Genomic DNA, 114,124 nt, shown 5'->3' with positions numbered 1-114,124 from the left:
CAGGAAGTCCATGAACGACGCGTTGAGCAGCTGGCCCGACTCGTCGTACGCCATCCGCTCGTAGAGCGCTCCCCCGATGCCCTGGGCGACGCCGCCGTGGATCTGGCCCTCGACGATCATCGGGTTGATCAGGTGACCGCAGTCGTGGACGACGGCGTACTTGAGGATGGTGATCTCCGCCGTGTCCGGGTCGGTCTCGACGATGACGGCGTGCATGCCGGAGGCGAACGTCGCGCGCTCGGGCGAGTAGAAGTCCTTGCCCTCCAGGCCCGGCTCGTCGTCCTCGGCGACCGGCGGCTTGCCGGGGTCGCCGATCGAGAACTGCGTGGCCGCCTTGGACTTCTCGTCGAAGGCGTAGCGCAGCGGGTTGGACAGCACCGAGACCGTGCCCAGGTCGATCGAGGTGCCGGGCGAACCCTTCACCGAGACGACGCCGTCGACGATCTCCAGGTCCTTCTCGTCGGCCTCGAGCGCCTCGGCGGCGATCTTGAGCACCTTCTCCTTCGCGCGCTTGGCCGCGAGGTGGATCGCCGAGCCGCTCATCACCGCGGCGCGCGAGGCGAACGTGCCGACGGCGTACGCCATCCGGCGGGTGTCGCCGGTGACGACCTCGACGTCCTCGAACTTCACGCCGAGCTCGTCGGCGACCAGCTGCGCGAAGACCGTCGCGTGGCCCTGGCCCTGGGTCGTCAGGCCGGTCGCGACCTTGACCTTGCCGGAGGTCTCGATGTGCACGTGGGCGCCTTCGTACGGCCCCACGCCGGTGCCCTCGACGTAGCAGGCCAGGCCGATGCCGACCTGGCGGCCCTGCTCCGCCATCTCCTGCTGGAACGCCGGGAACTCGTCCCAGCCGACCAGGTCCTTGATCTTCTCCAGCATCGCCGGGTAGTCGCCGGAGTCGTACTCCAGCTCGCGGCCGTCCTGGAAGATCATGCCCTGGTCGAAGGGGAACTCGTCGGGCTGGATGAAGTTGACCGCCCGCACCTCGGCGCGGTCCTTCCCGAGGTACTGCGCGATCGCGTCCATGGTCCGCTCCATCGCGTAGCAGCCCTGCGGGCGGCCGGCGCCGCGGTACGGCGTGACGATGACCGTGTTGGTGTAGAGCGACTCGAAGACGACCCGGTAGTTCTGCGGCTTGTAGGGGCCGAGCAGCTGGGTCGAGGTGATGATCGGGACGATCAGGCCGTACGGCGTGTACGCGCCGTGGTCGTGCCAGAACTCGACGTCGAGCCCGAGCAGCCGCCCGTCGTCGTCGAAGCCGACCTCGATGTGCTGCACCTGGCCGCGCTCGTGGGCCGAGGAGATGAAGTGCTCGCGGCGGTCCTCGGTGAACTTCACCGTGCGGCCGAGGGCCCGCGCGGCCATCGGCACCAGGAGCTCCTCGGGCCACGGGTGGTTGATCTTCACTCCGAAGCCACCGCCCACGTCGGGGGTGATCACGTCGACCTGGCCGAGGTCGAGGCCCATCTTGACCGCGACGGCGGCGCGGACGCCGGTCGAGCTCTGCGTGGAGGTCCACAGCTGGAGCCGGTTGATGTCGGCGTCCCAGCGCGCGACGGTGCCGCGACCCTCCATCGGCATGCAGGCGCTGCGCTCGACGGTGAGGTCGAGCTCGAGCCGGTGCGGCGCCTTGGCGATGGCGGCCGGCGCGTCGCCGACGTTCTGCTCCATCCGGGCACCGACGTTGCCGGGCACGTCCTCGTGCACGAGCGACGTGGCCGCGCGGGCGGCGTCGATGCCGACCACGGGGGTCAGGAACTCGTAGTCGACCCGGATCCGCGAGACGGCGTCCTCGGCGAGGTAGCGGTCGTCGGCCACGACGAACGCGATCGCCTCGCCGACGTAGTTGACCTCGTCCTTGGCCAGGGCGTACTGGGTGCGGCCGTGCGTGAGCGCGGGGTGCGGGATCAGCAGCGGCAGCGGCTCGGCCATCTGCGGGCTGCACGACGCGAGGTCGTCGTAGGTGTAGACCGCGTGCACACCCTCGACGTCGAGGACGTCGGAGACGTCGATGTCGAGGATCCTGGCGTGCGCGTGCGGCGAGCGCAGCACGGCCGCGTGCAGCACGGTGTGCTGGCCCGGGTCGACGGCCACGTCGTCGACGTACCGGCCGTGGCCGCGCAGGAAGCGCTGGTCCTCGACCCGCTGGACCTTCTGGCCCATCAGCTTGGTCGTCATGATGCGGTCTCCTCGCCGGACGCGGCGATCTCCGCGGCACGCTCGACGGCCTTGACGATGTTCTGGTAGCCGGTGCAGCGGCACAGGTTGCCGGCGATCATGTCGCGGGCCTCCTCGTGCGTGGGGCACGGGTTGTCGCGCAGCCCGGCGGTGATCGTGGTCAGGAAGCCCGGCGTGCAGAAGCCGCACTGCAGCCCGTGGCACTCGGCGAACGCCTGCTGCACCGGGCCGAGCGAGCCGTCCGGGTTCGTGAGGCCCTCGACGGTGGTGATCTCGTGGCCGGCGGCGGACACCGCGAACATCAGGCACGACCGCATCGGCGCGCCGTCGACGAGGATCGTGCAGGCACCGCACACGCCGTGCTCGCAGCCGACGTGGGTGCCGGTGAGCCCCAGGTCGTGGCGCAACGCGTCGGAGAGCAACCGGCGCGCGGGCACCCGGACGTCGTGGGTGGTGCCGTTGACCGTCAGCCGTACGTCGTGCAGTTCCTCGCTCACCGTGCTCCCTCCGCGAAGTCTCGTGCCGATCGAACCACCCGCCCGGTGAGGACCCGCACCAGCTGGGCGCGGTAGGCGGCGGTGGCGTGGATGTCGTCCATGGGCTCCAGCTGCGCGAGCGCGGCCTCCCCCAGGTCGGCGTCGGCGACGCCGGTCAGGTCGACGACGCTCGGCACGTCGCTGACCGAGAGATAGCCGACCCTGACGGACTCGCCCTCGACGAGCGCGGCCGCGCCCACCAGTGCGTAGTCGCCGTGCCGGCGCGCGATCTCCTCGAACGCGACCCCCGCGCCGGGGGCCAGGCCCGGGAAGTACGCCGAGACCGCGACCTCGTCGTGGCCCACCGACGACTCGAGCGGCCCGACGAAGAGCTCGGCGGCCGGGATGGTGCGCCGCCCCGCAGGCCCCTCGACCTCGAGGGAGCCGCCGAGCAGCGTGAGCACGACCGGCATCTCGGCGGCGGCGTCGGCGTGGACGAGCGAGCCGACCGTGGTGCCGCGGTTGCGGATCGTGGCGTGCGCGACGTGCGACAGCGCCATGGGCACGAGCGGCTGCACGCGTCGTACGTCGTCGGAGGCCAGGACGGCGGCGTGCCGGGCGAGCGCACCCACCCGCACGCCGCCGTCCTCGATCTCGATGGTGTCCAGGCCCGGGATCTCGTTGATGTCGACGAGCAGCGCCGGGGCGGCGAGTCGCATCGACAGCAGCGGGACCAGGCTCTGGCCGCCGGCCAGCACCTTGGCGTTCGGCTCGCCGGCCAGGGCCTCGACGGCCTCGGCGAGGGTTCCCGGACGGCGGTACTCGAACGGTGCTGGTTTCACAGGGCCTTCGTCACCTCTCCAGAGCTTCGACCGGTGTGGTCACCGCGGCGGTTGACCACGTGGTAGTAGACGATCACCAGGATCGTGCCCAGCGCGATGCCGCTGAGCTCGAAGTCGTCGGTGATCTTCAGGGACACGCCGCCGATGCCGGCGATGATGCCTCCCGCGAGACCCACCATGTTCACCGGGTCGCCGAAGTCGACGTTGTTCTCGACCCAGATCTTGGCGCCGACCAGGCCGATCATGCCGTAGAGCACGACCGTGATGCCGCCGAGGACGCCGCCGGGGGTGGCGTTGACGATCGCGCCGAACTTCGGGCAGAGACCCAGCAGGATCGCGACCAGCGCGGCGACGTAGTAGGCCGCGGTGGAGTAGACCTTCGTCGCGCCCATGACGCCGATGTTCTCGGCGTACGTCGTGGTCGGCGAGCCACCGAAGAGGCTGGCCAGCGCGGTGGCGCCACCGTCGGCGGCGATGGCCCGGCCCATGTAGGGGTCGAGGTCGTCGCCGGTCATCTCGGCCACGGCCTTGACGTGGCCGGTGTTCTCCGCGATCAGCGCGATGACACCGGGCAGCACCAGCAGGATGAAGGTCAGGGAGAAGCTCGGGCCGTGGACGACGTCCACGCCGTCGGGCAGCTGGCCGCTCGGCAGGCCGATCCAGTCGGCGGCCTTGACCCCGGCCCACGAGACGCGGTCGTGCGCGACCGCGTCGGGCCCGGTGGGCAGCACCGAGGTGATCTGGCCGAAGATGCCATCGAAGATCCAGGAGATCAGGTACCCGAAGATCAGCGCGAGGAAGACCGCGATGCGCGACCAGAAGCCCGGCAGCAGCACCGCGGCGATCACCATGAACGACGCGGTCAGCAGCGCCACCCACTGGTCCTGAGGCCAGTAGACCGACGCCACCACCGGAGCCAGGTTGAAGCCGATCAGCATGACCACGGCACCGGTCACCGCGGGCGGCAGGACCTTGTGGATCATCCCGGCGCCGGCGAAGTGGACGAGCACGCCCACCGCCAGCAGCACGAGGCCCGAGATCAGGATCGCGCCGGTCACGTCGGCGGAGTCGCCGCCCTGCGCCCGGATCGCGGCCACACCGGCGACGAACGAGGCGCTGGTGCCGAGGTAGCTGGGGACCTTGTTCTTCGTGACCAGCAGGAACAGGATCGTGCAGATACCCGAGAACATGATCGCGAGGTTCGCGTCGAGGCCCATGACGATCGGGAAGACGAACGTCGCCCCGAACATCGCCACCACGTGCTGGGCACCGATACCCACCGTCTTGCCCCAGGCGAGGCGTTGGTTCGGCGCGACGGCCTCACCTGGTTGGGGATCGACCACGTCCCACTTGAACATCGACATGTGTGCACCCTTTCGGTGTCAGGACAGGTCCCGAGCCCTGCTCAACTTAGTGAGAGCCATGACACACCACGAGGGCGAGAAATGCCGAAGGAACGCCGAGGGAGATGGCACCACTTGTCGGGATGGGCTCAGCCCGCGATCTCCAGGACCCGGAGCGCCACCGCCACGTCGAGGCGCAGGTGCGGGTCGGTCGAGAGCGGGCCGAGCAGCCGCTCCAGCTTCGAGACCCGGTAGCGCATCGTGTTGTAGTGGAAGAACTGCACGCGGGCGGCCTCGGCGACGTTGAAGTTCGTGTCGAGCAGCACCTGGAGGGTCTCCCGCAGGTCGGCCGCCTCGGTGGTCTGCTCGGCCAGCGGGCCGAGCACGTCGGCGACGAACGCCCGCAGCTCCGCGCCACCCTGCGCGGTGTCGGGGATCAGCGCGATCAGCCGGTGCACGCCCAGCTGGTCGAAGAACGTCATGGAGCCGCCGCCCTGGACCCGCCGGCCCACCTCGACGGCCCGACGCGCCTGCGCGTACGCCGCGGGCAGCTCGTCGAGCGCGGAGGCGACCCGGCTGACGCCGACCGAGAACGGGCGCCGACCGCCACCCTTGTCCCCGCGCACCGCCGTGACCGCCCGGCGCACCACGCCGTGGCCGGGCACGGGCGACTCGTCGTCCTCGGTCAGCGGCAGCAGGGCGACGACCTCGGTGGAGAGGTCGACGTTGGGGATGCCGTCGCCGATCGAGGCGCAGACCTGCCGCCAGGCCGCGGCGAAGCGCTCCTGCCACTGCCGGCGCTGGGCGCTGGTGCCCGGCTCGTCGCCGCTCACCGCGTCGAGCTCGGCGACCACGACGATGACCGGGCGGCGCAGGTCCCAGCCGAAGGTGTCGGCGTGCTCGTCAACGTAGGCGAGGTCCTGGGAGCGGCCGCTGCGGCGCAGCAGCACGTCGCGCAGGAAGTCGCCCTGGTACTTGTTCTCCACCGCCGCGACCGCGGCCTCGCGGGTGATCAGCAGCGCGGCCACGGCGGCGGCCCGCTCCAGCGCGTGCACGTCGTCGGCGGTGATCGGCTCGTCGGGGCGCAGGCAGACCAGGCGGGCCAGGTCGACGCCGCCGGCGGCGACCCGCGAGACCTGGGCGGCGCCCGGCCCGATGGCGGTGCCGGTGGAGCCGATCCGCTCGACGCGGATCCGGCCGGTGGGGTCGAGGAGCTGGTGCCGGGCGAGCGCCTCCTCGTGCTCGGGCGAGAGCGCGGCGGCGCGGACCCGGCCGTCGGTCGAGGTGAACGCGACGCCCACGCCGAGCACCCGGCTCACCTCGGCGGCGATGCCGTCGAGGTTGCCGCCCTCGAGCACGATCTGGGTCAACCCGGTGTGCAGCGCGTCCACGCGCGCCAACGCGGCACTGGCGAGCTCCTCACGGTCCCCGCTTATCAAGACTTGCACTCCCTCACCGCTGGCATCGGCACAACCTGACATCCCCAAACGGTAATCCCCCCGCTAGCGTCAGTGTGGTGAGCCCCGCCCGCGTCGTCCCCTGCAGCGCGCCGCCGCGGGTCCGCGACGCGCTCCGTGCCGCGCCCGACGGCGCGGTGCCCGTGGTCCACCGCGGCCGCGACGCCGTGTACGTCGAGCTCGCCGGCCTCTGCGTCGGCGTGGTCTCGCGCCGGGCGACCGCGGTGCCGTGCGCGCTGCGCATCGACGCGGCCTCGGTGCCCGAGGCCCGTGCGGCACACGTCGCCGACGGCGTGCTGCACCTCGACTCCGACGCCGACGACGTCGCGCTGACGATCGGGCGGCTGGTCGAGGTGCACGTGCCGTCGATCCGCACCCCGGCGACGACGCCCGCACCGGCGCCCGGCGACGTGCCGGCCATGATCGGCCGGGGCGACGGCCTCACGCCGTACGACGACGACGTGCTGTGCGGCTGGCTGGCCGTGCACCGCGCCGCGGGCATCGCGACGCCGGCGGTCGACGCCGAGATCCGGGCCTGCCTCGATCGCACCACGCTGCTCTCGGCGACCCTGCTCGACTGTGCGATGCACGGTGAGGTGATCCCCGAGTTCGCCCTGTGGCTGCACGCGCTCTCGACCCCTGCCGAGGTCGATCGTGCGGCGACCCTGGCCGCCGTCGGCCACTCCTCCGGTCGCGGGCTGCTGCACGGCGCCCGTCTCGCCCTCGCCCATCTCTCCCCTCTGGAAGGCGCTGCATGAACACTCCTCCGAGTCTCACCCACGTCGAGCTGCGGGCCGGCGCCTACGCCGACTCCGTCACGCTGCTCCAGGTCAGCCGCACCGTGCAGGGCCTCGACGGCGTGCTCGCCGCGCAGGTCGCGATGGCGACCGCCCTCAACATCGAGGTGCTGACCGAGATGGGCTTCGAGGTCCCCGCGGAGGCGACGACCAACGACATGGTCGTCGCCATCCGACTCGCGGAGCCGGACGCCCTGGCGTCGGCGCTGGCCGGCGTCGACCAGGCGCTGCGCGACGCGACCAGGCGGGTCGACGGCCCGACGGAGGTCGCCCCGCCGCGCACCACGTCGAGCGCGCTGCGGCGTACCCCTGACGCGGTGGCGCTGGTCTCGGTCCCGGGCGCGAACGCGCTGGTCGAGGCGATGGACGCCGTCGACGCGGGCCGCGACGTGATGGTCTTCAGCGACAACGTGCCGGTCGAGCAGGAGGTGGCGCTCAAGCGCGCCGCCGCGGAGCGCGGCGTGCTGGTGATGGGCCCCGACTGCGGCACCGCCGTCGTCGGCGGCCTCGGCCTCGGCTTCGCGAACGTCGTCGCGCCCGGGCCGGTCGGCATCGTCGCCGCCTCGGGCACCGGGTGCCAGCAGCTCCTGGCGCTGCTCGACCACGCGGGCGTGGGCGTCTCCTCGGCGCTCGGCGTCGGCGGCCGCGACCTCTCCTCGGAGGTCCGTGGCGCCTCGACGCGCGAGGCGATGCGGCGGCTCGACGAGGACCCCGCCGTCGACCTGATCGTGGTGATCTCCAAGCCCCCGGCGGCCGACGTGGCCACCGAGATCGAGGCGTACGCCGCGAGCCTGGCCACCCCGGTCGAGTTCGCGCTCCTCGGCGCCGGCCGGCCCGACCTCACCGCGGCCGCCGAGTCGGTGCTGCGCCGGCTCGGCCGCGACGTGCCGGCCTGGCCGGTCGAGGGCACCGCCGCGGCACCGTCGGGCGGCACCGCGCTGCGCGGCCTGTTCGTCGGCGGCACGCTGCAGAGCGAGGCCAAGCTGATCGCCGCCGACGCGCTCGGGGCCGATGCCGGGCACACGTTCATCGACTTCGGCGACGACGCCTACACCGCGGGCCGCGCGCACCCGATGATCGACCCGAGCCTGCGGCTGGAGCACCTGGCCCGGGCGGCGGCCGACCCCGAGACCGCGGTCGTGCTGCTCGACGTCGTGCTCGGCCACGGCGCCGAGGCCGACCCCACCGCGCTGCTGGCGCCCGCGATCGCCGCGGTCGACAAGCCGGTCGTCGTGGCGGTCGTCGGCACCGAGGGCGACCCGCAGGGCCGCGCGCGGCAGGTCCGCACGCTCGCCGAGGCCGGCGCCGAGGTCTACCTGTCCAACGCCGGCGCGACGCGCCGCGCCATCGAGCTGCTGGGAGGCACCAAGTGACCACCACCCCCACCGCCGTCGCCAACGTCGGTGCCGACCTGCTCGCCGACGCCGTCGCCGACCAGGCCACCCCGGTGACCCGGGTCGACTGGCGGCCGCCGATGACCGGCACCGAGGCCGACCTGGCCACCGTGGCGGCCGACCCGCTGCGGCGTACCGCCAACGAGCGCGCCCTCGCCGCCATGCTCGGCGTCACCGCCACGCTGGTCGACGTCGCTCCGGCGTCCGAGCTGCTCGGCCTCGAGGCCGGCCAGTTCCTGCACGCCGGACCGCCGATCACCTGGGACCGGATGTCCGGCCCGCTCAAGGGCGCGCTGATGGGCGGCGCCGCACTGGAGGGCCTCGTCGCCGACCCGGAGGACGCGGTCGCGATCTTCGAGTCGGGCGCGAACGTCTCCTTCGAGCCCTGCCACCACCGCTCCGCGGTCGGCCCGATGGCCGGCGTCGTCACGCCGAGCATGTGGATGTTCGTGCTCGAGGACGCCACCACCGGCCGGCGTACCTACTGCTCCCTCAACGAGGGGCTCGGCAAGGTGCTGCGCTACGGCGCCTACTCCTCCGAGGTGCTGACCCGGCTGCGCTGGATGCGCGACGTGCTCGGCCCGCTGCTGCAGAAGGCGGTGCGCGGATCCGAACCGGTCGACGTCACCGGCATCCTCACCCAGATGCTGCAGATGGGCGACGAGGCCCACAACCGCAACCGTGCCGGCACCCTGATGCTGCTGCGCGACCTCTCCCCCGCGATGGTGACGAGTGGGATGGACTCCGCCGACGTCGCCGAGACGCTGCGCTTCATCGGCGGCAACGACCACTTCTTCCTCAACCTCGCGATGCCCGCCTGCAAGCTCGCCCTCGACGCCGCCCGCGGCATCGAGGGGTCGACGATGGTCGTGGCGATGGCCCGCAACGGCACCGACTTCGGCATCCAGGTCGCCGGCACCGGCGACGAGTGGTTCACCGGGCCGGCCCAGCTCGCCGACGGCCTCTTCCTCGGCAACTACGGCCCCGACGACGCCAACCCCGACATCGGCGACTCGGCGATCACCGAGAGCGCCGGCATCGGCGGCTTCGCGATGGCGACCGCTCCCGCGATCGTCCGGCTGGTCGGCGGCTCGGTCCCGGACGCCCTCGCGACCACCCGGCGGATGCACGAGATCACGCTCGGGGAGAACCCGCGCTGGTCGGTGCCCGTGCTGGAGTTCCAGGGCACCCCGACCGGCATCGACGTCAGCATGGTGTGCCGCACCGGCATCCTGCCGCAGATCAACACCGGCATGGCCGGTCGCGTGGCGGGGGTCGGACAGGTCGGCGCCGGCCTGGTCACCCCGCCGGCGGAGATCTTCCCGAAGGCACTCGCCCGGCTGGCCGAGCTGACCCGCGCGCGGGCCTGACCCCGCGTCGAGACACCCGGAACGGCTCTCAGCAAGGCTGATCGGCAGCCATTCCGGGTGTCTCGACGTCTCCAGACCTACAGCTGCACGCCGTTCACGACGAAGCTGAAGAAGAGTCCGGCGTTCGACCCCACGGACGGCACCAGGCAGACCGTGTCGGCGGTGGCGACCACCGGCGTCGTGAAGCTCACCGGCACGACCTCCTGGGCGGGCAGGTAGGAGTACTCGACGATCCGGCCCAGGTACGGGCCGCTGACCGTCGAGCAGTCGCTGTTGCCCGCCTGGATCCGGAGGCTGAGGTTCAGCCGGGTCGAGCCGGTGTTGTCCTGACTCAGTACCGCGTCGGTCACCGCGACCCGGCCGTGCCCGAGCACGTAGCGCCGGGACGTCGTGCCGTTGAGCGTGTCGGCGACCTGGAACGGCGTGCCGGCGGCCTGGGTGGTGACGGTGCCGTCGACCCCGATCCTGCCGGACACTCCCACATTGCCCGTCACTCCGACGTTGCCGGTGACGCCCACGCTGCCGTCGACGGTCATCGGGCCCTTGCCGTCGGTGACCTTGAGACCACCGCCCTTGGACACCGCCGCCTGCTGGCCACCCTTGCCGGTGATCGTGACGAACTGCTTCTTGGCCGCCCACGCGCCCCACGGGAGCAGCACCAGGGTCAGGCAGCCGACCACGAAGACCGTGGTGAGCTGCCGGCCGTTCAGAAGACGCTTCCTGGGTTCCATCCCAACCTCCGATCGAGCGATCCCAGCAGCGTCCTCCGCGCGGGCGGGGCCGGGAATAGCCCGATCAGGTCAGGTTGGGATCGGCTCCGGCGGCCTCCAGAACGCCGCGCGCAGGTCGACGTTGCCGGAGGGCCGCAGCGGAGTGCCCTCCTCCAGGTAGGCCTGGCGAGCCTCGCCCTGATGGCTCGGCGGCAGCGAGCCGTCGGCGCGCACCACCCGCCACCAGGGCACCGGGGCGCCGTGGTTGGCCATCACCGTGCCGACCAACCGCGGGCCACCCCCGCCGACGACCGGGCCGACCACCTCGGCGATGGCGCCGTAGGTCGTGACCCGGCCGCGAGGGATCGACTCGACGCAGCGCAGCACCAGCTCGACGTACCACTCGTGATCGAGGCTCACGACTCCTCCTCCTGCTGGCGCGAGGTCAGCGCGACCCCGGCCGCGACGGTGCCGACCAGGCCGGTCGCGACGCCGACGACCCAGATGCCGGGCTCCTCGGCCTCGCCGCGCAGCAGCAGGGCGAGCCCCCAGACCAGCGGCACCGCGACCAGCAGCAGTGTGCCGCGCACCGCCCACAGCCGCAGCAGCGCGGGGTCGACCGGCATCTCGCCGGGGCCGTACGACGCGAGCACCGCCGCCACGTGGGAGGCCAGCAGCGCGGTCGCGGCGACCAGCACGGCGGGGTGCAGGCCGTCGTCGAGGGCCGCGGTCCACCAGACCAGCACGGTGAGGATCGCGACGACGCCGACCGGCGACTCCGGGAACGCCGCGAAGCCGCCGGCGAGCCCGACGACGAGCGCGATCACCCACCACGGCGGCCAGTGCCCCGCCGGTCCGCTCGCGAGCAGGGCCACCACGGGGCCCAGGAGCACTACGACGCGCAGCACCAGCTGGCCGCGGGAGAGCTCGCCGAGCTCGGTCATCGTCTCGCCCACCATCGTGGTCATCGCGCCGCCACCCGTGGCAGCTCGGCGCGCCGGGCCAGCCGGCGCAGCACGTCGTCGATGGTTCCGGGGCCGCGCCACGGCACCACCGGGCAGCCCAGGGCCGCCAGGCGCCGCAGCACCATCGATCGCTCGAGCACCCGCATCCGCCAGGCCAGCATGGCGGTCCGCGGGTCGGTGCCCTCCGCGACACCGGGACGTACCTCGCCGGGCAGGGTGTCCACGACGAGCACCGGCACTCCGCGCCGGGTGAGCATCGCGGCCACCGTGCCGATCGACTCGGCCAGCATCGGCGACAGCAGGATGACCACGGTGCCGCCGGTGACCCCGAGCTGCAGCACGCCGGGGTCGGCCTCTCCGACCATCTCCCCGGGCCTGATCCCGGCCAGCGTGTGGTGCAGCCGCCGCAGGTGCCGGGTGCCGGTGCCGTAGCCGACCAGCTCGCGACCGCGACCGACCACGCGCAGCGCCACCCGGTCGCCCGAGCGCACGTGGTGCTCGGCGATCGCGGAGGCGGCGCGCACCGAGAGGTCCAGGCTGCTCGACGGGCCGTCGACGCCCCCGGACGCGCCGTGGTCGGCCAACGCGTCGACCACCAGCAGCACGCCGGTGTCCTCCTCGGCACGGGTGCTGATGACGTGGAGGTCTCCGGTGCGCAGCGAGACCCGCCAGTTGACACGGCGCAGCCGATCGCCCGGCAGGAAGGGCCGGATCCCGGCGAGCTCGGTGCCCGCACCGGGCCGTCGGGAGCGGTGGGCGCCGACCAGGCCGAGCGGGTGCGGCGCCTCGGCGCGGGAGTCGTACGCCGAGGTCGCGGGCAGCACCCGCAGCTGCTGGCCGCCGAGCAGCAGCGGCCCGAACCGGTAGCCCGCCCACGGCGACATCAGCGCCACCTTCTCCTCGCCGAGGACCCGCCGGCCCCAGCGCCGGGGGCTCACCTCGACGAGCGGCGCCGGGCCGGCCGGGCCGTCGAGCAGGGCGCCGGCCTGACCCTGGTGCGGCCGCATCGCGACGTACGGCGCGTGCCCGCTCGCCCGGGTGAGGTACTCCGCGTCGTCGGCGTCGGCCAGGGTCAGCCGCGACGTGGTGCCCTGTCCCTCGTGCAGCGAGGCGTGGTCGAGCCGGGCGGCCAGCACCGGCGACCGGGCCGGCCGGTGCAGCAGGCCGAGCGTCGCGATCGCGACGAACGGCACCGCGATCACCAGCAGCGCCGGGTCGCCGACGAGCAGCGCGCCGCAGACCGCGACCGCGGCGACCACGACCGCGCGACCGAGCGCACCGGTCGGCCGCCACTGGGCGTCGGGGTGGCTCACTGGCACACCGCCCGGTGCGGCCGGAGCCGGGCGGCGGTGGGCAATCCACCTGATCCCCGCTGAAAGACGTGGAACACCCACCGCTCCCCGGCCGCACCCCCGCCCGACGGTCGACCCATCCTGATCATCTCGGCTCGAGGGTGGCCGGGGTCGGCACCTGGGTGAGCACGGCGTCGACGACGCCCCGGCCGCTGGCGTCGGTCATCCAGAGCTCGGGCCGCACCGTGATGCGATGCGCCAGCACCGAGCGGGCGACGGCCTTCACGTCCTCGGGGATCACATAGTCACGGCCGCGGAGCACCGCGAACGCCCGGGCGGCCAGCACCAGCCCGAGCGAGCCGCGCGGCGAGGCGCCGGTCAGCACGTCGGGGTGGGTGCGGGTCGCGGTCGCGAGGTCGACGCAGTAGCGCGCGACGCTCTCGTCGACGGTCACCGACTCGACCGCGGCCTGCATCGCGAGCAGCCCGTCCGCGTCGGTGACCTGCTCGAGCTCGACCTCCTCCTGGCGCCGATCCAGCCGCCGGGCCAGCACGTCGTACTCCTCGGCCGGGGCCGGGTAGCCGAAGCTGACCCGCAGCAGGAACCGGTCGAGCTGCGCCTCGGGGAGCGGATAGGTGCCTTCGTACTCGATCGGGTTCGCGGTCGCCAGCACGTGGAAGGGCGCCGGCAGCGGGAAGGTCTCCCCCTCGACGGTGACCTGCCGCTCCTGCATGGCCTCGAGCAGTGCGGCCTGGGTCTTGGGCGGGGTCCGGTTGATCTCGTCGGCCAGCAGCAGGCCGGTGAAGAGCGGGCCGGGCCGGAAGTCGAAGCGGGCCTCGCGCTGGTCGTAGACGAACGAGCCCGTCAGGTCGGCCGGCAGCAGGTCGGGGGTGAACTGGGCCCGCCGGAACTCCAGGCCCAGCGCCCGGGCGAAGGAGCGCGCAGCCAGCGTCTTGCCCAGGCCCGGGTAGTCCTCGAGCAGCACGTGCCCCTTCGCGAGCACGGCGGCCAGCACCAGCATCAGCGCCTCGCGCTTGCCGACGATCGCCTTCTCGACCTCGGCGAGCACGTGGCCGGCCTGCTCGGCGGCGTCCGTGATGCTCCTGCTCCCGGTGTTGGACTGGCTCATCGTCACAGCTCCTCGATGGCGGTCAGGCAACGGTCGATCTCGGCTCGGCTGAGCCGCCGCGGCGGTCCGGAGAGTACGCCGACCAGCTCCGGGCCGAGCAGCTGCGCGGCCTCGGGGTCGTCGCGGTGCAGTCCGTGTCGCTGGCGCAGCACCTGGTCGGCGAGCTGCGCCAGCCGGTCGCGCAGGGCGTGCTCGGCGGTGCGGGACGAGAGGTGGGCCTCGATGAGCGCGACGTACCGCACCAGCCGGGGGTCGCCGCTCTCGCGCACCGACGGGCGCTCCACCTCGACCCGCCAGGACGGCTCGGCACCGCCGAGCGCGTCGACGAGCAGCCCCAGCAGGGCCGTGCAGATCGCGACCAGGAGCGCGAGCCGGATCGGGTCGGGGTCGGCCTCGATCACCGTCAGCAGCACCTCGAAGCCGGCGAAGGCGGCGACCGCGCCCGCGACCCGCGGCCACCAGCGACCGCCGCTCATGCCCGCGCCCCGCTCGACCGGGCGGGGGCCCGGATGGTGCGGTGGATCTCGTCGAGCGCCGCGAGGGCCGCGGCCCGGTCGGCCTCGGTGAGCTCGTGGGTGGAGAACCGCGCCTCCCGGTAGAGCCCCGCCAGCCGGGTGACCGCCGCGGTGTCGGCGGCGACCAGGTCGAGGATGCGCAGGGTGTACTCGGACGACGTCTCCCACTCGTGGCGCTCCATGCCGGCGGCGGCCCCGGTGACCTCGAACCGGTGCCAGCACGCGACGACGGCGTTGCGCGGCGTACTGCCACCGAGCAGGTCACGCTGGGCGTCGGCGTCGGCCAGCAGGTCCCGGGCGACGGCGACGGCCGGCTCGATGACGTCGAACTCCGCGGCCCCGAGGGCGCGCTGCCGGGCGAGTCGGGTACGTCGCTCGCGCCTGGCCCGCCGTGCCCAGCGGACCAGCCGGGCGACCAGGACGCCGGCGAGGATGACCGCCGCGACGTTGAGGATCAGCGCCACCACGTGCAGGAGCCCCTGGTTGTTGGGGACCCGCTCGGTGTCGTCGGAGCGATCGGGTGCGATGCTGGCGGAGGCGCCCTGCTGCGGCGTGGCGGAGCTGGTGGACTCGGGCTGCCATCCGTCACCGCGGAGCACCTCACGGGGCCCGATCGAGGCGGCCCACGTGATCAGCACCACCGCGACCACGACACCCGCCGCCACCAGCGCCACGGCCAGGGGGCCGGCGCGCCGAGCGGTCATGCTCGGCAACCTACCCGGCCGCCCCGGCCGTCGACGTGGGTTCGGAGGTCACATCGCGGTCACGATCAGAGGATCGGGTCGAACGCCTCCGTGCCGTTGACCAGCCGGAGACCGGCGATGCCGGAGTGCTGCTGGGCGTAGGCGAGCTCCTTGCCGAGGTCGCCGATGTTGTTGGACGCCGGGAGCGGGGCCAGGCCGAGCGTGGAGAGGACGCCGACCGCCTTGCCGTCGGCGCTGAGGAACGCCGAGCCGGAGTCACCGGGCACGCCCGGGGTGAGCGTGTAGAGCGGGTGCGACCAACCACCGTCGGCGGCGGCGTCGCCTAGGCTGATGCCGGTGTGCGGGGAGAGCAGCGAGATGCCGGCGCGGAGGCTGGAGTTGCCGTAGGTCCAGACCCGGTCGCCCGCAGCGGTGCCGTCGGTGTCGATGCCGGTCGGACCGCCCCAGAACGGGATCGACGGGTTCACCTTCGCCACGTCGGCCGGGCTGACCCGGACCAGCGCCAGGTCGTTGTAGGCACAGGTGTTGGCGTCGGTCTCGCCGACCTTGCCCATCGTGTCCCAGGAGGAGTACGCCAAGGTCCCCGAGCCGACCTTGGTGCCCTCGCTCAGCAGGCTGCCGCCCTCGTTGAACGTGACCGGCGTGCCGAGCGGCAGCGAGTCGACGTCGCAGCCGTTGGTGTCGGTCGCCTCACCGGTGCCGGCGCAGTGCGCGGCGTACCCGACGTAGACGTTGTCCGCGGCGTCGGTGAACACGAAGTTGGCGGTGCACTGGGCACCCTGCGTGTACATCTGGACGCCGGGGTGGATCCGGGCGCTGTCGGCCGGCGCCCAGGTGGGCGCCGCGCCGGCCGGCGCCGGCATGACCACCATCAGCACGGCGGTCATCAGGGTGACGGTCACGGCCGCGACAGCGGCGGCCAGCTGCGAACGCGAGAGACTCATGCCCGCCTCAACGAGGGCCCGCCGGGCGGGTTACGCCAGCAAGAGCCGAGTCGGCGCAGGGTGACCCGTCACGGGGGTCACTCTGCGCCGACTCGGCGCGCTGGGTCAGTACGACGGCTGGGACGGGTCGATCTGGTTGACCCAGGCGACCACGCCGCCACCGACGTGCACGGCGTCGGCGTAGCCCGCGCCCTTGACGATCGCGAGCGTCTCGGCCGAGCGGACGCCGGTCTTGCAGTGCATCACGATCTGCTTGTCGCTGGGCAGCTGCTCGAGGGCGGAGCCGTTGAGGAAGTCGCCCTTGGGGATCAGCACCGAGCCGGGGATCTGGTTGATCTCGTACTCGTTGGGCTCGCGCACGTCGACGAGCACGAAGTCGCGGGTGCCCTCCTCGCGCTCCTTGAGCATGTGCTCGAGCTGCACGACCGAGATCGTCGAGCCGGCGGCGGCCTCGGCCGCCTCGTCGGAGACCGCGCCGCAGAAGGTCTCGTAGTCGATCAGGCCGGTGACGGTCGGGTGGTCGCCGCACAGCGCGCAGTTGGGGTCCTTGCGGACCTTGAGCTTGCGGTACTCCATCTCGAGGGCGTCGTAGATCATCAGGCGGCCGACCAGCGGCTCGCCGATGCCGGTCAGCAGCTTGATCCCCTCGTTGACCTGGATCGAGCCGATCGCGGCGCAGAGCACGCCGAGCACGCCACCCTCGGCGCAGCTCGGGACCATGCCCGGCGGCGGCGGCTCGGGGTAGAGGCACCGGTAGCACGGCGCGTCGTCGCCGAGGCTCGGCGCGAACACCGAGGCCTGGCCGTCGAAGCGGTAGATCGAGCCCCAGACGTAGGGGATCCCGAGGAAGTACGCCGCGTCGTTGACCATGTAGCGGGTCGCGAAGTTGTCGGTGCCGTCGAGGATCAGGTCGTAGCCGCGGAAGACGTCCATGACGTTGTCGTTGTCCAGGCGCTGCTCGTGCAGGATCACCTCGACGTAGGGGTTGATCTCGGCGATCGACTCCTTGGCCGAGAGCCCCTTGGACTTCCCGATGTCGGACACGCCGTGGATCACCTGGCGCTGCAGGTTCGACTCGTCGACCTCGTCGAACTCCGCGATGCCGATGGTGCCGACGCCGGCCGCGGACAGGTAGAGCAGCGCCGGGCTGCCCAGGCCGCCGGCGCCGATGACCAGCACCTTGGCGTTCTTGAGCCGCTTCTGCCCGGTCATGCCGACGTCCGGGATGATCAGGTGCCGGCTGTAGCGACGCACCTCGTCGATGGTCAGCTCGTCCGCGGGCTCCACGAGCGCGGGATAGGACACGGCGTACTCCTCGTTCTGCCAGGGCTGGTTGTCTCGTCCGTACGAACAACCTCCGGTGCTGCCATGTTCCCCGGCGCCCCGCCGCGGCCTCGTGACGTCCCGTCATCCGGACGGGGGTGACCGACCGGTACTGTTTCGGGCGTGACGGCAGAGCAGTACGACGTACCGGCGCGGCCCCGGGGTGGCCGGATGCCCCGCCGCGAGCGCCGCGCCCAGCTGATGGCGTCGGCCCTCGAGGTCTTCGTCGCGCAGGGCTACCACGCGGCCGCGATGGACGACATCGCCGAGCGCGCCGGGGTCTCGAAGCCGGTGCTCTACCAGCACTTCCCGGGCAAGCTCGACCTCTACGTCGCCCTGCTCGACCAGTCCTGCGACGCCATCATCGACAACTGTCGCCGCGCGCTGGAGTCCACCGACGACAACAAGCTACGGGTCCACGCGGCCATCGACGTCTTCTTCGAGTACGTCGGGAGCGACACCGGCGCCTTCCGTCTGGTCTTCGAGTCCGACCTGACCAACGAGCCCGCGGTCCGCGAGCACGTCGACCGGGTGACCACCGAGTGCGCCGCCCTGATCGCCCACGTCATCCACGACGACACCGGGCTGTCCGGCGCGGCGTCCCGGCTGCTCGCCGTCTCCCTGGTGGGAATGGCACAGGTGAGCGCCCGGTTCTGGCTGTCGGACCAGGGCGGCATCGACCGCGACGACGCCACCGCACTGGTCGCCGGACTGGCGTGGCGCGGCATCCGCGGCTACCCGCTGACCGACGACCAGTGACACCCCTCCCCCACCCCGACGCAGCAACCCGAAGGAGGACCTCGTGGAGGTCAAGATCGGCATCCAGAACGCCGCCCGCGAGCTGACCATCGATGTCGAGGAGTCCGCCGCCGACGTCCAGAAGCTGGTCGCCGACGCCGTCGCGAACGACGGGGTGCTCACGCTCCGCGACAGCAAGGGCCGGCAGCTGCTGGTGCCGGTGACGAAGCTGGCCTACGTCGAGCTCGGCCACGGAACCGTCGGCCAGGTCGGGTTCCGTAGTTGATCCTTCGATGGTGATCGGCCCATGGTCTCCGCCCTGCTCTGGGCAGTGCTGGGTGGCACGCTGATCGGCCTGCTCGGCAAGCTCGTCGCCCCCGGGGACACCGACGATGTCCCGCTGTGGCTCACGATCCTGTGCGGCATCGGCGGCTGCCTGGCGGGCGACTTCCTCTACGGGCTTTTCTGGGACCGGCAGACCCTCGGCGTCGACTGGTGGCGACACGGCTGGCAGGTCGCGGCGGCGGGTGTGCTGGTCCTGCTCGTCGCGCGTGCCACCGGCCGGCGACGCGCGTGAGCGCGGTTCGACACCTCGTCCAGAGAGTTCGCCGCCAGGGCGGCGTATACTGCCGATACATGTGCGCGCCGCCACGGGTATTGCGTCCCTGACTCCGTCCGCATGCCGAGGAGGCAACGGTGGATGGTTCCAGGGCCGCTACGGCCATTGCGACTGGCTCGAGCAGTGTGATGCATCCGGGCACGACGCTCTACACGGAGTTGAGCCGCCAGGTCCGTGAGACTGGCCTGCTGGGCCGGCGGCTCTGGTACTACTGGTCTTGGATCCTCGCCGCGACCGTCGCCTTCGGGTTGCTCTGGGTGGCGTTCGGGATGCTCGGCAACTCGTGGCTGCAATTGATCGTCGCCGCCAGTCTGGGAGTGTTGGCGACCCAGTTCGGGTTCCTGGGCCACGACGCCGCGCATCGCCAGATCTTCACCTCCGCGCGATGCAACACCTGGACCGCCCGGCTGCTGGCGACCTTGTTCGTGGGCATGAGCCACTCCTGGTGGCGCAGCAAGCACAATCGGCACCACGGCGCGCCGAACCAGGAGGGACGCGACCCCGACATCGGCCCTGGTGTCATCGCCTTCACGCGTGCGGCCGCGGCACGGCGCACACGCGGCGTCCCGGGCTGGTTCACCCGGCACCAGGGATGGCTGTTCTTTCCCCTTCTTACGCTCGAGGGCATCAACCTCCACCTGGCGAGCGTGCGCCCGCTACTCACGGCGGGGGCGTCCCGTCAACAGCGAACCGAGGCCACCCTAGTGCTGCTGCGCCTCGCCGCGTACGTCGCGGTGGTCGTCAGCCTGTTGCCCCCGGGCAAGGCCGCCGCCTTCCTGGGGTTGCAGGCCGCGGTGCTCGGGGTCTGCCTGGGCGGCTCGTTCGCACCGAACCACAAGGGCATGCCGATCGTCCCGCCGGAGGCGCGGATCGACTTCCTGCGTCGCCAGGTCCTCATGTCCCGCAATGTCCGCGGCGGACCTCTGGTCGACATCGCGATGGGCGGGCTGAACTACCAGATCGAGCACCACCTCTTCCCGAGCATGCCGCGGCCCAACCTGCGATTCGTGCAGCCGCTGGTGCGCGACTACTGCGCGCGACACGAGGTGACCTACACCGAGGTCGCGCTGCTGGAGTCCTACCGGATCGTCATCGACTACCTCAACCACGTCGGCCTGCGGGCGCGGACTCCGTTCGACTGCCCACTGGCCGGGCAACTCCGTGGTTGACCGCGTCCGCTGACGCCGGCCTTCGGGTCAGCTGTCGAGGCCGAGCTCGGCCATCCGCTCGGCGTGCCGCTCGGTGATCCGGGCGAACATCCGGCCGATCGCCGCCAGGTCCAGTCCGGGCCGATCCACGCCACCGGCCAGCAGCGCGGTGAGCGAGTCGCGGTCGGCCGCGACCCGCTGCGCCTGGGTCAGCGCCTCCCCCATCAGCCGCCGGCCCCACAGCGCGAGGCGTCCGCCGAGCCGCGGGTCCGCGGCGATCGCGGCGCGCACGCGGTCGACGGCGAAAGCCGAGTGGCCCGACTCCTCCAGCGATGCCACGACCAGGTCGCGGGTGTCGGCATCGAGATAGGCGGCGATCTCCCGGTAGAAGTCGTTCGCGAGGCCGTCGCCGACGTAGGCCTTGATCAGGCCCTCGTACCAGTCCCCGGGCGCGGTGTGCTCGTGGAAGCGGTCGATCGCCGCGCGGAACGGCGCCATCGCCTCGAACGGGTCGGCCCCGAGCTCGGTGAGCCGCTCGTTGAGCTTCGCCACGTGCCCGAACTCGGCCGTCGCCATCGACACGATCGCCACCTTGTCCTCCAGGGTGGGCGCCAGCTTGGCGTCCTCGGCGAGCCGCTCGAAGGCCGAGATCTCGCCGTACGCGATGACGCCGAGCAGGTCCACGACAGCCTCCCGGTACTGCGGGTCCTCGAAGGCGACGGGCGTCGATGCGGTCACGTGCACACCCTACCGATATGGTGGTCGGGATAGAGGTCGCTACCACCGTCACGACGACCCTGGCCTGCGACCCGCGTATGTGCGCGGCAGACCGCGGCCCGGAGGTCCCGGGGAGAGTCCGCCGCATCCGTCCTCATTCGGACCAGATCCGGCTGACTCACGAAAGCGACAAGACCCTGACCACGTTCCGAGAGCTCGGGGTGCTCCCCGAGATTTGTGACGCGCTCGAGCGCGCCGACATCACCACACCGTTCGCCATCCAGGAGATGACCCTCTCGGTCGCCCTGATGGGCACCGACCTGATCGGCCAGGCCCGCACCGGCACCGGCAAGACCCTCGCCTTCGGCATCCCGGTGCTGCAGCGCAGCGTCGCCCCCAAGGACCCCGACTACGCCGAGCTGCCGCAGGGCAAGCCGCAGGCGCTGATCGTGGCGCCGACGCGCGAGCTCGCGCTCCAGGTCTCCGGCGACCTCGCCCTGGCCGGCGCCGACCGCGGCCTGCGCGTCCTCACCGTCTACGGCGGCGTCGGCTACGAGCCGCAGATCGAGGCCCTCGAGGCCGGCGTCGACATCGTGGTCGGCACGCCCGGCCGCCTGATCGACCTCGCCAACCGCCGGGTGCTCGACATCTCCCACGTCCACGCGCTCGTGCTCGACGAGGCCGACGAGATGCTTGACCTCGGCTTCCTGCCCGACGTCGAGAAGATCCTGCGGATGACCCCGGAGACCCGGCAGACGATGCTGTTCTCCGCGACCATGCCATCCGCCATCGTCGCGCTCGCGCGGATGCACATGCGGCACCCGATGAACATCCGCGCCGAGTCGTCGTACGAGAACGCCACCGTGCCGGCCACGGCGCAGTTCATCTACCAGGCTCACGACCTCGACAAGCCGGAGATCATCGGCCGGATCCTGCAGGCCGAGGACGTCGAGAAGATCATCGTCTTCACCCGCACCAAGCGGCAGGCGCAGCGGGTCGCCGACGACCTCATCGAGCGCGGCTTCAAGGCCAGCCCGCTGCACGGCGACATGGCACAGGTCGCGCGTGAGAAGGCGCTGACGAAGTTCCGCGAGGACAAGATCCAGGTGCTGGTCGCCACCGACGTCGCCGCCCGCGGCATCGACGTGCGCGGGGTCTCCCACGTCATCAACTACACCTGCCCCGAGGACGACAAGACCTACGTGCACCGCATCGGCCGCACCGGTCGCGCCGGCGCGTCGGGCATCGCGATCACGTTCGTCGACTGGGCCGACCTGCACCGCTGGAAGCTGATCAACAAGGCGCTGGACCTGCCCTTCGACGAGCCGGTCGAGACCTACTCCACCTCCGAGCACCTCTTCCACGACCAGGGCATCCCGCCGGGCACCAAGGGCCGCATCGCCGACCCGAAGCCGGTCGAGCGCAAGCCGCGCGAAGAGCGGTCGGGCTCGGGAGAGCGCTCCGCCGATCGCCGGGGCGACCGGCCGGCGCGCAACCGCAACCGGCAGCGCACCCGCACCCGCGCCGGCGAGAGCGTCGGCGCGGAGACCTCCGGCGGTCCGGAGGCCCCCGCGGCGGCCGCCGAGGGCGGCGAGAAGCCCGCCGGCAGCAGCCGCAACCGGCGCCGCCGGCGGCGTCCGTCGGGCTCGGGCGAGAAGGCTCCCGCGGCGGAGTGACCGTCGGGTGCAGGGATGTGCCCGAGAAGTACGCCGTCAGGCGGTGACCACCACGGTCGTGCCGAGCGGGGCGAAGTTCCAGAGCGCGATCGCGTCGGACTCCTTCTGGCGGATGCAGCCGTGGGACAGCGGGGTGCCGAGCTGGGCGGCGGTCTGGACCGGCTTGCCGTCGTCGACGGGGATGTCGTGGAAGCCGATCGCGGCGCGGTCGCCCTTGGCGAAGCGGACGAAGTAGCGCATCGTGCCGGAGTCGTCGATGCCCCACGCCTGCTGCGAGCGTGAGTACACCTGGTAGGTGCCGGGGTCGAGGTTGTCGTAGACGCTGCCGGAGACCAGGTAGGTGCGCTCCACCTTCGTGCCCCGGGCGACCAGCCACACGCGCTGGCGGCCCTGGCTGAAGACCACCCGCTTGCCGGTGCCCGAGCCGTCCGGGAGCGTGGTGTCGCGCGCCGGGTCCTGCTCGGCCTCGTCGACGTCGGCGGTGTCCGCGTCGGCTGAGGAGCGTCCGGCCCGTCGCGCCGTCGGGTCGGTCGAGGCCGTCGCGTCGGGCGTCGGTGCGACGTCGGCGCCGGCGTCGGCCGCCACGTCGATCGCGGCCGCCGGGTCGCTGCCCAGCGGTTCACCCCCGGCGCCGCCGGTGCCCGGGAACACCCCGAACGAGCCGAGCACGGCGACGGCCGTCACCGCGAGCGAGGAGCCGAGCGCGGCCAGCCGGCCGTAGCGCGGGCGCACGGGTGTGCCGCGGTGCCGGCTCACGACGCCCGGCCCTTCCGGCGGCGCGACCGCGGTCGCTGCGCCCGGGCGACCAGCGCCTCGGTCGCGTCGCGGTAGGCCTGGGCGCCCTTGCTGCTCCGGCTGGTCGCCAGGATCGAGCGCCCCGCGGCCGGCGCCTCGGCGAACTTGATGGTCTTCGGGATCGGCGGCTCGACCACCTCGAGGCCATAGGTCTCCGAGATCGTCTCGAGCACGGTGCGCGCGTGGTTGGTGCGCCCGTCGTACAGGGTGGGCAGCACGCCCCACACCTCGAGCGAGCGGTTCGTGAACCGGCGTACGTCGTGGACGGTGTCGAGCAGCTGACCGACCCCGCGGTGCGAGAGCGTCTCGCACTGCAGCGGGATCAGCACGCCGTCGGCGGCGGTCAGCGCGGCGACCGTCATCACGCCGAGCGAGGGCGGGCAGTCCAGCAGGATCCAGTCGTACGCCGTGCCGTCCTCCGCGAGCGTCTCGATCATGGTCCTCAGGACGTGCTCGCGGCCGGTGCGGGTCAGCAGCTCGGCCTCGGCCCGGGCCAGCTCGATGGTGGCCGGCATCAGGTCGACGCCCTCGTCGGTGGCGAGGATGACCTCGGCGGGGTCGAGACCCTGGGTCAGCACCTGGTGCACGGAGACCTCGAGGTCCTCGGGGTCGATGCCCAGCGAGAAGGTCAGGCAGGACTGCGCGTCGAGGTCGACCAGCAGCACGGAGTGGCCCAGCTCGGCCAGGGCCGCACGGCATCGCCGTACTCGCGGTAGTGCAGCAGCCGGGTGCCCTCGGCGACCTTGAGGTAGTCGGTCGGCACCCCCTTCGGCGCGTAGACGTAGCCGCCCTTGCCGATCTTCCGGCCGCCGTAGTCGATCTCCCCGTCGAGCACGTAGTACTCAGTGTTCGCGTGATGGATCCCCGGACCACGACCCCAGTCGGTGTGGAAGTCCACCCGCAACGACGAGGAGCCGTCCTCCTCGTCCACGGACAGCCGGCGCTCACTCGCCCGGCCCTCCCCGGCCGGCAGCTCCGCGGCATGCCAGACGTAGTCCTGCTCGGCGATCAATTCAACGTGGGGCCGCATGCGGTTCTCCTTGTTCGTTCTCCAGTTGGGTGGCGAGCGCGCGGAGGTCGGCCTTGACCACCTTCCCTCCCGCGTTGCGGGGCAGGACCTCGAGCAGGTGCAGGCTCCGCGGAATCTTGTAGCCGGCGAGCAGGGGACGCAGGTGCTCGTCGAGCGCCGGGAGGTCGACGGTCGCGCCCGCGCGTGGCACGACGAACGCGACGACCCCCTCCCCCCACACCTCGTGCGGGATGCCGACGACCGCGGCGTCCGCCACGGCCGGGTGGGCCAGGACCGCCTCCTCGACCTCACGGGGATAGACGTTCATGCCCCCGGTGATGATCAGGTCCTTCTTGCGGTCCACGATCGTGATGAAGCCCTCGGCGTCGACGGTGGCCACGTCACCGCAGGTCACGAAGCCGTCGTCGGTCGTGCACGCCGCCGTGGCGGCGGGGTCCTCGTGATAGCCGTTCATCAGGTACGGCGAGCGGCTGAACAGCTCGCCCGGCTCGCCCGCCGACACCGGCTCGCCGGCATCGTCGACGACCCGCACCTCCGTGAGGAACCACGGATGGCCGACCGAGCCGGCCCGGCTCGCGGCGTCGGGCGGACGCAGGTTCGTGATGATGCCGGACTCGGTCGAGCCGTAGAGCTCGTGCACGCCCACGTCCGGCCACGTCTCCATCACCCAGGCCTTGAGGGCGCGCGGCAGCGCGGCCGCGTTGAAGAACAGGGTGTCGAGGTCACCGGAGTCGGTGTCGGCGATCAGCTGCGGGTCGAGCGCGCGCAGCATCTGGGCGTGGGTGGGCACCAGGAACGCGGACTGGATCCGGTCCCGGGCGAGGACTCGCAGGAACTCGGCCGGGTCCCAGCCGCGCAGCATCGTGACGGTCCCGCCGGTGTAGACCGGGGCGTAGCCGAAGGCGAACCCGGCACCGTGGTACATCGGCGCCACCGCCATCGACCGGCGACCGAACCCGAGCCGCCACTCGAGCGCGCTCATCAGAAACGTCAGCGACCGGGACCGGTGCGAGATCAGGACGCCCTTGGGCCGTCCGGTGGTGCCGGAGGTGTAGGCGATGCAGAACGGGTCGGTCTCGGCGACCTGCGCGGCGGGCCGGATGGCGTCCGAGGCGGCGAGCGCCGCCTCGTAGTCCCCCGAGGCGAGCGGCGCGTCGGCCGGCCCGAGGGTGAGCACCTCGGCCATCTCGTCGGCCATCTCATCGACCAGGCCGGCGGTGATGCCGGCCAGGTCGGAGTCGACGACGAGCGCCCTGGCTCCCGAGTGCCGCACGACGTACTCCGCCTCGACCGCGGTCATCCGCGGATTGAGCGGCACCATCACCAGGCCCGCCTTCGCGATGCCGGCAGCGATCTCGGGGTACTCCAGCCGGTTGCCCAGCAGCAGCGCGACCCGGTCACCGGGCTCGAGCGCCACGAGAAGCCGCTGAGCGAGCCGGTCGGAGCGCTCGTCGAGCTGCGCGTAGGTCAGCGAGCGCTCACCGTCGATGACCGCGGTCACCTGTGGCTGGGAGCGGGCGAAGTTGACCACGCCGTCGAAGATCGTCAGCGGGGTTCCCGCCGCGGCCGCCGCACCGGGCGCCAGGTCCGCCATGGCTGTCCTCTCCCACCCGTGGATCCGGGTCGTCGCCGCGGGCTGTCGTCCCGCGCTCATGCCGCACCCTACTGTCTTTATGACAGACTGTCACTAGTTTTTATGACGAATCGTCAGACGTTGGTGACAACACTTCACATTGATGTGTCGGAGAGGTTCCCAAACTGACGCAGCGTCACTATGGTTCTGACAGTACGTCGTAAACCTTGGAGGAATGAGCCGTGCCCGAGACCGTCGACGAGTCGTGCGCCTACCGCGCGGTGGCGCTCCAGACCACCACCCACGCGGTGAACAGGCTCGGCGTCGCCGAAGCCCGGGAGGCGATCTTCGAGAACATCCGGTCGGTCGCCGCCCAGGTCGAGGCGGCCGTGCGCTGGCACGGGCCCGACACGCGTCTGGTCGTGCTCCCGGAGTACGCGTTCACGGCCTTCCCGATGGGCGACACCATCGAGGGCTGGGCGACCAAGGCGGCCTTCGCCGTCGACGGGCCGGAGTACGACGCGCTCGCGCGGATCGCCGTCGACAACGGGGTGTTCCTGGTCAGCAACAACTACGAGACCGACGCGCACTTCCCCGGCCTGTACTTCCAGGGCAACGTCATCCACTCCCCCGCCGGTGAGGTCGTGCTGCGCTACCGCCGGCTGCACTCCATGTACTCCCCGAGCCCGTACGACGTGTGGGACGCCTACCTGGATGTCTACGGCATCGACGGCGTGCTGCCCGTCGCCCGCACCGAGATCGGCAACCTCGCCGCGATCGCGAGCGAGGAGATCCTCTACCCGGAGCTGCTCCGCTCACTGGCCCTGCGCGGCGCGGAGGTGTTCGTCCACCCGACCAGCGAGGCGACCAGCCCGGACCTCACCCCCAAGGAGATCGCCCGGCGGTCGCGCGCGGTGGAGAACATCGCCTACGTGGTCTCGGCCAACAGCGGCGGGATCCGGAACATCCCGCTCGGCGGCGACTCGACCAACGGCCACTCCGAGATCGTCGACCACCGGGGGCTCAGCCTCGCGCGGGCCGAATCGGGCGAGAGCCTCGTCGCCGCCGCGGAGATCGACATCGCCGCGCTGCGCCGCGAGCGCAGGCGGCCGGCGATGAGCAACCTGCCGGCGCGGCTCAAGTCCCGGCTCTGGGCCGAGGAGTACGCCCGTCACGACGTGGACCGGCCCAACGGCCTGGCCGCCGTGACGGCGGAGCGCTCCTACTTCACCAGCCGGCACGCCGAGAACATCGCGCGGCTGCACGGTTCGGTCGTCGGCCGGTGACCGGCGTCCGGGACCCGCGCACCGGGCGGGTCGAGCGCGAGCTGCGGCCGGCGTCCGACCGGGAGCTCGACGAGCTCGCGGCCCGGCTGCGCCGCGGCCAGTCCACGTGGGCGGCGCTGGACGCCACGGGGCGCGCCGCCTATCTCCTGCAGTTCGCCGAGGCTCTGCACGCGGTACGCGACGACCTGGTCGACGCGCTCACCCGGGACACCGGTCGCGCGGTCGAGTCGCGGATCGAGGCCGACCAGGTGGTCGGCATGGCCCGTCGCTGGGCGGAGGCCGCGCCGCCCCTGCTCGCGCGGCGTACCCGCGCGGCCACGACCATGCCGGGTCTGTCCCTGGAGACCGCCGCGGTGCCCTACGCACTGGTCGGCGTGGTCAGCCCCTGGAACTTCCCGCTGCTGCTCGGCCTGATCGACGCCATCCCGGCACTGGCGGCCGGCTGCGCGGTGATCGTCAAGCCCAGCGAGGTCACGCCGCGGTTCGCCGAACCGCTCGCCGCGGCGATCGACTCGGTCCCGCTGCTGCGTGACGTGCTCGCGGTCGTCGAGGGTGCCGGCGACGTCGGCGCCGCGGTCGTCGACCGCGTGGACGCCGTCTGCTTCACCGGCAGCGTGCCGACCGGCCGGGCGGTCGCGCGCGCGGCGGTCGAGCGCTTCATCCCCGCCTTCCTCGAGCTCGGCGGGAAGGACCCGGCGATCGTGCTGCCCGGCGCGGACCTGGAGCGGGCGAGCTCGGCGCTGCTGTGGGGTGGCACCGCCAACTCTGGCCAGTCCTGTCTCTCGATCGAGCGGGTCTACGTGCACGAGAGCCAGCACGACGAGCTGGTCGGGCTGCTGTGCGCCAAGGCCGAGCGGTTGGAGCTCGCGCTCCCCACGCCCGGCTCGGGGGCGATCGGGCCCCTGATCGACGCGGAGCAGGCGACCGTGATCCAGGCGCACCTCGACGATGCGATCGGCCGCGGCGCGCTCGTGCGCACCGGCGGCACCATCGAGCGTCACGACGGCGGCCACTGGATCCGGCCGACCGTGCTCACCGGCGTCGACCACTCGATGGCGGTGATGACCGAGGAGACCTTCGGACCGGTGCTGCCGGTGCTGGCGTACGCCGACGTCGACCAGGCCGTCGCACTGGCCAACGACTCGACGTACGGCCTCACCGCGGCGGTCTTCGGCCCGGACGCCGACGCGGCCGCGGCGGTCGCCCGGCGGCTGCGCGTCGGCGCGGTGAGCATCAACGACGCCGGGCTGACCGCCTTCGTCCACGAGGGCGAGAAGAACTCGTTCGGGTTCAGCGGTCTCGGCGCCTCCCGCATGGGCGAGTCGGCACTGCTCCGTTTCGTGCGCCGCCAGACGCTCATCGTCAACTCCTCGTCCGCGCCGGACCCGTGGTGGGGCGCGTGACCGACCGACTCCCGAGATCAGTCCACACAGAAAGTCGAGGTATCCATGAGCATCCGTGACGGAATGCCGCTGCTCGCCAAACACGAGGGCTACTGGGAGGGGGAGTACGTCTATCTCAACCCCCAGGGAGAGGTGATCGACCGCCACCGATCGCACCTGGCCTGCCTGTTCCCGGACCCGGAGAGTGGGTTCGACTACGACCAGACCAACACCTACACCTGGCCGGACGGGCGCACCGAGCAGCACCACTTCCCCGGCACCTACGACGGCTACGGTCGGATGAACTTCGACACCGAGCGGATCCGCGGCGTGTGCTGGGGAGTCGACGAGAACACCATCTACCTCACCTGGATCTACAAGGAGCAGGGCGTCGACCTGCGCCTCTTCGAGCTGATCGTGCTCGACCAGGATGGGAAGAACCGCTGCCGCACCTGGCAGTGGGTGCGCAACGGCGTCATCGAGATGCGCACCATCATCAACGAAACCCGTACCGAGAGGGCCACCCCGTGAACCAGAGCACCAACCCCTTCAGCCAGGACATCATCGACGCGGTGCGCGACCACATGAACCTGGACCACCAGGACGACTCGCTGCTGATCGTCCGGTCGCTCGGCGAGCGCCCGCAGGCGACGGCGGCCACGATGTCCGGCATGGACGGCTCGGCGATCGAGTTCGACGCCACCATCGACGGGTCGCAGACGACCGTCCGAGTCCCGTGGAGCGAGCCGTTGACCGAGCGCGGCCAGGTACGGGTCGAGGTCACCCGGATGTACCATGAGGCCTGCGCCGCGCTGGGCATCACGCCGCGAGAAGCAGCCGAGCACTGACCGTCCGGTGCCGGCTGTGCTCGACCTAGGTGCGGCGAGGAGGGCGCTCCCGACCGCGGGAGCGTCCTGACCCGGAAGGATCTCAAGTGCCGCGAATCATCGGTGGATCGCTCGGAGAGCACCGCGAGCAGATGCGGTCGAGGATCTTCTCCGCCTTCACCGACCTGCTCGAGACCTCGGGCTACGACGCCCTGACCCTCGCCGACCTCGCCTCCCGGGTCGGCGTCGGCCGGACGGCGATGTACAACTACTACTCCGACAAGGAGTCGCTGCTCCTCGACTACACGGCCGACGTGACCGAGCGCTACCTCGGCTCACTGCAGCGGGAGCTCGCGCAGGTCCCGAACCCCGTCGACCAGCTGCGTACCTACATCCGGATGCAGATCGAGGAGTTCGCGACCCAGCACGTCCCGGTGAACATGGCCGCCGCGCTGAGCGAGGAGGGCCGCCGCGACATGCGGGCGCATGTGATGCCGCTCTTCGGCACACTGCGTGGCATCCTCGAGGCCGGCATCGCCGAGCGGTACCTGCTGCCCGGAGACATCGGGTTGATGCTGCAGCTGGTCTCCGGCACCGTCTCCGGTCGGTGGACCGCCGAGCTGCGCGGCGACGACCTGGACCTCGCCGTCGAGGAGGCCACCGGGTTCGTGCTGCGCGGGCTCGGCGCCCGGATCGGCAAGGACGGCCGTCCGCGCCGGCTGCCCGGCCCGGCCCGGCAGGACGCGTTCGAGCCCGCCTGAGCATGGACTCGGAGCGGGCGGCGGGCACGACCTCGGCCGACCGGGTCGCCGACGTGGTCGTGCTGTTCGCGACGACCGGACGGCCGATGCGGGTCACCGAGGTGGCGCGGGCGCTCGGCCTGAGCAAGGCGGTCGTCCACCGGATCCTGCAGTCCCTCACGTCGCGGTCCCTGCTCCGGCAGGTGCCGGGCCGGGCCGTGTACGTCCTCGGCCCGGTGCTCACCAGCCTGGCCGCCGGCAGCTGGAGCCCCGGCGAGCTGCGCGCCGTCTCGGCGCCGACCCTGCGCGAGCTCCGCGACCAGACCGGTGAGACGACGACGCTGTCGGTACTGGTCGGGCGCGAGCGGGTCTACGTCGACCAGCACGAGAGCCCGCACGAGGTCAAGATGGTCGTGGACCTCGGGCAGCGCCTGCCGCTGCACTCCGGCGCCTCGAGCAAGGCGATCCTGGCGTTCCTCCCCGACCAGTACGCCGAGGACGCGCTGCGCCAGCTCCGCGAGGTACGACCCGACCTCGATGCCGACGGCTACCGCGCGGAGCTGGCCGAGATCCGCGGACGCGGCTACGCCGTCTCTCGCAACGAGCGCGACACCGGCGCGGCCTCCGTCGCCGCACCGGTGTTCGGCCCGGACCACGACGTGCTCGGGTCGATCAGCTCGTCGGGGCCGATGTTCCGCTACGAGGACGACGACCAGGGGGCCCACGCCCGGCTGGTGGTCACCGCCGCGCAGGCGATCACCGCCGCACTCGGCGCCAGATCGCCACGGTCGGGGTCGTAGCTCCACCTGACCTCGGGCCGACTCGTGGGTGCGAGTGCTCGGGCGCCGTGGGTCGGCGTGGTAGTCGCTACGGACCACCCGCGCACCCGCCACCCAACGCCGGAAACCAGCACCGACGTCCGGCTCAACTCCCCGAGCGACGCAGGAAGCGGCCGCGCGGCTCGCCGACGATCGCGCCGTCGGTGAGCACGGCCTCGCCGCGCAGGTAGGTGTCGGTCACCCGGGCGGTCAGGGTGAAGCCCTCGAACGGCGTGTACTCCTGGGTGGACAGCGAGTCCTCGGCACGCACGACGTACTCGACGTCGTCGTCGACCAGGCAGAAGTCGGCGTCGTACCCGACGGCGATGTCGCCCTTGCCCGGCATGCCGAAGCGCTCGGCCGGGTTGCGCGCGACCAGCTCGGCGATCCGGTTGTAGGAGAGGCCGCGCTTGCGGCCCTCGGAGATCATGCCCGGCAGGAGGTACTCGGTGCCGCCGAAGCCCGACTTGGCCAGGAAGACGTCCTCGCGCGGCTCGCCGAACTTGGTCTCCTCCTTGCAGCAGGCGTGGTCGGAGGTCACCCAGGAGAAGTTCCCGGCCAGCAGGTGCTCCCACAGCGCCTCCACGTCCTCGCGCGAGCGCAGCGGCGGGTTCACCTTGCCGCCGGGGCTCGCGGTGTGGAAGTCGGCGAGCAGGTGCCCGACGGTGACCTCGCGGCGGAAGTCGATGTGCGGGAACGTCGCCTGCATCAGCATCGCCGCCTCGATCGCCTTGCGCGAGGTCAGGTGCAGGAGGTTGATGTTGGGCAGCTCGGTCTCGTGGGCGAGGTAGGAGGCGATCGTGATCGCCAAGCCCTCGGAGTGCGGCGGGCGCGCAGCGCTGTAGGCCTCGAGCCCGGTCAGCTTCCCCTCCTGCTCGACCATCCGCGTGTAGGCGCGCATGATCTCGGCGGTCTCGCAGTGCAGCGACAGCGAGATCCGGTCGCGGTCGGCCGCGAACGCCGGGTCGGCGTACGCACGCTGGATGCCCCGCATCACGAACTCGAAGTGCGCGATGTCGTAGGACTGGTCCTCGGGGATCATCAGGAACTCGCGCTGCTCGGAGGACCTGCCGTGCAGGCCGAACCCGCCGTAGAACATGAAGATCTTGAACGACGGCACGCCGAACTCCGAGATCAGCGCGGGGATCTCGTCGATGTGCTCCTGCAGGATCGGCGCCAGGTGGAAGGCGTAGTCGATGTGCGCCCGTCCCTCGGCCGCGGCCAGCACCTCGGGGAAGACCTCGCGGTAGGGACCGGTGCGGTTCAGGTAGTAGGCACCGGTCCGGATGTAGGTGATGCCGGAGGTGACGCCCCCCTGGGCCGCCGCCCGGCTCTCGGTCTCGGCATCCTGGCTCAGCTCGTTGTAGATGCCCCAGTGCTGGTGTACGTCGACGGCGCCCGGGAAGAGGTACTTGCCCCCCGCGTCGAGCACCCGGGCCGCGCGGGCGGTGTCGATCGACTCCTCGACGACGGCGAACCTCCCATCGGCCACCGCCACGTCGAGACGCTCGGGCGCCTCGCTCCCGGGCCGCACCACCAGCGCGTTCTGGATGACCAGGCTGTAGTCGGTCATGATCCCTCCACCTCTTCCGCGGCCGTCGTCGGCCCGTCTGCTCTGCTGTTGTCCCATATGCCCGCGTCGACCCCGGTCAGCGGTGCGAGCACCGCCGTCAGGTCCGACCGCTGGTCGAGCGCCGCACAGTCGGCCGCCACCGCCTCGACCCGGGCGGCGGGCAGCACCCGGGAGGCGTTGTCGCGGAACTTGGTGCCCAGCTCGGCCAGGCTCAGCGGGCGTGCCGGCCCGCCGCGCGTGGTGAGCACCTTCTCGACGATCTCGCGGCCGTCGTGGAGCCGCGCGGTGAGCACGGCCGGGAACTGCCGCGGGAAGATGGCCGTGCACTCGTCGTCCGCCACGACCTCGACCTTGTCCATCAGCGCGCGCCGGTCCGGGTCGTGCGCGAGCCGGTCGGTGTAGTCGTCGAGCGCCGAGCCGAGTCCGCCACCGCCGTACAGTCCCACAGCCACGGCGTACGGGCCGCTGAACTGGGCCATGTAGCCGGTCTCGGGGCGGCGCTTGACCTCGATCGGCTCGCCGATCGTGCGCAGGTTGGGTGCCGGCACCCCGAGCACCAGCCGCTCCACCTGATCCGGCGTGACACCGGCCAGACGCAGCGCGGCGGCGGCGTCGACGGCGGCATGGGTGAAGTGGTTGGCGGGATAGGGCTTGAAGAAGATCCCGGGCACCGACCACGACTCCCCCAGGCCCTCGGTCACCGCCGCGAGGTCCGCCTGACCGTGCAACCAGGCCTCGAAGAACCCGAACCGGCCCTCCAGGACGGTCGGCGGCCCGGTCAGGCCGTGCCGGACCAGCTCGGCGGCGGACACCCCCGCATGCGCCGCCCAGCCGCAGTGGATGCGCTTGACCGTGCCGCCGGTGCGGTTGGCCTCGATGATCCCGGCCGCCATCGACGCCGCGACACCGAGTGCGTGCAGCACGGCGTCACGCACGCCCTCGCTCCCCGACCCGCTGGCGCGGGCGCCGATCACGGCGACGGCCGCGGCGGCACCCATGGCCCCGCAGATCGAGGTGGCGTGCTGGCCGTGCTCGAAGAAGATCGAGTTGCCGGCCTCCTCGTCGTACCCCGCCATGCCGAGCCGGACGCAGACCTCCAGGCCGACCGCGATCGCGTGGATCAGCGTGCGGCCGTCGCCGTCCTGGCTCTCGGCGGCGGCCAGGGCGGCGGGCACGACCGCGGCGCTCGGGTGCAGCACCGAGGGCAGGTGGGTGTCGTCGTAGTCGAGCGAGTGCGCCAGCACGCCGTTGACGAACGCGGCCAGCGCCGGAGGCAGCTGCTGCGGTACGCCGATCGCGGAGGCGCGCGCCGCCCCACCCTGCTCGGCCGCCCAGCGGCGCGCCGCCCGGCTGGTGTCCAGCGGCGCGGCCGCGGCCGCGATGCCGAGGGTGTCGAGCACCCGCATCTTCACGCTGTCCACGACCTCGGCGGGCAGCGTCTCGAAGGAGCTCTCCGCCGCGAAGTCCGCCAGCCGCTCGGCCAGCGGGCGCCCGTCGCTCATGCCGACACCAGGGCCAGCGGGCGCACCGGCGAGCCGGTGGCGCCGTAGATCTTCAGCGGCACCAGCACGAACGTGAACACGTGGTGGCCGCGGGCCGCGAGCGTCTCGAGGTCGAGCGTCTCGACGATGTAGATGCCGTGCTCGACGAGCAGCACCCGGTGGGCGGGCAGCAGGGCGTGCCCGCCGCCGGGGGCGAGCCGCTCGAAGGCGATCGTGTCCGCGCCCGTCGCGTGCACACGACGCTCCGCGAGCCATTGCGCACCGGCCTCGCTCACACCGGGTACGCCGCTGTCGCGCCCGACGTACGGCTCGCCCTCGACGAACCGGCTGCCCCAGCCGCTGCGGATCAGCACCACATCGCCGGGCCCGACCGAGATGCCGTGTCGCGCAGCGGTCGCCTCGAGGTCGGCCGGGGTGATCTCGTAGCCGCCCGCACAGTGGTCGACGCCGAGGTGACCGGCCACGTCGAGCAGCACGCCCCGGCGGACCATCGGCTCGATGGTGTGCGCACCGAGCGCGTCGTACTTCCCACCGCGTCCGGCCTCCTGCGCGTCGAGCCCGCCGTACAGCTTGCCGTTGTGGGAGACGTGCGCGAGCGCGTCGATGTGGGTCCCGACGTGGGTGCCCATGCTGATCATGTCGTTGGCGGCACTGCCGCCGTCGGCCCGCTCCATGTCGCCGTGCCGACGCGGCAGCGCATGCCAGAAGTGCGGGTGGTTCGGCGACTGCGGCATCCCGACCCGCAGCTCACGCCCGAGGTCGATCACCTCCAGGCCCGCCTCGACCGCCGCCAGCAGTGTGTCGCTCACTGGATGACCTTCGCTTCCTTGAGTCGGGCGAGCTCGTCGGCGGTGTAACCGGCCTCGGTGAGCACCTCGTCGGTGTCCGCGCCCAGGGCGCGCCCGGTGAACCTGATCTCTCCCGGGCTGTCGCTCAGCCGCCACATCACGCCGTGCTGCAGCAGCGGGCCCAGGTCGTCGTCCGCCACCTCGACGAGCATCCCGGTCTCGCGCACGTGCGGGTCCTCGGTCAGGTCGCGCGCGTCGTAGACCGGGCCGATCGCGGCACCGGCCTCGGTGAACGCCTCCAGCACCTCCGCTCGCGTGCGCTCGGCGATCCAGCCGGCGACATGGGCGTCGAGGAGGTCCACGTGCTGGGCACGGCCGTGCCCGGTCGCGAACCACGGCTCGTCGATGACCTCGGGGTGACCGACCAGGCGCAGCACCCGCTCGGCGATCCGCTGGGCGCTGGTCGACACCGCGACCCACTTCCCGTCGGCGGTCAGGTAGGTGTTGCGCGGCGCGTTGTTGGTCGAGCGGTTGCCGTGCCGCGGCTCGACGATGCCCAGCTGCTGGTAGACCGTCGGCGCGGGGCCGACCGCGTCCATGATCGGCTGCAAGATGTTCATGTCGACCACCTGCCCACGGCCCGAGCCGTCGCGGTGGCGCAGCGCCATCAGCACGGCCGAGGAGGCCGCGATGCCGCAGATGCTGTCGGCGAGGCCGAACGCCGGGAGGGTCGGCGGGCCGTCGGGCTCGCCCGTGGCGGCGGCGAACCCGCTCATCGCCTCGGCGAGCGTGCCGAACCCCGGCCGCTCGGCGTACGGCCCGGTCTGCCCGTAACCGGTCAGCCGCAGCAGCACCAGGCGCGGGTTGAGGGCCGCGAGCACGTCGGGGCCGATGCCCCAACGCTCCAGCGTGCCCGGGCGGAAGTTCTCGACGACCACGTCGGCGCTCTCGGCCAGCCGGCGGAACACCTCGGCACCGTCGGGCGACTTGAGGTCGAGCGCGATGGTCCGCTTGTTGCGGCTGATCTCCTTCCACCACAGCGGGACCCCGTCCTTGCTGTGGCCGTGCCCGCGCATGCTGTCGCCGTGCTCGGGATGCTCGATCTTGATCACGTCGGCCCCGAAGTCGCCGAGGATGCGGCAGCACAGTGGGCCGGCCAGGATCGTGCTGGCGTCCAGGACCCGCAGGCCGGCCAGCGCCGATGGTTTCGCCACCTCAACTCCGTTCCGTTTTATGGAACACAATGTGTCAGCAAGTTAGCACTATTGCGCTCAACGGGATCGAGTGGGGACATTTTGTTCCGCTGGTAGAAACATTTATCAGGTCAGGCCATTCACGGTCGCGTTCGGCGGGTCCGGTCCGGCCGCCCGTGCCAGAATCGCCGGATGTCGCACCGCCCTCCCCGCCGGAGGTGGCCCCGTCGCGCCGGGATCGTCATCGCGCTGGTCGGGCTGGGACTCATCGGCTACGGCGCCTGGCAGTACTGGGGGACGACCTGGGTGTCCCGGGCCGAGCAGGACCGCATCGTCGAGGAGCTGGAGCGGAGCTGGGCCGCCCTCCCCAGCGAACCGCCGCGGTCGACCGTCGTCGAGCCCGGGACCCCCGGCGGCGACAAGGACGTCGACGGCCGTGCGCACGAGGACGGGGACGAGGTCGCGGTGCAGGCCAGCGGCACCACGGCGGAGGCGATCCTGCGGATCCCCGCCTTCGGCTCGTCGTACGCCATGCCGATCCTCGAGGGCACGACGTCGGAGGCCCTGGCGGTCGGCGTCGGGCACTTCTCCGACAGCGCCCGACCCGGCGAGGTGGGCAACTACGCCCTCGCCGGGCACCGGGTGACGCACGGGGAGCCGTTCCGCGACCTGCCGGACCTGCAGGCCGGCGACCAGGTCGTGATCGACACCGCCAGGTGGCGCTACACCTACGTCCTGGACACCGCCGGCGACGGGCTCGAGGTCGCCTTCACCGAGACCTGGGTCCTCGATGCGGTACCCCGCAACCCCCGAGGTGGGCCGCAGCCGTCCCAGGCGCCCGGACAGCGACTGATCACGCTCACCACCTGCGCCGAGCTCTTCCACACCGACGAGCGGCTGGTCGCCTTCGGCCACCTGGTCGACCGATCACCGCGGGGCTGAGCCTGACGTGGAACACCCTTGACAGGTTCCTGACATATTGTCACCATCGTCGTGATCCCGGCGCCACCCAGCCCGGGTGGACCTGGAGAAGGGGCGACAGCGATGACCTCCGTGGCCCGAGGACCTCGACCCGGACAGCGGCAGCGGCTGCCCCACCTCGGCACCCGGATGCGGCTGTGGGGCTGGTGGACCGCCTGGCGCGTCGACCGGCTCGTCACGGTCGACGAGTGCGAGCACGACGGAAGGACCCCGATGTGCTGGGCCTGCGTGCTGCTGTGCTGCCAGATCCGCTGACGCGTCCGCCCTCGGAGGGGCTCAGGAGGCCCTGCCGACCTCGGCCTCACGAGCACCGCCCGCCTCCGCGGCTCGCCACCGGGGCGCCGCCTGCTTGCGGATGGCCAGGAAGAGATGGATCAGGCCGAGCGTGATCAGGATGTGGCCCAGGCCGGCGATGCCCGAGACGGCGGCCAGCGGGTCCTCGCCCTGGACGTCGCGGATCCCGTGCACCGTCATCGCCGCGACCGTGACGACGAGGCCGCTGTTGTAGAACACGAAGAACAGCGTGAACAGCCGGTGGCCCGAGATCCCGAGGGCCGCGTCGAGCGCCAGGACGATCAGGAAGAGCAGCATGCCCAGCGCGAGCAGGTGGGTGTGCACGACGGCGAGCTGGGTGTCACCGGTGTAGTCGTGGGCCTTGGTGTACTCGCGATAGAACAGGCCTCCGGCGAGGCCCGCGATCAGGTAGGCGAGTGCGGCGACGTAGATCTTCTTCATCCGGTCCTGGTCCTTTCGATGGGTGCGTGATCGTCACGGTCGTTCGGGCCGGACGGGTCGCGGGTCGGGGCGAGCCGCCCGTCCACCATCCAGTAGGTCGTGTCCATCCGGGCCATGACGCCGGGGTCGTGGGTCACGAGCATCGTCGCCGTGCGGTACTGGCGCGTGAGCTCGACGACCAGCTCCACGAGCTGGGCGCCGCGCTGCCGGTCGAGCGCACTCGTGGGCTCGTCCACTACCAGCAGGGCGGGCTCGTTCATCAGGGCACGGGCGACGTTGACCCGCTGCCGCTGACCCCCCGAGAGCTCGGCCGGAAGACTGTCCAGGTGCCCGTCGAGCCCGACCGCCTCGAGCAGCTCGACCGCACGGATCCGCGTGTCGATGCGACTCCGGCGCCGACGGCGACCCACGGTGAGCTCGCCCATCACGAGGAGCTGCTCGAGGGTGGTGAGCGACGGCAGCAGATTGGCCTGCTGGAAGACGATGCCGATGCGCTCCCGGCGCAGGCGGGCTCGTCCGCGCAGGTCCAGCGTCGTCGCCTCGACGTCGCCGATCCGGACGCTGCCACGATCCGGAAGCACCAGGGTCGAGGCGACGGCGAGCAGGCTGGACTTGCCCGAGCCCGACGGTCCGCTGATGCCCACGGTCTCACCGCCGGCGATCGACAGGTCGACGTCGTCGACGGCCACCAGCCGCCCCTCGCCGCCGTCGGGATAGGTCAGCGTGATGTGGGACAGATCGATCATCGGTTGCTCCCCAAGGCGACGAGCGGGTCGATCCGGGTGACCGACCTGGTCGCGACCGCGGCCCCGAGCAGGCCGAGCGCGATCGTGATGGCCGCCGGAGCCAGGGTGGTCAGCGGACTGAAGACGTAGGGCAGCCCTGCCGAGGCGAGGAGTGCTCCCGACGAGGCCAGGGCGAGCCCGACCACGACACCACCGACGAGCAGGACGAGTGCCTGCCCCAGCGCGTCCGTCATCAGCCTGCGCGTCGTGGCGCCGAGCGCCCGGAGGACCGCCACGTCGCCCCTGCGCTGCATGCTCCAGATGTTGAAGAAGGCGCCGATCACGAGCGCCGAGATCGCGAACAGCAGCCCGACCATCAGCAGCAGCGACCCCACCTCGGAGGTGAAGGACGCCAGCGCGGACAGGGAGCCCCGGACGGTCGTCGACTCCGTCCCGGCTGCGGCGTCCGCGGCCTCGACGTCGATCCCGCTGCCGCTGACCGCGAGGACGGTCGCGAACGGCGCGACCGCCTCGCTCGTTCCGCCCAGGTCGCGCCAGGTCTCGAGACTGGTCCACACGACGGGCATGTGTGAGTACCACTGCGTCGCATCCGATACGACGACGCGATGGGGTCGCCCGCCCATGAGCACCCGGTCACCGGCATCGGCACGCAGCTCCTCGGCGAGCCCGCGCGGCACCACCACGGCACCCGCGAGGTCCTCCCGGTCCTGACCGGCCGGCAGGTACTGCCGATACAGGTCGGAGCCGAAGACCGTGACCGACTGCTGCGCGTCCCCCAGCACGAGTCGGGTCTGGCCGATGCCGACCGCGTCCACCCTCTCGACACCGGGCGCCTGCGCCCAGGCGTCGGCCTGCCGCGCCGTGACGGTGGAGTCCTCGAACGAGCGGTTCCCGCCGGCTGGGACACCGAAGACGATCCGGTCCGCCGGCAGGTCCGTGATCGCGGAGATGTTCTGCTGCACGAGGCCCCCGATGAGCCCGCTGAGGAACGTGACCAGCCCGGTGATGAGGGCGACCACCACCCCGACGAGGACGAACCTGGTCGTGGCACCTCGCATCTCGCGCCAAGCAACGAACACCTGCTGTCCAGCTCCTTCCGGCTCTGCCCACTGCGCCTGCGACCGGGTCGGTCGCGGCCTGTCATCAGTGTCATCGCCTCCGGGGCCCGGATCATCGTCGCTACGACCGGTCGTCGCTGCCCTGAGGTTGGACGGCGCTCTCCTACTTTCGATGGAACCGCAGGTCGGCACCCGTTCGTAGACTGGTGATCGCGGCCGGGCGGTTCGCGAGCCAGAGGTGGAGAGGTACCCGATACCGTGGTCGACCACAGGACTGCTGCGACGCGCTCGCTCGAAGCGATCTCGTCGGGCCTGCGGACCGCGCTGCACGCGCTGGTCGTCGTGCTGACGGTGGTCGTGCTGGCCGCGGCTCCCGAGCAGTCGGGGCGAGAGCTCGTCGCGCTCTGCCTGGTCGCCCTCTTCCTCGGCACGTACGCACTCGGGGCGCTGCGCGGTCTGCCGGAGGGCACCGGCCGCGCCCGTCGCGACCAGCTCTGGGTGGTCGCGCTCACGGTCGAGTGGATGGCGCTGGCCGGCTCGACCGGCGCCGCCGTCTACCTCGTGTTCGCCCTGTTCTTCCTCTACCTCCAGGCCTTCTCGGGCTGGCGGTCCGTGCTGGCGGTCGCGCTCTCGACGGCGTTCGCCGTCGTGGCCTTCGGAGCCCAGGCGGGCTTCACCGCCGCGGGCGTCCTCGGCCCGATCCTCGGGGCCGCCGTGGCTCTGGTGTTCGGCTACGGCTACCGGTCCCTGGCGCGCGAGATCGGCGCGCGCGGGGCCCTCATCGAGGAGCTGAACTCGACCCGGGCCCAACTGGCGGCCGCGGAGCGCGCGGCCGGGGTCGCCGACGAGCGGGAGCGCCTCGCCCGCGAGATCCACGACACCGTCTCGCAGTCGCTGTCGAGCATTGTCATGCTCCTGCACGTCGCCGAGCGCGCCGACCCCGACGACGCCCGCCGCCGCGTGCGGCAGGCGCGCGACGCAGCGACCGGGGCGCTGGCGGAGACCCGGCAGTTCATCAGCGAACTGGCGCCGCCCGGGCTGCGACGGTCGAGCCTCCTCGAGGCCCTGACGCGGCTGGTGGACGAAGCACGGGACACCAGCGGCATCCAGGCCCACGTGAGCCTGACCGGCGAGGAGGGGTCGCTCGACTCGGTGCCGGCTCCGGTGCAGACCGCGATGCTCCGGGTGGCGCAGAGCTCCCTGGCGAACGTCGTGCAGCACGCCGGGGCACGACGGGTCGACGTGACGCTGACCCGGCTGGAGGACGAGGTCATCATCGACGTCGTCGACGACGGCCGCGGGTTCGACGCGGCCGGCTCGTCACGGTCGATCGGCGGTGAGTCCTTCGGGCTGCGGGCGATGCGGCAGCGGGTCGAGGGGCTGGGCGGCGAGCTGGTCGTGCAGTCGCGACCGGGGACCGGCACCAGCGTGACGGCGAAGTTCAAGGTGGATCGATGACCGTTCGGGTGCTGCTCGCTGACGACCATCCGGTGATGCGGACCGGCCTCACCGCGCTGTTCGAGGCCGACGACGACATCGAGGTCGTGGCGGCGGTCGGGACCGCCGAGGAGGCCGTCGCGCTGGCCCGGGAGATCCGGCCGGACGTGATCCTGATGGACCTGCAGTTCCAGGGTGAGTTCAAGGGCGCCGGCGCGACGGCGGAGATCCGGCGGCTGCCGGAGCCGCCGGCCGTGCTGGTGCTGACGAACTACGACACCGACAGCGACATCGTGACGGCCATCGAGAGCGGCGCCGCCGGCTACCTGCTCAAAGATGCCCCGCCGGAGGAGATCAGCGCCGCCGTGCGTGCCGCGGCGTCGGGACAGACCGCGCTGGCTCCGGCCGTCGCGAACCGGCTGCTCTCCCGGATGCGCGACACCACGACGGCGCTCAGCCAGCGCGAGCTGGAGGTCCTGGACCTGGTCTCCCAGGGGCTGTCCAACCTCGACATCGCCCGTCGGCTGCACCTGAGCGAGACGACGGTCAAGTCACACCTGGCGCACATCTATCCCAAGCTCGGCGTCACCTCGCGCACCGCCGCCGTCGCCGCAGCCCGGCAGGCCGGGTACATCCGGCGCGGGTGAGCCTGGATCCACTGGTGGCCGCCGTCAATCGGACTCGGCGAGCGCCGGGCCGAGGTCGAGCTTGGCGAGCAGGTCGGCACGCGGCGGCACGAAGATGTCGATGTTGACGCACGGGCCCTCGGTCGGCTCGACGTAGTGCTCCGCCCCGCGCGGGACCAGCAGGAAGGACCCGGGCGTCATGTCGTTGGCGACGCCGTCCACGTAGTAGAAGCAGCGTCCCTCGGCGATGTAGACGAGCTGGTCGAAGTCCTCGTGGCTGTGCGGGTTGAGGTCCATCCCGACGTCGAGCTCGTGGTGCGCGATCATCACGTCGTCGGTGGCGAAGATGCGACGGCGTACACCGGGCCGGATCTCCTGCTGCGGGATCCGGTCCCAGTTGACGACCTTGCCGAAGAGGGCTTCGTTGAGCGCGGACATCAGGTACCTCCAGGGTTGTCGTTGGCATGCGCGGTCGGGCCGGCCAGCGAGCGCAGCCCGGTGGCCAGCAGCTGCAGGTCCGAGCCGACGACGACGTAGTCGGCGGGTGCGAGCGCCGCGGCGGCCGCGGGCGTGGCCGCCCAGCCACCGAACGCGACGCCGGCCGATTCCGCCCCCTCGCGGATCGAGTCGACGGCGCGGTCCAGGGTGTCCGCCGCGGGCAGCCCCAGGCTCACCGACAGGTCGGTGGTGCCGACGAACGCGACGTCGAGCCCGCGCAGCACCTCGTCGAGCGGCTCGGCCACGAGCGTCTCGATCTGTCCGACGAGGAGAGGCGGCGCCGCGGCTTCCTGGTCGAGGAAGTCCGCCAGCGCGCTCGCCCCGAACCCGGCGACCCGGTTGGCGAGGCTGATCGAGCGCTCGCCCTCGGGTGCGAACCGGCAGGCGGCCCGCAGCTGCCTCGACTCCGCGACGGTGCGCAGCGTCGAGAGCTGGATGCCGGCCGCGCCGCTCTCCAGCAGCCGCGCGATCAGGCCCGGCTGCACGGCGGGCAGGCGGACCAGGGCCGCCAGCCCGCACAGGTCCGCGGTGCGGACGAGCGCGACCGCGTCGCGCTCGTCGAGCACCGAGTGCTCCAGGTCGACCACGACGAAGTCGAGGCCGGCCGCGGCGGCCAGCTCGACGACGTCGCACGACCCGAGCTTGACGAACGTGCCGGTCACCGGCTCGCCATCGGCGAGCCGGGACCGCAGCGCCCGTCGGGTGTCGTGGACCGAGGTCACGCGGTCGCTTCTCCCCGCCAGGGCGTGGTCTCGACCAGCGCGCCCTCGTGCACGACGGTGGTCGGCTCGAGGCGCGGCGCGGTGATCACGTTGCCCGAGGCGTCGGGCAGCTCGACCTCGCTGGTCTCGGTGAGGACGGTGACGTCCGCGCGGCCGCCGACCTCGAGGCGTCCGTAGCCCTCACCGGCCAGGCCGAGCAGCTCGGCCGGCGCGACGGTGGCGCGACGGATGCACTCGTCCAGGGGGGCGCCCAGCGCGACCAGCTTGGCGATGCTGGTCACCAGGTCGAAGACCGGACCGCGCCAGTTGCGGGCGCTGGTGTCGGAGCTGAGGATGTCGGGCAGGAAGCCGCAGGCGATCGCCTGGCGGGCGACGTTGAAGCTGAGGTTGCTGCGACCGTGCGCGGAGTCGAACAGCACGCCGCGCTCCCGCGCCTCCAGGACCTGGGCGAGCACCTTGTCGTCGTCGAGGATGCCGTGCGGCTTGCCGGTGTAGCAGTGCGCGACGATGTCGCCGGGCCGCAGCTGCTCGAGGACCACCGGCAGCGGCTCCTCGGTCTCGCCGATGTGCACCATCAGCGGCAGGCGGGCCTGCTCGGCCAGCTCGATCGACTTCTTCAGCAGCGACATCCAGTTCGGGCCGACGACGTCCTCGGAGAGCCGGATCTTGAAGCCGCGCACGACGTCGGGGTTCGCGGCGGCGACCTCGAGCGCGTCGTCGACGACGAGGGTGTCGGGGTTGAGCAGTTCGCCGAAGCGGAAGTCGATCAGGCCCAGGACCGACACGTTGAGGAAGTTCACCACGCGCATCGCGTTGCCCTCGACCACGACGCGCTGGAAGGCCGCGAAGGTGGAGGCACCGGCGGTGCCCGCGTCGGCGACCGCGACCACGCCGCGGCGCAGGTGCGCCTCGTCGGCGGGGGCGCCGACCTTGGAGACCTGCTCGAAGATGTGGCTGTGTCCCTCCACCAGGCCGGGTACGACGGTCGAGCCCGTGCAGTCGACGACCTTCGCGCCGGGGGCGCTCAGGCCCGTGTCGATCGCGGCGATCCGGTCGCCCCGGATCGCGACGTCACGGCGTGCGTTGAGGCCCGAGGCCGGGTCCAGCACCGTGCCACCGGAAAGGATCAGGTCGTAGGTCGGCTGGTTGGGGTCGGTCATATCGGCTCCTAGGGCCAGGTGGATGATGGAGATTCGGTCTGTGCGGGCGCGACGGTGCCGCGACGAGGGTCAAGCGGTCTGGCGCGCGACCGAGGTGGTCAGGGGCAACACCGGCCCGACCTCGACGCGGATCTGGTCGCCCGGAGCCAGGAAGCAGCCCCGGTCCTGGCCGGTCCCGGCCGGCGTGCCCGTCAGGACGACGTCACCGGGCTGCAGCGGCGCGTAGCGGGAGATCCTCGAGATCAGCTCGGGGATCGGGAAGATCAGGCCCGCGCTGGTGTCGTCCTGGTGCAGCTCGTCGTTGACCCAGCTGCGCACCGGGATGCTGTCCCGGTCGGCCAGCTCGTCGAGCGTGCACACCGACGCGCCGAGGGGCTTGAACCCCGGGAAGCTCTTCGCCAGCACCGGGATCGAGGTGCTGCGCATGACGTCGCGCGCCGTCATGTCGTTGGCCGCGGTGATGCCGGCGATGCTCGACCAGACCTGGTCGGGCTCGGCGCAGTAGAGCGGCCGGCCGATCACGACGGCGATCTCGGCCTCGTAGTCCATCTGCTGGGTGGAGTCCTCGGGCAGCGCCACCGAGCTCCCCGGCGCGAGCACGGCCGAGGAGGCCGCGAGGAACAGGATCGGATCGGTGGGCAGGTCCCGGCCGGCCCGCGCCGCCTTGGACTTGTAGTTGAGCCCGATCCCCCACACCGCCCGCGGCGTACCGAGCGGCGCGCCGAGCTCGGCCGACGCGAGCGGAACCCGCTCGACCACCGGGGTCGAGCGGAGGGCGTCCAAGGATCCGGTCTCCTGGAGCACGGCTCCAAGGTCCGGGAAAGGCGTGTCCAGCAAGGCGATCTCGTCGTTCTCGACGCGACCGATGCCGGCAGGCGTGGTCACTGCGTGCATGTCAACCATCTTTCAATGCGAGACGGTATCGTGTCAAGTGATACAGCCATGGGGTCCGGAGAGGTCGCCGAAGCACCCTGCGGAGGCCCGTCATAGACCGCCGATCAGGGGTGCGGCGCCGTCCCCGGGCATGACGAAGCGCCCGGCGAGCCAGGCTCGCCGGGCGATCGGCAGGGGTGATCAGCAGGGGGCGACGAGAAACGGCGGAGCCCGTGCGGACCGGCTCCGCCGTGTCGCCCTCAGGACGCGGCCGACCGGGCGGATCGCGCCCGGCGCGGCGTCAGAGATCCAGGACGATCCGGTCCGACTGGGACCGGCTGACGCAGATCATCATCGTGCTGCACGACTCGCGCTCGGCGTCGCTCAGCACCTCGTCGCGGTGCTCTGGCTTCCCGGCCAGCACCCGCGTCTCGCACGAGCCGCAGAAGCCCTTCTCGCAGTCGTAGTTGAGGCCGGGCAGGACCTCCCGCACCACCTCGATCAGGCGCTTGTCGACCGGGACGTCGAGCACCTGATGGGAGCGCGCCAGCTCGACCTTGAACGGCTTGTTGTTCTCGGTCGAGGCGAGCCGCGCCTCCATCTCGTCGCTGGCCGCGAAGCGCTCGACGTGCAGGTCGGCGCGGCGTCCGAGCTCGTCGCACAGCGCCTGCACGGCCGAGATCATCGCGCTCGGACCACAGCAGTAGATCGCCGTTCCGGGCGCGGTCGCGTCGATCGCGGCGCGCAGGTCGGGTATCCCCTGCTCGTCCTGGGGGACCAGGTCGACCTCGATCCCCGGCAGCGCGGTGAGCTCGTCGGCGAACGCCATCGTGGCGCGCGAGCGGCCGCCGTAGACGACCCGGGCCGGGCGGCCCCGCGCAGCGAGGGAGCGGGCCATCGCCAGGATCGGCGTGACCCCGATGCCGCCGGCGATGAGGAGGTGGCCGTCGGCGTCGACGAGCGGGAAGTGGTTGCGCGGGCCACGCACGGTCAGCTCCCGGCCGGCGACCGCGATGTCGTGGAGCTCCTCGGAGCCACCCCGACCCGCGCGCTCGCGCAGCACCGCGACCCGGTACGACGACGGGTCGTCGAGCTGACCGCAGAGCGAGTACTGCCGGAGCCGGCCCGACGGCAGCCGCATCTCCAGGTGGGCACCGGGCTGCCAGCGGGGCAGCGTGCCGCCGCCGGCCGCGCGGACCGTGATCGCGAGGACGTCCTCGGCGACCACGTCGACCGCGTCGAGGACGACGTCGTACGTCTCGTTGTCGTGGCTGGCGCCCTGGAACTGGTCGATCCGGTCGCCCACCCGCGGGCCGGGCGTGAAGGTCGCCGGGATGACGTCCCAGCCCATGTGGTTGCCGCGCGAGGCGTAGCCGACCACGCCCTCGCGGTCGACCTTGTAGTCGGGGAGCCGGGTCAGGACCTGGTGGATCATCTCCTGGAACATCGCCCGCGCCAGGTGGGCACCCGGGCAGCGGTGGGTGCCGATGCCGAAGGTCAGATGGCGGCTCGCGTCGCGGTCGAGGCGGACCTCGTGCGGCTCGGTGAACACCTCGGGGTCGTGGTTCGCCGCGAACCACGGGACCAGCACGCGCTCGCCGGCCTGCACCGGGCAGCCGCCGATCTCGGTGTCGGCAGTCGTCGTGCGGGACATGGCGGTCACCGAGCCGTAGCGGCGCAGGAACTCGTCAGTGCCGTCGACGAGGAGGTCGGGCGCGTCGATGAGCTGCTGACGCATCTCGGGGTGCTCGTCGAGGTGGACGAGCACCGAACCGGTCAGCGAGGTCGTGGTGTCGACGCCGCCGGTGATGGCGATGCCGATCACGGAGAAGACCTCGGCGTCGGTGAACTCCGAGCCGTCTGCCTTGCGCTCCGCCAGCAGCCGGCTGATCACGTCGTCGCCGGGGTTGGCGCGGCGCTCGGCGATGATCTCGGCGAGCCGCTTCTCCATGTAGGCCATGCCCTCGTAGGCGCGCTGCGCGCGCTCGCTGCCCGGCTCAGAGGTGAAGACGTCGTGGATCGGGCGACCGATCCGCATCCAGTCCTCCTCCGGGAAGCCGATCCAGTCGAGGGTGACCGCGCTGGGCAGCGGGTTGGTCAGCACCTCGACCAGGTCGGCGCTGCCGGACTCGATGAACTCGTCGACGATCCGCGAGGCGTGCCGCGCGATCATCGGGCGCAGCTCGTCGACCGCGGCCGGGGAGAGGATCAGGTCGAGCAGTCGGCGGTACTCCACGTTGTCCGGCGGGTCCAGCTCGAGCGGGTACTGCATGTTGCCGCCGAACGGACCGCTCGGGATGACGATCGCGGTTCCCTCGAGGTTGCCGGCCGCGCGCGTGGACGAGAACAGGGCGTCGTTGCGGGCGACCTGGAAGACGTCGGCGTACCGCGTGAGGTAGACGTAGCCGTTCTCGTGGGCGTCGGTCCGGCCGACCGGGCACTTGTCCCGGAACGCCGCGTAGTAGCCGACGATGTCGTCGCGGCATTCCGCTGAATGGTGGTCGAACTTCTCGTAGGTTGGCATGCCCTGTCCCTCATCAGCCGTACCGGTGTGCTTGAACTCACGGAGACAGTAACAACGTCTCACAAAGTGAGTCAACGTCTCGCATTGCGCAATCAGCGCTGCTGTCCTAGCGTCGGATGCGACAGCACGCGGCCACGGTGTTCCGCGCTCGGGCCACTGGTCCCCGCGGTCCTCCGAACCCCGACCGAGCCGCCCCGGACACACGAAGGATCTGCCCCATGCGAACCAGAGGCGCGATCGTGCGCAACGCCCCCGGACCCTACGAGGTCGTCGAGCTCGAGGTGGCCGATCCGGCCGCGGGCGAGGTCCAGGTCCGCCTGGTCGCAGCCGGGCTGTGCCACTCCGACGACCACATCGCCGTCGGCGACTCCCCCGTCGCGATCTACCCCTTCGCGCTGGGCCACGAGGGCGCCGGCGTGGTGACCAAGGTCGGGCCCGGCGTCGACGACCTGGCCGAGGGCGACCACGTCGTGTTCTCGTTCCTGCCGGCCTGCGGACGCTGCCGCTGGTGCGCCACGGGCATGCAGAACCTCTGCGACGACGGCGGCAAGGTCTGGATGGCGCCCGAGGTGCCCCGGCTCCACCTCACCGACGGCACGCCGGTCGGCCAGATGTGCGGCGTCTCGGCGTTCGTCGAGACCACCACCGTCTCGGCGCGCTCCGTCGTCCGGGTCGCGCCGGACCTCCCGCTGGACAAGGCCTGCCTCGTGGGCTGCGGCGTCGCCACCGGCTGGGGCGCCGCGGTCAACTCGGCCGCGGTCCGGCCCGGCGACGTCACCATCGTCATGGGCATCGGCGGCATCGGCATCAACGCCGTCCAGGGCGCCGCCCACGCGGGCGCCACCACCGTGATCGCCGTCGACCCCGTCGAGTTCAAGCGTGAGGAGTCCAAGCGGTTCGGCGCCACCCACGCGTTCGCGACCATGGACGAAGCCGCCGACGTGGCCCGCCAGCTGACCAACGGCCAGGGCGCCGACGCGGCCATCGTCACCGTCGGCGTCGTCACCGGAGAGCACGTCGGCGCGGCCTTCGGCGCGATCCGCAAGGGCGGCACCGCGGTCGTCACCGGCCTCGGCAACAACGCGGAGGTCGGCGCCCCGATCAGCCTCACCGAGCTCACGCTCTACCAGAAGCGGCTCCAGGGCTCGCTCTTCGGCCAGTGCAACCCGACCGCCGACATCCCGGCCCTGCTGGACATGTACCGCGCGGGCGCCCTCAAGCTCGACGAGATCGTCACCCGGACCTACTCCCTCGACGAGATCGGCCAGGGCTACGAAGACATGCACGCCGGCCGCAACCTGCGCGGGGTCGTGCTCTTCGACTGAGCCGTACGACGAGGAACGGGGGTCGCACCAGCCGGTGCGACCCCCTTTTCTTCCGGCCCTCCCGTCGGGCAGTGACGGGCTTGTCGGCCCCGATCGGGATAGTCCGTCACGTTCTGGTTGTCGTTCCGCGCGTTCGGCAACCGTTTCGTGACGGACTATCCGCGGGGCGGCACGCGGCGGTGGGTGTCCCACCGGGACGACCCAACTCCCGCCGGGACGACGGAGCTTCGTCGTACCACGGAACCTGTCAACGCGCGTTTTCACCGGCTGACCGCCGAAACCCGCACGACTCGCCGGGTCGACTCGGCGTGTCGTGCGGGTTGCGGCTGACGGGCAAGGGGCTGGGGTGCCCCTCCTGACCCATCCATGGGTCAGGAGAAACCGCCTTCCAGTCTGGCTCAGGCGTGCCTCCCGATCGGTGCGCAGCTGGCGGCCGATCGGGAGACACGCCCTACCGAACGGGCGCGAAGGGCATGCCGAGCGCCAGTGGCCGTTTCGATCTGGCCCCGAGCACCGCCAGCGAGCACAGGGCGAGCAGGTACGGCGTGGCCGCGAGGAGCTGCGGCGAGACCGAGTACCCGATCGCGGGAAGCGCCAGCTGCAGGCCCTGGGCGACGCCGAAGACGGCGCACGCGCCGATCACGCCGCGCAGCATCCAGCCACCGAAGATGACGGCCGCGATCACGATGTAGCCGCGACCGGCGGTCATGCCGGACGTGAACGACCCGGACTGGAAGACCGACAGGTACGCCCCGCCGACCCCGGAGCACAGCCCGCAGAAGAGCAGGGCCTGGCGGCGCCGGGCGTTGACGTTGATGCCGGTCAGGTCACTGGCGCCCGGGTCGTCCCCGACCGCCCGCAGCTCGAGCCCGAGCCGGGTGCGGCGCACGTACCAGATCAGCAGCACCAGCGGTGCGATCAGGTAGACCACCCACGGCTGCACGAAGAACGCCTTGCCGATGATCGGGAGGTCCGAGAGCAGCGGCACCTGCCACGCCGACCCGCGCGGGATGTCCAGCACGGTCGTGGAGAGCAGGTAGTTGGTCACGCCCAGCACCAGCATGTTGAGCGCGAGGCCGACGACGTAGGTGTTCAGCTGCAGCCGATGGCTCAGGTTGCCGTGCACGAAGGCGACCGCCAGGCCGGCGAGCATGCCGCAGAGGAGCCCGACCACCGGCGAGCCGGTGGCCGAGGCGCCGTACGCGGCCGCGAACGCCGAGCCCAGCATCATCCCCTCGACGGAGAGGTTGAAGGTGCCGGCTCGCTGGGCGACGTACTCGCCGAGCCCGGCGAACAGCAGCGGCACGGTCAGGGGGACCGACGCCGCCAGGATCGTCTCCAGGTCCATCGCGACACTCATCTCAGGCCACCTCCACGGCACGACGGATCCGGCGCCGGCGCAGCGCGGCCAGCAGGACGGGCGGACAGAGCAGCGCGACCACGATCGCTGCGGTGATGACGTTGACGATGTCGACCGGGACGCCCTCGCCACCGAGCAGACCGCCGCCGGCGACCATGGCGCCGAAGACCAGCGCGAGCAGCACGCTCACGCCGGCGTTCGTCCGGGCCGCGAGTGCGATGAGCAGGCCGCTCCAGCCGATGGCGCTGGAGGCTCCCGGGTTCAGCTGGAAGCTCTGCCCCAGCAGGATCACCGCGCCGGCCGCGCCGGCGAACGCGCCCGACGCCGCCACGGCCAGGGAGCCGAGCCGGGGGGCGCTGATCCCGATCGTGCCTGCGACCACGGGGTTCTGCCCGAGGATGCGCAGCCGGTAGCCGGGGTGGGTGGACTTGAGGAACCACGCGACCAGGACCGCGGCGACCAGCGCCAGGATGAACGCGGAGGGGACCTCCACGCCGAGCACGTTCACGCTCGGCAGCATCGCGTCGGCCGGGACCCGGGGCGACTGCGACGCCGTACCGGCGCCGAGGACGCCCTCACCGTCGTCGTGGAGCGGACCGTCGCCGCTGATCAGCGCGACGAGCAGCTGCTCGGCGAGGAAGACCAGCAGCAGCGAGCTGACCACGATGTCGACGCCGCGGCCGAACTTGAGCACCGCGGCCACCATGGCCCAGAGGCCACCGGCGACCGCCGCGGCCAGGAAGGCCAGCGGGATGATCAGGGAGCCCGGACCGTCGACGTGGAAGACCACGAAGCCGGCGCCGATCGCGCCGAGCGTGACCTGGCCCTCCTGGCCGATGTTGAACTGGCCGGCGCGCATGCAGATGACCGCGCCGACCGCCACCAGCAGCAGGGGCGCAGCGGCGGTGAGGCTGTAGGCGATCGAGACGCTGCTCCCGAGGCTGCCCTCGTACAGGCTGCTGAGGATGACCGCCGGGGAGTGCCCGGTCGCCCAGCCCAGCAGCAGCCCGACGCTGAGGCCGAGCGCGAGGAAGCCGAGGAAGGCGAGCACCTGCTCGGTGGCCGGACGCGCCTTCGAGCGGAGCGTGTCGACCAGGTTCGCGACGACCGCGTCGACACCGCGGCCGCCGGGCGCCGGCGGCGCCGGGTGCTCGCGCACCGCGGTGTCCTCGGAGACTCGTGTGTTCACTCGCTCACGCCTCCCATCAGTAGACCCAGCCGCTCGGGGTCGGCCTCGGCGCGGGTGAGCTCGCCCTGGATCCGGCCGCGGTAGATGACGGCGATCCGGTCGGACAGCTGCAGGATCTCGTTGAGGTCCGAGGAGATCAGCAGCACGGCGACACCCGCAGCGGCCGCCTGCCGCATCCGCTCGTGCAGGTCGGCGACCGCGCCCACGTCGAGCCCTCGGGTCGGCTGGGCCAGCACGAGGACGGCCGGACCGGCCGACAGCTCACGGGCCAGCACGACCTTCTGCTGGTTGCCGCCCGACAGCGACCGCATCGGCTGGTCGATCGAGGTGACGGCGATGTCGAACTCCTCGACCAGCCGCTCGGCGAGCTCGCGCAGCCGACGCCGGGACACCACGCCACCGCGCGACAGCGAGCCCAGTCCGGCCAGGGCGAGGTTGTCGGCCACGGACATGTCGAGGATGCAGCCGGACTCGCGCCGGTCCTCCGGCACCACGCCGATGCCGACGGCCCGGGTCGACCCCGGGCGGCCGACCGACACGCGGTCACCGTGGACTCGCAGCTCGCCGGTGTCCAGCGAGAGCGAGCCGGCGAGGAGGGCCGACAGCCACTGCTGACCGTTGCCCTCCACGCCGGCGACGCCCACGATCTCCCCCGCCCCGATCTCGAGGTCGAGGGAGTCGAGGGCCCGAGCGCCGTCGTGGGACGCCGTCGCGCCGACGATCCGCAGCACCGGTGGGTGCGGCGTCAGATCTTCCGGCCGGTCGTCGGGCTCGTCGAGCTCGACGCCGATCGCGGCGGCCACGTCGGCCGTGGCCGGCAGGTCACGACCGATCATGTGCCGGGCGAGGTCGGCCACGTCGGCCTCCTTGGGGTTCACCCTGGAGACGACGCGGCCACCTCTCATGACCGTGGCGCGGTGCGCCACGGCGGTGATCTCGCGCAGGTTGTGGCTGATCAGGATCACCGAGGTCTCGTCCTGCTCGGACAACCGGGCGAGCATCCGGAACAGCGAGCGCGACTCCTGCCGGGTCAGCACGGCCGTGGGCTCGTCGAGGACGAGCAGCCGCGGCCGGTCGATCAGGCAGGTGACCAGCTCGACCCGCTGTTGCTCCCCGACGCTCAGCTGGCCGACCATGGCCCGAGGAGCGACATCGAGGCCGAACCGCTCGCTGACCTCTTCGATCTGCGCGATGGTCCGGTCCCGGTCGACCCGGCCCTCCGAGCTGAGCACGACGTTCTCCCAGACCGACAGGGTCGGGATCAGGCTGTAGTGCTGATGCACCATCCGTACGCCGTGCGCCCTGGCCTCGTTGGGGTCGCGGATCGTGGCCGGGGTACCGGCGATCGCCACCTCGCCCCGGTCCGCATGGACCAGCCCGAGCAGGATGTTCATCAGCGTCGACTTGCCGGCGCCGTTCTGGCCGAGCAGACCGTGGATCTCCCCCGGCGCGACCTCGAGATCGACGTCGAGACAGGCCGGTACCCCGTTGAAGTGCTTGGTGATGCCCTCCATGCGGAGGGCCGACACCACCGCCTCCGCCTCCGGCCGAGAACCCGCGGTCATCTGACTCATTCCGTGCCCGCGAGCGCGAACAGGTCGATCTTGCCGTCGTTGAGGTCGACCTGCGCCTGGGTGATGGCATCGGTCATCGCGTCGGCGCTGTCACCGGCGTCGTCGCAGGCGTGCACGGCCGGCACCGGGTCGACGCCGAGGCTCCAGTTCCGGGTGACGCCCAGTTCGAGCTCGCCCTTGGCGAACGAGTCGAGCATGGGTGCCAGGTAGTAGCCCGGCGCGAAGATGACCTCGCCGATGAAGCTGGCCTCGTCGGAGTCACAGAACGCCGAGGGCGACCCGAGGACCGGGATGCCGGCCTCCTCCGCCTTCTTGGCCACGGCCACCGTCGGCGCGCCGAAGTAGGGGTAGACCGCGCCCACGCCCTGCGACACCTGGGCGTTGAAGCCCTCGACCGCCTTGCCGACGTCGATCTGGTCGCCGGTGTAGGTCTCGACGACCTTGGCGTTCGGCAGCTGCGCCTTCACGCCCTCGGCGAAGACCTTGCCGATCGTGGTGTTGAACGGCGCCGCGATGCCCGAGAGGAAGCCGGTCTTGGTGATGTCGTTGGCCTTCATGTACGCGCCCATGGCCACGCCCGCGACGTAGGCGTAGCTGAGGCCGACGTCGTAGGACTGGGTGAAGGTGGCGTCCTGCTCGGGCGAGCCGTAGCCGCCCTGCAGGTAGAAGAAGGTGTCCTTGCAGATCGGGTTGCTGGCCGCCGTCACGGCCTGCGCCAGCTGCGCGTCGCCGATGACGATCATGTCGACTCGCTGCCGGCACAGGTTCTCGGCGGCGGTGACCGCCTGGGTCAGCGGCACCATGCCCTGCACCGTGTAGTCCCAGTCGTTCTGACCCGCGGCGTACGCCACGGCGTCGGCGGTGCTCTGGTAGTAGGTGCCGTCGTTGGTGTCACCGGAGGTGATGACGCCGATCGAGACCTTGCCGTCGCCGTTCTGGTCCGGCTGGCCCTTGGGCACGGCGCCCTCGCCCACCCAGTCGGGAGGCGTGGCCGAGCCGGGCTCGCCGACGGCCTCGCCGCGCGCGACCGCGAACCGGTCCGGCACCTCCGAGGCCTGCGCCTTCGGCTCGCCGTCCGAACTATCGCCACAGCCAGCAACAGCGAGCACCGCAACGACCGCGCAGGCCGCGTAGAACTTCTGGATTCGCATGATCATCCGCCCTCGATCTATCCGAGTCGTACGTGATTGCGGGTCTTCCGACCTAGCTCCGAGTACCTGTCGGCCGAGCCCCGGGGACCGGGACAGCATGCACCAGACCGTCTCGCAATGCAACACATCATCTTGACTAATGTGAACGGACGGCTGGACCATTCGAGGGTGACCACGGCTGAGAAATTCTCCTCGACGCCCGCTCCGAGCGGCGACCACCCCGGTACCTACATCGGCGGCTCCTGGCTCGAACGCAGCGCCTCCTTCGCCTCCGTCGACCCCGCCACCGGCGAGGCCTTCGGCCAGATCTCGGCGAGCGAGGTCGGCGACGTCGACCGGGCGGTCGCCGCTGCGCGCGCGGCCGCGCGCGGCTGGGCCCGTACGTCGCCGTCCGAGCGCGGCGCGATCCTGGGCCGGTGGGCGGGGCTGGTCTTCCAGCACCAGCACCGGCTCGCGGCGCTCGAGGCGCGCAACGTCGGCAAGCCGCTCTCCGGCGGGCTGCTGAACGTCCAGATCGCCGGCTCGATCCTGCAGTTCACCGCGGGCGGGGCCGACAAGCTGACCGGCGCGACGCTGCCGACCCGCTCCCCCGACTACTTCGGCTTCACCCGGCGCGAGCCGCACGGCGTGTGCGCGATCGTGCTGCCGTGGAACGTGCCCGCGGTGCTCTGCGCGGCCAACCTCGCCCCCGCACTGGCGGCCGGGAACGCCGTCGTGCTGAAGCCGTCGGAGGTCGCCCCGCTGGTCATCCACGCCCTCGTCGAGCTGGCCGAGGAGGCCGGCGTACCGGCGGGCGTGCTCAACGTCCTCACCGGTGTCGGTGCCGAGCTCGGCGCCGCGCTCGTCGGCCACCCGGGCATCGACCACATCAGCTTCGTCGGCTCGGTGGCCACCGGGCGCCTGGTGATGCAGGCCGCCGCCCAGAACCTCACCCCGATCAAGGTCGAGCTCGGCGGCAAGTCCCCGAACCTCGTCTTCGCCGACGCCGACCTGGACGTCGCGGTCCCCGCGATCGTCCGCTCGATCACCGAGAACGCCGGCCAGAACTGCAACGCCGGCTCCCGCCTGCTGGTCCAGGCCGGGATCGCCGACGAGGTCCGGCAGCGCGTCGTCGCCGCGATGTCCGAGATCCGGATCGGGTCCTGGGACGAGGATCTCGACATGGGCCCCCTGGTCAACTCCGTCCAGCACGAGCGGGTGAGCGGCCTGGTCGAGGGCGCGCTGGGCGACGGCGTCGAGCTGCTGCTCGGCGGCTCCCGCCCCGACGGTCGCGACAGCGGCAACTTCCTGGCACCCACGGTGCTCGGCGTCACCGACCGCAACGCCCCGATCGTCGGCCAGGAGATCTTCGGGCCGGTGCTGACCGTCGAGACCTTCACCGACGACGCCGACGCCATTGCGCTCGCCAACGGCACCGACTTCGGCCTGCTCGCCTGCGTGTGGACCCAGGACGTCTCGCGCGCCCTGCGGATGTCCTCGGAGATCGGCGCCGGCCAGATCTCGGTCAACCAGTTCGCGGACGCCGGCGTGATCGGCATGCCGTTCAACATGTACAAGCAGAGCGGGTTCTCCGCCGGCAACGGCTACCGGGCGCTCTACGAGTTCACCCGCGAGAAGGCGGTCGCCGTCAAGCTGCTCGGCTGACCGCTCCCGCACCACACGCTGGCCCGTCGGAGACTCTCCGGCGGGCCAGCGTTCGCTTGGACGACGAAACTCGCCCGCGGCGCCGTGCCCGTCGTCCCGCCGTCATCACCGGCCGCAGGTTCACCAAGGGATGACGGTCAGACCACGCATCCCTCGACGAACTGAGCCAGGGAGGCGCGACGTCGACTTCATCCCTTGATGAACCGTCAGTCGATCCAGGCACCGGGGTGGTGGTTTCGAGACAGGCGCTAGCCTCGATCTTTCATGACGTCGGTGGATCGGGTGTCGTGCTGAGCTGATGGGCTTTGGTGGCCGCTGGCGCGGTGAATCGCCGGCCCTCTTGCCGGTTCTCCGAGGTCCTGGTCGTTCGGGCTGGGCGGGTGTTCAGGTGAGGGCGGCGAGTCGGCGGTGTCCGCCGAGGACGAGGTCAGCCCAGGGCCATCGCCGCGACAGGCGCAGGATCCGACGTCGGCCGGTGGTGATCACCCGGCCGGCGACCGCGAGGAGTCGCAGTCGGATCCGTTTGGGTTCCCAGACCCGCGCTGGTTGTCCGTGCCAGGCCAGGACCTGGGTCCAGGTCATGAGTTCGGCGGCGAGCTGGGTCAGCTCGAGCCAGAGCTGGTTCTTGTCGAACCCCTGCAGCGGGAGGTTGGTCGCCCCGGTGTCCTTCAGGGCGCGGATGCGGTCCTCGGCGCGGGCCCGGAGCCGGTGGGTGACCTCGAGATCAGCCAGCCGGCCGCTCTTGGTGTTGGTGGCGAACACCGTGATCCGCCAGCCCTCGTGATCGGTGATCCGCAACTGGGCTCCTGGGTGGGGCCGCTCGCGGCGGGCGATCACCCGCATCCCGGGCGGCCAGCCCGTGAACGTGGTCGGCAGCCACCGAGTCAGCTCGGCGACCTGAGCGCCCTCACGCGGCCGTCCGTCGGCATCGAGTGCCCTGCGCCACGCCTGCTTCGGCAGCACCGCGAGGGCGTCGAGAACGGGCTGACGACCGTAGACGCCCACCGAGTACTCCAGACCCAAGTTGTGGACGTGCCACACGAACGCGTGGACCCCCGAGCCGGTGTCACCACGCACCAGCACCCGCGACCGCAGGTGCTCGGGGAGTTGGGCGAGGGCCTCATCGAGGACCCTGATCTGGTCAGCGGCGTCGTTGGCGGCCGCCTTCCCCGGCCGCAGCATCGCCGCCAACGGCTCACCGGAGCCACCCTGACCGTGGTCGACGAAGGCGAGCATCGGGTGGAACCCGAACCCGCGCTTGAAGTTCGGCGTCGCACCCTCCTTTTCCGAGTGCGCCCCGATCAGGGTGGCATCAAGATCGACCACCACCTGCTCCTCATCGGCGAAGGGCGTGCGCTGCGCCCACACTCGATCGCGAGCAACCGCACGAGCGGCCCGGATCGCCGCGATCGCTTCCTCAGGTCGCTCAGCCAAGGCCTCGATGAGGCGGCTGACCGTCGGGTCGGAGGCCACCGACCCGAACAGCTCCGGCTGGGCCCGGACCACGCCGATGTCGGCCAGGCAGTCGCCACCCAACGCGATCGCAACCGCCAGATCCAGCACCGTCTTGCCCGGGTCGTGCGTCGACCTGCTCGAGCGCCACGGCGCCAACCCATCCGCCAATGCCGTTGCCAGCCCGCTCACACGGGCCGTCGACAACAAAATCGCCGCGCCCGCCGACGAGATCAGCGACTCGCCCCCGCACTCGACACGAAGACCAGAACCAGCCGGGATAACCTTCACCTACGGAGTGCCTTTCCGCTTGGCTTCCTTGGACCTTCGACAAGCCCAAGAATCCCTCGCAGGACAGGCACTTCCGTGCGTTACACGCCGTACTCAGTCACGACTACGTGAAAGATCGAGGCTAGCGCGCCTTCCTCAACCACCGGGCACGCGCCTTCCTCAACCACCGTGCCCCTGACGACGGTGGTTGAGGAGGTTGCGCTAGCAACCGTCTCGAAACCACCCCTCACGCCGAACCGACCACAGGTCGGCGTCCTCCCGATAGGCGCCGAACGGGTGCGCGGGAGGAGCCGTCAAGGGCGCGAAGCGGCGAAGCGGACCTTGTGTCGGCGGCCATGAAATTCTGCCCGGAGACGGCCACGAAACTGCCCGCTGGCGGACATGAAACCTGCCCGGTGGCGGTCATGGGATCTGCCCGACACGACGTCGTCTGCCTCACCGGCTCCGACGGTTGAGGCCCCTCCTCAGGTGCGATCGGCGGTGCTGAAGCGCCCGTCGCCCTGAGGAGGGACAACTTGAAGTCTGCCGAGGAGATCATGGAAATCCTGGATGCCTACGACCTGACAGGGTCGTTGCGTGATGCCGGCGAGCTGGCCGGATGCTCGCACCACACGGTCAAGCACTACGTGGACCGCCGTGCTGCCGGGGGTGAGCTGGACAAGGCCGTGACTCGGCCGCAGTTGATCGATGAGTACCTGCCCAAGGTCGAGGAGTGGGTCGAGCGGTCCAAGGGCAAGGTCCGTGCCGACAGAGCGCACGAGAAGCTGCTCGCGATGGGCTACAAGGGTTCGGAGCGCACCACCCGTCGTGCGGTCGCATCGGTGAAGAAGTCATACCGGTCAGGACATGTGCGGGTCCACCGGCCCTGGGTCACCGAGCCGGGGATGTGGCTGCAGTACGACTACGGCGACGGACCTGTCGTCGACGGCGTCAAGACGGTTCTGTTCGTGGCGTGGCTGGCGTGGTCGCGGTTCCGGGTCGTGATCGCGCTGCGCGATAAGACCATGCCGTCCGTGTTCGCCGCGCTGGACCAGACCTTCCGCCGGTTGGGTGGGGTGCCGACCTACGTGCTGACCGACAACGAGAAGACCGTCACGACCGAGCACATCGCCGGGATCCCGGTCCGCAACGGACAGCTCGTCACCTTCGCCGAGCACTACTCGGTCGTGGTCCACACCTGTGTGCCGGCGGATCCGGCGTCCAAGGGCGGCACCGAGTCGTCGGTGAAGATCAGCAAGGCCGACCTGGTGCCCAAGGACACCAACCTGCGTGAGGAGTACGCGTCGTTTAGCGAGCTCGAGGAGGCGTGTGAGGCGTTCTGTCAGAAGGTCAACACCCGGGCTCACCGGACCACGAAGCGGCCACCGGTCGAGATGTTGGCCGAAGAGCGGACACGGCTACACCCGGTCCCGACACAGCCGCACACAGTCGCGTTCGGCACCACCCGGGTAGTGCCGGGCAACACGCCGATGGTGATGTTCGAGTCCGGCCAGTACTCGGTGCCACACACCCTGCTCGGCGCCACGGTGTGGGTTCGTGCCCAAGGACTCGGCGACGGCGAGGAGGTCGTCATCGTTCACGTCGGCGAGGACGGACCCGCCGAGGTCGCCCGCCACGCGCGCGCGACGCCGGGCACGCCGAGGATCAACGACGAGCACTTCCCACCGCAGCCGGAAGGTCCGTTGAACCGGCAGCCGCGAGCGAAGAACCCAGCGGAAGCCGAGTTCCTCGACCTGGGCGAGGGCGCCCGCCTGTGGCTGGTCGAGGCCGCTGCGGCGGGCACGCCGCGGATGAGGGTCAAGATGGCCGAAGCCCTCAGCCTGGCCAAGCTGTTCGACCCCGTCGAGGTCGACTGGGCACTCGGCCACGCCGCCGTCCACGGCCGGTTCGCCGAGGCCGATCTGTCCTCGATCCTCGACCACCACGCCCGGCAACCCGCTGTTGGCGAGCACCGTGCCGGCGAAGAACGGTCGCTGACCCAGGGCACCGCCGGATGGGCACGTCTCGGCCAGCACGACAGCCAGCACGACAGCCGCGAGGGGAACGAGGTGACCCGATGACGACCAAGACCACCACACCATCGATGGCGTCCGCGCCGCCGTTGCCGGCCGAGTTGGAGGACCTCTTGCGGCGGCTTCGGCTGCCCCACATCCGTCGCCACGCACCGGAGGTCGTCGCGACCGCGAAGGCCCAACGCTGGGAGCCCGCCGAGGTGCTCAAGGCTCTGTTCGCCGAGGAGGTCGCCGGAAGGGAACGCTCCGCACTGGCCACCCGCAGGGCGGCTGCGGGGTTCCCGACCGGGAAGACGTTCGATGCGTGGCAGCCCGAGGCATCCTCGATCCCGGCACCGACCCAGCAGGCACTCCGCACCCTGGAATGGGTCCACCGTCGGGAAAACCTCGTCGTGTGCGGGCCGTCGGGGACCGGGAAGACGTTCCTACTGGAGGCACTCGGTCACCAAGCCGTCGAGGCCGGGTTGAAGGTCGCCTGGTTCACCCTGGAAGACCTCGGGGTCCTGCTGCGCCGCCATCGTGCCGACGACACGGTGTCCAAGGCCATCGCCCGTGTGCTGCGCGCCGATCTCGTTGTCGTCGACGACATCGGCCTGTTGCCGGTCGCCCAGGATGCCGCCGAGGGGCTCTACCGGCTCGTCGACGCCGCCTACGAGAAGCGGTCGGTCGCGATCAGCTCGAACCTGCACCCGTCCGGGTTCGACGAGCTGATGCCCAAGACGCTGGCGACCGCCACCGTCGACCGGCTACTGCACCACGCCCACGTGTGCCAGACCAGCGGAGACTCCGTGCGACTTACCCAGGCACTCGCCGGCCGAGGGGTGAGTCCCTTGAGCTGAGTGCTCTGGTCGGTGGTGGCCGCAAGCCCACTGGGCAGATCCCATGGCCACCACCGGGCAGTTCTCGTGACCGTCAGCGGGCAGGTCTCACGACCGCCCCTGGGCAGTTCCTACTGTCCCTTGACAACCTTGACGGTGCAGGACGCGCACCCACACTGGCGCCGCCGGGAGGACGCCGACAATCGCACGCGCGGGGCAGGCGGTTTCGAGACAGGCGCTAGCGCGCCTTCCTCAACCACCGTGCGCCGGACCACGGTGGTTGAGGAGGTTGCGCTAGCAACCGTCTCGAAACCCACTCACCCAACGCGCGTCCCGACCACAGGTCGGCGTCCTCCCGATAGGCGCCGAACGGGTGCGCGGGAGGAGCCGCCAAGGGCGCGAAGCGGCGAAGCGGACCCTTGACGGTGCAGGACGCGCACCCACACTGGCGCCCCCGGGAGGACGCCGACACTCACGTCCCGGACAGGTGGTTTCGAGACAGGCGCTAGCGCGCCTTCCTCAACCACCGTCGCCAGACCGCTCCCGGTCGGATCAGTGGCAGGTGCCGACCGTGCCGCCGACGGCGGCCTCGACCTGCTCCAGGATCGGGCGGACCTCCTCGAAGCGGGCGAGGCGGTCGGGGAGGGTGCTCCAGATCCGGGCGGCGATCTCGCGCGCCTCGGCGCGGATGGCGTCCTCGTCGATCGACGTGAAGCGGCGGTCGACGAAGACTCCCTCGCCCGCCACGTAGACGCTGCGGACGGCGGAGCCGAGCTCGGCGTAGGCCAGCTGCTGACGCAGCTGCTCGGCCGGGGCCGGCCAGACGTAGCCGGTGTCGATCACCGTCAAGTCGGCGGCGGCGCCGACGGCGAGCCGTCCGACGTCGGCACCGAGGGCGGCGGCGCCGCCGTTCCAGCACATGCCGAGCCCGTCGACCGCCGTGGGCCACGTCGAGGGCGGACCCTGCACGCGGTGCAGGATCGTCGAGAGCTTCAGCGTCTCGAACATGTTCTGCGTGTCGTTGCTCGAGGCGCCGTCCGCGCCGATGGCGACCTTCGCGCCGGCCTTGAGCAGCGCCGGCACGGGCGCGACGCCGGCGCCGAGCTTCAGGTTGCTCGCCGGGTTGTGTACGGCGACCGCGTCGGTCTGCGCGAAGAGCTCGATCTCCTCCGGGCTGAGCCAGATCGCGTGCGCGAACGACGCCCACTCCTGCAGCGCGTCGAGCTTGGCGAGGAACTCCACCGTCGAGACGCCGTAGCGCTGCTGGGCCATCGGCACCTGCGAGGCGGCGGACAGCAGGTGCGTCTGCATGCGTACGCCGCGGCCGCGGGCGGTCTCGACGCTGGCCTCGAAGAGCTCGGTCGAGCAGCGCGGGAGGGACGACGGCCCCAGCAGCGGCTGCAGCAGCGGCGACCTGCCCTGCCAGCGGTCGACGAACCGGTTCGCCGCAGCGAGCACGACGTCCGGTGCCGCGACCGGCGGCTTGCGCAGGCCGGCGCCACCCGGCACGAGGTCGACCGGGATCGACGAGAAGAAGTCGAGGTCGGAGTACTGGATCGCGACGTTCGCGCGGAAGCCGAGGTCGGCGTACGCCTGCATGATCGCGTCCATGCCGTCGTCGACCCACTCGTTGTCGGAGCGGGCGCAGTCGAGCACCGAGGTGGCGCCGCTGCGCACCATCTCCAGGGCACCGACCATCGCCGAGACGTAGAGGTCGCGCGGCGAGAGCCGGGCGCCGGCGCCGCCGTAGCTGGCGACGACCATCCAGGCGTCCAGCGGCAGCGCGTCGCACAGCCCCTTCTCGATGGTCTGGTTGGAGTGCGTGTGCGAGTTGACCAGGCCCGGGATCACGATGTCGCCCCCGAGGTCCACCTCGGTGACCGGGCCACCGTCGGGCCGGTACCGCTCGGCGGCACCGGGACCGAGGTCGACGATGACCCCGTCGGTCACGACGATGTCGCCGATCTCGCCACCGTTGTCCAGGTCCAGCAGTCGGCCGTTGCGCAGCAGCAGCGTGCTCATCTCATACCCGTCCTTGTCGCTTCCCATCTGGCCAGCTCTTGCTGGAAGATCACCCGGGCCTCGGCACCGGAGTGCTCGCCCGGCCCGCCGTACGGCGAGGCCTCCTGGTCGACCTCGGCGACCAGGAGCGCCGGCCCGGAGGGCGTCGCCAGCAGCTCGCCGACCGCGGCGCGGATCTCCTCCCGGCTCGCGGCCCGGTCGAGCCGGCGGACCGCGGGCCAGCCGGCGCCGGCGGCGATCGCCGCGAGGTCGGCGCGGCCGGCGGCGGCCAGCGGCTGCCCGCCTCCGGTCTCGTAGCGGCCGTTGTCGAACACGATCACCCGCAGGTTGGCCGGCGTCGCGTCGGCGACCGCCAGCAGCGAGCCGAGGTTCATCACCAGGTCGCCGTCCCCCTCGAGCAGCAGGAACTCCAGGTCGGGCCGGGCCAGGGCCGCGCCCAGAGCCAGCCCCGGGGCCGCGCCCATCGGGTCCGAGCCGTAGAAGGTGGGGTTCGGCCCGCCGTGGTCGCGCCACGCGCGCCCGGCCGTCCCCAGGCTGGTGAGGACGACGTGCTCGGGCGCCAGCTCGGCGATCGTCTGCGCCAGGACCGCGCGCCTCATGATCCGGCTCCCAGCAGTGCGTCGCGGGAGCAGAGCAGCACGGTGGGCCGTCGCTGCAGCCACGCCTGCTCGCTGGCCCGCTCGAACAGCCAGTCGTCGGCCGGGCCGTCGACCCGGTGCACGCTGAGGCCGATGGCGTCGGCGACGCCGGCGGTCACCTGTCCCTTGTACATCTGGTAGAAGAACCCGTCCTCGGCGCCGCCCCGGGCGGCGGCCACGATCAGCAGCGGCAACTGGTGGTGGAGCGCGAAGGCCGCCAGCACGTTGGCCGACAGCAGCACCCCGGCGTTCTGGCACAGCACGGCGGCGCGCTTGCCCATCAGGGCCGCGCCGCCGGCCACGGCCATCGCGTCGTCCTCGCGGCTCACCCGCACGTGAGTGATCCGCGGCTCGGCGATGACCCGGTCGATCAGCGGGGTCAGCCAGCTGTCGGGCAGGTACGCCGCGAGCTCGACCCCACCCGCGCTCAGCCGGCTGACGATCTGCTCGGCGCGCTCACTCATGGCCGACCCCCAACGCCCGCTCGGTGACCTCGCGGGCCAGGCCGACGGCGGCGTCGAGCTTCCACCGGTTCCCGGGCAACGGATGCGCTTCCCACTCCAGCTCCTTGTCGAGTAGCGAGGTGACGATGTCGGCGGTCGGCGTCGTGCCCGCGAGCTCCGCGCACAGGCGCCGCGGCCGCCACGGCGTGGCCGCCAGCCCGCCGAAGGTGTAGCGGACCGACGCCCAGCGGCCGTCGGGGTCCGGCGAGACGCAGAGCGCCACCGAGACCAGGGCGAAGTCGCCGTCCCACTGCTGCAGCTTGGCGAACGCCCCGACCCGCTCGGCGACCCCGGCGGGCAGCAGCACCGCCTCGACGAGCTCGTCGCGGCGCAGGTCGAGCTCGGCGGGGCCGACGTACAGCTCCGCGATCGAGATCTCGCGCGAGCCGCTCGGTCCCGTGAGCCGCACCCGGGCGTCGAGGGCGTCGAAGACGGTGGCCAGGTCGGACGGCGTCACCGCCTGGCAGCGGTGGCCGCCGATCGCGGCGTGGTGCAGCCGGTGGTCGCCCTGGACGGCGTAGCAGGGGCAGCTGACCCCACCGCGCTTGTAGCAGTCGAAGCCGTTGCGGAAGAACCAGCAGCGCTTCTCCTGGCCGAGGTTCCCACCGACGGTGGCCACCTCGCGGATCTGCGCGGATGCGATCGTGCGCACCGCCTCCGCGAGCATCGGCACCCTGCCCTCGGCCCACGCGGCCAGCTCCGCGAGCGTCACCGCTGCGCCGATCCACCAGCTGCCGTCCGGCTGCTCGTCGACGTTCCGCATCGTGGCGATGCCACCGGTGCCGACCAGCACGGTCGGGAAGGTCAGTGCCTGGTCGCGCTGGACCAGCAGGTCGGTGCCGCCGCCGATGACGGCGGTGTCCGGCGCGGCCAGCTCGGCGACCGCCTCCGCGACGGTCCCGGGCCGGGTCACCTGCTCCACCGGGCGCGGCGTACGCCGCCGGGCGAACCGGGTGCCGAGGCGGTCCAGCAGGAGGTGGAGGCCGTAGGGGTACAGCCGGCGGAACAGCTCGATCTGCCAGCGCGAGGGCCGGCGGGCCAGGTGGTGCCGGCGCGGCCGCACGCCGTCGCGCTCGCGGAGCGCCGCGAGCACCACGTCGGGGGTCAGCGGCAGCTCCCGGAACCGGATGCCGGTCGCGTCGTAGACCGCGTTGAGCAGTGCCGGCGCGGCCGGGATCAGCGCGATCTCGCCGACGCTCTTCGCATCGAACGGACCGGCCGGCTCGGGCCCCTCGATCAGCGTGACGTCCATCGACGGCACCGTGGTCGCCCGCGGCAGCGGGTAGTGGAGGTAGCCGTCGTTGACGAGCCGGCCGTCCTCGTAGATGAGCTTCTCCCCCAACGCCGCGCCGAGGCCCTGGATCGCGCCGCCGACGATCTGGCCCTCGACCAGCGCCGGGTTGATCGCCCGCCCGATGTCGTGCACGGCGGCGTAGTCGACCACCCGGATCACGCCGGTGCCGGGGTCGACCTCGACCTCGATCGCGTGCGCGGCGTAGGCGTAGGTTGCGGAGATGTTCGGCCGCGGGATGCCGGTCCAGTAGGGCTGCATCTTCGGCTCGACGTACTCCGTGTCGATGCGCAGCGACCCGTCGACCGACTCATCGGCGAGGTCGACGAGGTCCTCGATCGCGACGCTGTCGGCCGCCGAGGCGACCCGGCCGTCACGGACCTCCACCTCGGCGGTGCCCAGCTTCTCGGCACCGAGCTCGCACAGCCGCGCGGCCACCGCCTCCGCCGTCTGGCGTACGGCGTGGCCGCCCATGTGGGTGCCGCGCGACGACCACGCACCCATGTCGGGCGGGGTCTCGTCCCAGTCGGCCATGATCACGCTGACCCGGTCCATGGGCACGCCGAGCACCTCGGCCGCGATCTGCCCGAGGATCGTGCGCTGGCCGGTGCCGGCGTCGGCGCCGCCGAAGCGGACCACCACCTCGCCGGTCGTGCGGACCTCGATCCCCGCGGCGCTGGTGTTGCCGCCGGGGTAGGCGTAGGAGCCGCTGGCGTGCATGCCGGACGACACACCCACCCCACGCAGCGGCCCCGCGCCGGGGCGCACCCGACCGCCGTTGCGCTTGGCGTCCCAGTCGATCCGCTCGCGCACCTGGGCGAGGCACTCGCGCAGCCGGTTGGAGCCGATCTGCGAGCCGGAGAGCTGCGTCGTGTCGGGCAGGCCGGAGTTGTGGATCCGGAACTCGATCGGGTCCTGACCGCACTTCTCGGCGAGCTCGTCCATCGCGGTCTCGAGCGCGATCGCCGTCTGCGGCTGGCCGTAGCCGCGGAACTGACCGCCGGGCACCAGGTTGGTGTCGACCAGGCGGGCGTCCCAGCGGACCGCGTCGGGGCGGTACATCGAGCCCAGCTGCTTGATGCCGGCCCGCATCACCGAGGGGCCGTAGTGGTTGTAGGCGCCGTTGTCGACGTCGATGACCGCGTCGAGGAAGCAGAGCCGGCCATCGGCGTCGGCGTGCGCCTCGAGCGTCGTCTCGAAGGCGTGCCGCGGCTTGGTGAACGCGAACTCCTCGGCACGGGTGAGCTCGATCAGCACCGGACGGCCGCACTTCATCGACAGCGCGGCGGCCAGCGCCTCGTGCTCGGAGATCTTGGACTTCGAGCCGAAGCCGCCGCCGACCGCGACGTCGCGGCAGACCACCTGGTCGAGCTCCAGGCCGAACAACGCGGCGAGCTCGTGGACGACGAAGTGCGGCGCCTGGCTGGAGGTCCACATCTCCAGGCGCTCGTCGTGCCACCACGCGATGGTGGTGTTCGGCTCCATGCAGGCGTGGGTGACCCGGGGGTAGCGGAAGGTGCCGCGCGTCGAGACGTGCGCGTTGGCCTGCGCGAGGTCGACGTCGCCCCAGTGCTCGGCGGTGGCGACGGCGACGTTGCCGCCGTCGGCGCGCCGGTGCAGCTGCGGGGCGCCGGGGGCGAGCGCGTCGGCGACGGTCAGCACCGGCTTGCGGCGGCGGTAGCGGACCTTGATCCGCCGGACCGCCTCGTCGGCGGCCTCCGCGGTCTCGGCCGCCACGGCGGCGATCTCGTGGCCGACGTACAGCACCCGGTCGACGGCGAGCGGCGGCCGGTCGGAGTACGGCGCGCCGCTGTGCTCGTAGAGCCGACCGGCCGGGAAGTCCGCGGCGGTGATCACGGCGTGCACCCCGGGCACCCGCAGTGCCGCGGAGACGTCGAGCCCGCGCAGGTCCGCGTGCGGCAGCGGCGAGCGGAGCACCCGCGCGACCAGCGTCCCCTCGGGCGGCTGGTCGGCGGCGTACCTCGCCGTGCCGGTGGTCTTCTCCTGCCAGTCCAGCGGCCGGACGGACCGGCCGATGGCGCTCATGGCCGGGCCTCCGCGGCACGCGCGGCGGTGAGCCAGCAACCATCCAGTGCGCCGAAACGGTTGCCCACACACCGCCGACCGGACGCAGCGCCCGGCCGCGGTGAGCCAGCAACCGACCCGTCCCCCGAAACGGTTGCCCACACACCGCCGACCGACGCAGCGCCAGGCCGCGGTGAGCCAGCAACCAACCCGTCCCCCGAAACGGTTGCCCACACACCGCCGACCGACGCAGCGCCAGGCCGCGGTGAGCCAGCAACCAACCCGAGCCCCGAAACGGTTGCCCACACACCGCCGACCGACGCAGCGCCAGGCCGCGGTGAGCCAGCAACCAACCCGAGCCCCGAAACGGTTGCTGACGCACCGCCGACCGGGGCGGTACGGCCCCTGACCGGGCGGCGTGACATCGGGCTTCTCATCGGAGCTCCCGGCGGCTCGATGCGACCGCGCACACGGCGTCGACGATCTGCCGGTAGCCCGTGCACCGGCAGACGTTGCCGGACATCTCGCGGACGATCTCGTCGCGGCTGCGGTCGACCCGCTCGCGCAGCACCGCCTCGGCGCGCACGACCTGGCCCGGCGTGCAGAAGCCGCACTGGAAGGCCGCGTGGTCGGCGAACGCCGCGCACAGGTCCGCGCCTGCCTCACCGAGACCGGCCGCGGTGGTGACCTCGTCGGTCACCAGCGCGGCCAGCATCGTGCAGGACATCACCGCCCGGTCGCCGACCAGGACGGTGCAGGCGCCGCACTCGCCCCGCCGGCAGGCGCCCTTGGGTGCGGTGTTCCCGGTCGCCCGGAGTGCGTCGAGCAGCGTCGCTCCGGGCGGGCCGGCGGGGACGACGGCGCCGTCGACCCGGAGCGTGCCACCCGACTCAGCCATCGAGCGCTGCGGTCAACCCAGTCAGATCGGTGACTACTCCGTGGAAGCGCTCGATGCTCGCCAGGGTCGCGGCATGCGCTGCGTCGTCGGAGTCGGCTACGCACTCGGCAGGTACGACGACATCGAAGTCGCGTGCGTAGGCGTCGCGGATGGTGGAGTCCACGCAGAAGCTCGTCGTCGTGCCGGTCACGACCAGCACCTGCACGTCGCGCATCCGCAGCTCGACCTCGAGCGTGGTCTGGAAGAAGGCGCTGGACCGGTGCTTGACCACGACCTCGTCGCGGTCCTCCCGGACCGCCTTCATCTCGTCGAGCAGCTCGGCGTCCCAGGTGCCCCGCCGGCAGAGCTCGAGCTTGACGCCGCGACGCTCCAGGTGGGAGGGGATCCGGCGCCGGCTGCGCAGCACGTCGTCGTCGTAGTGCACCTGCTGGGTGAACCACACCGGGATGTCGAGGCGGTGCGCGAGGTCGATGGTGCTGACGACGTTCGGGATGATCCCCTGCGGGTTCTTCACCGCGTCCGCGCCGAAGGCCTGGCCTCGCGACCCCTCGGGGTGGCAGAAGCCGTTCTGCATGTCGACCACGAGCAGGCCCACGTCTCGGGGGTCGAGCTTCACGCTAAGCGGCATGCCAGTTCCTCTCCTTGTCCTTCTCCGGTTCGGGCTTCTCGACGACCTGGCCGCTGCCCGGCTCGGCGAGCACCTTGCCGTCGCGGTAGATGACGTCTCCACGTCGCATGGTCAGCGTCGGCCACCCCCGTAGGCCGACGCCCTCGAAGGCGCTGACGAACTCGCTCTGGGTGACGTCCGGGCCGACGACCTTCTCGGTCTCCATGTCGACCACCACGAGGTCGGCGTCGGCGCCGACCTGGATCGCACCCTTGCGCGGGTAGAGGCCGAAGAGGCGGGCCGGGTTGTAGGCCATCGTCTCGGCGACCTTCTCGATCGCGATCCGGCCCTGGTGCACGCCCTCGGTGAGGACGACGGGCAGCATCGTGGCGAGGCCGGCGAAGCCGGGCGCCTCCTCCCAGATGCCCTTGCCGGACTTGGGGATCGGCACGTGGTCGGAGCCGATGGTCGAGATCCAGCCCTCGCGCAGGCCGCGCCAGAGCTCGGCCTGGTGCTCCTCGTTGCGCAGCGCCGGCGCCACCTTGCCGATCCCGGAGCCCGCGGCCGAGAGGCGCGGGTCGTCGGCGGTGAGCGCCAGGTAGTGGGGGCAGGTCTCGAGCACGACGACGCGGCCCTTGCGCCGCGACTCGGCGGCGGCGTCGACGGCCATGCCGACGGTCGTGTGCGGCACGTAGAGCGGGCACTCCTGCAGGTCGGCCAGCCAGATGGCGCGGAGCAGGTCCTGCTCCTCGACGAAGTCGGGCCGCGACGCGGTGTACGCCGCGAGGTCGTCGCCGCCGCTCTCCTTCACCTTCGCGGTGAGGTGGCAGACCAGCGAGTCGTCCTCGCAGTGGACCATGCACCAGCCGTAGGGGCCGAGCTCGCGGATCTTCTCCATCGCGGCGTAGAGCACGGCATCGTTGACCGAGACCAGGCCGATCGGGTTCCCCGGCTCGTAGCCGCCCATGTAGAACTTGAAGCTCGTGACGCCGAACTCCTCGGCGTACCGCGGGATCTCCTCCACCTGCTCCATCGTGGAGATGATGAAGTGGAACTGGGTGTCCACGAGCATCCGGGTCTTCGCGGTCTCGAGCTCCGCCGGGAAGGTGTCGAGGAACGTCGACGGGGACCGGCGGTACTGCAGCACGGTGGTCACGCCGCCGACAGCCGCGCACGCCGTCTCGGAGGCGAAGATCTCCGAGAGCGGGCGTCCGCCGCCCAGGTGCACGTGCGGGTCGACGATGCCGGGCAGCACGTACCTGCCCTCGCAGTCGATCCGCTCGTCGGCCTCCGGGAGCACGCTCTCGTCGGCGATGGCGACGATGCGGCCGTCCTTGACGGCGACCGCGGCGTCGAACACACCGCTCGGGCTGACGATCCGCCCGTTGGCGACGATGGTGTCCACGCGCATCTGACCTCCAGTTCTCGCTCCGCGGAGCGAAACCTCGCCTCGAAGACGCAGTGGCAGAAGAGTCTCGGGTGGCTGTCGGCCGCACACCCGGCGCGCCACGCGTCAGGGCTTCAATCGATCCTCCGGCCGGAGGACGATGCCGTCGTCCCCGAGCCTAGTGATGGCCGCCACGCCATGTCAAGCATGCGTGATGACATCTTGTAATGCGATACATGTGACCCCGACGCGGCGGCTCCGATCACGGGGCGTGCGCACCGCCCAGGAGCGCCTCGTAGAGCCGTTGATAGCGCTCGAGGACGGCGAGCTCGACGACGTCCCGGCGCGGATCGGAGCTCGATCGTACGCTCTGCGGTCCGACCCGGACGGTGTCGATGCCGTGCTCGCGCAGGACCACGCCGTCGGTGGTGCCGGTCCAGCCGACGATGTCCACCGGCGGGGTGTCGAAGACGTGCTCCCAGGCGTGCTCGGCCGCCGTCACGATCGGTGCCCGCTCGTCGGTGGCCTGGGCATCGTGCAGCCACTCCACCTCGACGTGCGCCGAGCAGCCCTCGAGCGGGCCGCCCGCCAGCACCGCGTGCAGGGTGGCGGTCAGCTCGGTGGCCAGACGCGAGCCGCGTTCGCCGGGCACCGTGATGACGTACAGGTCGAGCAACAGCTCGGCCGGCAGCAGGTCCGGCTTCTCGGTCCACCCGGCCCGGATCGCACCGATCCCGGCCTGGGCGCCGACCCGGCCGAACGGCGCCCGGCTGGCCAGGTACCGCTCCCGCCAGGTCTCGACGGCATCCAGCACCAGGCCGGCATGGCGCACGATCCCGCCGGCCGGCAGCGCCGTCTCCGGCAGCATCGAGACCCCCGGACGGCCGGTGACCCGGACCCGCAGGAACGCGGCGCCGGGCTCCGCGGTGATCAGCCCCGGCGGTCCGCCCTTGGCGACGATCGCGGACTCGATCGGTGGTGCCGTGTCCAGGAAGGCCCGAACCCCCTCGCCGTGCCCACCGCGCCGATGGGTGCCGCTGCCGGCGATCAGCAGGGTGCCCCGCCCGGCACGGGCGAAGGCCGCCACCGCGGCCGCCACCGGCGCCCGGGCCACGCCCAGGCAGAAGCCCTCCGCGACCCCGTCGGCGATCCGCAGCGGGGCCGGCGGGTCGGTGCGACCGGTCACCTCGGGCGCACTCCGGCCGTCCCCGTCCAGGGAGGTGTCCAGGTGCGAGTAGAGCAAGGGCCCCGGACCGCAGGTGGCCACCAGGTTGGCGCCCTCGGCGCCGTAGGGCTGAACCGTCCACTCGATCGCCGGCCAGCGCCGGGCGCACCAGGTGGCCAGCGCCGCGGCCGCGAGGGACTCGCGGCCGCGGGGTGCCGGCGTCTGGTCGAGCACGCCCAGGAGCTCGACCAGGTCCTCGGTCAGAAACGACCCCAGTCGTCGGACGCCGGTCGCCACACGTCGATGTTGCGCGGGTCGGCGGGCATCTTCCGGGCGCGGTGCGTCTCGTGCTCCTCGGGCGTGAACACCCGGTGGCTGTCGCAGAGCTCGAAGCGCGGACCGAACTTGGTGTCGTGCAGGTAGAACGCGATCGACGTCGACGCCGAGTGGTTGACGATGTCGGAGGCGATCGGCGCACCCTTGTAGAGAGCGCGGGCACGCATCCGCATGACGTGGTCGAGGCTCTTCATCGCGAAGCAGAGGTGCGCGACGTAGTGCTCGTCGTTCTTCTGGATCGCGAGGCTGTGGTGGTAGCGGTCCTCGCAGCGCAGGAACGTCGCGGACCCGACGATGTGGTCGGAGGCCAGGAAGCCCAGCACGTCCATGTAGAACTCGAGCATCTCCTCGTACTTGGTGGTCGCGAGGAAGGGGTGCACCAGGTCCAGCGGACGGATCTCGATGTGTGGCGGCTCGGCGTACTCCTGGAACTCGGTGAAGAGCTCCACGATGAGGCCCTCGGGGTCCTTGACGGCGAAGCCGTTGTCGCACAGCGCCTGCTGGCGCTCCTGCAGGGGCAGCACCTCGAGCCCGGCGGCGACCACGCGCTGCCGGATCTCCTCCAGGACCTGCTCGCTCTCGACGCTGAACCCGATCGCCGTGGTCCAGCCGTCCTCGCGCTCGGGCGCGCTGATCAGCTCGATGGCGTGGTGCTCGATGTCGGCACGCAGGTAGGCGTACTCGTCGGTCTGCTGCTCCAGCTGGAGGCCCACGTGGTACTGCAGGAAGTCGATCGTGGCCTGCATGTCGGGCACCTCGATGCGGGCGTACTCCATGCCGAACGGCCCGCGCGGACGCTGGTTCACACGTCCCTCCCTTCCGTCGCCGGCACCGGGCCGGTCGTATTCGTAGGCGACGATGGCCTGGTCGGCGATCACCGGGCGCCACTTGTCCCGCACGAAGGCCTCGTGCGAGTCACTGTTGAGGTAGGCGAGCAGGTCCTGCTCGTCGTCGAAGTCGACCGCCATCCCGTGCGAGAACCTCTGGTCGCGGCTGGACAGGTTCGTGCCCATGGACCAGTTCTGCATCTGCGGATACGTGTCGGGGAACGTCGCGAGCTCGGCCAGGATCTCCTCGCGCTTGAACTCGGTGACCTCCTCGCCGAAGCGGAAGAGCAACGTGTGTCGGATCATCGAGCCTCCTTAGTGGATGAGCTAGAGGATGAAGGAGAGCCGGGCGCCGAGCTGCAGCGCCTCGTGCACCAGCAGGGTGCGGCGCAGCCGGAACTTCAAGCCGTCCGAACCGGACACCAGGACGTGCTCGTAGCGACCCATGTAGGAGTCGAAGTGGCCGTCACGGGCTCGGGAGACGATGAAGTTCGCCTTCACCACCAGCGTGTCGTCCTCACCCGGGGCGAGGCGCACGTTGGAGATCATCCGGTGGGTGCGCGAGTGCGGGTTCTCGGCGTGAGCCTTGCGGGACTTCAGCCGCTTGACCCGGGCCTGGATCAGGTCGTAGTCGTCGTCGACGAACGAGCCGCCCGTGTGCAGCGACCAGCCGCGGTAGTCGGTGGTCGGGATCTCGTAGCGGGCACCCTCCTCGAAGAGCGCGAGCCAGCCGTCGTAGTTCCAGGAGTCCAGGATCTCGGCCTCGGCGTAGAGGAAGTCCTCGACCTCGCTGCGGGTCACGGTGCGGATGTCGGTCTGCGTCATGGCATTTCCCTACCTTCCAGGAACGACGCGGGGCGGTCGCCGGTCACCTCGAGGCCGGCGCCGAGCACCTGCTCCCAGTGCCGCCAGAAACCGCGCATCGCGCCTTCGTCGATCGATCGGCCCTGCGTGCCCTTGACCTCGTCGGCCAGGCCGCGGGACATGTCGCTGAAGTCGAGCTCGCCGGCGCCGCGGGTGGCCTCGATGCCACGCTGCACGGCCTCGTACGCCTCGATGTCGTCGGGCGTGGCCAGGCCACCGGGGCCGACGAAGCTGACGACGGTCTTCATCCGCAGGGCGCGGGACTCGGGGTCCTCCTCGCGCGGCACCAGCTGCCAGGCCCGCACGTCGGTGTGGCCCGGTGCGACCGGCTCGATCTGGCGGATCGAGAGTCCCTCGATGTCGAAGAGCAGCAGGTTCGGGAAGACGAACAGGATGTGGCTCTCGTCGGCGACGTAGTGCGCGCGCTTCTCGCCGAGCCGCTCCACCATCTCGGCGCGGTGCTCCTCGGTGCGCTGCTTCTCGGCCTCGCCGAAGCGCGGCTCCCAGATCATGCTGATCCGGCCGCCGTGGCCGGTCAGGACCAGCAGGGAGTGCCCGTTGCCCAGGTTGTAGGCGTACTGGTTGTCGTCGGTCACCGCGAAGCCGTTCTCGCGCAGGTACCCGACGAACGTGTTGTGGGTCGGCGAGAAGTGGTAGCCGTCCATCGCGTTCTCGACGGCCAGCTTCCAGTTGCCGCGCACGCTGTAGAGCTGGACGCCCGGCAGCGTGGTGACGCCGCTGGCGTGCTGCTCCTCGATCATGGTCATGTACTCGGCGGCCTCGCCGAGGTGCTCCAGCAGCGGCGGCACGTCGGGGTTGAACGAGATGAAGACGTAGCCCTCGTGGATCTCCAGGCGGGGCACCGAGCGCAGCATCATGTTCTTGCGCAGCGCGTCGAGGTCCGCGTACGCCTCGTCGTCCGGAATCGCCGCCACGGTGCCGTCGTTGTTGAAGGTCCACGCGTGGTAGAAGCACTGGAACCGGCGCTGCGAGCCCTCGGTCTCCCGGCAGAGCACCGTGCCACGGTGCGGGCAGGAGTTCAGCCAGGCGTGCACCTCGCCCTCGCTGTCGCGGCAGAAGATCAGCGGTCGACCCGCGATCGTGCGCACCTTGAAGTCGTTGGCGTCGGGGATCTCGGTCTCGTGCCCGAGGTAGAGCCAGGTCCGCAACCAGATGTCGACCCGCTCGCGCGTGAAGACCTCCGGAGACCGGTAGGCCTCCCGGTTGACCCGGAACGTCAGCCGATCCCAGTCCTCCACGAGCATGGGACCTGCCACTCGCTCGGACGCCTCGTCTGGCATGCCAATCGCTCCTTCTCCCTCGTCACCCTGAGTTGCTAATTGCGAGATGCCATCTCGCGATGCGACATAGCATCGCCGCCGCGCGATGGACTGTCAAGGGCCGCCCGGAAAGCGCCGACGGGTTGACGTGGCGGCCGAATGGGCTCATCCTCCTATCTTGTAATAAGAGACGCTGTCTCGTCTTACGTAAACGAATCGGAGTCCCCGTGCCCTACGTGATCACTGCTTCCTGTATCGACGTGATGGACCGGTCGTGCGTGGAGGAGTGTCCCGTCGACTGCATCTACGAGGGCAACCGGATGCTCTACATCCAGCCCGACGAGTGCGTCGAGTGCGGCCGCTGCGAACCGGTCTGCCCCCAGGTGTCGATCTACCACCACGAGGACCTGCCCGAGGAGGCGCGGGACTTCGAGCGGATCAACGCCGAGTTCTTCGCCGACCTGGGCTCCCCCGGCGGGGCCCGCAAGGTCGGCGACATCGGCGCGGACCACCCGGACGTCGCATGAGCACCGCCGACGAGACGACCCCCGGGACGGTCTACGACGTCGACATCCTGATCGTCGGCGCCGGCCCGACCGGCCTCTACGGCACCTACTACGCCGGCTTCCGCGACCTGCGGGTCGCGCTGATCGACGCCCTCCCCCAGACGGGCGGACAGGTGGCGGCCCTCTACCCGGAGAAGGCGATCCACGATGTGGCCGGCCTCCCCGCCGTGCGCGGCCAGGAGCTGGTCGACTCCCTGCACGAGCAGGCGCTGTCGGCCGACCCGCTGCTGCTGCTCGGGCGCACCGCCGTCGGCCTGGAGGAGCACGAGGACGGCGTCGAGGTCACCACCGACACCGGCGAGCTGGTGCGCGCCAAGGCGGTGCTCATCACCGGCGGCATCGGCAGCTTCACGCCGCGCGAGCTCCCCGTCGGGTCGGAGTACCTCGGCCGCGGGCTGCGCTACTTCGTGCCCCGGCTCGCCGAGCTCGCCGACCAGGACGTGCTCGTCGTGGGCGGCGGCGACTCCGCGCTCGACTGGGCGCTCGGCCTGGAGCCGATCGCGCGCAGCGTCACGCTGGTCCACCGTCGACCGCAGTTCCGCGCCCACGAGCGAAGCGTGACACAGCTGCACGAGTCGGGCATCGAGGTCCTCACGCCGTTCGAGGTCGCCAAGGTGTCCGGCGACCCCGGCATCGACGAGGTCGTGGTCGAGACGCGCGACGGCGACCGGCGCACGCTCGCCGTCCAGGCGGTGGTGGCGGCCCTGGGCTTCATCGCCGACCTCGGACCGATCGAGGGCTGGGGCCTGGAGCTGCACCGCCGGCACATCCTCGTCGACCGGACGATGCGGACCAACCGCACGCGCGTCTTCGCCGCCGGCGACCTGGCCCACTACGACGGCAAGGTCAAGCTGATCTCGATCGGCTTCGGCGAGGCGGCTCTGGCCGTGAACCACATCGCCGCGCTCGTCCGGCCCGGGACCGCACTCAATCCCGGACACTCCTCCGACCAGTGACGGTCCGTCGGAACAGATCCATGTCGAGCGTCGCCCACGCGCGGATCGTCATGGGATACTCCGCCTGGCCCGCAACCTAAGAATCGAAGGCGCATGAGTCCCCAGAAGAACGAAACAACGCCGTCTGCAGAGACGACGAGGGCCACGCCCACGATCCAGACGGTGCAGCGCGCCGCCGTGGTGCTGGGCTCCTTCACGGTGACCAAGCCGTTCCTGAGCCTCAACGAGATCACCAGCTCGCTGGGCACCAGCAAGGCCACCGCACATCGCTATACCAAGGCGCTGCGCGCCGCGGACCTGCTGCGCTACGACGAGCGGACCTCGCTGTTCTCCCTGGGGCCGCAGGTGCTCACCCTGGCGGCCGCTGCCCGGGCCGGACTGCCGATCGTCGCCGCCGCGGAGCCGTACATGGAGGCCCTGCTCAAGCGGGTCGACGAGACCGTGGTGCTCAGCGTCTGGGACGGCGAGTCCGCGATCGTCGTCCGGTCGCTCGACAACACCGCCCGGAGCATCCGGATCAGCGTCAGCGTCGGCGCCCGGCTCGACCCGCTGCACTCGGCCCAGGGTCGGGTCTTCTCCTCGTTCCTCTCGCCCGAGCAGGTGCCCGGCCTGGCCCGCGCCCTGCGGCGCGAGCCGGAGCTGATCGCCGAGCTCGAGACGATCCGTGAGCGCGGGGGTCTGTCCCTCAACTCCCCCGACGTCAACGGCCTGCGCACGATCGCGGCGCCGATCTTCGAGGGCTCCGCGATCACCGCGACCATGGCGATCGTCGGCACCGCCACGTCGGTGCCCGACGAGCTCACCCACCCGATGGCGCAGGCGCTCGTCGAGACGACCCGTGAGCTGTCCAGCGGCCTGGGCGACAGCTCGGCGTTCCAGCAGGAGACCAGCGCGCGGTAGCAGCACAAGGGCCGGCCCCGAGCCGGCTCGCCCGCAGGAGGCGGTCCGGATCATCCGGACCGCCTCCTGTCGCGTGCGCCCCGAGTCGCCGGGGCGCCCGGGTCGCGCCCGGTGCCCGGCACCGGCTTGGCGAACCCCGTCGGGCCGTCTATCGTCCTCCTGACAAACCTACTGAATATTCGGTAGGTTGGTCGCTCCCGAACTCCCCGGAGGAAACAGATGGATGCTGGACGCACTCACCCGCTTACTCGCCGACTCGGGCGCTGGCGGCTCGGGGTCACCACAGCAGCAGCGTTGGGCCTGGTCGCCGCGACGGGATGCTCCGTCGACGCGGAGGAGAAGGCCACGAAGGGACACGTGGTCATCCGGATGTCGGATGACTACAACACCCTCGACCCGGCCCTCAACACGGGCCTGTTCATGGCGAACAACATGCAGATGTTCCTCTACGACCGCCTGGTCGAGGTGAACGAGGCGGGCGAGATCGTCCCGCACCTGGCTAGCGAGTGGGAGGCCACCCCGACCCGCGCGACGCTCACCATCCGCGACGACGTCACCTGCTCCGACGGGACCGAGCTGCTGCCCGAGCACGTGGCGGCCTCCCTGCAGCGGCTCGCCGACCCGAAGACGGAGGCCTTCTACCGGGCCCGGGTCTTCGGCGAGGGCGGCGCCAAGGCGATCACCGGCGACAACGCCGCCGGGACGGTCACGATCGAGCTGAAGCAGGGCTACAGCGACCTGATGCTCGGACTGGCCCAGTTCGCGGCGTCGATCGTGTGCCCCGCCGGGCTCGACGACCCGGGCATCCTCAAGACCGGGGCCGCCGGCACCGGGCCGTTCGTGCTCGACGACGCCAAGCAGAAGCGCGGCATCAGCTACGGCATGACCCGGCGCGACGACTACGCCTGGGGCCCGCAGGGCTACGAGAAGGTCGCCGACGGCGCACCCACCTCGGTCACCTTCCGGCACGTCGAGAGCGCCTCGACCGCGGCCAACATGATGACGACCGACGCCGTGGACGTCGCCTACTTCAACGGCGCCGAGATCAACCAGCTCTCCAAGTCGAAGGGCCTGTTCAAGTTCGAGGCCTGGGACAACGGCGGCACCGGCCTGCAGTTCAACCAGGCCGACGGGCTGCCCGGATCGGACCTGAAGTTCCGCGAGGCGATCATGATGGCCATCGAGCCCGACGCCTACAACCAGGCGGCGACCTTCGGCACCGGCCGAGTCTCCCCCACGCCGTACACCTTCAACCTGCCGTGCTTCGACGAGGCCAACGGCACCGGCATGCCCCAGCACGACCCGGAGAGCGCCAAGGCGCTGCTGGCCGAGATCGGCTGGCAGGAGGGGTCCTCGGGCCGGCTCGAGCTCGACGGCAAGCCGACCAAGATCCGCGTCGCCGGCTTCGCCGACCAGAACTCCGGGCCGGACTACCTGCTGGCCGCGCTCGAGGAGCTGGGCTTCGAGGTGGACTTCGCCAAGCCCGACCTCAACGGCTGGGTGGACATCGTCTTCAGCCAGGGCGCCTGGGACATCGTTCCCTACCCCTACTCCTCCAGCTTCCCGAGCCCGGGCCTGTTCACCAGCAACGTCGAGCAGATGAACTTCGAGAACGACGCCTACTGGGAGGCCGTGGAGGCCGCCGGCGCGGCGGCACCCGAGGACGCCTGCACCCACTGGTCGGAGGCCGAGCGGGCACTGGTGGAGCACCGCGACACGATGAACCTCAGCGTGCCGGTGAACACCTGGTTCGGCAACGACGTCGAGTTCATCGCGCCCAACAACCTGATCTGGCCGATGTCGCTCACCAGCTGATCCCGCCCGGCTGGCCCATCGGCCCAGCTGACTCGTCGGCCCAGGTGGTGTGGTGCGGGGCTCGGCCGCACCACACCACCACCGGAAAGGAACCTCCGTGAGCCACGCCCGTGACGTGTTCGCGTCGCCGGTCACTCGCTATCTGCTCCGCCGGGGCCTCTCCCTGGTGGTGATCCTGGCGATGCTGGTGGCGGTCGCCTTCCTGCTGGTCCACCTCACCCCGGGCGACCCGGCGCGGCGGATCGGCGGGATCGAGGCCGACGCCGAGCAGGTGGAGGCGATCCGCGCGCGCCTGGGGCTGACCGCCCCGCTCCACGAGCAGTTCCTCGACTACGTGCGCGGCCTGCTCACGCTCGACTGGGGAACGTCCTTCGTGAAGGGTGAACCCGCCTCGGACCTGCTGCTGAGCCGGTTCCGGGCGACCGCCCAGCTGGCCGGCACCGCGATCGCGCTCACGCTCGTGGTGAGCATCCTCGGCGGGCTGCTGATGGCGGCGCTGACCCGGGGCGGGCGGCGACCGCGCCTGGAGATCTCCTTCAGCGCCCTGACCGGTGGCGCGGCCGCGCTGCCGAGCTTCCTGGCCGGCACCTTCCTGGCCTACCTGCTGGCCGTGCGGCTCCAGTGGCTCCCCGTCGCCGGGGCCGAGCAGGGAGCGCTCTCGATGGTGCTTCCGGTGCTGGCGATCAGCCTGGCGCCCACCGCGATCCTGATCCGGGTGGTGCGGCTCGAGGCGCTCAACGCCTTCGACCAGGAGTTCGTCGAGGTGGCCGAGAGCCGTGGGGTGAGCACGCCGGTGATCTGCCTGCGGCACGTGCTCCCGCACACCCTGACCAGCGCGCTGACCATCGGCGGCCTCACCTTCGGCATGCTGCTGGGCAGCACCGTGGTGGTGGAGAACGTCTTCGACTGGCCGGGCCTGGGCCCGACGCTGGTGGAGTCGGTCTCCAAGCACGACTACCCCGTCATCCAGGGCGCGATCCTGCTGCTCGGCGCCAGCGTCATCGTGGTCAACGCGCTCGTCGATGCCGGCCTGGTGCTGATCGACCGGCGCTCGGTGGTGGGTGCGCTGTGACCGCCCTGCGCGACGCCAGCCGGGCCCGCCGGCGTACGGCGTGGACCCGCTTCCTCCGCTCGCCCGGCGGCCTGTTCTCGCTGGCCATCCTCGCCGCGCTCGTGCTCACCGCGGTCCTGGCTCCCGCGCTGCTCTCGGAGCAGGCCGACACCCGGGACTTCATGAGCGCCACGCAGGGCCCCAGCCGGGAGCACCTGCTGGGCACCGACGCGCTGGGCCGCGACGTGCTGGCCCGCACCCTCGTGGCCACCCGCCTCTCCCTGGTGATGGCCGTGGTCGCCACCGCCATCGGGTCCGGGCTGGGCATCACGCTCGGTGCCGCCCTGGCCCTGGCCCCGGGCCGGGTGCGCAGCGTCGGTGCCCGGACGCTCGACGGCATGCTGGCCTTCCCGTCGGTGCTGATGGGCATCTTCGTCGCGGCCCTGCTCGGCCCGGGCACCACCTCCGCGGTGCTGGGCATCGGCATCGCGCTCACCCCGCAGTTCGCCCGGATCACGATGAACAAGACGCTCAGCCTGGTGGCCGAGGACTACGTCCGGCTCGCCGAGGTGATGGGCGTGCCGCGCCGGCTGGTGATCGTGCGCCACGTGCTGCCCAACATCGCCGAGTCGATCGGGGTGATCACGCTGGTCACCATCGGCGAGGCCACGATCGCGGTCTCCTCGCTGAGCTTCCTGGGCCTCGGCGTGCGAGCGCCCGACTACGACTGGGGACAGCTGCTCACCGACGGGATCACCAGCTTCCAGCTCACCCCCTGGGCGGCGCTCGCGCCGGCCGCGATGATCACCCTGGTCGGCGTCTCCACCAGCCTGCTGGGCGATGCCGTGGCCCGGGTCCTCAACCAGAGTGCACCGCGCGGCGCGGTGCGCCGGCTGCGCCGCGCCGTCGCGGCGGCCGTCCCCGGGCGGGCGGCCACCGCGCCGACCGACCCCGACGCCCTGCTGAGCGTGCGCGGGCTGCGCGTCGAGGTCGACACCGCCGACGGGGTCGGTGCCCCGGTGCGCGACGTCTCCTTCGACATCGCGCCCGGCGAGATGGTCGGCGTGGTGGGCGAGAGCGGCAGCGGCAAGACCATGACGGCGCTGGCCGTGGCCGGCCTGCGCGGACGGCGTACGAGAGTGAGCGGCGAGCTGGCCGGTGCGGCCGCCCGCCGGCGCCCGGGGTCGACCACGCCGACATCCGGCGACGCACAGTCGATCGCGTTCGTCTTCCAGGACCCGATGTCGTCGTTCAACCCGCTGCTGCGCATCGGCACGCAGGTCGCCGAGGGCGCACCGCGCGGGCTGAGCCGGGCCGAGCGGGCCCGCCTGGTCGAGCGCCGCTTCGCCGATGTGCACATCTCCGCCCCGGCCCACCGGATGCGGCAGTTCCCGCACGAGCTCTCCGGCGGGATGCGGCAGCGGGCGATGATCGCCGGCGCCCTGCTGGGCGAGCCGGCGCTGATCGTCGCCGACGAGCCCACCACGTCGCTGGACGTCACCACCCAGGCGCAGATCATGATCATGCTGCGGCAGATCAACCAGGAGCGGTCCACCGCCGTGCTGCTGATCTCCCACGACATCGCGCTGGTCTCGCAGCACTGCCAGCGGATCCTGGTGATGTACGCCGGCCGCATCGTCGAGGAGCTGCCCGCGAGCCGGGTGCAGGACGCCGCGCACCCCTACACCCGCGCGCTGGTCGCCGCGACGCCGGCGATGTTCGGACGCGCGGACGAGCCGCTCACCGACGCCGGTCCCCCGCCCCCGGTGACCGCGCCCGACGCGGGCTGCGCGTTCGCCGCCCGCTGCCCGCTGGCCACCGAGATCTGTCACCGGGAGATCCCCGACCCGACCACGCTGGCCTCCGGCGGGCGGGTGGCCTGCTGGCACCACGACGAAGCAGAGGTGACCTCGTGACCACATCCGCGGCGCTCTCCGTCGAGGACCTCAGCATCGCCTACGGGCAGGGCCGCAACCGGTTCGTGGCCGTGCGCGGGGTGACGCTCGACCTGCCCCTGCGGGGCACCCTCGGCCTGGTCGGCGAGTCCGGGTCCGGCAAGTCCACCCTGGGCCGCGCCGTCGCCGGCTTCCTGCCCGTCCACGCCGGCACGATCGGCTCCGGTCCGGAGCGGCCCCGCATCGGGGTGGTGCTGCAGAACCCGCGCGCGTCGTTCAACCCGCGGATGACCGTGCACCGTGCCCTGCTGGAGGCCTGGGAGACGGTGCCGGCCGCCGAGCGACGGCTCTCCCGCGACGAGGTCGGCGCCCAGGTGCTGGCCGACGTCGGCCTCGGCGCCGACGCGCTCGGCCGCTTCCCCCACGAGTTCTCCGGCGGGCAGCTGCAGCGGATCGCGATCGCCCGCGCGCTCGCCGCACAGCCCGACGTCCTGGTGCTCGACGAGGTCACCTCGGCCCTCGACGTCGGCGTGCAGGCCACGATCCTGAGACTGCTGCGCCGAGTGCAGGAGCGGTTCGGGCTCACCTACCTCTTCATCTCCCACGACCTCGCCGTGGTCGCCCAGATGTCGGACGTGGTCGCCGTGATGTACGTCGGCCGCCTGCTCGAGGTCGGGCCCGTCGCCGACGTGCTGCAGCGACCCCGACACCCCTACACCCGGGCGCTCCTGGACTCCGCGCCGCGACTGGGCGAGCCGCTGGCGAACGCCGCTACCCCGGTCGAGGCCGACATCCCCGACCCGCGACGGCCACCTCCGGGGTGCCCCTACTGGACCCGGTGCGCCCACGGACCGTTGCGACACCCCGACCGGGAGATCTGTCGCACCGAGGTGCCGCCGGCCGCCCGCTCGGACCGCGACGCCCCGGTCGCCTGTCACTTCCCGCTCCGTCCCGACGCGGACCCGCCCCACGAAGGAGAAGCAGCCTCATGAACGCCCATCCCGCCCTCGGTCTCGACCTCGGCACCCGGACCGTCACCTACACGGAGCAGGACGCGATCCTCTACGCGCTGGCCGTGGGTGCCCCGGCCGCCGAGCTGGACCTCGTCTTCGAGCGCGACCTGCGGGTGCTGCCCACCTACAGCCTGGCGCTGGGTCGCTGGGGGATGGAGGAGCTGCGCCGACGCGGCCACTTCGACGGCGCGCAGGCGCTGCACGGCGCGCAGACGCTGCGGGTGCTCGCCCCGCTGCCCACCTCCGGGGGCGTCGAGATCTCCGCCGAGGTCACCGCCGCCTGGGACAAGGGTGGCGCGGCGCTCTTCGAGGTCACCACCCGCAGCGCGTACTTCGAGGCCGTCTCCACCGTCTTCGCCCACCACCGCGGTGGCTGGGGCGGCGAGCGCGGCCCCGCCTCCCGTCGTACGCCGGAGGGAGCACCGGGCCTCACCCGGACCTTCGCCACCTCGCCCGACCAGCCCGCGCTGTACCGGCTGACCGGTGACCCGCACCTGATCCACATCGACCCCGAGGCCGCGCGTGCCATCGGCGCGCCCCGGCCGATCCTGCACGGGCTGTGCACGCTCGGCTTCGCCACCCGGGAGATCGCCGACGCGCTCGGCGTACGCCCCCATGCGCTCGCCGCGCTCCAGGTCCGCTTCTCGAGGATGGCGCTGCCGGGTGCGGAGCTCACCGTGCGGCTGTGGGACGAGGAGGACGGCGGACGCCCCTTCTCGGTCAGCTCGTCCGACGGCGAGGTCCTCTCCGGTGGGCTGATCTCCTTCGGCACCGAGGTGGCCGCCTGATGCCGGCGACCGTCCCCGCGCTGCTCGCCCGGACCGTCGCGCGCGTGCCGGACCTGCCGGCGCTGGTCGACGGTGAGGTGCGGCTGACCTGGTCGGAGCTGGGGCACCGGGTCGACCTCGTGGCGCGCTCGCTGATCGCGCTGGGGGTGGAGCGCGGCGACCGCGTCATGCTGCTCGGCCCCAACGACCACCGCTGGATCGAGGCCTCCTTGGGGGCCCTGTCGGTCGGCGCCGTGGTGGTGCCCGTCAACACCCGGTACAGCGGCTTCGAGGTCCTCGACCTGGTGGAGCGCACCCGGGCCAAGGTGCTGCTGACGGTGGCCAGCTTCGTGGGTCACGCCTACCTGTCGGACATCCGTGCCGCGGCGCTGGCCGAACACGGCGCTCCGGGGAAGGAAGACCGCGGACCGGTGCCCGGCGTACCCGGGCTGGTGGCGGTGGTCGAGTGGGACGCCCACCCGGAGTCCGGGCGGGACGCGCACGAGCAGGTCCTCGACTGGGAGCGGTTCCTCGCCCTGGCCGACGGAGTGCCGGCGTCGACGGCCGCTCGGCGCAGCACCGAGGTGTCCGGGGACGACCCGGCGGACATCGTCTTCACGTCGGGGACGACCGGCCGCAGCAAGGGTGCGGTCTCGCTGCAGAGCCACACCGTCGGCTGCGCGCTCGCCTGGGCGGAGAACGTCCGCGTGACCGACGCGGACAACTACCTCATCGTCTCCCCCTTCGCGCACACCTTCGGCTACAAGGCCGGGCTGCTGGTCTGCGTCGCCACCGGCGCCACGATGCTGCCGATGGCGACCTTCGACACGGCCCGGGCACTGCGGGTCGTGCGAGACCAGCGGGTCACCGTGCTGCCCGGGCCGCCGACGATCTTCCAGATGATCCTGGACCACCCGGACCGGCCCGCTCCCGCTGAGTGGGCGTGGCGGGTCGCGGTGACCGGGGCCGCCACCGTGCCGATGCGGCTGGTGGAGCGGATGCACGAGGAGCTGGGCCTCGAGGCCGTCGTCACCGGGTACGGGCTCTCCGAGGCCGTGACGGTCACGATGACCGCGTACGACGACCCGCCGGCTCGCGTGGTGAGCACCGCCGGCCGCCCGATCGCGGAGTTCGAGCTCCGGATCCGCGACGAGCAGGGGCGGGTGCTCGCGGCCGGACAGAGCGGCGAGGTCGAGGTGCGCGGCCCGCACGTGATGGTGGGCTACCTGGACGATCCCGAGGCCACGGCTGCGGCCATCGACGACGAGGGCTGGCTGCGCACCGGCGACATCGGCCTGGTCTCGGCGGACGGCTACCTGACCATCACCGACCGGATCAAGGACATGTTCACCGTCGGCGGCTTCAACGTGTACCCGGCCGAGCTCGAGCACGTGCTCTCACGCCTGCCGGGCGTGGCCGAGTCCTGCGTGATCGGAGTGCCCGACGAGCGCCTGGGCTCGGTGGGCAAGGTGTTCGTCATCCGCACCGCCGACTCCGGCCTGACCGCCGAGGAGGTGACGCGGTTCCTGTCCGGTCGGGTCGCCAACTTCAAGGTGCCCCGACGGGTCGAGTTCGTCGACGACCTGCCTCGCAACCATGGCGGGAAGGTGCTCAAGAGGCTGCTGATCGAGGCAGAATCGTCCGGCAGCGTGCCGGGCTAGTGCCGTGCGTCAGAAGTTCTTGTGCGCTTCGCGCACCCATGGCACGCACTCTGCGGCGTTGCCGAAGCTCGCAAGACGAACGGGTATGGCATCGCTCCGGCGCCTTGCAGAGCACGCACCCTGAGCACGCCAACCGTTCAACAACTTCCGACGCACGACACTAGAGATCGGAACCCAGAGGACCATGTCGTCGCATTCACGGCGCGAGGAGATCCGACAGATCGCCGCGCGGCTCTTCGCCCAGCAGGGCTTCAAGAACACCACCATCAAGCACATCGCCGACGCGGCCGGCGTCCGCTCCGCGACGCTCTACCACCACTTCTCGTCCAAGGAGGCGATCGTCGACGAGATCCTGCGGTCGTTCCAGGACGATCTCTTCGGCACCTACCAGTCGCTGCTGACCAGCAGCCTCGACCCCCGGGAGAAGCTGGTGCGGGCGATCGAGGCCTCCTTCAACGCCACCGAGCTGGAGCGGGACGCGGTCACGATCTTCGAGAACGAGGCCGAGTTCCTGGGCCAGCAGCCCCGGTTCGGCTACCTCGCCGAGCGCAACGCCGACTCCCGCGCCTTCTGGACCAGCCTGCTCGCCGAGGGCGTCGACTCCGGGGCGCTGCGCCCGGACCTCGACCTCGACCTCGCCTACCACCTGATCCAGAACACCGTCTGGGTGGCGCCGCGCTGGAGCCGCAGCGACGGGGCGTCGGGCACCGAGCAGATCCGCGACGGCTTCCTCGCGATCTTCTTCGAGGGCGCCACCCCCCGCGCGTGACCCGGGCCCCGGGCCGCCGAGTCGCGGTCCGGGTCTCGGGTGCCCGATTCCGGCCGGTTCGGCGTTGTCGGTCGTCGGCGACGAATGCTAGTATTCATGAATATCGTTTGGGCGCCGACACGAGGGGTTCTCCCGCCATGACCAGCAACCAGGCACCGCTGACGGGCGTCCGCGTCGTCGAGCTCGGCTCCATGTACGCCGCGCCGACCGCCGGCCGCATGCTGCGCGACTTCGGCGCGGACGTGGTGAAGATCGAGGACCCCACGAGCGGTGACTTCGCACGCCAGTGGCAGCCCGCCCACGAGGGCCTGGCGATCGGCTTCTCGCGACTCAACTCCGGCAAGCGCTCCGTGGGGATCGACATGCGCCGCCCCGAGGGGCGCGAGGTCGCGCGGCGGCTCATCGACGGCGCCGACGTCGTGATCGAGAACTTCCGCCCGGGCCGGATGGAGGCCTGGGGTCTCGGCTACCGCGAGCTCAGCAAGGACCACCCGGGCCTGGTGATGACCCGGGTGAGCGGGTTCGGCCAGAGCGGCCCCTACTCCGAGCGCCCCGGCTTCGGCACCGTGGCCGAGACGGCCTCGGGGTACGCCTTCCTCAACGGCTGGCCCGACACCCCACCGACCGCTCCCCCGTTCGGGTTCGCCGACTCCATCGCCGGCATCTCGGCCGCCTTCGGCACGACCATGGCCCTCTACCGCCGATCGGTGACCGGCGTCGGCGCGGAGGTGGACGTCGCGCTCTACGAGCCGCTGATGTTCATCCTCGGGGACGCCGTGCTCAACTACACCGCGACCGGCGAGATCATGCAGCGCCACGGCAACGCCTCCGGCGCCGCGTCGCCCCGGGGCATCTACCAGGCCGCCGACGGCGGCTGGCTCTCGATCGCCGCCTCGAACCAGTCGATCGCGCTGCGCCTCTTCGACGCCATGGGCCGCCCGGACCTCCGCGACGACGAGCGGTACGCCACGAACGCGGCGCGGATGGCCAACAACGAGTCGATGCAGCAGATCGTCATCGACTGGGTGCGGTCCCACCCGCGCGACGAGGCGCTGACGATCCTCGACAAGCACGAGGTGGTCGCGGCAGCCGTCAACGACGCGAAGGACGTCTCGGAGGACCCGCACTTCAGCGAGCGGACCCTGGTCGAGCTGGCCGGGACCGTGCTCGGCCCGGCGGTGATGCCCGGGCCGATCCTGCACGTCGACGGGTACGACGGGCCGCGCTACGACGGCGTGCCGGCCGTCGGCGAGCACACCCGCGAGGTCCTGGTCGGCGAGCTCGGCCTCGATCCCGACCACGTCGAGCGTCTCGAGTCCGACGGCGTGGTCACCCGCTCGTGGTCATCACCCGAAGAACTCCGGTGACGGCCACGACAAGCGAACGGTGCGACGCGTCACAACGACGCGCCGCACGCCTGATCTGACACAAAAGATGAATATGATCCACCGCACGCACCCGGCAACGCCTGCTGCACGAAAGGACTCATCGATGTCAGCCAGCCCACTCCGCCCCACGAAGACGGCGATGCTGGTTGCCCAGCGCATCGTCGCCGACATCAACGAGCGTGGGAACGTCATCGGCGACCGGCTACCGCCCGAGCGCGTGATGCTGGAGAAGTACGAGGTGGGGCGGGGGACGCTGCGGGAGTCGCTGCGGTTCCTGGAGCTCCAGGGCGTGATCACCCTCAAGCCCGGCCCGGGCGGCGGACCGGTCGTGGTGCAGCCCGACGCGACGGCCCTCGCGACGTCGCTGACGCTGCTCCTGCAGTTCGCGACCGCCCCCTTCCGCACGATCGCCGAGGCGCGGCTCGGCCTCGAGCCGATGATGACCCAGCTCGCCGCCGAGCGCATGGACGAGCAGACCCTGATGACGCTCAAAGAGAGCGTCGACAGCATGCGCGGCAACCTCGACAACCAGGCGGTCTTCCTCGAGGAGAACAAGCGGTTCCACGACGCGATCGCCCACGGCTCGGGCAACGCGATGTTCGGCTACCTCGTCGACGCGCTGCTCGGCATGCTCGACGGGTCGGCCATCGGCATCGACTACCCCGAGGTCCGTCGGGCCGCCGTGCACAAGGCGCACCTGCGCATCTACCAGACGATCGAGTCCCGCGACCCCGCCGCGGCCGCCGAGGCGATGCACGAGCACATCCTGGAGTACGTCCGCTACGCGGAGAAGAAGTTCCCCGACGTCCTGAACGCCCCGATCGTGTGGGGCCTCACCTGACCTCGGACGCTCGCCCGGCGCCGCACCCGTGGTGCGTCAGCGGTCGAGACCGAGCAGCCCGGCGAGCGTGCCCCCGAGCACCAGCTTGGTCTCGTCGTCGCTGAGGCCCAGCGCCTCGATCGCCCGGATCTCCTCGGCCGGGCTCGTCATCGGCCAGTCGGACCCGAAGACGATACGCTCCGCCCCGTGCCTGCGGATCAGGTCGCGCACCCGCTCCGGTCGCAGCGTGCTGAGCGACGGCGGCCAGGAGGTCTCGAGCACGACGTCGGCGCCGGACAGCATCTCCTCGGCGTCGTCGAGGATCTTGTAGCCCCCGAAGTGGCAGGCCATCAGGCGCAGGTCCGGGAACTGACGCGCGATGTCACGGATCATCCGCGGGCTGGAGAGGCGGTTGGTGGCCTCGTCGCCGCCCTCACCCACGTGGGTGATCACGGCGTAGTCGCTGCCGAGCGCCTCGAAGATCTCCCAGAGTCGCGGGTCGTCCAGGGCGAAGCGCTGGAACAGCGGGTGGATCTTGACCGCCCTGATGCCGTGCCGCTCCAGGCTGGCGAGGTTCTCCTCGACGTCGAGCCCGACGTGCACGGTGCCGAACGCGAGGTGGGTGGCGTCGGCGACGCCGGCGACGAACCGGTTGACGGAGTCGACGTGCCGCGCCTCGTTGGCGATCGCCAGGCAGCAGCTGATGTCGACTCCGCTGTCGGTCATGTCGCGGGTCAGGCCACCGACGGTGCCGTCGCCGCGCGCCTCCAGGCCGGGCACCCGGTTGCCGCCCAGGGCGAGCTCGGCGATCCGGTCGGGCCAGACGTGGGTGTGTGCGTCGATGATCATGAGCGGGTCACAGCTTTCCGGACTCGCCACCGTCGACCACGAAGATCGCGCCGGTGGTGAAGGAGGACAACGGGGACACCAACAGGCAGGCCAGCGGCACCAGCTCCGCGGGGTCGGCCATCCGCCCGGCGGGGATCTTCGCGATCCGCTTCGCGTGCAGCTCCGGCGACTCCGTGACCGCCTTCTGGGCCTCGGTGACGAAGGCGCCGGGCGCGATGCAGTTGACCTGGACGTTCTTGGGCGCCCACTCGGCCGCGAGCGCCTCGGTGAAGCGGACCACCGCACCCTTGGAGGTCGAGTAGGGCACCAGGTACGGCTTGCCGCGCACGCCGGTGGTCGACGCGACGTTCACGATCCGCCCGCCGCCCTGCTCGATCATCCGCACGCCGGCGGCCTGCGCCAGCAGCATCGGGGCGACGACGTTGACCGCCAGGGCGTCCTTCCAGATCGCCGGGTCCTGGGTGGCGAACTTGCCCGCGGGGGCGATGCCCGCGTTGTTGATCAGCCCGTCGATCCGGCCGTGGCGCTCGAGCACCGCGGGGACGACGCCGGCCACCGAGGACTCGTCACGCAGGTCCGCCTCGAGGGTGGTGATCCGCCCGCCGCCGTCGGCCGCGACCGCCGCCAGGCTGTCGACGCTCCGGGCGGCGGCCACGACGTGGGCGCCCTCGCGGGCCAGCGCCAGGGCCATCGCGGCGCCGAGGCCGCGGCTGGCCCCGGTCACCAGGACCACCGTGTCGCGCAGCTGCAGGTCCATCAGCGGCCGCCCTTGCCGAGCCGGCGGGCCAGCGAGTCGAGCAGCACCTCGGTCGCCCCTTCGTAGACCCGGAGCGGGCGCGCGTTGCGGTAGAGCCGCTCGATCTTGGCACCGCGGACCAGCCCGAAGCGTCCCATCGCCTGGACCGACCGGTCGACCACACGACCGGCGGCCTCCGTGGCGCTCACCTTCGCGATCGAGGAGTAGTCGAGGTTGGCCAACGGATCCGACTTCGCCAGCGCCGCCGCCCGATAGGTGATCGCGCGCGCCGACTCCACCTCGGTCCACGACAGCGCCAGGCCCTGCGAGACCGCCCCGAGGGCGAGCAGCGGCCTGCCGAACTGCTCGCGGGTCCGGGCGTGCCGCAGCGCCTCGTCCAGCGCCGCCTGCGCCAGCCCGACGGCGGACCCGGCCACCGTGACCCGGAAGACCGCGAGGGTCTGGAGCATGAGGGAGAACGCCTTGCCGGGCACCCCCAGCCGGTTGCCGGCGGGCACCACGACGTCGTCGAAGGTGAGCTCGCCCAGGATGTGGGGCGCGATCAGGTCCGCGCCGCGCTCGACGGTCAGGCCCGGCGTGTCCGCCGGGACCAGGACCATCGACCAGCCCTCGCCCTCCCGCCCCAGGACGCAGTAGAAGTCCGCGGCGCCGCCGTTGGTGATGAACGACTTGCGGCCGTTGATCCGCACCCGTTCGCCGTCCGCCTCGATGGTGGTGGCGACGCCCCGCAGGTCGGACCCGACATCGGGCTCGGTCAGCGCGAGCCCCGCGATCGCGTCGAGGGCCGCGACCCGGGGCAGCCACTCCTGGCGCAGCTCGTCCGAGCCACCGACCGACAGCGAGTAGCTGCCGACACCCTGCATCCCGAACATGGAGTCCAGGTGGGCCGAGGAGTACATGAGCTGCTCGCGGACCACGGCGATCGTGAGCGGATCGAGCACGCCGTCGTGGCCGCCGTACGCCGCGGGCACGACGTACCGCGCCAGGCCGCTCTCCCGCAGCACCTCCAGACAGCCCTGGTGGACCTCGACGGCCTCGTCCGCCTCCGCGGCGAACGGGTCGACCTTCGCCGCCACCTCGCGGGCCGCCTGCTGGACCTGGCGGTGTCGGGGACTGAGGTCGAACAGCTGCGGGTCGTCCACGGTGAATCCCTCTTCCTGTGTGCTGCGGAGTCGCGAGTGGATCGGCTCAGCGACGCTGGTCGAACTTGCGACCCAGGGCCTCGGAGACGATGCGGATGCGCTGCATGGTCGGCGTGCCGCCGGCGATCGCCCACCCGTGCGCGTCCCGGTGCAGTCGCTCGAGACCGTACTCCTCGGTGTAGCCGTTCCCGCCATGGATCTGCATGGCCAGGTCGGTCACCCGCTTGGCCATCTCGTTCGCGGCGCACTTGGCGAGCGACACCTTGAGCGGGTCCGGGGTGCCGGTCTCCGTGGCGGAGGCCGCGGCCTGGTCGCGCAGCAGGCGGGTCGACTCGACCTGGAGGATCATGTCGGCCAGCATCACCTGGATCGACTGGAACTCCACGAGCTGCTTGCCGAACTGCTCGCGCTCCTGCACGTACTTCAGCGTCTTGTCCAGCGCGGCCTGGCCGATCGCCAGGCTCATGGTCGTGTTGCCCATGCGCTCGATCGAGAAGATCCGGAACAGCTTGCCGAAGGAGCCGGCGGGGACCACGACGTTCTCGATCGGCACCTCGACGTTGTCGAAGTAGAGGTCGGCCGAGGGGATGCCGCGGAAGCCCATCAGTCGCTCGGCCGCCCCGAACGTGAAGCCCGGCGTGCCCTTGTCGACGACGACCGCGCCGATCCCCTTGGCGCCCGGCTCGTCGGAGAGCCGGCAGTAGACCAGGTACTGGTCGGCCTCGCCGCCGTTGGAGATCCACCGCTTGGAGCCGTTGATCACGAGCTGACCGTCGACCTCCTTCGCGGCCGTGCGGATGTCGGTCGCCGCCGAGCCCGCGTCCGGCTCCGAGATGGCCACGGCCATCGTCTTCTCGCCGGAGATGATGTCGGGCAGCCAGCGTCGCCGCTGCTCCTCGGAACCGAGGTGGGTGAGCACCTGGGCCGGACCGGTATTGGACTCGAAGACCTGGAACGCCGCCGGCCGGCACACCTTCGCGATCTCCTCGATCACCACGAGCGCCTGCTCCAGCGGTGCGCCCGAGCCGCCGTACTCCACGGGGTGCGCGATGCCGAGGAAGCCGAGCTCGCCGAGGCGCAGCCGCTCCTCCTTCGAGATCGGCGTGCGGCTGATGTCGAGCGACTCCGCCATGGGCTCGTAGACCTCGCGGGCCACCTGAGCCGCGAGCTGCCGGATCTCCGCGTACTCATCCACCACGGAATCCACCTCCTTAGTTGTAATCATTATCCTAGATTTGGCATCAGGCGGCTGTCAAGGAAGTCCGCGAGAGGCGTGCCGGACGCCGGACACTCATGGACGTAGGCATGACAATCATGATAAGCAATAGCCATGGTCAACGCGCAAGGAGCCAGCAGCGGCCGAGACGCCGTGATCGTCGACGCCGTCCGCACGCCGGTGGGCCGGGGCAAGGCGGGCGGCGCGCTCGCCGACGTCCACCCGGTGGACCTGCTCGCGCAGACGTTCATCGCGCTGCTCGACCGCTCCCCCGCCGTGGACCCCGGGTCCGTGGACGACGTCATCGTCGGCTGCGTCTCCCAGGTCGGGGAGCAGTCAGCGACCCCGGGCCGGATGGCCTGGCTGGGCGCGGGACTCCCGGCGCACGTGCCGGCCACGACGATCGACCGCAAGTGCGGCTCCAGCCAGCAGTCCGTCCACTTCGCGGCCCAGGCGATCCGGTCCGGCGAGGCCGACGTCGTGGTGGCCGCCGGCGTCGAGTCGATGAGCCGCGTCGTCATGGGGTCCGCCCGGATGGGCGCCGATCCGTACGGCGCGATGGTCGGCGAGCGGTTCGCACCCGGCCTGGTCTCGCAGGGCGTGGCCTCCGAGCTCGTCACCGCCGCGTGGGGCCTGACCCGCACCGAGCTCGACGAGTACGCCGCGCTCTCGCACGAGCGAGCGGCCGCCGCGCAGGACGCCGGGGCGTTCGCCCGTGAGATCGTGCCGATCCACACGCCGCAGGGCGTGGTGACCGCCGACGAGACCATCCGACGCGGGACCACGGCCGAGAAGCTGGCCGGGCTCAAGGCGGTCTTCGAGACCCCCGAGCTCTCCGCGCGCTTCCCGCAGGTCGCCTGGTCGACCACCGCCGGCAACTCCTCGCAGATCACCGACGGCGCGGGCGCGATGCTGCTCATGTCGCGGGCTCGGGCCGAGGAGCTGGGCCTGCGACCGCGCGCCCTGGTGCACACCATGTCGGTCGTCGGCAGCGACCCGCTGCTCATGCTCACCGGACCGATCCCCGCGACCCACCGGGTGCTCGAGCGGTCCGGGCTCACCCTGGACCAGATCGACCACGTCGAGGTCAACGAGGCGTTCGCCCCGGTCCCTCTGGCCTGGCTCGAGGAGTTCAAGGCCGACCCCGCGCGACTCAACCCGCGCGGCGGCGCGATCGCCCTGGGCCACCCGCTGGGCGCCTCCGGCATCCGGCTGATGACCACGATGCTCCACGCGCTGGAGGACCACGACCAGCGCTACGGCCTCCAGCTGATGTGCGAGGCGGGCGGCATGGCCAACGCCACGATCATCGAGAGGCTCTGACCCGCCCCGTCCTGCCGTCCCTCCCGGGACCGAGGGACCCGTCCACCAAGGAGAACGCTGTGCACCTCACCGGAGCCTCGGCCCTGGTCACCGGCGGCGCGTCGGGACTCGGCGCCGCGACCTCCCGCCGCCTTGCCGCGGCGGGAGCCCACGTCGTCGTACTGGACCTCAACGAGGAGCTCGGCACCGAGTTCGCCGCGGAGATCGGCGGGACCTTCGCCCACGCCGACGTGACCGACCCCGCCGCCGTCGACGCGGCCCTGGACGCCGCCGAGCGCCACGGACCGCTGCGAGCACTGGTGCACTGCGCCGGGAAGGGCGGCACGGTCCGCCTGGTCAACCGCGACGGCAGCCCCGGCGACCTCGACCTCTACCGGCAGCTGATCGACATCAACCTGGTCGGCACCTTCAACGTGCTGCGCCTGGCGGCGACCCGGATGGCGGGCAACGAGCCCGTCGACGGCGAGCGCGGGGCCTGCGTGCTCACCGCCTCCGTCGCCGCGTGGGAGGGCCAGATCGGCCAGATCCCCTACGCCTCGGCGAAGGCCGGCGTGGTGGGCATGACGCTGGTGGCCGCCCGCGACCTGGCCACGAAGGGCATCCGGGTGAACACGATCGCCCCGGGCGTCTTCGACACGCCCATCCTCGCCCGCTTCTCCCAGGAGATCCGCGACGGACTCGGCGCACAGGTGCCCAACCCCGCCCGCCTCGGCCAGCCCGACGAGTTCGCGATGCTCGCCCAGCAGGTCGTGGAGAACCCCTACCTCAACGGCGAGACGATCCGCCTCGACGGCGCGATCCGGATGAGCCCCCGCTGACGGCCCCCGCTGACCGCCGACGACATCCGCGCCGACGTCCGCGCCGACGTCCGCTGACAGGAGACGACAGATGACCGACCAGGACCTCAAGGTCGAGGAGCGGGGACGGGTCCTCGTCCTCACCATGGACCGGCCGCAGGCCCGCAACGCGATGTCGATGGCGATGGCGCACCAGATCGCCGACGCGCTCGCTATGCTCGACGACCGCGACGACCTCAGCGTCGCCGTGATCACCGGCGCCAACGAGACCTTCTGCGCCGGCATGGACCTCAAGGGGTTCGCCCGGGGCGAGCTGCCCGTCGTGGAGGGGCGCGGCTTCGCGGGCCTCGTCAAGCAGCCCCCGCGCAAGCCGCTGATCGCCGCGGTCGAGGGCTACGCGCTGGCCGGTGGCTTCGAGATCGTGCTCGCCTGTGACCTCGTGGTCGCCTCGAGCGCCGCCCGGTTCGGCCTGCCCGAGGTCAAGCGCGGCCTCACCGCGGCGGCCGGCGGCCTGCTGCGGTTGCAGCACCGGATCCCCTACCACCTGGCGATGGAGCTCGCGCTCACCGGCCGGATGTGGCCGGCGACCGACGCCGCCGAGGTCCACCTGGTCAACCGGCTGGCCGAGCCCGGCCAGGCGCTGCCGGTGGCGCTCCGGCTGGCCGAGGAGGTGGCCGCCAACGCACCGCTCGCGCTGGCCGCCTCCAAGCAGGTCCTGGTCCGGTCGGTCGACTGGCCGCTGGCGGAGAAGTTCGACCGCCAGGAGGAGTACGTCGACCCGATCCGCAGGTCCGCGGACGCCAAGGAGGGCGCGCTCGCCTTCATGGAGAAGCGCGAGCCGCGTTGGAGCGGCAGCTAGACCAGAGCTGGCAGGGCCTCGGGCCGGGGCGGAAGATCCTCGGCCCGAGGTCGGACTGGGGGACCTCACGCCTCCCGGCGCACCAGGCGGGCGTGGGCCAGCCAGTCGCGGGCCTTGTCGGCGTGCGCGAGGTCGATGTGGGTGCCGCGGAAGCGCACCGCGCCCTGCCCCTCGAGGACCGCCGCCTCGATGGTCGCGACCAGCTCCTCGTGGTAGGCGACCTCCTCGTCGGACGGCGTGAAGACCTCGTTGATCACCGCGACGTGCGAGGGGTGGATGGCGATCTGGCCGCGGAAGCCCAGCTGCAGCCCGTAGTCGGAGAACGCGCGCAGGCCGTCGAGGTCGGCGAGCTCCTCCCACAGCCCGGTCAGGGCGTGCAGGCCGTACTGCCGGCAGGCCAGCAGGATCCGGCTGCGCAGGTAGAGCGTCTCGGTCCCCTCGGGGGACTGCCGGTAGCCCACCGCCCGCGCGATGTCGGCGTGCGCGGAGGTCGGGCCGATCATCGCGCCGACCCGCTCCGAGGCACCGGCGATCTCGTAGCAGTTGACGATCGCGTCGACCATCTCCACCGGGACGATCATCTCCAGCCCCTCGGCACCGTTGCGGGCCTCGAACCAGTCGATCAGCGTCTCCCAGCGGAGCACGTCGGTGGCGTCCCTGACCTTGGGCACGAAGAGGCCGTCGAGCTCGGGACGGACGACGACCTCCAGGTCGGCACCGGCCATCCGCGTGTCGAGGGCGTTCGGCCGCACGAAGAGCCCCACGTGCGGGGCCGCCTTCCGCAGCTCGGCCAGCGTGGTGCGGACGGTCTCCCGGCTCGACTCCTTGAGGTCGTCCGGCACCGAGTCCTCCAGGTCGAGCACGATGCAGTCGGCCCCGGCGGCCAGCGCCTTCTCCGCCCACTGGGGCTTGTGGGCGGGGACGAAGAGGACGGAGCGGTAGGGATGCACGGCGACTCCTGCTAGCGGTTCTCGGGGGTTCGGTCGTGGGTGTCGGCCGTGACGCCGAGCCCGCGCAGCTTGGCCTTCTGCACCCGCTGGGAGGGCGTCTTGGGCAGCTCGTCGACGAAGCGCAGGTAGCGGGGCACGGCGAACGACGGGATGCGGCTGTCGCAATGCCGCCACAGCTCCTCGGCGGTGACGTCGGCCTGGGTGATGACGTAGGCCATCACCTCGTCCTCGCCGGCCTCGCTGGACGCCGGGACGGCGATCACGGCGCACTCGACCACGGCCGGGTGGGCCAGGATCGACGTCTCGATCTCGTAGGAGGAGATGTTCTCGCCCCGGCGTCGCAGCGCGTCCTTGAAGCGGTCGACGAAGTAGAACCAGCCGTCCGCGTCGCGCCGGAGCGCGTCACCGGTGTGGAACCACAGGTTCCGCCAGGCCTCGACGGTCTTGTCCGGCATGTTGAAGTAGCCCATCGAGCTGATGAACGGCACCTTGGGCCGGATCACGAGCTCGCCGATCTCGCCGACCGCCACCTCCTCGTCGGTCTCCGGGTCGACCAGCGCGACGTCGAACCACTCGTCGGCGGCCAGCCCGGCGGCACCGGCCGGCCGGTCCTCGCCGTACGGCGAGATGATCGGCGCGGAGGTCTCGGTGAGGCCGAAGACCTCGACGAAGGCCTCGATGCCGAAGCGCTCCCGCATCGGCCGCACCAGGGTGGCGGCGGTGGGCGCGGCGAACACGCAGCGCAACGGGTTGTCGGCGTCGTCGTCGCGCTCCTCCTGCTTCCAGATGAAGTCCATCATCACGCCGATGAAGTTCGTGACGGTCACCCGCGACTCGCGGATCTGCTCGATCCACCGGCTCGCCGAGAACCGGCTCCGCGTCACGAAGCGGGCGCCGGCGACGAGCGTCGGGTACGCCGCCATGAACTGCGCGTTGCCGTGGAAGAGCGGCGTCACCGACATCCAGGTGTCGTCCGCGGTGAGCCGGACGAGCGAGACGCACTCGTCGGCGAAGAAGTACATCTGGGCGTGCGGCATCGCCACGCCCTTGGAGGGGCCCGTGGTGCCCGAGGTGAAGAGCACCGAGGCCAGGTCCTGCGGCCGGACCTCCGGGAGCTCGATGCTGCCCTCGACCACGCCGGGAGCGGTCGCCTCCTCGTCGAGCTCCTCCCACGCGGCCGCCTCGTACCCCGCGGCGCGCAGTCGCTCGAGTGCCTCGTCGCGGTGGCCGGTGTCGATGACCCAGAACTTGCGGATGGACTTGGCGGCGTCGGGGATGTCGAGGAAGCGGGCCGCGAAGACGTCGTCCACGACGGCGAGGCTCGCTTCGACCGTGCTCACCTGGTGGGCCAGGAAGTCGTGCTCGTAGGCGGTGTTGATCGGCACCTCGACCAGGCCCGCCATGGCGGTGCCGATCCAGGTGCGGACGAACTGCGAGGAGTTGATCGCGACGATCACCACGCGGTCGCCCGGCGTCGCCCCCGCCGCCAGCAGGCCGCGGCCGACCCGCTCGCCGGCGGCGAGCATCGCGGCGTACGTCCAAGTGCGGCCCTCCTCGGGGCAGTCGAGCCACACCGCGTCGGGCCGCCGCGCCGCGTGGTGCCGCAGCACCGTGGGCAGCGCCCACTGCGTGCGGTCGGTGAAGGTCGGCTTCAGGTCTCGGTAGTAGCGGAAGGTCACGTTCGTCCCGTCCTCGTCAGGACTTCCGCCGGCGCCGGGCGCCGCGGAAGTCGGGCTTGCGCTTCTCCAGGAAGGCCCGGGCGCCCTCGAGCATGTCCTCGCTGCCGATCGCCTGGATCAGCGCGCCGAGGTTCGCGGCCATGTTGTCCCGCGACTGGTGCCACCACTGGTTGGAGCTGGTCTTGGCGATCTCGAGGTAGCGCGGGCTGAGTGCGTCGATCTCGTCCAGCCAGCGGTCGACCGCGTCGTCCAGTCCGTCGTCGGGGACGACCTCGTTGACCAGCCCCCACTCGAGCGCCTGCGCCGCGGTGTAGCGCCGGCACAGCATCGCCATCTCCTTGGCGCGGCGCTCGCCGATCTGGACGGCGAGCACGTTGGTCGCGCCGAGGACGGGCGCCGAGCCGACCTTCGGGCCGGTCTGACCGAAGGTGGAGCGCTCGGTGGCGATGGCGAAGTCGCAGGCCACCACGAGCTCGTTGCCGCCGCCGGCGGCCGGGCCGTCGACGGCCGCGATCACCGGGCGCGGACAGGCCCGGATGGCGTCCAGCAGCCGGGCCGAGGTGGTGAAGAGCTGCCGCAGCTGGGCCGGGTCGGGATCGCCGAGCTGGGTGAGCGCCCCGCCGGCACAGAAGCTGCCGCCGGCACCGCGCACCACCACGGCCGTGGCCTCCGCCGCCCCCTCGACGGCGCGGATCAGGTCCTGCGCCATCTCCAGGTCGTAGGCGTTGCGCCGCTCCGGGGCGTTGATGGTGATCCAGACGACGTCCCGGCGCTCGGCCACCTCGATGCTGCCCACGGCGCTCCTCCCTACGTCCACCTATTGATGGTTTTCATGATCAACAATATCGCGGGTGCTCTCCCGCCGCAATCATCACCATGCCTCGGAACACCGGCACCCGGCCTTCCGTCGCCGCCCGCGACCCGGGGCCGCGTCAGCGGCCGCGGCGGCCGCGGAAGGCGGCGACCGCCTCCCGGTGCTCCGGCGTGCCGAAGAGCAGTGCGACCGCCTCGACCGACTCGGGGAAGCCGACCTCGCTGCCGCGGTTGAGGAAGGCCTTGCCCACCTGGACCGCGAGCGGGGAGTTGGCCGCGATCTCGGTGGCCACGGCCACCGCGGCGTCGAGGAGTCCGTCGTCGGGGTGCACCTCGTGCACGATCCCGATCCGCTCGGCGAGCGCGGCGTCGACGGTGCGGCCGGTGAGCGCCAGGTGGCGGGTCCAGGCCCGGCCGATCACGTCGGGGCCGCGGACGATGCCGTAGCCGGGCATCAGGCCGACCGAGGCCTCCTTGAAGGAGAACGTGGCGGACTCCGCCGCCAGCGCGATGTCGCAGGCCAGGGTGAGCTCCGTGCCGCCGCCGAAGGCGAGACCGTTGACGGCGGCGACCACCGGAACCGCACACCGCTCCACCGACGCGAACGCCTCGTAGACCCGCATCAGGTGCGGGCGGACCCGGTGGACGTCCCCGGCGAGGTCGTGGAACATGTCGATGTCCCCGCCCGCGGAGAAGGCCCGCCCCGATCCGGTCAGCACCACGGCGCGGGTGGTGTCGCCGTCCTTGCCCAGGCCGCGCATCAACCGGGTCAGCTCCGCGAACCACTGCTGGTCCATCGCGTTGAGCTTCTCCGGCCTCGCCATGGTGACCACCAGCACCCCGTCGGGTCGCCGGTCGAGGGCGAACCGCTCGTAGCTCATCCCGCCTCCCGGTCGAAGGCGTCGACGGTGACCCCCTCCGCGCGGAGCCGGTACTTCTCCACGCGCTGGCTGGGGGTCAACGGCAGGGCGGCCACGACCCGGACGTAGCGCGGGGTCGCGAACAAGGTGAGCCGGCCGTGGCAGTGCGCCAGCAACTGCTCGGGATCGACGGTGGCTCCCGGCGCCGGGACCACCGCCACCATCACCTCCTCCTCGGACAGCTCGGAGGCCACGCCGTACGCCGCGACCTGGGCGACCGACTCGTGCTCAGCGACGACCCGCTCCACCTCCCAGGTCGAGACGTTCTCGCCGCGTCGCCGCACCGTGTCCTTCACCCGGTCCAGGAAGGTCAGGTAGCCGTCGTCGTCGAGCACGCCGCGGTCGCCGGTGTGGAACCACAGGTTGCGCCAGGACTCCACCGTGGCGGCGGCGTCGGACTCGTAGCCGTCGAACATCCACCCGGGCTGCTTGGGCCGGGCCACGATCTCGCCGGCCGTGCCGGCGGGCACCGGGCGGTCCCACTCGTCGACGACGGCGAGGTGGTAGATCGGCGACTCCCGCCCCGCCGTCCCGATCCGCCGCCGTTGCGGCGGCATCTCGCAGACCAGCGAGACCTCGGTGCTGCCGTAGATCTCGGTCAGCCGGACGTCGAAGCGCTGCTCGACGGACTCGAAGATCTCGGGCGGGCAGGGTGCGCCGAAGGCGGCGCGCACCGGGTTGTCCCGGTCGTCGGCCCTCGGCGGCTGCTTGTGCAGGATGCTCATCATCGCGCCCTGGTAGTTGAATGCCGTGATCCCCTGGCGACGACAGATCCCCCAGAAGCCCGACGCGGTGAACCTGCGGTGCAGGAGCACCCGGGCCCCGGCCTCCAGGCCGGCCATCACCGAGCAGTACCGCGCGTTGGAGTGGTAGAGCGGGAAGACGCTGTAGAGGTGGTCCTCCGGGGTGTAGCCCATCAGCTCCACGGTGTGCATCGCCAGGTTGACGTTGGCCCGGTGCGAGAGCAGCGCGCCCTTGGGCGGCCCGGTGGTCCCGGAGGTGTAGAGGATCACCGCGGTCGAGGTCGGGTCGACCGGCGGCAGCTCGACCGGCGCGTGGCCGAGCAGGTCGGCGAACGCGCTGGTCGCCACGCCGTCGGGCAGGGCGGCCTCACCAGCACTGCCGTCGTCGATCACGACGACGTGCTCGAGGACGGCCGCGGCCCCGTCCAGGGCCTCGGCGAGCAGGGGCACCTGCTCGGCGGCGCAGACCGCGACCCGGGCGCCGGACTGGGTCAGGCAGTGCCGGACCAGCAGGGCACCCGAGGCCGGATTGAGCGGCACCTCCACCAGGCCGGCGCCGGCGATGCCGAACCACGCCTGCAGCGACGCGAGCCGCGCCGGCGTGAGCACCGCGACCCGGTCACCGGTCCGCAGCCCGAGGGCCAGGAGTCCGGCGGCCACCGCCCCGGCGTCGCGGAGCAGCCCGGCCGCGTCGGTGCGCTCGTCCTCGACGACCACCTCCGCCATCGCGCGCGCCGGATCTGCCGCGACGGCAGCCAGCCAGGCTCCGATGCTCAGGTCGGTGGTGCCGACACTCTCGACGACGGGCACGCGACCTCACTCCGGGGCAGGGCCGCCGCGGCCGTCCCCGGCCAGGCGGCGCGAGTCGTGGGACGAGGTGATCCTGGTCGGGACCACCTCGATGACGACGCGGTTGGGGCTGTCGAGCAGCCGCACGAAGGCGTCGGGGTCGTCGGGCGCGAGACGCGGGGCGAGACGGCGTACGGCGGCCATCACGATCTCGCGATCGCGGTGCACCGTCGCGTCGCCGCGCAGCGCCACCATCCGGCGGCCGGGCAGGTCGGTCCCGGTGTTCGACACCACGACGGCCACCCGGCCGTCGGCGTCGACCCCACGGACCTGGCGACGCCCCTCCACGGTGGCGAACCAGAAGCGGCCCTCGGCGTCGACCAGGTAGCTCATCACGACCGCGGTCGGCAGGCCGTCCTGCAGGAAGGTCAGCACACCCTCGGTCTGGGCGTCCCACAGCTCCCGCTGACCGGTGACGCTGAGCCTCGCCTCGGCCAGGTCCTCGACGTGCTTCTCGCCGGGCCGGTGGACGTCGGCGCCCACCTCAGGCCTCGTCGAGGGCGGCGTCGCCCAGCATCGCGTGCACGATCGCCCTGCTGCCGCCGGCCTCCGCGGCCGAGCCGGTCCACACCGTCTCGCCCCGGTTGACGACGACGACGTGGTCGGCGATCTCAAGTCCGGCATCGGCGTTCTGCTCGACCATCAGGATCCCGATGCCCTCGTCGGCCATCGCCCGCACGCTCCCGAGGACCCGGTCGACCATGGTCGGGGCCAGGCCCATCGAGGGCTCGTCGAGGAGCATCAGCCGCGGCTGCGACATCAGTGCCCGGCCGAAGGCGAGCATCTGCTGCTCCCCGCCGCTGAGCAGGCCGGCCGCGGACTGCCGCCGGTCGGCCAGCACCGGGAACTTCTCGAAGACCACGGCCAGCCCCTGGTCCACGCTCGCGCGCGGGGCGACGTAGGCGCCGACCTTGAGGTTCTCCTCCACGGTGAGCGGGAAGAAGATCTTGCGTCCCTCGGGGACCAGCGCCATGCCCTTGCGGACGACCTTGTGGGCGGAGGTGCCGGTGATCTCCTGGCCGTCGAGGACGACCCGGCCCGACTTCGGCTTGTGGAAGCCGGCGACCGCACGGAGGCTGGTCGTCTTGCCGGCGCCGTTGGCACCCAGCACCAGCGTGATCTTGCCCGCCTCGGCGGCGAACGACACGCCGTGGACGGCGTTGACCGGGCCGTAGTTGACGTGCAGGTCGGTGACCTCAAGCATGCGTGCCCGCTCCCTTCCCCAGGTAGGCCTCCTGGACGGCCGGGTGCTTGACCACGGCGGCGGGCGTTCCCTCCGCGATCAGCTTCCCGAAGTTCATGGCGAACAGGTAGTCGCAGGTGTCGACCATCATCTGCACGTCGTGCTCGACGATGAACTGGGTGATCCCCTCGTCGAGCAGCTGCTTCATCAGCGCCCCGATCTCTTCGCGCTCGGAGGAGTTCATGCCGGCGGTCGGCTCGTCGAGCAGCAGCAGCCGCGGCCTGCCGATGATCGCCCGGGCGAACTCGACGCGGCGCTGCATGCCGTAGGAGAGCTCGTCGGGACGCATCCGCGCGACCGCGGTGACGCCCACCCGCTCCATCACCTCGTCGACCCGCGCGTCGGCATCCTTGCGGCCCGCCTTCGCCAGCGTGTCCTGACCGAGCAGGATGTTGTCGCGGACCGAGCGGTCGTCGAGCAGCCGCACCGTCTGGAAGGTGCGGGCGATGCCCATGTGGTGCACCGTGCGCGCCGGACGCCTCGTGTAGTCGTTGCCCTCGAAGACGAAGCTGCCGCGGGTCATCGGCGTGAGCCTCGTCATGGCGCCGAGCAGCGTCGACTTGCCCGAGCCGTTGGGGCCCAGTACCCCGTAGATGTGGCCGGCGCGCAGCTCCAGCGTGATGCCGTCGACCGCCTTGACCCCGCCGAAGTGCACAGCGACGTCGTCGACCTCGAGCAGGGGCCGCCCGCGGCGCGTCTCCTCCACCGTGTTCTCAGCCATGATGGTCCTCAGCTCTTCTCTTGGAGGCCGACCGCCACGCGGGCGCGCTCGTCACGGGTGCGGCTCTTGTGCCAGAGGTCCTTCACCACGCCGAGCACGCCGTTGGGCAGGTAGATCGCGGCCACCGCGACGATGAATCCGTAGGCGACCTTCTCCCACTCCTGGACGAAGGAGAGGAAGGTCGGCAGCCAGACGAAGATCACCGCACCGATCAGCGCGCCGACCCAGGACCGGGCGCCACCGACGACGATGGCCGTCAGCGCCAGGATCACGAGGTGGAAGTTGACCTCGGACGGGGTGATGGTCGAGCGCAGCAGCGTGGTGATCGCACCCGCGAGGCCACCGATCAGGCCGGAGATCAGGAACGAGAGCCGGCGGTAGCCGTTGACGTCGATGCCCAGCGCGTTGGCCAGCTCGGGATCCTCGCGGACCGTGTCCACCTTGCGCCCGCGGCGGCCGTACTCGGTCCAGGCGAGGAACGCGACGACGATGAGGACCGCGAGCACGATGTGCATGGTGGTGATCTCGCCGATGGCGCCGTAGAGACCCATCGCGCCACCGGTCCAGTCGCCGCCGTTGACCGCGAGCACCGAGATGATCAGCGTGAAGGCGATCGTCGCCATGCCCATGTACAGACCGGTGAGGCGCTGCACGACCAGCCCGAGCAGGAAGGTGCAGACGCCGGCGACCAGGGTGCCCAGCAGCACGGCCGGCCAGGTGCTCCACTCGCCGTGGACCATCGCCATCGCGCCGGTGTAACCGCCGATGCCGAAGGCGCCGACGCCCGCGAACGAGAAGACGCCGTACCGCAGCGGCACCTGGATGCTGAGCGCGAGCAACAGCGTGGTCAGCGTCGTCTGGATGAGGACGACGTTCATCGAATACCAGTCACTCATGTGCGACGCACCTCCTTGCGGCCGAGCAGCCCTTGGGGGCGCACGAGCAGGATCAGGAAGATCAGGCCGAAGCTGACCGCGTTGACCCAGGTGCCCCAGTTCATGAAGATCACGAAGGTCTCGGCGGCGGCGAGGATGTAGGCGCCCAGCACCGTGCCCAGCATCGAGCCCAGGCCGCCGAGGACGACGATGGCGAACGCCTTGATGAGCAGCGTGTCACCGGTCTCGGGCGCGATCGCGCCGAGGTGGAAGGTCAGCAGGGCGCCCGCCAGGCCGGCGAGGCCGCCGGCCACCGCCATCGTGCCGAGGGCGAGGGCCGGGCGGTTGACGCCCATGCCCGCGCTGGTCTCGGCGTCGACGCCGATCGCGCGCAGCGCGAGGCCCTGACGGGAGTTGCGCAGCCAGACGGTCAGCGCGATGCCGATCGCCAGGCCGGTGACGATGATGATCAGCGCGGTGGTGGTGATGCGCAGGCCGAGGAACTGGTAGACCTCGGCGTCGTAGCTGCTCCGGAAGCCGAACGGGCTGGAGCGCGTGTAGCGCTGCGCGATCGCCAGCGGGATGGCCGCGACGCCGATGCCGCCGATGAGGATCCGCATCTCGGCCGCGTGCTGGTTCTTGGAGCGCTTGAGGATCGGTTGGAAGGCCAACAGCTGGGTCAGCGTGGACATCACCGCTCCTACGGCGACCGCGATCGCGATCACCGCCAGGAAGGGCAGCTCGGTGTGCTTGGTGACGACGTGACCGATGAAGGCCGAGAACATGAACGTGGCGCCGTGGGCGAAGTTGAGGATGCCGATGGTTCCCCAGACCAGTGCCATTCCCAGCGTGAACAGCAGGTAGATCGAGCCCAGCGTCGCTGCATTGAGCAGGTCTTGCACGTGGGTTCCTCTCGTCGTACTTCCAAGCGTCGGGCGGTCGGTGAGCCACGGGACACCGGGTGGGCGGCAGAGGGATCCTGCCGACCACCCGGTGCGACCCGTGTCGGTCGACCGTCAGTTGACCAGAGTCTCCTTGCCGTCCATCCAGCGGACGAGCTGACCGGGGACCCGGGCGTCGTTGCCGTCGAAGGTGACGGCGCCCATGGCGCCCTCGTAGCCCTCGGCGGCGACCTTCTGCAGCCCCTCCTGGATCCCCTCGCGGGAGGAGTCGCCGGAGGCCTTGATGGCGCGGGCGATCCACCACATGGCGTCGTAGCCGTCGGCGTTGTAGGGGTTGGGAGACTTGTCGAACTTCGCCTCGAACGCCTTGGTGAAGGCCACCGACGACTCGTCGGTGAAGGCGACCGAGAAGGGCACCGGGTAGACCAGGTCGTTGGCGTCGTCACCGGCCTCGGAGATGTTGCCCGCGGCCTGCACCGAGGTGGCCACGATCTGACCGTCGTAGCCCGCGTCCTGGAGCTGACCCAGCGCGGTGACCGACTGCGGGGCGATCAGCAGCATGACGAGGGCGTCGGCGCCCTTGCTCGCGATCTGCTGCGCCTGCCCGGCGAAGTCCTGCGTGGTCATCTCGACGGGCAGCGACTGGACGACCTCCATGCCGCGCTCCTCGGCCCACTCCGGGACGGAGTCCTTGCCCAGCAGGGCGAAGGTCGGGAAGGTCGCGTTGTAGAGCACCGAGACGCTCGTGGCGCCCTCGGCCTCCAGCCAGTCGAGGACCGGCTCGTAGTAGCTCTCCATCGGCGGCGTGGCCCGGAAGGTGTAGTCGTTGACGACGATGCCCTCGGCGCCGGCCTGGGTGAAGACGGTCGGGACCTTCTGGCGGCCGACCAGCGGGGCCACGGTGGCCGCCTGCTGGCTCTGCGTGGGGCCGAGGATCGCCATGACGTCCTTGTTGCCCATCGCCTTGTTCATCTCGCTCGAGGCGCGCTCGATCTCACCGGCGGTGTCGAACACCTCCATGTCGATGGTGACCCCGTCGCCGAGGAAGCCCTGCTCGTTGATCTCCTCGACCGCGAGCTCGGCACCCTCCTTGGCGCCCACGCCCGCGTAGGCGACGGCACCGGTCTGGTCCTGCACCTGGGCGATCGTGATGGTCGTGGCGACGCCACCGTCACCGTCGGTGCCGGACCCGTCGGCGCTGCCACCACAGGCGGCCGTGCCGAGCGCCGTGGCCATCGCCAGCCCCGCCAGTACGGCCGTGCGCATCCGCGCTCTGCTCATCATTCCTCCAGCTACTTGTAGTTGCCGGTCCAGCCGCGGGGGCGGATGGACACCAGACCTGTCAGGCGATGGGATTGCCGGACAGCTCGTGACCGACCAGGTAGGCCAAGGTCAGTCCGCGCCCGAGCGCGATCCCCGAGTTGTACGCCGTGCCGGTGGTCGTCAGCGCGGCCACCGAACCGGCTGCGTAGAGGCCCGCGATCGGGCCTCCCGCCTCGCCGAGGACCCGGCCGTCCCCGTCGATCCTGACGCCGGACGTTCCGATCCCGGTGCCGACGAAGCGCAGCCGGATGCCGTGGAAGGGCGACTTGGCGACCGGACCCAGCACCGGGCTGGGCAGGTTGCCGGGGTCACCCGCGAACTTGTTGACGTAGTCGACGCTGCCCCGGCCCCAGTCCGGGTCCTCGCCCTGCTCGGCGTAGCGGCTGAACCGCTCCGCGGTGCGGGCGAGCTGGACGCCGTCGATGCCCAGCCTCTCCCCCAGCTCCTCCAGGGTGTCGGCCGACTCGACCCAGCCCTCGGGGTAGTCGCCGCCGGGCGGCGTCGCCGCCAGCCCGTACTTCACCCGGTGCTGGTCGTCCCAGACGAGGAAGAACGGCAGGTGCGTGTCGTCGGGATCGAGCGTCCTGCGGCAGATGTCCACCCAGTAGGAGTCGTTGCAGTAGCGGTTGCCGTGCCGGTCGACGATCATCGAGTGGGGCATGGCGTACTCCGGCCCGTATCCGAAGCCGGTGCCGACCTGGGAGCGCCAGCCGGGGAGGATGGGCGTCGCGTTCGCCGGGATGCGGGCCACCTGGCCGCCGACCTGGCGAGCGAGCTTGATGCCGTCACCGCGCAGCGTCTCGGGCGCGACCGATCCCCAGTCCTCGGGGCCGAGGCCGAGGATCTCCTCGACCAGCTCGGCGTCCCAGTCGTAGGTGCTCGTCGCCAGGACCACCGGGCCGCGGAGCTCCACCACACCGTCCGGGGTCTCCGCGCGGACGCCGACGACCGCTCCGCCCTCGGCGACGAGCTCGGTGACCCGGTGCTCGGTGCGGATCTCGACGAGCTCGTGGCCGGCGACCCGCGCGAGGAAGCTGGCCACCACACCGGTCCCGTAGGTCAGCGGGTCGTCCTGGTCGCTCCGCTCGAACCGGGTCCCGTCGGAGAGGCCGAACGCCGGCAGCCCCGCGTGGGACTGCTTGGTCGCGCTCTGCTCCTCGCCGCTCTCGTCGACGTACGTCGCGCGACGGCCCCGCTCGAGCAGGTCGCGATAGGTCGTTCCGACCGGGAAGTAGGGGCTGTAGCGTAGCTTGGCGCGCCACTCGCCCAGCACCGATCCGTCGATGACCTCGTTGGTCAGGTACCGGCCCTGGGGCAGCGCACCGTCGGCCTCGTTGTGGTAGTCGGCCAGGCCCGGGATCACCGTCCAGCGGATGGCGTCCTGGTCCTCGAAGTACTTCATCGCGTCGGGGGACACGTCGATCCAGCGCAGCAGCGCGGTCTCGTCGAGCACCTCGGGCGCCAGGTGCGAGGCCACGTCGCGGACGTAGGTCTCGGTGAGCTGCTTGGAGTCCCCGTCGATGCCCTCACGCTGCGCCACGTGGTTCGCACCGCACCAGACCTGGCCGCCCGAGTAGGCCGCCGCGCCACCGACCAGCTCGGCGGCCTCGAGGACCAGAGCGGGCCGCCCGTTGAGCGCGGAGGTCAGCGCGGTGGCCAGACCGGAGAGCCCGGCCCCCACCACGATGATGGGCCCGTTGCTGGCGTTCTCCGCCATGGATTCACACTCCTCAGGTCGGCAGTGGTCTGCATCACAGCTCGCGAACAAGAGTGAATATCATAATCAGCGTTAAGTCAATATCTGTGCGAATGATTTGCTCGAAGTGAGCGTGGGCCAGTCCGCTTACGGCTCGACAGCGGGCAGGCCGCGGCGCGCCACGGCCGGCACCGGCGCGCGGCCGACGCCGCGGACGCTGGTGGGCGGCGGCCACCAGGAGACGAACGGAGCTACCTCCGGTCAGCCTGCGAGCTCGAACCGCGGCTCGGGCAGGGTGCGGATCACGTCGAGCAGGCGCTGCGGGATCGGCGCCTTGCCGAAGTCGCCGGGGTTGCGGGCCGCGAAGACCATCTGGCCCTTGGTGACCAGCTGCTCGCCGCGCGTGAACTCGAATCCGACGGCGTAGGAGGTGGTGCCGATCCGGTCGGCGACGGCCTGGCAGACGATCTCGTCGAAGACCTCGACCGTGTCGACGTAGCGGCATCCGGAGCTGATCCCGACCGTGACCACACCCAGATCCTCGGCCATCTGGCCGCTGCGGATCCCGTGGGCGAACAGCCAGGTGGAGTAGCACCGCTCCATCCAGCGGTAGTAGATGTCGAAGTAGGCGATACCGACGGTGTCGGTGTCGCCGTAGGCGAGCTGGAACCCCAGCCGGCCGTGGGCGGGTTCGTGGGTCAGGGTCATGTCAGCTCCTGGTCTCGCGTGCTGGGTACGGCGGGGGCCTCGTCGAGCAGCACCTCGGCGGTGCCCGACAGCGCGACCGCTCCACCCACCACGTCGAGCGCGATGTCGCAGGTGGCGACGCGGCCCCGGTCGCCGTCGCTCACCTCGGTGACCACCCCGTGCGCGCGGACGACGTCCCCCGCCAGCACGTTGCCCAGGAAGCGCACCCGGAAGTCGAGGACCCGGTCGCGCCCCCCGGCCCACCGGGCCAGCATCGTCTGCAGGTAGCCCATGTTGAGCGGCCCCTGGTTGACGGGGCGCTCGTCCATGCCGAGCGCCGCCAGCGCCCGGGTGTCGAAGTGGATCGGGGTGGGGTCGGAGAGCAGCGCCGCCATCACCTTCATCTTCTCCGGGTCCACCGTGACCTGGAGCGGCGGGATGGGGCTGCCGACCTCGACGGCCGAGCGGTCGCTCATCAGGCGTCCCTCCTGGGGAAGACGATCGAGTTGTAGCACCGGGCCACGTGCTCCCCGGCCAGGTGCAGGTCCAGCTCGTAGCCGACGACGTCGAAGGCGCCGGCCCGCCGCCCGACCTTGCGCTCCGCCGAGACGATGCGTCCGGTGACGTCGTACGTCGCACCCCGCCGCAGGGGTAGATGGAGGGTGGTGCGGTGCTCGCCGAACATCGGCCCGTCCTCGGGGCCGGCGTCGAACCAGGCGAACAGGTCGTCCCAGGTCATCCCCATGCCGGCGACGCCGGCCATCCACGCGAGCACCGGGTGGGGCGTCTCGTCCCACGGGTCGTCGAGCAGCGTGTCGGCGACCAGCCAGGTCCGCCACGGCGTGATCGTGTAGCTGCCGCCGGGGAACTCGCGACCGACCCGGTCGGAGTAGTCGTCGGCGTGGCGTCGCGCCGACGCGTCGTGCTCAGACATTGCGATCCCTCTCCTCCCAGTAGGGACGACGCAGCTCCCGCTTGAGGATCTTGCCGGTCGGCGCCTTGGGCAGCTCGCCCACGAACTCGACCGAGCGGGGCTTCTGGTAGCTGGCGAGGTGCTGCCTGGCCCGGTCGATGATCTCGGCCTCGGTGGCCTCCTGGCCGGGCTTGAGCACCACGAAGCCCTTGACGCTCTCTCCCCACTCGTCGTCCGGGACCCCGATGACCGCGCACTCCAGGACCGCCGGGTGGCTGGCGATCGCCTCCTCCACCTGGACGGAGTAGATGTTCTCCCCGCCGGAGATGATCATGTCCTTGGAGCGGTCGACGATGTAGACGTAGCGGTCCTCGTCCCAGGTCGCCAGGTCGCCGGTCCACATCCAGCCGTCGCGGATCGTCCGGGCTGTGAGGTCGGGGCGGTTCAGGTAGCCGGCCATGTTGGCCGGACACCGCACCACGATCTCGCCCGGGGTCCGGCCGTCCCGCGGCACCTCGTTGCCGTCGGTGTCGACCAGCCGGACCGTGGCCAGGAAGCCCTCGCGTCCGCAGGACCGCAAACGCTCCGGGTGGATGCCCCGCACGGCGTCCCGGTGGTCCTCCTGCGACAGGAAGGTCATGCCGGGCCCCTCGGTCTGCCCGTAGCCCTGGATCAGCGTGCAGGGGAAGGAGTCGAGGGCCTGGCGCACGATCTGCGACGGCATCGGCCCGCCGCCGTACTGGATGTTGCGCAGGCTGGCGAGGTCGTAGCTGCCGAAGTCGCCCTCGGCCATCATCCAGTTCAGCATGGTGGTGACCCCGAGGAAGGCGGACACCTTCTCGTTCTCGATCAGCTGGAGGGCCAGCTTCGGCTCGAAGTTCATCAGCACGAGCGGGCACCCGTGCTTGAGGTAGTTCATCGCGAGCACGATCGGGATGTGGAACATCTGCCCGGTCAGCATGTACACGTCGCTGGGCACGATGCGCTCGGCCACGGTCTGGTTCATCATGCCGGCGGCGGCGCTGCGGTGCGTGTGCACGACGCCCTTGGACTCACCGGTGGTCCCGCCGGTGTAGAGCAGGAAGAACGGGTCGTCCTCGGCGACCAGCGCGGCCGCCGCGGGCTCGAGGCCGGACGAGCGCCCGACCAGGTCGGCGAACGAGCCGTCCGAGGCCTGCCCGAACTCCAGCCAGTGGGGTACGTCGACGCCGCGCTGCAGCTCCTCGACGACGCCGCGGAACTCCGCGTGCGAGAGCACGACGCGGGGCGCGGCGTCACGGACGACATCCGCCAGCGCCGGCGCGGCCAGCCGCCAGTTGAGCGGTTGGGTGACCAGGCCCACCCGGCCGGCGGCGAAGTACGTCGCGAGGTACTCGACGCTGTTGCGCGAGAGCACCGCGACCCGGTCGCCCTTGCGCAGTCCCAGGCCGAGCAGCCCGTTCGCCAGCCGGCGCACCAGCTCGTCGAGCTCGGACCACGTCATCCGCCGGTCGAGCGTCGAGTCGTAGACAGCCTGCCCACGTGGGGTCAGCGCCGCCCACTTGGCGGGGATCAGTCCCTGGTTCATCGGCCCTCCTCGCTCCCCGAGGGAGCACCGGCCACCGAGCGACCGCACCGGTAGCCGAAGACCATGGCCGGGCCGAGCGTTCCCCCGGCGCCTCCGTAGACCATGCCGGTGGGGGCCGCCATCGCGTTGCCGACCGCCCACAGCCCCGGGATGACGTCGCCGTCCACGTCGAGCACCTCGCAGTCCACCGTGGTGCGCGGGCCGCCCTTGGTGCCCAGGCTGCTGGCGTGGATCGGGGCCGCGTAGTACGGCGCCCGGTCGATGGGGCCGAGCGTCGACATCGGGCCGGGGTAGCGGCTGCGGTCGCCGCACCAGCCGTCGTACGCCGAGTCGCCGCGCTGGTGGTCGTCGTCGTGGCCCCGCGCACACAGCTCGTTCCAGCGGTCCACGGTGGCGCGCAGCTCCCGCGGCGGCACACCGATCCGCTCGGCCAGCTCCTCGACGGTGTCGGCACGCTCGAGCCACTCCGGCACCTGGCCGGCCGGCACGCCGTAGCCGCCGTACTCGTCGAGGAAGCCCTGGTCGAGCACGACCCAGGCCGGCTGATTCTCGTAGGTGAAGCGGGTCGGATGGAAGACGTGGAAGGCGGCGCCGAGCGCGTTGTAGTTGGCCGCCTCGTTGGTGAACCGCCGCCCCTGGGCGTTGACCATGATCGTGCGCGGCAGGGTGCGCTCCCGCTGCACCAGCTGGACGCCGCGGCCGGAGTACTGCTCCCCCTCGAAGCCGGGGATGGTGACGACCGGGACCCACCAGGCCTCGCGCATCGCGCCGAGCTGGGCACCGACCCGCATCGCCATCCGCAGCCCGTCGCCCGTATTGGTCGGCGCGCCCGGGGAGTGACTGAGCGGGCCACGCAGGAACGCCGTGACCAGGTCGGGGTCGCGCTCGAACCCGCCGGTGGCCAGCACCACCCCGCGGCGGGCACCGACCGTCGTGCCGTCGGCGAGCTCCACGCCGGTGACCCGACCGTCGGCGGTGACCAGCCGGACCGCCTCGGCGCCGGTCTCGACCCGGACACCGTGGTCGAGCAAACCCTTCAGCAGCGCGCCGAGCAGCCCGCGGCCCAGCCCCTCGAGCCGCTGGGCGGCGCGGCGCTCCTCCTCCTCGGGAGCGAGGAAGCCGGTGCCGCCGCCGACCGGGGTCTCGCCGACGTGCATCGAGCGGCGGTCGCCGAGGAAGCGGTCCGCCCACTCCCCCAGCTGGTGGAAGGAGAAGAGCGCCGGCTCGGTGGAGCGGCCGCCGCTGGGCTTCCCTCCGGGGAACTCCGGGTGGTAGTCGGGGTAGCCGGGCACCAGCTGCATCCGCAGCGGAGTGCGCTGCTCGGTCCACTCCAGCATCTCGTCGACGGTCGAGACGAAGGCGTCGGTGAACTCCGGCAGGATCATGCCGTTGGAGAGCGCGGCGAGATAGGCCCGTCCGTCCTCGGCGGAGTCGATCACCCCGTGGTCGGCCTGGTACCTGTTGCCGGGCAGCCAGGCCACCCCGCTGGAGAGCGCCGTGGTGCCGCCGAGCAGGTCGGCCTTCTCGAGGAGCGCCACGTCGGCGCCCGCGTCGGCGGCGGCCAGAGCCGAGACCATCCCGGCGCACCCGCTGCCGAGCACCACCACGTCGTGGGTCGAGTCGAAGCCCCGCCCCGCCATCACTGGCCCTGGTCGTAGAAGGCGCGCAGCCAGCCCAGGTCGTTGCCGTGCAGCACCGAGGGCCAGTCGGCGGGGCGCGGGTCGCCGTAGACGAGGCTGCGGTCGTCGCTCTTCATCGTCTCGACGTACTCGCTGACCGGCAGGTAGTACATGTAGCCCATCACCCGGTCGGCGATCCGCCAGCCGCGCTCGGTGCGGCGGTAGACGTCGTGGTAGCGCAGCGCCACGACCATGGTCTCGCCCTGCCGGACCACCTCGGCGTGGCCGCTGACGAGGCCGTAGGCCACGTCGGGGTCCCCGTCGTCGAAGCGGGTGATGACCGCGTGGGCGAAGTGGTTGGTCGCCCCCAGCACGTCGTACCGGCCCTGGTAGGTCTTCGCGATGGTCTCCAGGCCGTCGGCGTTGAAGACGCCGTCCTCGGAGCCCAGGTGCGCGTCCTGCGTGAAGAGCCGGTCCAGCCCGTCGAGGTCGCGCTCGTCCATGACGAAGCCGTAGAGGTGCGCCAGGTCCTGGATCTCGAACTTGTCCTCGATCCGGCGCAGCCGCGCCTCGAGGCTCGAGTCGTCGCTCATGCTCCCGCTCCTGTCTGCCGGCCTACCTGCTGGGGTTCCATGGGTCCGAAGGAGGACACGTCGCCGGAGACGAGGCTCTCCTCGGGGATCAGTGCGGTGCGCACGACCTCGATCCGCTTGGCGCAGAAGCGCCAATCGTCGCCGACGCGCACCATGTCGTCGCAGTAGCGCCCCCACACCATCCGGGCACCGCCGGCCTCGTGGGTGGTCAGCACGAAGAACGCCGAGTCGATGCGGTGCTTGCCGTCGTCCAACGGGGAGACCTGGATATTGCTCACCATGTGCTGGGCGACCTCGACGTCGGAGTCCGCGAAGTCCTGGTAGAGACGGACGAACTCCGCACGCCCCCGGCGCGGGCCCTGCCGCCGCTGGAGCTCGACGTCGTCGACGACGATGCGGCCCAGGCCCGCCACGTCCTTGGCGTCGACCAGACGCTGGTAGCGGTGCAGCAGGTCCTCGCCGGCCGTCCGCACCGCCAGCCGTTCGAGCACGCTCGTGTCCACGCTCATCCGATCGGTCCTCTCCTCAGTAGCTGCGCGGCAGGCCGAGGACGTGCTCGGCGATGTAGTTGAGCACCATCTCCTGGCTGATCGGCGCGATCCGATTCAGCCGCGACTCCCGGAAGTAGCGCTCCACGTGGTACTCCTTCGCGTACCCGTAGCCGCCGTGGACGTTGATCGCCACGTCGGCCGCGTGGAAGCCGGCCTCGCTGGCCAGGAACTTCGCCTCGTTGGCCTCGCGGCCGCAGGGGATGTCGTTGTCGACCATCCAGGCGGCCTTGTCGCAGATCGCGGTGGCCGCGTCGAGGCGGATCCGGGCCTCGGCGAGCTGACCGGCGACGAGCTGGTTCTGGCCGATCGGGCGCCCGAAGACGACCCGCTCCTTGGCGTAGCTCGTGGCCCGGCGCAGCGCCGCCTCGCCCAGGCCCAGGGCGGCGTTGGCGGAGATGACCCGCTCGGCGTTGAGGCCGCCCAGGATCACCTTGAAGCCCTCGCCGACCTCGCCGATGACGTCCTCGTCGGCCACGAAGAGGTCGTCGATGAAGAGCTCGTTGGTGTCGACGGCGTTGCGGCCCAGCTTGGGGATCTCGCGGATCTTGACGTGCTCGGGGTCCAAGGTGGCGAACATCAGGGTGAGGCCGCGGTGCGCCTTGCCCTCACGCGGGGAGGTGCGAACCAGGAGGAACATCCGCTCCGCCTCCTGGGCCTTGGTGATCCACACCTTCTTGCCGCTCACCAGCCAGCCGCCGTCGACCTTGCGGGCCTGCGTGGTCAGGTTGAGCGTGTCGGTGCCGGCGTCGGGCTCGGTGACCGCGAACGAGACGTGCAGGTCGCCCTGGGCGGCCCGCGGCAGGAAGCGCTGCTTGAGGCTCTCGCTGCCGTGCCGGATCAGCGGCTCGAAGCCGAAGATGCCGATATGCACCGCCGAGCAGCCCGACATGCCGGCGCCCGAGGCCGAGATCTCCCGCTCGACGATCGCGGCCTCGGTCACGCCGAGCCCGCCGCCGCCGTACTCCTCGGGGATGCTCAGCCCGAGCCAGCCCGCCTCCGCGACGGCGTTGTAGAACTCCCAGGGGAACTCGTGCCTCTCGTCGCGCTCCATCCAGTAGGTGTCGTCGAACTTG

The 114,124-nt window shown here is 71.6% G+C and carries 108 protein-coding genes (2 of these 108 only partly in view); 37 read left to right on the top strand and 71 right to left on the bottom strand.

What is annotated here, in order from left to right; translation table 11 throughout:
* The 5 genes from cutA to FHU40_RS15295 form a co-directional block, all read right to left on the bottom strand.
* Positions 1-2,178: the 5' portion of an aerobic carbon-monoxide dehydrogenase large subunit gene (gene cutA, locus FHU40_RS15315; protein ID WP_246390602.1), read on the bottom strand. It extends 288 nt beyond the left edge of the window; only the first 2,178 of its 2,466 coding nucleotides appear in the window; the start codon lies at positions 2,176-2,178; the stop codon falls past the left edge of the window.
* Positions 2,175-2,675 (bottom strand): (2Fe-2S)-binding protein, encoded by a 501-nt coding sequence (locus FHU40_RS15310; RefSeq protein ID WP_183593149.1) that lies wholly within the window; start codon positions 2,673-2,675, stop codon positions 2,175-2,177. The genes cutA and FHU40_RS15310 overlap by 4 nt, the downstream gene beginning before the upstream one ends.
* On the bottom strand, positions 2,672-3,496 hold the full coding sequence (locus tag FHU40_RS15305; RefSeq protein WP_183593148.1) for an FAD binding domain-containing protein: 825 nt from the start codon (positions 3,494-3,496) through the stop codon (positions 2,672-2,674). The genes FHU40_RS15310 and FHU40_RS15305 overlap by 4 nt, the downstream gene beginning before the upstream one ends.
* The gene (locus FHU40_RS15300) at positions 3,493-4,860 is read right to left on the bottom strand and encodes a uracil-xanthine permease family protein (protein ID WP_215524966.1); all 1,368 of its coding nucleotides are present in this window, start codon (positions 4,858-4,860) and stop codon (positions 3,493-3,495) included. Before FHU40_RS15300 ends, FHU40_RS15305 begins: the two co-directional genes overlap by 4 nt.
* 128 nt (positions 4,861-4,988) lie before the next feature.
* Positions 4,989-6,230, bottom strand: a complete 1,242-nt coding sequence (locus FHU40_RS15295; RefSeq protein ID WP_215524967.1) for a PucR family transcriptional regulator — start codon at positions 6,228-6,230, stop codon at positions 4,989-4,991.
* A gap of 125 nt (positions 6,231-6,355) precedes the next feature.
* On the opposite strand from FHU40_RS15295, the gene FHU40_RS29555 reads away from it, so the two are divergent.
* Genes FHU40_RS29555 through FHU40_RS15280 form a run of 3 tightly spaced genes read left to right on the top strand, consistent with a single transcriptional unit; the run spans position 6,356 to position 9,857 of the window.
* Positions 6,356-7,054 (top strand): oxamate carbamoyltransferase subunit AllH family protein, encoded by a 699-nt coding sequence (locus tag FHU40_RS29555; RefSeq protein WP_221199851.1) that lies wholly within the window; start codon positions 6,356-6,358, stop codon positions 7,052-7,054.
* Positions 7,051-8,466 (top strand): AllF/FdrA family protein, encoded by a 1,416-nt coding sequence (locus tag FHU40_RS15285; protein ID WP_183593146.1) that lies wholly within the window; start codon positions 7,051-7,053, stop codon positions 8,464-8,466. Before FHU40_RS29555 ends, FHU40_RS15285 begins: the two co-directional genes overlap by 4 nt.
* Positions 8,463-9,857, top strand: a complete 1,395-nt coding sequence (locus FHU40_RS15280) for an oxamate carbamoyltransferase subunit AllG family protein (protein WP_183593145.1) — start codon at positions 8,463-8,465, stop codon at positions 9,855-9,857. The genes FHU40_RS15285 and FHU40_RS15280 overlap by 4 nt, the downstream gene beginning before the upstream one ends.
* A 77-nt stretch (positions 9,858-9,934) precedes the next feature.
* On the opposite strand, the gene FHU40_RS15275 is transcribed toward FHU40_RS15280, so the two are convergent.
* The 9 genes from FHU40_RS15275 to moeZ form a co-directional block, all read right to left on the bottom strand.
* On the bottom strand, positions 9,935-10,588 hold the full coding sequence (locus FHU40_RS15275; protein ID WP_183593144.1) for a hypothetical protein: 654 nt from the start codon (positions 10,586-10,588) through the stop codon (positions 9,935-9,937).
* A 69-nt stretch (positions 10,589-10,657) separates the two neighbouring features.
* Positions 10,658-10,987: an MGMT family protein gene (locus FHU40_RS15270; protein WP_183593143.1), complete on the bottom strand. Its 330-nt coding sequence runs from the start codon at positions 10,985-10,987 to the stop codon at positions 10,658-10,660.
* Entirely contained in the window at positions 10,984-11,535 is a 552-nt protein-coding gene (locus FHU40_RS15265) for a hypothetical protein (RefSeq protein ID WP_183593142.1), read from the bottom strand. The genes FHU40_RS15270 and FHU40_RS15265 overlap by 4 nt, the downstream gene beginning before the upstream one ends.
* Positions 11,532-12,845 (bottom strand): DUF58 domain-containing protein, encoded by a 1,314-nt coding sequence (locus FHU40_RS15260; RefSeq protein WP_183593141.1) that lies wholly within the window; start codon positions 12,843-12,845, stop codon positions 11,532-11,534. Before FHU40_RS15260 ends, FHU40_RS15265 begins: the two co-directional genes overlap by 4 nt.
* A gap of 124 nt (positions 12,846-12,969) precedes the next feature.
* Entirely contained in the window at positions 12,970-13,953 is a 984-nt protein-coding gene (locus FHU40_RS15255; protein ID WP_183593140.1) for an AAA family ATPase, read from the bottom strand.
* Positions 13,954-13,955: 2 nt separating this feature from the next.
* Positions 13,956-14,429 carry a hypothetical protein gene (locus FHU40_RS15250; protein ID WP_183593139.1) on the bottom strand — a complete coding sequence of 158 codons (474 nt, stop codon included), beginning with the start codon at positions 14,427-14,429 and terminating at the stop codon, positions 13,956-13,958.
* Positions 14,426-15,172, bottom strand: a complete 747-nt coding sequence (locus tag FHU40_RS15245; RefSeq protein WP_183593138.1) for a DUF4129 domain-containing protein — start codon at positions 15,170-15,172, stop codon at positions 14,426-14,428. Before FHU40_RS15245 ends, FHU40_RS15250 begins: the two co-directional genes overlap by 4 nt.
* 65 nt (positions 15,173-15,237) lie before the next feature.
* On the bottom strand, positions 15,238-16,116 hold the full coding sequence (locus FHU40_RS15240; protein ID WP_183593137.1) for a hypothetical protein: 879 nt from the start codon (positions 16,114-16,116) through the stop codon (positions 15,238-15,240).
* A gap of 105 nt (positions 16,117-16,221) precedes the next feature.
* A complete protein-coding gene (gene moeZ / locus FHU40_RS15235; protein ID WP_183593136.1) occupies positions 16,222-17,421 on the bottom strand; it encodes an adenylyltransferase/sulfurtransferase MoeZ in 1,200 nt (399 codons plus the stop codon).
* A gap of 189 nt (positions 17,422-17,610) precedes the next feature.
* Here moeZ and FHU40_RS15230 point away from each other — a divergent pair, with 189 nt between their 5' ends.
* The 4 genes from FHU40_RS15230 to FHU40_RS15215 all read left to right on the top strand — a co-directional run bounded on the left by FHU40_RS15230 (position 17,611) and on the right by FHU40_RS15215 (position 19,965).
* On the top strand, positions 17,611-18,198 hold the full coding sequence (locus tag FHU40_RS15230) for a TetR/AcrR family transcriptional regulator (protein ID WP_183593824.1): 588 nt from the start codon (positions 17,611-17,613) through the stop codon (positions 18,196-18,198).
* A 43-nt stretch (positions 18,199-18,241) separates the two neighbouring features.
* Positions 18,242-18,463, top strand: coding sequence for a DUF3107 domain-containing protein (locus tag FHU40_RS15225; protein ID WP_183593135.1), 222 nt, complete (start codon positions 18,242-18,244; stop codon positions 18,461-18,463).
* A 21-nt stretch (positions 18,464-18,484) separates the two neighbouring features.
* Positions 18,485-18,754, top strand: a complete 270-nt coding sequence (locus tag FHU40_RS15220) for a hypothetical protein (RefSeq protein WP_183593134.1) — start codon at positions 18,485-18,487, stop codon at positions 18,752-18,754.
* A 200-nt stretch (positions 18,755-18,954) separates the two neighbouring features.
* Entirely contained in the window at positions 18,955-19,965 is a 1,011-nt protein-coding gene (locus tag FHU40_RS15215) for a fatty acid desaturase family protein (protein ID WP_246390600.1), read from the top strand.
* 27 nt (positions 19,966-19,992) lie between these two features.
* On the opposite strand, the gene FHU40_RS15210 is transcribed toward FHU40_RS15215, so the two are convergent.
* Positions 19,993-20,682: a ferritin-like fold-containing protein gene (locus FHU40_RS15210; RefSeq protein ID WP_343057876.1), complete on the bottom strand. Its 690-nt coding sequence runs from the start codon at positions 20,680-20,682 to the stop codon at positions 19,993-19,995.
* 200 nt (positions 20,683-20,882) lie between these two features.
* Between FHU40_RS15210 and FHU40_RS15205 the strand changes: the two genes are divergently transcribed.
* Positions 20,883-22,337 carry a DEAD/DEAH box helicase gene (locus tag FHU40_RS15205; protein ID WP_343057875.1) on the top strand — a complete coding sequence of 485 codons (1,455 nt, stop codon included), beginning with the start codon at positions 20,883-20,885 and terminating at the stop codon, positions 22,335-22,337.
* A gap of 36 nt (positions 22,338-22,373) precedes the next feature.
* Here FHU40_RS15205 and FHU40_RS29005 read toward each other — a convergent pair whose 3' ends face one another.
* Genes FHU40_RS29005 through FHU40_RS15185 form a run of 4 tightly spaced genes read right to left on the bottom strand, consistent with a single transcriptional unit; the run spans position 22,374 to position 25,816 of the window.
* The gene (locus FHU40_RS29005; protein WP_183593130.1) at positions 22,374-23,093 is read right to left on the bottom strand and encodes a L,D-transpeptidase family protein; all 720 of its coding nucleotides are present in this window, start codon (positions 23,091-23,093) and stop codon (positions 22,374-22,376) included.
* On the bottom strand, positions 23,090-23,797 hold the full coding sequence (locus FHU40_RS15195) for a ParA family protein (protein WP_343057874.1): 708 nt from the start codon (positions 23,795-23,797) through the stop codon (positions 23,090-23,092). The genes FHU40_RS29005 and FHU40_RS15195 overlap by 4 nt, the downstream gene beginning before the upstream one ends.
* The gene (locus FHU40_RS15190) at positions 23,761-24,162 is read right to left on the bottom strand and encodes a DUF4437 domain-containing protein (protein ID WP_183593129.1); all 402 of its coding nucleotides are present in this window, start codon (positions 24,160-24,162) and stop codon (positions 23,761-23,763) included. Before FHU40_RS15190 ends, FHU40_RS15195 begins: the two co-directional genes overlap by 37 nt.
* Positions 24,146-25,816: a class I adenylate-forming enzyme family protein gene (locus FHU40_RS15185; RefSeq protein WP_246390598.1), complete on the bottom strand. Its 1,671-nt coding sequence runs from the start codon at positions 25,814-25,816 to the stop codon at positions 24,146-24,148. Before FHU40_RS15185 ends, FHU40_RS15190 begins: the two co-directional genes overlap by 17 nt.
* A gap of 161 nt (positions 25,817-25,977) precedes the next feature.
* On the opposite strand from FHU40_RS15185, the gene FHU40_RS15180 reads away from it, so the two are divergent.
* The 6 genes from FHU40_RS15180 to FHU40_RS15155 all read left to right on the top strand — a co-directional run bounded on the left by FHU40_RS15180 (position 25,978) and on the right by FHU40_RS15155 (position 30,770).
* Positions 25,978-27,021, top strand: coding sequence for a nitrilase-related carbon-nitrogen hydrolase (locus FHU40_RS15180; protein WP_183593128.1), 1,044 nt, complete (start codon positions 25,978-25,980; stop codon positions 27,019-27,021).
* Positions 27,018-28,424, top strand: coding sequence for an aldehyde dehydrogenase family protein (locus FHU40_RS15175; RefSeq protein ID WP_183593127.1), 1,407 nt, complete (start codon positions 27,018-27,020; stop codon positions 28,422-28,424). Before FHU40_RS15180 ends, FHU40_RS15175 begins: the two co-directional genes overlap by 4 nt.
* 45 nt (positions 28,425-28,469) lie before the next feature.
* On the top strand, positions 28,470-28,934 hold the full coding sequence (locus tag FHU40_RS15170; RefSeq protein ID WP_183593126.1) for a DUF3598 family protein: 465 nt from the start codon (positions 28,470-28,472) through the stop codon (positions 28,932-28,934).
* A complete protein-coding gene (locus FHU40_RS15165) occupies positions 28,931-29,251 on the top strand; it encodes a DUF2470 domain-containing protein (protein ID WP_215526611.1) in 321 nt (106 codons plus the stop codon). The genes FHU40_RS15170 and FHU40_RS15165 overlap by 4 nt, the downstream gene beginning before the upstream one ends.
* 86 nt (positions 29,252-29,337) lie before the next feature.
* A complete protein-coding gene (locus tag FHU40_RS15160; RefSeq protein WP_183593125.1) occupies positions 29,338-29,991 on the top strand; it encodes a TetR/AcrR family transcriptional regulator in 654 nt (217 codons plus the stop codon).
* Positions 29,992-29,993: 2 nt separating this feature from the next.
* Positions 29,994-30,770 carry an IclR family transcriptional regulator gene (locus FHU40_RS15155; RefSeq protein ID WP_183593124.1) on the top strand — a complete coding sequence of 259 codons (777 nt, stop codon included), beginning with the start codon at positions 29,994-29,996 and terminating at the stop codon, positions 30,768-30,770.
* A gap of 124 nt (positions 30,771-30,894) precedes the next feature.
* On the opposite strand, the gene FHU40_RS15150 is transcribed toward FHU40_RS15155, so the two are convergent.
* The 4 genes from FHU40_RS15150 to FHU40_RS15135 are packed head-to-tail and all read right to left on the bottom strand — an operon-like array spanning position 30,895 to position 35,865.
* The gene (locus FHU40_RS15150; protein ID WP_183593123.1) at positions 30,895-32,361 is read right to left on the bottom strand and encodes a dihydroorotase; all 1,467 of its coding nucleotides are present in this window, start codon (positions 32,359-32,361) and stop codon (positions 30,895-30,897) included.
* Positions 32,358-33,863, bottom strand: coding sequence for an MmgE/PrpD family protein (locus FHU40_RS15145; RefSeq protein ID WP_183593122.1), 1,506 nt, complete (start codon positions 33,861-33,863; stop codon positions 32,358-32,360). Before FHU40_RS15145 ends, FHU40_RS15150 begins: the two co-directional genes overlap by 4 nt.
* Entirely contained in the window at positions 33,860-34,672 is an 813-nt protein-coding gene (locus FHU40_RS15140) for a cyclase family protein (protein ID WP_183593121.1), read from the bottom strand. The genes FHU40_RS15145 and FHU40_RS15140 overlap by 4 nt, the downstream gene beginning before the upstream one ends.
* Positions 34,669-35,865: a CoA transferase gene (locus FHU40_RS15135; RefSeq protein ID WP_183593120.1), complete on the bottom strand. Its 1,197-nt coding sequence runs from the start codon at positions 35,863-35,865 to the stop codon at positions 34,669-34,671. Before FHU40_RS15135 ends, FHU40_RS15140 begins: the two co-directional genes overlap by 4 nt.
* A 171-nt stretch (positions 35,866-36,036) precedes the next feature.
* Between FHU40_RS15135 and FHU40_RS15130 the strand changes: the two genes are divergently transcribed.
* Together FHU40_RS15130 and FHU40_RS15125 are read left to right on the top strand one after the other, a co-directional pair.
* Complete coding sequence (locus FHU40_RS15130; protein WP_183593119.1) at positions 36,037-36,786, top strand: class E sortase; 750 nt, start codon at positions 36,037-36,039, stop codon at positions 36,784-36,786.
* Positions 36,787-36,888: 102 nt separating this feature from the next.
* Positions 36,889-37,080, top strand: a complete 192-nt coding sequence (locus tag FHU40_RS15125) for a hypothetical protein (RefSeq protein WP_183593118.1) — start codon at positions 36,889-36,891, stop codon at positions 37,078-37,080.
* Between the two features lie 21 nt (positions 37,081-37,101).
* Here FHU40_RS15125 and FHU40_RS15120 read toward each other — a convergent pair whose 3' ends face one another.
* From FHU40_RS15120 to FHU40_RS15110, 3 genes are read right to left on the bottom strand one after another with little or no spacing between them, the layout of a single operon-like run.
* Entirely contained in the window at positions 37,102-37,560 is a 459-nt protein-coding gene (locus tag FHU40_RS15120) for a DUF2871 domain-containing protein (protein WP_183593117.1), read from the bottom strand.
* Positions 37,557-38,306, bottom strand: a complete 750-nt coding sequence (locus tag FHU40_RS15115; RefSeq protein WP_183593116.1) for an ABC transporter ATP-binding protein — start codon at positions 38,304-38,306, stop codon at positions 37,557-37,559. The genes FHU40_RS15120 and FHU40_RS15115 overlap by 4 nt, the downstream gene beginning before the upstream one ends.
* Complete coding sequence (locus FHU40_RS15110) at positions 38,303-39,364, bottom strand: ABC transporter permease (RefSeq protein ID WP_221199849.1); 1,062 nt, start codon at positions 39,362-39,364, stop codon at positions 38,303-38,305. The genes FHU40_RS15115 and FHU40_RS15110 overlap by 4 nt, the downstream gene beginning before the upstream one ends.
* Before the next feature lie 258 nt (positions 39,365-39,622).
* On the opposite strand from FHU40_RS15110, the gene FHU40_RS15105 reads away from it, so the two are divergent.
* Together FHU40_RS15105 and FHU40_RS15100 are read left to right on the top strand one after the other, a co-directional pair.
* On the top strand, positions 39,623-40,822 hold the full coding sequence (locus tag FHU40_RS15105; protein ID WP_215526602.1) for a sensor histidine kinase: 1,200 nt from the start codon (positions 39,623-39,625) through the stop codon (positions 40,820-40,822).
* Entirely contained in the window at positions 40,819-41,448 is a 630-nt protein-coding gene (locus FHU40_RS15100) for a response regulator (protein WP_183593114.1), read from the top strand. The genes FHU40_RS15105 and FHU40_RS15100 overlap by 4 nt, the downstream gene beginning before the upstream one ends.
* 24 nt (positions 41,449-41,472) lie before the next feature.
* On the opposite strand, the gene FHU40_RS15095 is transcribed toward FHU40_RS15100, so the two are convergent.
* The 5 genes from FHU40_RS15095 to FHU40_RS15075 form a co-directional block, all read right to left on the bottom strand.
* Complete coding sequence (locus FHU40_RS15095; RefSeq protein ID WP_183593113.1) at positions 41,473-41,865, bottom strand: cupin domain-containing protein; 393 nt, start codon at positions 41,863-41,865, stop codon at positions 41,473-41,475.
* Complete coding sequence (locus FHU40_RS15090) at positions 41,865-42,647, bottom strand: aldolase/citrate lyase family protein (RefSeq protein ID WP_183593112.1); 783 nt, start codon at positions 42,645-42,647, stop codon at positions 41,865-41,867. The genes FHU40_RS15095 and FHU40_RS15090 overlap by 1 nt, the downstream gene beginning before the upstream one ends.
* Positions 42,644-43,807 (bottom strand): amidohydrolase family protein, encoded by a 1,164-nt coding sequence (locus FHU40_RS15085; protein WP_183593111.1) that lies wholly within the window; start codon positions 43,805-43,807, stop codon positions 42,644-42,646. The genes FHU40_RS15090 and FHU40_RS15085 overlap by 4 nt, the downstream gene beginning before the upstream one ends.
* Positions 43,808-43,876: 69 nt before the next feature.
* The gene (locus tag FHU40_RS15080) at positions 43,877-44,701 is read right to left on the bottom strand and encodes a fumarylacetoacetate hydrolase family protein (RefSeq protein WP_183593110.1); all 825 of its coding nucleotides are present in this window, start codon (positions 44,699-44,701) and stop codon (positions 43,877-43,879) included.
* Positions 44,702-44,981: 280 nt separating this feature from the next.
* Positions 44,982-47,204 (bottom strand): cytochrome P450/oxidoreductase, encoded by a 2,223-nt coding sequence (locus FHU40_RS15075; protein WP_183593109.1) that lies wholly within the window; start codon positions 47,202-47,204, stop codon positions 44,982-44,984.
* Between the two features lie 218 nt (positions 47,205-47,422).
* On the opposite strand from FHU40_RS15075, the gene FHU40_RS15070 reads away from it, so the two are divergent.
* Positions 47,423-48,529: an NDMA-dependent alcohol dehydrogenase gene (locus FHU40_RS15070; RefSeq protein ID WP_183593108.1), complete on the top strand. Its 1,107-nt coding sequence runs from the start codon at positions 47,423-47,425 to the stop codon at positions 48,527-48,529.
* A gap of 451 nt (positions 48,530-48,980) precedes the next feature.
* On the opposite strand, the gene FHU40_RS15065 is transcribed toward FHU40_RS15070, so the two are convergent.
* From FHU40_RS15065 to FHU40_RS15050, 4 genes are read right to left on the bottom strand one after another with little or no spacing between them, the layout of a single operon-like run.
* Complete coding sequence (locus FHU40_RS15065; protein ID WP_183593107.1) at positions 48,981-49,889, bottom strand: ABC transporter permease; 909 nt, start codon at positions 49,887-49,889, stop codon at positions 48,981-48,983.
* A 1-nt stretch (position 49,890) separates the two neighbouring features.
* Positions 49,891-51,078: an ABC transporter permease gene (locus FHU40_RS15060; protein WP_183593106.1), complete on the bottom strand. Its 1,188-nt coding sequence runs from the start codon at positions 51,076-51,078 to the stop codon at positions 49,891-49,893.
* Positions 51,075-52,643 (bottom strand): ABC transporter ATP-binding protein, encoded by a 1,569-nt coding sequence (locus FHU40_RS15055; protein ID WP_221199848.1) that lies wholly within the window; start codon positions 52,641-52,643, stop codon positions 51,075-51,077. Before FHU40_RS15055 ends, FHU40_RS15060 begins: the two co-directional genes overlap by 4 nt.
* Before the next feature lie 5 nt (positions 52,644-52,648).
* Positions 52,649-53,803 carry a BMP family ABC transporter substrate-binding protein gene (locus FHU40_RS15050; RefSeq protein ID WP_183593104.1) on the bottom strand — a complete coding sequence of 385 codons (1,155 nt, stop codon included), beginning with the start codon at positions 53,801-53,803 and terminating at the stop codon, positions 52,649-52,651.
* 168 nt (positions 53,804-53,971) lie between these two features.
* Here FHU40_RS15050 and FHU40_RS15045 point away from each other — a divergent pair, with 168 nt between their 5' ends.
* On the top strand, positions 53,972-55,447 hold the full coding sequence (locus tag FHU40_RS15045) for an aldehyde dehydrogenase family protein (protein WP_183593103.1): 1,476 nt from the start codon (positions 53,972-53,974) through the stop codon (positions 55,445-55,447).
* 384 nt (positions 55,448-55,831) lie between these two features.
* Here the strand turns inward: FHU40_RS15045 and FHU40_RS15040 are convergent, their stop codons facing one another.
* A complete protein-coding gene (locus tag FHU40_RS15040; RefSeq protein WP_183590707.1) occupies positions 55,832-57,190 on the bottom strand; it encodes an IS1380 family transposase in 1,359 nt (452 codons plus the stop codon).
* Positions 57,191-57,705: 515 nt separating this feature from the next.
* Here FHU40_RS15040 and istA point away from each other — a divergent pair.
* Together istA and istB are read left to right on the top strand one after the other, a co-directional pair.
* Entirely contained in the window at positions 57,706-59,250 is a 1,545-nt protein-coding gene (gene istA, locus FHU40_RS15035; RefSeq protein WP_064075337.1) for an IS21 family transposase, read from the top strand.
* Positions 59,247-60,041: an IS21-like element helper ATPase IstB gene (istB, locus tag FHU40_RS15030; protein ID WP_183591811.1), complete on the top strand. Its 795-nt coding sequence runs from the start codon at positions 59,247-59,249 to the stop codon at positions 60,039-60,041. The genes istA and istB overlap by 4 nt, the downstream gene beginning before the upstream one ends.
* 531 nt (positions 60,042-60,572) lie before the next feature.
* On the opposite strand, the gene FHU40_RS15025 is transcribed toward istB, so the two are convergent.
* The 11 genes from FHU40_RS15025 to FHU40_RS14975 form a co-directional block, all read right to left on the bottom strand.
* Positions 60,573-62,042, bottom strand: a complete 1,470-nt coding sequence (locus FHU40_RS15025; protein WP_183593102.1) for an amidohydrolase family protein — start codon at positions 62,040-62,042, stop codon at positions 60,573-60,575.
* Entirely contained in the window at positions 62,039-62,641 is a 603-nt protein-coding gene (locus tag FHU40_RS15020) for a thiamine pyrophosphate-dependent enzyme (protein WP_183593101.1), read from the bottom strand. The genes FHU40_RS15025 and FHU40_RS15020 overlap by 4 nt, the downstream gene beginning before the upstream one ends.
* Positions 62,638-63,144 carry a thiamine pyrophosphate-binding protein gene (locus tag FHU40_RS15015; RefSeq protein WP_183593100.1) on the bottom strand — a complete coding sequence of 169 codons (507 nt, stop codon included), beginning with the start codon at positions 63,142-63,144 and terminating at the stop codon, positions 62,638-62,640. The genes FHU40_RS15020 and FHU40_RS15015 overlap by 4 nt, the downstream gene beginning before the upstream one ends.
* Complete coding sequence (locus tag FHU40_RS15010; RefSeq protein ID WP_183593099.1) at positions 63,137-66,520, bottom strand: molybdopterin cofactor-binding domain-containing protein; 3,384 nt, start codon at positions 66,518-66,520, stop codon at positions 63,137-63,139. Before FHU40_RS15010 ends, FHU40_RS15015 begins: the two co-directional genes overlap by 8 nt.
* A gap of 412 nt (positions 66,521-66,932) precedes the next feature.
* Entirely contained in the window at positions 66,933-67,397 is a 465-nt protein-coding gene (locus FHU40_RS15005; RefSeq protein WP_183593098.1) for a (2Fe-2S)-binding protein, read from the bottom strand.
* The gene (locus tag FHU40_RS15000) at positions 67,390-68,025 is read right to left on the bottom strand and encodes a cysteine hydrolase family protein (protein WP_183593097.1); all 636 of its coding nucleotides are present in this window, start codon (positions 68,023-68,025) and stop codon (positions 67,390-67,392) included. The genes FHU40_RS15005 and FHU40_RS15000 overlap by 8 nt, the downstream gene beginning before the upstream one ends.
* Complete coding sequence (locus tag FHU40_RS14995) at positions 68,015-69,415, bottom strand: dihydroorotase (RefSeq protein WP_183593096.1); 1,401 nt, start codon at positions 69,413-69,415, stop codon at positions 68,015-68,017. The genes FHU40_RS15000 and FHU40_RS14995 overlap by 11 nt, the downstream gene beginning before the upstream one ends.
* Before the next feature lie 238 nt (positions 69,416-69,653).
* Entirely contained in the window at positions 69,654-70,853 is a 1,200-nt protein-coding gene (locus tag FHU40_RS14990) for a zinc-binding metallopeptidase family protein (protein WP_183593095.1), read from the bottom strand.
* Positions 70,817-72,025: a Dabb family protein gene (locus tag FHU40_RS14985; protein WP_183593094.1), complete on the bottom strand. Its 1,209-nt coding sequence runs from the start codon at positions 72,023-72,025 to the stop codon at positions 70,817-70,819. Before FHU40_RS14985 ends, FHU40_RS14990 begins: the two co-directional genes overlap by 37 nt.
* 21 nt (positions 72,026-72,046) lie before the next feature.
* Positions 72,047-72,544, bottom strand: a complete 498-nt coding sequence (locus FHU40_RS14980) for an aromatic-ring-hydroxylating dioxygenase subunit beta (RefSeq protein ID WP_183593093.1) — start codon at positions 72,542-72,544, stop codon at positions 72,047-72,049.
* Positions 72,541-73,884, bottom strand: a complete 1,344-nt coding sequence (locus FHU40_RS14975) for an aromatic ring-hydroxylating oxygenase subunit alpha (RefSeq protein ID WP_183593092.1) — start codon at positions 73,882-73,884, stop codon at positions 72,541-72,543. Before FHU40_RS14975 ends, FHU40_RS14980 begins: the two co-directional genes overlap by 4 nt.
* Before the next feature lie 206 nt (positions 73,885-74,090).
* Here FHU40_RS14975 and fdxA point away from each other — a divergent pair, with 206 nt between their 5' ends.
* The 12 genes from fdxA (at position 74,091) to FHU40_RS14915 (ending at position 87,485) form a co-directional block, all read left to right on the top strand.
* Positions 74,091-74,390 (top strand): ferredoxin, encoded by a 300-nt coding sequence (fdxA, locus tag FHU40_RS14970; RefSeq protein ID WP_183593091.1) that lies wholly within the window; start codon positions 74,091-74,093, stop codon positions 74,388-74,390.
* Positions 74,387-75,385, top strand: coding sequence for an NAD(P)/FAD-dependent oxidoreductase (locus tag FHU40_RS14965; protein WP_183593090.1), 999 nt, complete (start codon positions 74,387-74,389; stop codon positions 75,383-75,385). Before fdxA ends, FHU40_RS14965 begins: the two co-directional genes overlap by 4 nt.
* Before the next feature lie 93 nt (positions 75,386-75,478).
* Complete coding sequence (locus FHU40_RS14960; RefSeq protein ID WP_183593089.1) at positions 75,479-76,285, top strand: IclR family transcriptional regulator; 807 nt, start codon at positions 75,479-75,481, stop codon at positions 76,283-76,285.
* Between the two features lie 219 nt (positions 76,286-76,504).
* A complete protein-coding gene (locus FHU40_RS14955) occupies positions 76,505-78,100 on the top strand; it encodes an ABC transporter substrate-binding protein (protein WP_183593088.1) in 1,596 nt (531 codons plus the stop codon).
* A gap of 97 nt (positions 78,101-78,197) precedes the next feature.
* Positions 78,198-79,172, top strand: coding sequence for an ABC transporter permease subunit (locus tag FHU40_RS14950; protein ID WP_183593087.1), 975 nt, complete (start codon positions 78,198-78,200; stop codon positions 79,170-79,172).
* Complete coding sequence (locus FHU40_RS14945) at positions 79,169-81,067, top strand: oligopeptide/dipeptide ABC transporter ATP-binding protein (protein ID WP_183593086.1); 1,899 nt, start codon at positions 79,169-79,171, stop codon at positions 81,065-81,067. Before FHU40_RS14950 ends, FHU40_RS14945 begins: the two co-directional genes overlap by 4 nt.
* A complete protein-coding gene (locus FHU40_RS14940; RefSeq protein WP_183593085.1) occupies positions 81,064-82,038 on the top strand; it encodes an oligopeptide/dipeptide ABC transporter ATP-binding protein in 975 nt (324 codons plus the stop codon). Before FHU40_RS14945 ends, FHU40_RS14940 begins: the two co-directional genes overlap by 4 nt.
* A complete protein-coding gene (locus tag FHU40_RS14935; protein WP_183593084.1) occupies positions 82,035-82,847 on the top strand; it encodes a MaoC/PaaZ C-terminal domain-containing protein in 813 nt (270 codons plus the stop codon). The genes FHU40_RS14940 and FHU40_RS14935 overlap by 4 nt, the downstream gene beginning before the upstream one ends.
* A complete protein-coding gene (locus FHU40_RS14930) occupies positions 82,847-84,487 on the top strand; it encodes an AMP-binding protein (RefSeq protein ID WP_183593083.1) in 1,641 nt (546 codons plus the stop codon). The genes FHU40_RS14935 and FHU40_RS14930 overlap by 1 nt, the downstream gene beginning before the upstream one ends.
* A gap of 184 nt (positions 84,488-84,671) precedes the next feature.
* Positions 84,672-85,256 (top strand): TetR/AcrR family transcriptional regulator, encoded by a 585-nt coding sequence (locus FHU40_RS14925; RefSeq protein WP_183593082.1) that lies wholly within the window; start codon positions 84,672-84,674, stop codon positions 85,254-85,256.
* A 137-nt stretch (positions 85,257-85,393) separates the two neighbouring features.
* Complete coding sequence (locus tag FHU40_RS14920) at positions 85,394-86,623, top strand: CaiB/BaiF CoA transferase family protein (protein WP_183593081.1); 1,230 nt, start codon at positions 85,394-85,396, stop codon at positions 86,621-86,623.
* 124 nt (positions 86,624-86,747) lie between these two features.
* Positions 86,748-87,485: a FadR/GntR family transcriptional regulator gene (locus FHU40_RS14915; RefSeq protein ID WP_221199847.1), complete on the top strand. Its 738-nt coding sequence runs from the start codon at positions 86,748-86,750 to the stop codon at positions 87,483-87,485.
* A gap of 36 nt (positions 87,486-87,521) precedes the next feature.
* Here the strand turns inward: FHU40_RS14915 and FHU40_RS14910 are convergent, their stop codons facing one another.
* Genes FHU40_RS14910 through FHU40_RS14895 form a run of 4 tightly spaced genes read right to left on the bottom strand, consistent with a single transcriptional unit; the run spans position 87,522 to position 91,407 of the window.
* A complete protein-coding gene (locus FHU40_RS14910; protein WP_183593080.1) occupies positions 87,522-88,313 on the bottom strand; it encodes an amidohydrolase family protein in 792 nt (263 codons plus the stop codon).
* A 7-nt stretch (positions 88,314-88,320) separates the two neighbouring features.
* Positions 88,321-89,070, bottom strand: a complete 750-nt coding sequence (locus tag FHU40_RS14905; protein ID WP_183593079.1) for an SDR family NAD(P)-dependent oxidoreductase — start codon at positions 89,068-89,070, stop codon at positions 88,321-88,323.
* Positions 89,070-90,212, bottom strand: coding sequence for an acyl-CoA dehydrogenase family protein (locus tag FHU40_RS14900; protein WP_221199846.1), 1,143 nt, complete (start codon positions 90,210-90,212; stop codon positions 89,070-89,072). The genes FHU40_RS14905 and FHU40_RS14900 overlap by 1 nt, the downstream gene beginning before the upstream one ends.
* Positions 90,213-90,258: 46 nt before the next feature.
* Positions 90,259-91,407, bottom strand: coding sequence for an acyl-CoA dehydrogenase family protein (locus FHU40_RS14895; RefSeq protein ID WP_221199845.1), 1,149 nt, complete (start codon positions 91,405-91,407; stop codon positions 90,259-90,261).
* Between the two features lie 135 nt (positions 91,408-91,542).
* Here FHU40_RS14895 and FHU40_RS14890 point away from each other — a divergent pair, with 135 nt between their 5' ends.
* From FHU40_RS14890 to FHU40_RS14880, 3 genes are all read left to right on the top strand, one after another.
* A complete protein-coding gene (locus tag FHU40_RS14890) occupies positions 91,543-92,751 on the top strand; it encodes a thiolase family protein (protein WP_183593077.1) in 1,209 nt (402 codons plus the stop codon).
* A gap of 59 nt (positions 92,752-92,810) precedes the next feature.
* The gene (locus tag FHU40_RS14885) at positions 92,811-93,569 is read left to right on the top strand and encodes an SDR family NAD(P)-dependent oxidoreductase (protein ID WP_183593076.1); all 759 of its coding nucleotides are present in this window, start codon (positions 92,811-92,813) and stop codon (positions 93,567-93,569) included.
* Positions 93,570-93,639: 70 nt separating this feature from the next.
* Positions 93,640-94,407: a crotonase/enoyl-CoA hydratase family protein gene (locus FHU40_RS14880; protein ID WP_183593075.1), complete on the top strand. Its 768-nt coding sequence runs from the start codon at positions 93,640-93,642 to the stop codon at positions 94,405-94,407.
* 65 nt (positions 94,408-94,472) lie between these two features.
* On the opposite strand, the gene FHU40_RS14875 is transcribed toward FHU40_RS14880, so the two are convergent.
* The 20 genes from FHU40_RS14875 to FHU40_RS14780 all read right to left on the bottom strand — a co-directional run.
* Positions 94,473-95,357, bottom strand: a complete 885-nt coding sequence (locus FHU40_RS14875; protein WP_183593074.1) for an aldolase/citrate lyase family protein — start codon at positions 95,355-95,357, stop codon at positions 94,473-94,475.
* An 11-nt stretch (positions 95,358-95,368) separates the two neighbouring features.
* Complete coding sequence (locus FHU40_RS14870; RefSeq protein ID WP_183593073.1) at positions 95,369-97,036, bottom strand: AMP-binding protein; 1,668 nt, start codon at positions 97,034-97,036, stop codon at positions 95,369-95,371.
* 16 nt (positions 97,037-97,052) lie between these two features.
* A complete protein-coding gene (locus FHU40_RS14865) occupies positions 97,053-97,832 on the bottom strand; it encodes an enoyl-CoA hydratase-related protein (RefSeq protein WP_221199844.1) in 780 nt (259 codons plus the stop codon).
* A gap of 136 nt (positions 97,833-97,968) precedes the next feature.
* On the bottom strand, positions 97,969-98,730 hold the full coding sequence (locus FHU40_RS14860) for an enoyl-CoA hydratase/isomerase family protein (RefSeq protein ID WP_183593072.1): 762 nt from the start codon (positions 98,728-98,730) through the stop codon (positions 97,969-97,971).
* A complete protein-coding gene (locus FHU40_RS14855) occupies positions 98,727-100,322 on the bottom strand; it encodes an AMP-binding protein (protein WP_183593071.1) in 1,596 nt (531 codons plus the stop codon). Before FHU40_RS14855 ends, FHU40_RS14860 begins: the two co-directional genes overlap by 4 nt.
* A gap of 6 nt (positions 100,323-100,328) precedes the next feature.
* Positions 100,329-100,844, bottom strand: a complete 516-nt coding sequence (locus FHU40_RS14850; RefSeq protein ID WP_183593070.1) for a pyridoxamine 5'-phosphate oxidase family protein — start codon at positions 100,842-100,844, stop codon at positions 100,329-100,331.
* Position 100,845: 1 nt separating this feature from the next.
* Complete coding sequence (locus FHU40_RS14845) at positions 100,846-101,565, bottom strand: ABC transporter ATP-binding protein (protein ID WP_183593069.1); 720 nt, start codon at positions 101,563-101,565, stop codon at positions 100,846-100,848.
* Positions 101,558-102,325, bottom strand: coding sequence for an ABC transporter ATP-binding protein (locus FHU40_RS14840; protein WP_183593068.1), 768 nt, complete (start codon positions 102,323-102,325; stop codon positions 101,558-101,560). Before FHU40_RS14840 ends, FHU40_RS14845 begins: the two co-directional genes overlap by 8 nt.
* A gap of 8 nt (positions 102,326-102,333) precedes the next feature.
* On the bottom strand, positions 102,334-103,221 hold the full coding sequence (locus tag FHU40_RS14835; RefSeq protein WP_183593067.1) for a branched-chain amino acid ABC transporter permease: 888 nt from the start codon (positions 103,219-103,221) through the stop codon (positions 102,334-102,336).
* Positions 103,218-104,102: an ABC transporter permease subunit gene (locus FHU40_RS14830; protein ID WP_183593066.1), complete on the bottom strand. Its 885-nt coding sequence runs from the start codon at positions 104,100-104,102 to the stop codon at positions 103,218-103,220. The genes FHU40_RS14835 and FHU40_RS14830 overlap by 4 nt, the downstream gene beginning before the upstream one ends.
* Before the next feature lie 114 nt (positions 104,103-104,216).
* Positions 104,217-105,368 (bottom strand): ABC transporter substrate-binding protein, encoded by a 1,152-nt coding sequence (locus tag FHU40_RS14825; protein WP_183593065.1) that lies wholly within the window; start codon positions 105,366-105,368, stop codon positions 104,217-104,219.
* Between the two features lie 76 nt (positions 105,369-105,444).
* Positions 105,445-107,142 (bottom strand): FAD-binding protein, encoded by a 1,698-nt coding sequence (locus tag FHU40_RS14820; RefSeq protein WP_183593064.1) that lies wholly within the window; start codon positions 107,140-107,142, stop codon positions 105,445-105,447.
* Positions 107,143-107,382: 240 nt separating this feature from the next.
* On the bottom strand, positions 107,383-107,829 hold the full coding sequence (locus FHU40_RS14815; RefSeq protein ID WP_183593063.1) for an acyl-CoA thioesterase: 447 nt from the start codon (positions 107,827-107,829) through the stop codon (positions 107,383-107,385).
* Entirely contained in the window at positions 107,826-108,284 is a 459-nt protein-coding gene (locus FHU40_RS14810; protein WP_183593062.1) for a MaoC family dehydratase, read from the bottom strand. Before FHU40_RS14810 ends, FHU40_RS14815 begins: the two co-directional genes overlap by 4 nt.
* On the bottom strand, positions 108,284-108,742 hold the full coding sequence (locus FHU40_RS14805) for a hypothetical protein (RefSeq protein WP_183593061.1): 459 nt from the start codon (positions 108,740-108,742) through the stop codon (positions 108,284-108,286). The genes FHU40_RS14810 and FHU40_RS14805 overlap by 1 nt, the downstream gene beginning before the upstream one ends.
* Entirely contained in the window at positions 108,735-110,288 is a 1,554-nt protein-coding gene (locus FHU40_RS14800; protein WP_183593060.1) for an AMP-binding protein, read from the bottom strand. Before FHU40_RS14800 ends, FHU40_RS14805 begins: the two co-directional genes overlap by 8 nt.
* Positions 110,285-111,928, bottom strand: a complete 1,644-nt coding sequence (locus tag FHU40_RS14795) for an FAD-dependent oxidoreductase (protein ID WP_183593059.1) — start codon at positions 111,926-111,928, stop codon at positions 110,285-110,287. Before FHU40_RS14795 ends, FHU40_RS14800 begins: the two co-directional genes overlap by 4 nt.
* Positions 111,928-112,500, bottom strand: coding sequence for a nuclear transport factor 2 family protein (locus FHU40_RS14790; RefSeq protein ID WP_183593058.1), 573 nt, complete (start codon positions 112,498-112,500; stop codon positions 111,928-111,930). The genes FHU40_RS14795 and FHU40_RS14790 overlap by 1 nt, the downstream gene beginning before the upstream one ends.
* Positions 112,497-113,009 (bottom strand): nuclear transport factor 2 family protein, encoded by a 513-nt coding sequence (locus tag FHU40_RS14785; RefSeq protein ID WP_183593057.1) that lies wholly within the window; start codon positions 113,007-113,009, stop codon positions 112,497-112,499. The genes FHU40_RS14790 and FHU40_RS14785 overlap by 4 nt, the downstream gene beginning before the upstream one ends.
* Before the next feature lie 16 nt (positions 113,010-113,025).
* Positions 113,026-114,124, bottom strand: partial view of an acyl-CoA dehydrogenase family protein gene (locus FHU40_RS14780; protein ID WP_183593056.1) — the 3' portion only. Its footprint extends 62 nt past the window's final position; the window shows 1,099 of its 1,161 coding nt (coding positions 63-1,161); its start codon lies off the right edge, out of view — the gene reads right to left on this strand; it ends in the stop codon at positions 113,026-113,028.

This window comes from Nocardioides soli, from assembly GCF_014191495.1.
GTDB classification, from domain to species: Bacteria; Actinomycetota; Actinomycetes; order Propionibacteriales; family Nocardioidaceae; genus Nocardioides; species Nocardioides soli.
This window is presented reverse-complemented; position numbering and strand designations above follow the sequence as displayed.

Bases quoted from the DNA above. Each gene is read 5' to 3' on its own strand.
- FHU40_RS14935 (WP_183593084.1), top strand. From the start codon at position 82,035: ATGAACGCCCATCCCGCCCTCGGTCTCGACCTCGGCACCCGGACCGTC.
- FHU40_RS14965 (WP_183593090.1), top strand. From the start codon at position 74,387: ATGAGCACCGCCGACGAGACGACCCCCGGGACGGTCTACGACGTCGAC.
- FHU40_RS15065 (WP_183593107.1), bottom strand. From the start codon at position 49,889: ATGAGTGTCGCGATGGACCTGGAGACGATCCTGGCGGCGTCGGTCCCC.
- FHU40_RS15100 (WP_183593114.1), top strand. From the start codon at position 40,819: ATGACCGTTCGGGTGCTGCTCGCTGACGACCATCCGGTGATGCGGACC.
- FHU40_RS15005 (WP_183593098.1), bottom strand. From the start codon at position 67,397: ATGGCTGAGTCGGGTGGCACGCTCCGGGTCGACGGCGCCGTCGTCCCC.
- istB (WP_183591811.1), top strand. From the start codon at position 59,247: ATGACGACCAAGACCACCACACCATCGATGGCGTCCGCGCCGCCGTTG.
- FHU40_RS15300 (WP_215524966.1), bottom strand. From the start codon at position 4,860: ATGTCGATGTTCAAGTGGGACGTGGTCGATCCCCAACCAGGTGAGGCC.
- FHU40_RS15075 (WP_183593109.1), bottom strand. From the start codon at position 47,204: ATGCCAACCTACGAGAAGTTCGACCACCATTCAGCGGAATGCCGCGAC.
- FHU40_RS15025 (WP_183593102.1), bottom strand. From the start codon at position 62,042: ATGAGCACGCTGCTGCTGCGCAACGGCCGACTGCTGGACCTGGACAAC.
- FHU40_RS15185 (WP_246390598.1), bottom strand. From the start codon at position 25,816: ATGAGCGCGGGACGACAGCCCGCGGCGACGACCCGGATCCACGGGTGG.
- FHU40_RS14785 (WP_183593057.1), bottom strand. From the start codon at position 113,009: ATGAGCGTGGACACGAGCGTGCTCGAACGGCTGGCGGTGCGGACGGCC.
- FHU40_RS15250 (WP_183593139.1), bottom strand. From the start codon at position 14,429: ATGAGCGGCGGTCGCTGGTGGCCGCGGGTCGCGGGCGCGGTCGCCGCC.
- FHU40_RS15115 (WP_183593116.1), bottom strand. From the start codon at position 38,306: ATGATCGATCTGTCCCACATCACGCTGACCTATCCCGACGGCGGCGAG.
- FHU40_RS14800 (WP_183593060.1), bottom strand. From the start codon at position 110,288: ATGAACCAGGGACTGATCCCCGCCAAGTGGGCGGCGCTGACCCCACGT.
- FHU40_RS15275 (WP_183593144.1), bottom strand. From the start codon at position 10,588: ATGGAACCCAGGAAGCGTCTTCTGAACGGCCGGCAGCTCACCACGGTC.
- FHU40_RS15265 (WP_183593142.1), bottom strand. From the start codon at position 11,535: ATGACCACGATGGTGGGCGAGACGATGACCGAGCTCGGCGAGCTCTCC.
- FHU40_RS15095 (WP_183593113.1), bottom strand. From the start codon at position 41,865: ATGTCCGCGCTCAACGAAGCCCTCTTCGGCAAGGTCGTCAACTGGGAC.
- FHU40_RS14960 (WP_183593089.1), top strand. From the start codon at position 75,479: ATGAGTCCCCAGAAGAACGAAACAACGCCGTCTGCAGAGACGACGAGG.
- FHU40_RS14930 (WP_183593083.1), top strand. From the start codon at position 82,847: ATGCCGGCGACCGTCCCCGCGCTGCTCGCCCGGACCGTCGCGCGCGTG.
- FHU40_RS15120 (WP_183593117.1), bottom strand. From the start codon at position 37,560: ATGAAGAAGATCTACGTCGCCGCACTCGCCTACCTGATCGCGGGCCTC.
- FHU40_RS14835 (WP_183593067.1), bottom strand. From the start codon at position 103,221: ATGAGTGACTGGTATTCGATGAACGTCGTCCTCATCCAGACGACGCTG.
- FHU40_RS14825 (WP_183593065.1), bottom strand. From the start codon at position 105,368: ATGCGCACGGCCGTACTGGCGGGGCTGGCGATGGCCACGGCGCTCGGC.
- FHU40_RS15110 (WP_221199849.1), bottom strand. From the start codon at position 39,364: ATGCGAGGTGCCACGACCAGGTTCGTCCTCGTCGGGGTGGTGGTCGCC.
- FHU40_RS15230 (WP_183593824.1), top strand. From the start codon at position 17,611: ATGCCCCGCCGCGAGCGCCGCGCCCAGCTGATGGCGTCGGCCCTCGAG.
- FHU40_RS14820 (WP_183593064.1), bottom strand. From the start codon at position 107,142: ATGGCGGAGAACGCCAGCAACGGGCCCATCATCGTGGTGGGGGCCGGG.
- FHU40_RS15085 (WP_183593111.1), bottom strand. From the start codon at position 43,807: ATGACCGACCCCAACCAGCCGACCTACGACCTGATCCTTTCCGGTGGC.
- FHU40_RS14915 (WP_221199847.1), top strand. From the start codon at position 86,748: ATGTCAGCCAGCCCACTCCGCCCCACGAAGACGGCGATGCTGGTTGCC.
- FHU40_RS15010 (WP_183593099.1), bottom strand. From the start codon at position 66,520: ATGAGCGCCATCGGCCGGTCCGTCCGGCCGCTGGACTGGCAGGAGAAG.
- FHU40_RS15220 (WP_183593134.1), top strand. From the start codon at position 18,485: ATGGTCTCCGCCCTGCTCTGGGCAGTGCTGGGTGGCACGCTGATCGGC.
- FHU40_RS15070 (WP_183593108.1), top strand. From the start codon at position 47,423: ATGCGAACCAGAGGCGCGATCGTGCGCAACGCCCCCGGACCCTACGAG.
- FHU40_RS14840 (WP_183593068.1), bottom strand. From the start codon at position 102,325: ATGGCTGAGAACACGGTGGAGGAGACGCGCCGCGGGCGGCCCCTGCTC.
- FHU40_RS15190 (WP_183593129.1), bottom strand. From the start codon at position 24,162: ATGCGGCCCCACGTTGAATTGATCGCCGAGCAGGACTACGTCTGGCAT.
- FHU40_RS15000 (WP_183593097.1), bottom strand. From the start codon at position 68,025: ATGCCGCTTAGCGTGAAGCTCGACCCCCGAGACGTGGGCCTGCTCGTG.
- FHU40_RS14805 (WP_183593061.1), bottom strand. From the start codon at position 108,742: ATGTCTGAGCACGACGCGTCGGCGCGACGCCACGCCGACGACTACTCC.
- FHU40_RS15255 (WP_183593140.1), bottom strand. From the start codon at position 13,953: ATGAGCCAGTCCAACACCGGGAGCAGGAGCATCACGGACGCCGCCGAG.
- FHU40_RS14980 (WP_183593093.1), bottom strand. From the start codon at position 72,544: ATGACGCAGACCGACATCCGCACCGTGACCCGCAGCGAGGTCGAGGAC.
- FHU40_RS14995 (WP_183593096.1), bottom strand. From the start codon at position 69,415: ATGCGCGTGGACACCATCGTCGCCAACGGGCGGATCGTCAGCCCGAGC.
- FHU40_RS14985 (WP_183593094.1), bottom strand. From the start codon at position 72,025: ATGATCCGACACACGTTGCTCTTCCGCTTCGGCGAGGAGGTCACCGAG.
- FHU40_RS14905 (WP_183593079.1), bottom strand. From the start codon at position 89,070: ATGGACCTGCAGCTGCGCGACACGGTGGTCCTGGTGACCGGGGCCAGC.
- FHU40_RS14790 (WP_183593058.1), bottom strand. From the start codon at position 112,500: ATGAGCGACGACTCGAGCCTCGAGGCGCGGCTGCGCCGGATCGAGGAC.
- FHU40_RS14910 (WP_183593080.1), bottom strand. From the start codon at position 88,313: ATGATCATCGACGCACACACCCACGTCTGGCCCGACCGGATCGCCGAG.
- FHU40_RS14955 (WP_183593088.1), top strand. From the start codon at position 76,505: ATGGATGCTGGACGCACTCACCCGCTTACTCGCCGACTCGGGCGCTGG.
- FHU40_RS14925 (WP_183593082.1), top strand. From the start codon at position 84,672: ATGTCGTCGCATTCACGGCGCGAGGAGATCCGACAGATCGCCGCGCGG.
- FHU40_RS15240 (WP_183593137.1), bottom strand. From the start codon at position 16,116: ATGAGTCTCTCGCGTTCGCAGCTGGCCGCCGCTGTCGCGGCCGTGACC.
- FHU40_RS15015 (WP_183593100.1), bottom strand. From the start codon at position 63,144: ATGAGTGAGCGCGCCGAGCAGATCGTCAGCCGGCTGAGCGCGGGTGGG.
- FHU40_RS14890 (WP_183593077.1), top strand. From the start codon at position 91,543: ATGGTCAACGCGCAAGGAGCCAGCAGCGGCCGAGACGCCGTGATCGTC.
- FHU40_RS14920 (WP_183593081.1), top strand. From the start codon at position 85,394: ATGACCAGCAACCAGGCACCGCTGACGGGCGTCCGCGTCGTCGAGCTC.
- FHU40_RS14845 (WP_183593069.1), bottom strand. From the start codon at position 101,565: ATGCTTGAGGTCACCGACCTGCACGTCAACTACGGCCCGGTCAACGCC.
- FHU40_RS15125 (WP_183593118.1), top strand. From the start codon at position 36,889: ATGACCTCCGTGGCCCGAGGACCTCGACCCGGACAGCGGCAGCGGCTG.
- FHU40_RS14795 (WP_183593059.1), bottom strand. From the start codon at position 111,928: ATGGCGGGGCGGGGCTTCGACTCGACCCACGACGTGGTGGTGCTCGGC.
- FHU40_RS15020 (WP_183593101.1), bottom strand. From the start codon at position 62,641: ATGAGGCGCGCGGTCCTGGCGCAGACGATCGCCGAGCTGGCGCCCGAG.
- FHU40_RS14975 (WP_183593092.1), bottom strand. From the start codon at position 73,884: ATGCCAGACGAGGCGTCCGAGCGAGTGGCAGGTCCCATGCTCGTGGAG.
- FHU40_RS15285 (WP_183593146.1), top strand. From the start codon at position 7,051: ATGAACACTCCTCCGAGTCTCACCCACGTCGAGCTGCGGGCCGGCGCC.
- FHU40_RS15080 (WP_183593110.1), bottom strand. From the start codon at position 44,701: ATGCACGCAGTGACCACGCCTGCCGGCATCGGTCGCGTCGAGAACGAC.
- FHU40_RS15155 (WP_183593124.1), top strand. From the start codon at position 29,994: ATGGACTCGGAGCGGGCGGCGGGCACGACCTCGGCCGACCGGGTCGCC.
- FHU40_RS14815 (WP_183593063.1), bottom strand. From the start codon at position 107,829: ATGACCCTGACCCACGAACCCGCCCACGGCCGGCTGGGGTTCCAGCTC.
- FHU40_RS15130 (WP_183593119.1), top strand. From the start codon at position 36,037: ATGTCGCACCGCCCTCCCCGCCGGAGGTGGCCCCGTCGCGCCGGGATC.
- FHU40_RS15150 (WP_183593123.1), bottom strand. From the start codon at position 32,361: ATGACCGACTACAGCCTGGTCATCCAGAACGCGCTGGTGGTGCGGCCC.
- FHU40_RS15055 (WP_221199848.1), bottom strand. From the start codon at position 52,643: ATGACCGCGGGTTCTCGGCCGGAGGCGGAGGCGGTGGTGTCGGCCCTC.
- FHU40_RS14880 (WP_183593075.1), top strand. From the start codon at position 93,640: ATGACCGACCAGGACCTCAAGGTCGAGGAGCGGGGACGGGTCCTCGTC.
- FHU40_RS15050 (WP_183593104.1), bottom strand. From the start codon at position 53,803: ATGCGAATCCAGAAGTTCTACGCGGCCTGCGCGGTCGTTGCGGTGCTC.
- FHU40_RS14860 (WP_183593072.1), bottom strand. From the start codon at position 98,730: ATGAGCTACGAGCGGTTCGCCCTCGACCGGCGACCCGACGGGGTGCTG.
- FHU40_RS15170 (WP_183593126.1), top strand. From the start codon at position 28,470: ATGAGCATCCGTGACGGAATGCCGCTGCTCGCCAAACACGAGGGCTAC.
- FHU40_RS14810 (WP_183593062.1), bottom strand. From the start codon at position 108,284: ATGAGCGACCGCTCGGCCGTCGAGGTCGGCAGCCCCATCCCGCCGCTC.
- FHU40_RS15145 (WP_183593122.1), bottom strand. From the start codon at position 33,863: ATGAGCGACGGGCGCCCGCTGGCCGAGCGGCTGGCGGACTTCGCGGCG.
- FHU40_RS15245 (WP_183593138.1), bottom strand. From the start codon at position 15,172: ATGACCGCTCGGCGCGCCGGCCCCCTGGCCGTGGCGCTGGTGGCGGCG.